Below are 92,065 nucleotides of genomic sequence, written 5' to 3'. Positions count from 1 at the left end.
AATTAGAAGAACCCCGTACCGAAAGGTGCGGGGTTTTTTGCTTTGTGCGCAGAAAAGTCCGTTGGCGCTGTGCTTGCCGGGCCTGCGGGCTCAGTAGACCGAATAAGGCAAAGCCGCCTTCCGGCAACGCAGACCGCACGATCCCACGGCAAAGAGAAGCAAGAATACAAAGAAGGGATGTATAAACGCAGAAAAGCAAAAACCCAGCCATAGGCTGGGTTCTTTAAATAGTGGTGCCCGGACTCGGAATCGAACCAAGGACACGGGGATTTTCAATCCCCTGCTCTACCGACTGAGCTATCCGGGCAACGGAGCGCATTAAACCGCAATCACGCTCGATCGTCAACATTATTTCGGGAAAAGCTGTTCAACTGCTTAAGTTTGCGGCAATCTGTCCGCTTTCGCCGTGAAAATGCACAAATCTTCCAGACATAACCAGTGTAATACGGCAATGCTGATAGCAAGAGGAGGGCAGTATGGCAAATGACTGGCTTGAACTGCGTCAGCATGCAGATACGGGTATTGAGACGATTAAAGCGCATTTCGAAGGGCATGCCTTTGATCCGCACTGGCACGATAGCTATCTGGTAGGGATAACCCTCTCTGGCACGCAGCAGTTTCACTGCCGCCGTGAGCGTCATCGTAGCCAGCCGGGCGACGCATTTCTCCTTGAGCCTGGCGAGATCCACGACGGTGATGCGCCTGTAGAGGGCGGCTTTACCTATTTGACCTTCTATCTTGATGAGCGCTGGCTTACCCGCGCGCTACAGGGGCTTTACGAAGCTACTCCAGGGAGTTATTCACTCCACTTTGCCCAAACGCTGACGCGGGAGCCACAGCTGGTGCGCGCTATCGGTGAGACATTCTCTACCCTGCATAATGACGAGATAAAAATCGTTCAGCAGAGCACAATGGACAATCTGCTCTCCCGGATCACCGCCCATTGTCACTGGCGTAAGAAACTGCCGTCGCAGTTACAAAGCGCTGCCGTGGCGCATCGTGCGCGGGACTATCTCTATGCCCATATCGGCGAGAACGTGGGGCTGTCAGACATTGCGCGCGAGACGGGCACGGATCGTTTTACCCTGACGCGCTGTTTTAAGCGCGAGTTCAACCTGGCGCCACACGCATGGCTTATTCAGCTTCGTCTGGCAAAGGCCCGACAGTTGCTGGCGCGTGGCGACCAGCCCGTTGATGTGGCTGCCGCAGTGGGATTTGCCGATCAAAGCCATCTGGGGCGTTGGTTTCAGCGTGCTTACCGCATCTCTCCTGCACACTACCGACGGTTGTGCACAAACCTTCCAGACGTTTCCAAAAAATAACGGCACATTCATGGCTCTAATAAAAAGGAGCCACCTGTGAGTTTGATACCCTTTCTGTTGTTCGCATTTGTCGCCTCCATTACGCCGGGGCCGACCAATATTCTCGTGCTGACGAACAGCCAGCACTTTGGCGTAAAAAATACCGTACCTGCTATTATGGGCGGGTGTATCGCAGCCAGTGCGATCGTGCTGGTATCCGGCGCGGGCGCGGGGGAAGTGCTGCGTCAGTACCCTCTGATACGTCAGATAATGAGCTGGGCAGGCGTGCTGTGGCTAAGCTGGATGAGCTGGCAGCTGTTTCGCGCCCCGGCTGCCCGTCTCTCCGCTGAGCACCGTATCCGATTCACCGCTCGGGCGGCGGCACTGCTGCAGGTTGTGAATCCCAAAACCTGGATGATGGCGCTGGCCGTCGTCAGTCTGTTTGCCCCTGCTGGCGACCATGCATTGCGGGATATTGCGCTAATGGCGCTATGGTTTCTGCTGATCTCGATAGCCTGTTTGATGTGCTGGGCGTGCTTGGGTAAAGCGGTCAATCGAATATTTCGCACCACCGTGGCGATGGTGCGGTTTCAGCGCCTGATGGCGCTGTGTCTGCTCATCTCCGCCTGGGCGGGAATGCTGGCTTAGGTCAGCGCTCCACCCATTCTGCATTGGGCAAAGCGTAGAATATCTTCCGCCAGGCGGTGCGCCGTGTCCACATCTGCCTGGCTACGGTTCACCAGCATGCGGCTGAGGCAACCTTCCAGCACCAGCTCCATCTGTTTAGCCACCATCGCAGGGTCATCGACTTCCAGCGTGGTCAGCAGCTCGTGGGTGAAGTCATGCGCCGCCCGTTTTTGCTGCTCCGCCAACTGGTGGATAGGATGGCCTGGGTCGGGAAAATAAGTGCAGGCGGCGATGAACAGGCAACCCGGGTAGCGGTTGTTGCTGACGCATTCGGTCAGCGCGGTATAGCGCGCCAGCAGCTTTTGCTCCGCGGTCAGTTCTTCATTCAGCATCAGTTGCCTGCGCCAGATATCAACCTGCTGGCTGAGATAGCGCAGGGCATCATAGAGTAGCGCCTCTTTATCCGGCCAGAAGCGCTTAAGTTCATCCAGAGGATAATCGATACGGTCGGCTACCATCTCAAGCGTGGTGCTGGCGATCCCTTGAATCTCAAGTAGTTGCAGGGCTTGTCCCAGTACGTCTTCACGTTGCACGGTTATCTCCTCCGCTATTCCCAACGGTTTGTCCCGTTTAAAGTGTTGTTTACGGTTGGCGATTGCGCAAATGCGCGCTAAATGCCGCAGCATCCATAAACCCGGTTACACGCTGCCCTTGCTGCTCCTGGCCCTGTTGATTGAAGAACAGAATGGTTGGCAGCCCGAGTACGTTAAGCTGCTTCAGCAGAGCCTTATCCTGCGCATTATTGGCGGTCACGTTAGCCTGGAGCAAAACGGTCTCTTTCAGAGCGCTTTGCACCTGTGGATCGCTAAAAGTATATTTTTCAAACTCTTTGCAGGCGACACACCAGTCGGCATAGAGATCGAGCATCACCGGTTTGCCTTTCGCCTCTGCCAGAGCGTTGTTAAGTTCATCCACGTTTTTTATCTGAGTAAAGTTCAGATGCGCCTGGGTCTGACTCACCGATGTGCCGAACGCCCAGTCCTGCAGAGGGCGTACGCTCACCAGCGCGGCAGCCAGCAGCAGGATTTGCACCAGGCGCATCCATGGCTTCTTCGCCCCCAGGCTGACAATAAACGCCCAGGAAAAGAACGCTACGCCGAGCATCGCCCACAGGCGCAAACCCCAGGCGTCGCCGATGATACGCTCAAGGAGGAACACCGGCAGCGCGAGGATGACAAAGCCAAATGCGGTTTTCACCGTCTCCATCCACGGGCCGCTCTTCGGCAGAAGTCGATTACCGAAAACCGTGACCAGAATCAGCGGCAGGCCCATGCCCAGGGCATACAGGTACAACGTTCCTCCGCCGAGCCACATGTTACCGCTCTGGGCGATATAGAGCAGGATGGCGCTCAGCGGCGCGGTGGTGCAGGGAGAGCATATCAGCCCGGCAATGGCACCCATCGCGAACACGCCGCCTGCGGAGCCGCCCTGCTGACGGTTGCTCATCAGCGTTAAGCGCGTTTGTAGCGAGGAGGGCAGCTGTAGCGTGAACAGGCCAAACATTGACAGCGCCAACAGGATAAACACCGCTGACAGGCCAATGAGAACATAAGGATGCTGGAGTGCGGCCTGGAACTGTAACCCGGCAGCGGCAACCACGAGGCCGAGCGCCGTGTAGGTTAGCGCCATTCCCTGCACGTATATAAAGGCCAGCAGCAGCGCGCGGGCAGTAGAAAGACGCTGTTTGCCGCCCAGCACGGTGCCTGAGATGAGCGGATACATCGGCAACACGCACGGCGTAAAGGCAATGCCTATACCAATCAGTAACGCCCACAGCGCTGAGAACGGAAGGTCAGCGCTGTCGTTGGTTTTCTCAAACGAGGGGACCGGCGTTACAGCAGCAGACGCTTTCACTTCGCTAAGCGGCACGACTTTCGTTTCCGGCGGATAGCAGAATCCGGCGTCCGCGCACCCCTGGTAGGTCACCGTCAGCGTTGCACCGTTATCGGCCTGATTCACCGTCACGGGCACGCTCAAGCGCTGGCGGTAGATTTCACTCTTGCCGTAGAACTCGTCCTCGTGCCACTCGCCAGCGGGCAACTGTAATGCGCCCACGTTTGCCTGGGCAGGAGTAATGCTCACCTGCTTGCGATAGAGGTAATAGCCCTCTTTCACCTGCCAGGTAAGACTGAGATCGTGTTGGTTTTGCTGAAAGTCGAAAACGAACGCCTGGTCGGCAGGAATAAAGTTCGAACGGCCGGGCGCGTCAAACAACCCGGCAAAAGCTGACGTGCTGCACAGCAGCAGGATCAGCGTAAGGAAGCGTTGAGCCATGAGAGATAGTCGTTATCGCCGTGGACCACTGGCAGCACCAGCAGTTCCGGAGTTTGGTAAGGATGATGAGATTTGAGGCAGTCCAGGAGAGCCTGCTGATTCGCCAGATTAGTTTTGAGCAACATCTGGACTTCGTACTCCTGCTCCAGCTTGCCTTCCCAGTAATAAAGGGAGGTAGCACCGGGGAGGAGCGTCACGCAGGCTGCCAGTTTTTCGGCCAGCACTTTGGCGGCGAGATCCTGGGCAGAGGCTTCATCAGGGGCGGTACACAGTACGACAACAGCATCAGGCGTGTTCACAAGTCGACCTCCTCATCACGAAAGGCTTCACTATATCACGCAAGGCGGTTGGTCATTAATGAAACGGGCCGCAGAGCGGCCCGATTTTAACTATTTTTACAACCACTCGCGGTTTACAGCACCACACCGCCAATGATAAAGCCGAGGATTACGCAAAGTGAAATGGCGACCACGCCCGGGATCAGGAACGCGTGGTTAAAAACATACTTACCGATACGTGTTGAGCCGGTGTCATCCATCTCCACCGCCGCCAGCAGGGTTGGGTAGGTTGGCAGAACGAACAGGGCAGAAACCGCCGCGAAAGAGGCAATCGCCGTCAGTGGCGTAACGCCCAGCATCAGTGCCGCAGGCATCAGCGCTTTGGTGGTCGCCGCCTGGGAGTAAAGCAGGGTAGCGGCAAAGAACAGCACCACCGCCAGCAGCCACGGGTAGTTGTGCAGCAGGTCGCCTGCTACGGTCTGAATGTCGCTGATGTGCGCTTTCACGAAGGTATCACCAAGCCAGGCTACGCCGAGGACGCACACGCAGGCGCTCATACCGGATTTGAAGGTGCTGGCGTTCAGCACTTCGCTGGTGTCGATTTTACAGGTGATGCTAATCAGCGTCGCGATGGTCAGCATAAACACTACAATCGCTTCGTTACGCGGCAGGACAGGGTTCTGGATCAGGCCCACGGTGTCGCTGATGGCGGTCGCGTAGAACATCACCGCGACAATACCGATCAGGAACAGCAGCACGGAGCGTTTTGCGTGCGGCTTCAGCTCGAAGACCTGGCTGCCGCGCAGTCTCACTTCACCCTTGGCAAGGCGTTCCTGGTAAACCGGATCGTCTTTCAGTTCAGCGCCGAGGAAGTTACACAGCACGGCAGTGATCATCACCGCGATCAGCGTCACCGGGATACAGATCGCCAGCAGCGTCAGATAGCTCACGCCCATCGGCTCAAGGATACCGGCGAAGAAGACCACCGCAGCGGAAATCGGCGAGGCGGTAATCGCAATCTGGGACGCGACGACGGCAATAGAGAGCGGACGAGACGGACGGATACCCTGCTCTTTCGCCACTTCGGTAATCACCGGCAGCGTAGAGAAGGCGGTGTGGCCCGTACCGGCGAGGATGGTCATAAACCAGGTCACCAGCGGGGCAAGGAAGGTAATGTATTTTGGATGGCGGCGCAGCATACGCTCCGCCAGGCTTACCAGGTAGTCCATACCGCCTGCCACCTGCATGGCGGCGATAGCGGCAATAACTGCCATGATGATTTCGATAACGTCGAACGGGATTGCGCCGGGTTTAATCTGAAAGATAAGGGTAAGAACGAGCACCCCGAGACCGCCGGCAAAACCGATGCCGATACCCCCGAGTCTTGCTCCCAAATAAATCGCCAACAAGACGATGACGAGTTCTGCTCCAAACATAAGGACCTGCCTTGCTTATTAACAAGTTGATATTGAATTGTTGTATTTAGGTAACGCCTAAAAAGAAAAAAGGCACGTCACAAGTGACGTGCCTTAAGAAGCCTAGCCAGAACGGTTACTGTTCGCTTTCATCGGTATATCGTTTCGCTTTATATGCCGGGTGCATCAGGTTCTGGGCCGAGAAGATATCGTCCAGCTCAGCTTCGGTCAACAGCCCGCGCTCCAGCACCACTTCACGTACGCTCTTACCGGTTTCGGCGCAAATCTTGCCGACGATATCACCGTTGTGGTGACCGATGAACGGGTTGAGGTAGGTGACGATCCCGATGGAGTTGTAGACATAACCCTCACAGACTTCTTTATTCGCCGTGATGCCGTTAATGCATTTTTCCAGCAGGTTGTAGCAGGCGTTGGTCAGAATGTGGATGGATTCAAACATCGCCTGGCCAATCACTGGCTCCATCACGTTCAGCTGCAGCTGACCCGCTTCAGAGGCCATGGTCACGGTCGTATCGTTACCGATGACTTTGAAGCAAACCTGGTTCACCACTTCTGGCACCACCGGGTTCACCTTGGCTGGCATGATGGATGAACCGGCCTGCAGCTCTGGCAGGTTGATTTCATTCAGGCCAGCGCGCGGACCGGAAGAGAGCAGGCGCAGGTCGTTACAGATTTTGGACAGTTTCACCGCCAGACGTTTCAGGGCGCTGTGTACCATGACGTAGGCGCCGCAGTCGGAGGTGGCTTCAATCAGGTCTTCTGCAGGCACAACCGGCAGGTTAGAGACTTCCGCCAGCTTCTGTACCGCCAGCTGCTGATAGCCATCCGGGGTGTTCAGACGCGTACCGATGGCGGTGGCGCCCAGGTTCACTTCCAGCAGCAGCTCGGAGGTGCGCAGCAGGTTTTTGGTCTCTTCGTTCAGCAGTACGTTAAACGCGTGGAATTCCTGGCCGAGCGTCATCGGCACCGCGTCCTGCAGCTGGGTACGACCCATTTTCAGGATGTCCTGGAACTCAACCGCTTTACGCTGGAAGCCATCACCCAGCTGGTTGATCGCATCCACCAGTTTCACCACAGAGGCATACACCGCGATACGGAAGCCGGTAGGGTAGGCGTCGTTGGTAGACTGGCATTTGTTTACGTGGTCGTTCGGGTTCAGGTACTGGTATTCACCTTTCTGGTGACCCATCAGCTCCAGGCCAATGTTTGCCAGTACTTCGTTGGTATTCATGTTGACGGAGGTGCCCGCGCCGCCCTGATAGACGTCAACCGGGAACTGGTCCATGCATTTGCCGTTGTTCAGCACTTCATCGCAGGCTGCGATAATCGCATTTGCCGCGCTTTTAGGAATGGTTTGCAGCTCTTTGTTGGCCAGTGCTGCGGCTTTCTTCACCATCACCATGCCACGGACAAACTCAGGGATGTCGCTGATTTTGCTGTTGCTGATGTAGAAGTTTTCAATCGCTCTCAGAGTGTGGACACCGTAGTAGGCATCCGCTGGAACTTCCCTGGTACCCAACAAGTCTTCTTCGATACGAATGTTGTTTAACATGTGAACCTTCTTTTCAAGCTGCCGATGGATTGTACTAAACACACAGTATTTATGTGGTTTTGAATATTTTCTGACCGACGATTATTCCCTCAATCAGCCAGATGCTCGAGATCATATGCTGATGATAGCGAATTGCCGTAAGCTGGATCACTTATTATCGAGCCGATTCCATGATAATTATTAATCTGTGAAATGGGTCACCGCTTTAAAATTTCCAAAAAAAATATCCGTGCAAACTGATTGAATTTTCGCTAACCGTCACCATCTCATACAAACGCGCGTCGCGAACACATTCAGACAGGGGCCCGATGGCCTCTGCCACACAGGAGATGCCAGTGCGCTGGATACCGTTTATTGCTTTCTTTCTCTATGTTTACATTGAGATTTCCATTTTCATCCAGGTTGCCCATGTGCTGGGCGTCCTGCTGACGCTGATTCTGGTGATTTTCACCTCCGTCATCGGCATGTCGCTGGTGCGTAATCAGGGTTTCAAAAATTTCCTGATAATGCAGCAGAAGATGGCCGCAGGGGAAAGCCCGGCGGAAGAGATGATCAAAAGTGTGTCGTTGATTATTGCGGGGCTGCTGCTGATCCTGCCGGGGTTCTTCACTGACTTCCTCGGCCTGCTGCTGCTTCTGCCGCCGGTGCAAAAACACCTGACCATGAAGCTGCTGCCGCATTTGCGCTTTAGCCGTATGCCGGGCGGCGGGTTCAGCACCGGGCCGGGCGATACCTTTGAAGGGGAGTATCAGCGTAAGGATGAACAGCACGACCGTTTAGATCATAAAGACGATCGGTGATTTTATTGCCCGGTGGCGCTTCGCCTACCGGGCCTCCGGGAGCGCACCGCGCTTCGGCAAAAACATCCACAGCCCTGCCAGCATGATAATCGCGTACAGACTCTTCCATCCCACCATCGCCAGCAACAGCAGGCAAAGCAAACCCCCGACGACCGCCAGAGCTTTATAGCGACCTTTCAGCAAACGACATCCCGCCAGCATGCACAGCAGGTAGATCATGATGAAAATGCCGTTGGCGTAGACGATCAGCGCGTCCAGATTAATCTTCAGTGCGTAAATACACAGCGTGCTCACCACGCAGCAGCCCAGTACGGCATTCAGGGCATTCAGCGGAAGCTGGCGTTTAGACAGGCGCGCGAGGCGATTCTCAGGTTTGTCGAGCGCCTGCGACCACACCAGCCGGGCAAAGCTCTGGATATAAATATTGAGGCTGGCAAAACAGGCGAGATAGCCGATGACACAGGCGATCCATAGCGCCTTCACGCCGAACAGTTCCACCACGATACCCGGCAGCGAGGCCGCGGCGGCGAGATCCGCTCCGAACGCGTGGAAGTGTAAGACCAGCACGGTACATGCCCAATAGACCGTACCTGCCAGCAGCAGGCCTATCATCAGCGCGCGGGGGAAATCGCGTTCAGGCTGCTTAAATTCAGAGGCCAGATGGGCAAAGGCTTCCAGGCCAACAAAACACCAGAACATGACGGAGAGCGCGGCGAAAAGCTGTGAATGGTCGACGTCTGTCACCGAAGGGAAGGGAATTTCCTTGATTGTGATATCGCCCGCCCACCAGATAGCGACAACGAGCGCGACAATCAGCACCGCAACCAGCGTCTGCAGGTTGGCGCTGGAGCTGGCGCCGAGAGAGCCCACCCACCAGACGATTGCCAGCGTACCCAGTTCGGCCAACAATAACTGCTCGTGATGCCAGCCAAACAGCGCCTGACCAAAGCCGGTCGCAATATGCAACGCGGCAGGAAGGCCAACCGGAATGACGGAGAGAAACAGCCAGCCGGTGACACGCTGCAGCCGCGGGCCAAAGGCCAGTCCGACAAAGTGCGCCACGCCGCCCGCGCTGGGGAAATGCCGGCCCAGGATGGCAAATACAATGGCTATCGGGAAAACCAATACAATCAGCGCCGGCCACGCCCACAGGCTGTTATTTCCAGCCACCAGCGCCGCCAGTGCGGGTACGGCAAACACGCCCGTACCTAACAAGGAGGTTGAGAGCAGTCCGACGCCCTGCGCCAGCCCCAGCTCCTGCTTGAGTCCACTCATTCAAATCGCCCTGCCAGTACCAAAAGAGAGGCGATGGTAACACTTTCGCAAATTTTTTTTTCGACTCCCCCTTGAAGGGGGAAAAAGCTATCCCCATCTCTCAGGGCACTAGTCGGAAAACCGCATGCGGGCCGGCGTCATCCATAACTGATAATGACTTTCTCAAAGGAGAGCTATCAATGAGTATTCGTCCGTTACATGATCGTGTGATCGTCAAACGTAAAGAAGTTGAAACCAAGTCTGCTGGCGGCATCGTTCTGACCGGTTCTGCAGCAGCCAAATCAACGCGTGGCGAAATCATCGCTGTCGGTAAGGGCCGCATCCTGGAAAACGGAACTGTGCAGCCACTGGACGTTAAAGTTGGTGACATCGTAATTTTCAACGATGGCTACGGCGTGAAATCCGAGAAGATCGACAATGAAGAAGTGTTGATCATGTCCGAGAGCGACATTCTGGCAATTGTTGAAGCGTAATTTACGCACGAGAATTTGAGGAAATAAGAACATGGCAGCTAAAGACGTAAAATTCGGTAACGACGCTCGTGTAAAAATGCTCCGCGGCGTAAACGTACTGGCAGATGCAGTTAAAGTGACTCTGGGCCCGAAAGGCCGCAACGTAGTGCTGGATAAATCCTTCGGCGCGCCAACCATCACCAAAGATGGTGTTTCTGTAGCACGTGAAATTGAGCTGGAAGACAAGTTCGAAAACATGGGCGCGCAGATGGTGAAAGAAGTTGCCTCTAAAGCGAACGACGCTGCAGGTGACGGTACCACCACCGCGACCGTGCTGGCGCAGGCAATCATCACCGAAGGTCTGAAAGCCGTTGCTGCGGGCATGAACCCAATGGATCTGAAACGTGGTATCGACAAAGCCGTCGCCTCCGCTGTTGAAGAGCTGAAAGCGCTGTCCGTACCATGCTCTGACTCTAAAGCCATTGCTCAGGTTGGTACTATCTCCGCTAACTCCGACGAAACCGTAGGTAAACTGATCGCTGAAGCGATGGACAAAGTCGGTAAAGAAGGCGTGATCACCGTTGAAGACGGTACCGGTCTGGAAGACGAACTGGACGTGGTTGAAGGTATGCAGTTCGACCGCGGTTACCTGTCCCCATACTTCATCAACAAGCCAGAAACGGGTGCTGTTGAGCTGGAAAGCCCATTCATCCTGCTGGCTGACAAGAAAATCTCCAACATCCGCGAAATGCTGCCAGTACTGGAAGCCGTTGCGAAAGCAGGCAAGCCTCTGGTTATCATCGCTGAAGACGTTGAAGGCGAAGCGCTGGCGACCCTGGTGGTTAACACCATGCGCGGCATCGTGAAAGTGGCTGCTGTTAAAGCACCAGGCTTCGGCGATCGCCGTAAAGCTATGCTGCAGGATATCGCTACCCTGACCGGCGGTACCGTGATCTCTGAAGAGATCGGTATGGAGCTGGAAAAAGCGACCCTGGAAGACCTGGGCCAGGCGAAACGCGTTGTGATCAACAAAGACACCACCACCATCATCGACGGTGTGGGTGAAGAAGCCGCTATTCAGGGCCGCGTGGGTCAGATCCGTAAGCAGATCGAAGAAGCGACTTCCGATTACGACCGTGAAAAACTGCAGGAGCGCGTAGCGAAACTGGCTGGCGGCGTTGCGGTAATCAAAGTCGGTGCAGCTACCGAAGTTGAAATGAAAGAGAAAAAAGCACGCGTTGACGATGCCCTGCACGCGACCCGTGCTGCGGTAGAAGAAGGCGTGGTTGCTGGTGGTGGTGTTGCGCTGGTGCGTGTTGCCGCTAAACTGGCAGGCCTGACCGCACAGAACGAAGATCAGAACGTGGGTATCAAAGTTGCGCTCCGCGCAATGGAAGCCCCTCTGCGTCAGATCGTTTCTAACGCCGGTGAAGAGCCATCTGTGGTTGCGAACAACGTGAAAGCGGGCGAAGGTAACTACGGTTACAACGCAGCAACTGAAGAATACGGAAACATGATCGACTTCGGTATCCTGGACCCAACTAAAGTGACCCGTTCTGCTCTGCAGTACGCGGCATCTGTCGCTGGCCTGATGATCACCACCGAGTGCATGGTCACCGATATGCCTAAAGGCGATGCACCAGACTTAGGTGCTGCTGGCATGGGCGGTATGGGCGGCATGGGCGGCATGATGTAATCGTGCGTTCTACGTCGTAGAATGTGAAAAACCCCCGGGCAGAAATGCTCGGGGGTTTTTCTTTTGGTCATCTTTTAGGTATAAGATTTACACACGGACAACTACTGTCCAGCTTATTGAAAACGAGGAATAACATGCGCGTAAAAGTCTGTGCAGGGATTGTAGGGGCAGCATTGCTGCTGGCGGGTTGTAGCTCCAGCAATGAGCTGTCGGCAGCGGGCCAGGGCGTTCGCTTTGTGGAAGATAAGCCTGGCAGTGAATGTCAGCTGTTAGGCACGGCAACCGGTGAGCAAAGTAACTGGATGTCAGGGCAGCATGGCGAAGAAGGCGGCTCGATGCGCGGTGCGGCGAATGCCCTGCGTAACCAGGCTGCGGCAATGGGCGGTAACGTGATTTACGGTGTGAGCAGCCCAACGCAGAGTATGCTGTCCAGCTTCGTGCCGACCGCCAGCCAGATGAACGGCCAGGTCTACAAGTGCCCGAACTGATTGCCTTTTCCCTCTCCCTGTGGGAGAGGGTTAGGGTGGGGAGAAACTAGCGCTGCCGCAGCTGCAAATCCAGCGGCGTCTTGCTCGGCTCTCCGCCAATCTCGCGTGCCAGCTTCGGCACCATATAGCCTGAAACCAGCGTTAACAGTTCGCGCATAATCTGCCGGGCTTCTTCATCCGTCACCATGAAATGGGCCGCGCCCTGAACGCGATCCAGCACGTGCAGGTAATAGGGCATCACGCCCGCATCAAACAGGGCATTGCTCAGGTCAGCCAGCACGCGGGCGCTGTCATTGACGCCGCGCAGCAGCACGCTCTGGTTCAGCAGCGTCACGCCCGCTTTACGCAGACGCGCCATCGCCGCGCGAAAGTCATCGTCAATTTCGTTCGCGTGGTTGATATGGTTCACCAGCAGCACCTGCAATCTTGACTGCTCCAGGCGTGACACCAGGCCGTCAGTGACACGTGCCGGAATGACAATCGGTAAACGGCTGTGAATACGCAGGCGCTTAACGTGCGGAATGGCTTCAAGCTGGGTCAGCAGCCAGTCCAGCTCATGATCTTTTGCCATCAGCGGGTCACCGCCGGAAAAAATAATCTCATCCAGCTCCGGATGGGCGGCGATATAGTCCAGCGCGACCTGCCAGTTGCGTTTATTGCCCTGGTTTTCGGCATACGGGAAGTGCCGACGGAAGCAATAACGACAATTTACCGCACAGCCGCCTTTTACCAGCAGCAGGGCGCGGTTGAGATACTTGTGTAGTAAACCCGGCACCACGCTGTTCTGCTCTTCCAGCGGATCGGTGCTGTATCCCGGCGCGGTGATAAACTCATCCTGCGAAGTAAGAGTTTGTTTTAAAAGTGGATCGTCGGGGTTGCCTTTCTCCATCCGCGCCACAAATGCACGAGGAACGCGCAGGGCGAAAAGGCGCTTTGCCTCGCGGCCTGCAAGCAACTCTGGGTGCTGATCGAGGTCTAAAAGACGCAGCAATTCATCAGGACTGGTGATTACATCGGCAAGTTGCGATAACCAATCTTCTCTGGACGGGGTGTTTAGGGTTACAATATGCGCCATTTTGTGGCTTAGCTACCAGTTAACAAATTTAGAGGGCCTTATGGCAACGTACTATAGCAACGATTTTCGTGCTGGTCTTAAAATCATGATGGACGGCGAACCGTACGCGGTTGAAGCCAGCGAATTCGTTAAACCAGGTAAAGGCCAGGCATTCGCACGCGTTAAGCTGCGCCGTCTGCTGACCGGTACCCGTGTTGAGAAAACCTTCAAGTCTACTGACTCCGCTGAAGGCGCTGATGTTGTTGATATGAACCTGACCTATCTGTACAACGACGGTGAGTTCTATCATTTCATGAACAACTCCACTTTCGAACAGCTGTCTGCTGATGAGAAAGCGGTAGGTGATAGCGCTAAATGGCTGCTGGATCAGGCTGAGTGCATCGTGACCCTGTGGAACGGCCAGCCTATCGCTGTGACCCCACCAAACTTCGTTGAACTGGAAATCGTTGAAACCGATCCAGGTCTGAAAGGTGATACCGCAGGTACCGGTGGTAAACCAGCCAAACTGTCTACCGGCGCAGTGGTTAAAGTTCCCCTGTTCGTACAGACTGGCGAAGTGATCAAAGTGGATACCCGCTCCGGCGAATACGTATCCCGCGTGAAGTAATTTACGTCATGATTGAAGGCGCAGCGCCCGCTGCGCCTGATTTTTGCAGGCAGGGATGATGAAACGTACCGTTAAAATTCTGCTTCTGTTAGCGCTTTCCAGTGCATTACTTTCCGGCTGTAACACCACCCGTGGGATGGGACAAGATATCCAGGATCTCGGTCATATCATTTCTCACGCCGCTAGCTAAGTTCGTCTAATTTTCCTAAAAATGCTTCCTTTTCCGTCAACCGGCGGGATCTTGTCTATTCTTAAGTTGCTATACACAAAACAACTTTGGCTATAAAAGGAAGATATTATGGTTAAGAAAACAATTGCAGCGATCTTTTCAGTCCTGGTACTTTCTTCAGTGTTAACTGCCTGTAATACCACGCGTGGCGTCGGTCAGGACATTTCTGAAGGTGGTAGCGCAATCTCTGGTGCGGCAACCAAAGCTCAGCAGTAATTAACATACGGTACGAGACCAGCGGGTTTCGTACCGTCAGCTTTCTGATTCCTGCAGGGATAAGAACGGAGAAAAACGCGTATCCATATGCAATTTCATGCGGATATTGCGTTTATAGGTATACACCGTTTTTCCGTTGATACTCAGGTTAGCGGCAATTTTTTGATTGCTCGCACCGTCCATCCACAATGTCAGCACTTTCTCTTCCTGTCGGGTCAGCAAGGGGGCCGCCGCCGTTGGCCTGTCAGCGCTGGCGCGTGAGATTAATGCGTTATTGATCGTCGTTGCCACTTCTTCGAGACTGGCGTTTTTCAACAGCGACGACCACACCGGGAACTGTCCGAGCCAGTCGGTCATGCCGCGGTCCTCTCCCGATTGCAGCAAAATAAACGGTAATCGTTCACTGGCGCTCAGCAACGATGAGAGCTGCTGAAAATGATGAATATCCTGCCTGAAGCCGTAAAGATCGGCGATAACCAGCGTGGGTTTCCATTGCAGAATGTGCTCCCTGGCAAGGAACAGATTATTTAACCCGGTCACAACGTAGTGTCCCGGGAACAAACCGGAATGATTGAGCCATGCTTCAAACCCTGTGCGGGTGAAGTGACAACGGTCAATCAAGAGAATTTTGAACATATTTTATTCGCAGTCGGCTAGTGGTTTGGCTTCCTGCCATCAGAAAGCACATCATCATAGAGAAGTCGGATGAGTGCTAAATGCCGGAACTACGCGCCATACTGCGGCTATTTCTTGCCTTAACATGTTCAGCAAAAAATGATTGAAAAAAAATAGCACGCTAACCACAATATGGGACGTAATCTCTGCCTTACGGGACGACCCGTAAGCGTTTCTTTCACCGGGGACGGCCCCAACTTGTATTAAGTTAAGGAGCCTGAAATGTCCTGGATAATTCTTTTTATTGCTGGCCTGCTCGAAGTGGTATGGGCAATTGGTCTCAAGTACACCCACGGATTTACCCGCCTGACGCCCAGCGTCATAACCGTCACCGCGATGATCGTGAGTATTGTCCTGTTATCCTGGGCGATGCGCTCGCTGCCTGTGGGAACGGCTTACGCCGTCTGGACGGGCATTGGTGCGGTTGGGGCCGCCATCACCGGCATTCTGCTGCTGGGAGAGTCAGCGAGTCTGGCGCGTATCGCCAGCCTCGCCTTGATTGTGGCAGGGATCGTTGGGCTGAAGCTCAGTACCCATTAATGGGGTTGTTTTACCCAGATAAGTTTTGATACATCAAACCCTTGCCGGGTCGCGACGTCCAGCATCTGCTGTTTCATTTCTGACGAAATAGTTGGCGTGCGGGAAAGTATCCACAGATAGTCGCGATCCGGCCCGCAGACCAGCGCGTGACGGTACTCTCTGTCGAGCGCGATCACGTTATAGCCGCCATAAAACGGGCCGAAGAAAGAGACTTTGAGCGCGGCCCGTCGCGGGTCGCCCGTGAAGTACGCTTTCCCAATCGACTGCTGCCACATCTCCCGATCGGGATTATAGCCCCGGTTGATCACCTGAATACCGCCATCATCCATCGGGCTGTAATTCGCAGTGACCTTCTCTAAGCCCTGCTCAAACCGATGGTCGAGGCGCGCGATTTCATACCATGTTCCAAGGAAGCGTTGTGCATCAAAAGGCGAGACGACGGTAACGCCTGGAGGTGGGGTAGGAGAACTGCAGGCAACCACTAAAAACGCGGCTGTCACCGCGGCGATAACAGGCAGAATGCGCATAGGAGTTTCCTTACTGTTTTTTGTTAAGTGTAGATGACGGCAAGGAAAATGTGGTTTTTGTGCGGTGTGTTTCGCCGGGTAAGCGTAGCGCCACCCGGCTATGTTTTACTGCAGCGCGTCGAGGATACGGTATGCCGCCTCAACGCGGGCAGGGTTCGGATAGCTTTTATTCGCCAGCATCACAATGCCGAGCTGCTTTTCAGGAATAAATGCCACGTAGCTGCCAAACCCGCCGGTAGAGCCTGTTTTATGGACCCAGGATGCGTTGACCGGGGGCGCCGGTGGATTCACTTCTCTCGCAGGCAGCGGTGCCAGTGCCGCCTTATTGTCGCTACCTTCAACCACGGTTTTGGCATCGACCGGCCAGTTAAGCATTTCCCAGCCCAACCCCTGATACATGGCCCCCACGCGCCAGTAGCGAGACTGCGCCAGGGAAATGCCTTTCCTGAGTGAATTATCCTGAAGGGAGTCCGGCTTCATGTTGACCATCACCCAGCTTGCCATATCCTGCACGTTGGTTTTTACGCCATAGGCTTCAGCGTCCAGCATTCCTGGCGAAACGTGTACCGCCTTACCGTCGCGGTATCCCCAGGCGTAATACGCCTCTTCCGCTTTGGGAACGTTAATCCAGGTATGGTCCAGCTTGAGCGGCTTAAAGAGCCGCGTCGTTATGGCCTGCTCATAGCTCATGCCGGAAGGTTTGACCGCCAGCGTGCCAAAAAGACCGATGCTGGCGTTGGCGTAAAGACGCGTGGTGCCCGGCTTCCACTGCGGCTGCCAGTTTTGATAAAAGCGCAGCAGAGAGGCGTTATCCGTGACCTCATCCGGTACCTGTAACGGCAAACCTCCTGCGGTATAGGTTGCCAGATCCAGCATGCGGATCCCCTGCCACTGCTTGCCTGTCAGCTCAGGCCAGTATTTTGTCACCGGATCGCCCAGCGATATTTCACCGCGAGCAATGGCATCGCCACCGAGTACGCCGGTGAAGGTTTTACTTATAGAACCCAGTTCGAACAAGGTTTGTGGGGTGACAGGTTTGTTCGCCGCAACATCGGCTTTACCAAAGGTAAAGTAGTGCGGCTGACCCTCATAAATCACCGCCACCGCCATACCCGGAATGGCCTGCGCTTTCATCAGCGGCGTAACGGTCCGTTCCACCACCTCAGCCAGCTGTTTTTCTGACATCGGGGTAGCCAATACCGAGCAGGAGGTGCTGAGCAGCAGGGCGCAGCAAAGGGATTTAGTCATCATCATTTATCTTCCGTAATAGCAGTTCAAGGGAGTGTCCGGGCCCGTCAGACCGCTGTAGTCTGTTGGATTTGACTATGGCTGACAAACGGTTAAATTTAGCATTAGCTGTTAATTTTTCTAACGGACGAGACCATGACGCGCAGCTATCTCCCTCTAAATTCCCTGCGGGCGTTTGAAGCAGCCGCCAGGCATCTCAGTTTTACTCATGCCGCTATCGAGCTGAATGTCACCCATTCCGCGATTAGCCAGCACGTCAAGGCGCTGGAGCAGCACCTTAATTGCCAGCTGTTTGTCCGCGTTTCGCGAGGGCTGATGTTGACCACCGAAGGTGAGAATTTGCTGCCTGTGCTGAATGACTCCTTCGATCGCATCGCCGGCATGCTGGATCGTTTTGCCAGCCAGCGCGCTCAGGAGAAGCTCAAAATAGGTGTGGTAGGGACTTTTGCCACGGGTGTTTTATTCTCGCTGCTCGCGGACTTTCGCCGCTGCTATCCGCATATTGATCTTCAGCTTTCCACACATAACAATCGCGTCGATCCGGCGGCTGAAGGGCTTGATTACACCATTCGCTACGGTGGCGGCGCGTGGCATGGAACCGATGCTGAATTCCTTTGCCCCGCGCCGCTGTCTGCGCTCTGTACACCCGACATTGCCTCAGTTCTCAAAAGCCCGGCAGATATCCTGAAGTTTACCCTGCTGCGCTCCTACCGGCGCGACGAGTGGGCTGCGTGGATGCAGGCAGCGGGCGAACACTCTCCCTCGCCGACGCACCGGGTGATGGTGTTTGATTCGTCCGTGACCATGCTGGAAGCCGCGCAGGCAGGCGTAGGGATTGCCATTGCGCCTGTCGACATGTTTACCCATTTACTCAGCAGCGAGCGCATCGTGCAGCCGTTTGCCACGCAGATTGACCTCGGCAGCTACTGGCTGACAAGACTACAGTCACGGACAGAAACGCCCGCAATGCGCGAATTTGCCCAGTGGCTGGTGGGGAAGATGCAGAAATAAAAGGCCCGCCGGATGGCGGGCCAGAAGCGTCAGATGGTGACCACGGCAATCAGCGTCACCACGGTCAGGATGGTCGCCAGACCGTAGAACACCCATTTACCGCTCGGTACATGAATTTTCAGGTCATGCATCGCATGGTGAATACGGTGCAGGCCACACCACAGCGGCAGGACGATCATCAGGAAGATGAACACGCGGCCGATAAAGCTGCTCGCGAACGCCAGTACGCGTTCGTAGCTCAGCGCATCGCCCGGGAACAGCCCCAGTGGCAGCATAATGCCGACCAGCAGGATGATGACGGGGGCGATGATGGCACTCCACATGCCGCCTGCGCCAAACAGGCCCCAGAAGACCGGCTCGTCAGAACGTTTTGGATTTGGATTGATCACAGGTGTCTCCTTACCAGAACAATGCGACAAACAGAATGACCACAGTGACCAAAATCGTCACTGCCCAGAGCCCTTTAATCACCGGCTCTGGCCCCATTTTCTCGTCTTTTACGATGATGTTCGCCGCTTTTGGCGCGAGCTCAAACCAGGTTTTGGTGTGAAGCAGCGCGGCCGCGAGCACGATCAGGTTCAGAACAACAATGATCGGGTTTTGCAGGAAACCGACAAAGCTGGCCCAGGCTTCCGGGCCATGTTTGAGGGCAAAAACGCCGTACATCAGCTCAAGGCTGAACCAGACCGCCGGTACCGCCGTGCCTTCACGCAGCATGTAGAAGCGATAAAACGGCAGGTTTTTCCACCAGGTGGACGGCACAGGCCGCACATAGGCTTTGCGTTTAGTCGTCATCATGCACTCCTTAGCGTGGTTTCAGGGTAGCGATAAGAAAGTCTTTCGAGCTTTCCACTTTACCCTGCTGAATTGCGGCGGCCGGGTCGACGTGCTTCGGACAAACTTCGGAGCAATAACCCACAAAGGTACAGCTCCAGACGCCGTTCTGGCTGTTAAGCTGCGCCATACGTTCTTTTTTACCGTGGTCGCGGCTGTCTTCGTTATAGCGGTGCGCCAGGGTAATGGCGGCCGGGCCGATGAACTCCTTGTTCAGGCCAAACTGTGGACAGGCTGCGTAGCACAGGCCGCAGTTGATGCAGCCGGAGAACTGATGGTATTTCGCCATCTGCGCCGGCGTCTGGGTATTCGGCCCCTGATCCGGCGTGCGCGGATTACCAATGATGTACGGCTTAATGGCTTCCAGGCTTTCGATAAAGTGGGTCATATCGACCACCAGATCGCGTTCAATCGGGAAGTTGCCCAGCGCTTCGACCTTAATGCCTTTGGTGTACTCGCGCAGGAAGGTCTTACAGGCCAGCTTCGGCACCTTGTTGACCATCATGCCGCAGGAGCCGCAGATTGCCATGCGGCAGGACCAGCGATAGCTCAGGTCTGGCGCCAGGTTGTCTTTGATATAGCCGAGCGCATCCAGCAGGGAGGTTTGCTCGTCATAAGGGACTTCATAGAAAGCGCTGTGCGGTGCGGCGTCCACTTCCGGATTGTAGCGCACCACTTCAACTTTCATTTTTTGCATCTCAGCCATTCGCCTTCTCCTTCTTCTCGGCGGCTTCTGCTTCTGCACCGTACACGCGTTTAGCCGGCGGCAGCGTGGTGATTTTCACGTCGCTGTAGTCCAGACGTGTGGTGCCATCTGCATCGCGCCAGGCGAGAGTGTGTTTCAGGAAATTGACGTCGTCACGTTCGGTACAGCCTTCGTCCAGACGCTGGTGGGCCCCACGCGACTCTTTACGCGCCAGCGCAGAGTGCGCCATACATTCCGCGACGTTCAGACCGTGGCCCAGCTCGATGGTGTAGAGCAGGTCGGTATTGAATACGCTTGAGGTATCGGTGATGCGCACGCGCTTGAAGCGCTCCTGCAGTTCCGCCAGCTTGTCGACGGTTTTTTGCATTAGCTCTGGCGTACGGTAAATACCGCAGCCTTCTTCCATCGACAGGCCCATCTCGTCGCGGATCTTAGACCAGTTCTCGTTACCCTCCTGGTTCACCAGATCTTTCAGGCGTTTTTCAACGTCTGCGACCTGCGCATCCAGCGCGGCACCGTTGGCTTCGCCTGCTGTAGCCGCCCGCTCCATCGCGCGCTCACCCGCCATGCGGCCAAAGACGACCAGCTCTGCCAGCGAGTTAGACCCGAGACGGTTGGCGCCGTGCAGACCCACGGAGGAACACTCGCCGACGGCGAACAGGCCTTTAATTCGGGTTTCGCACTGCTGGTCGGTTTCGATCCCGCCCATGGTGTAGTGCGCGGTTGGACGCACCGGAATCGGCTCTTTCACCGGGTCGACGCCGACGTAGGCTTTCGCCAGCTCGCAGATGAACGGCAGACGTTCCAGCAGTTTCTTCTCACCAAGGTGACGCAGGTCGAGATAGACCACATCGCCGCGCGGCGTGGAGATGGTGTTGCCTTTGCGCCACTCGTGCCAGAAAGCCTGAGAGACTTTGTCGCGCGGGCCGAGTTCCATGTATTTGTTCTTCGGCTCGCCGAGCGGGGTTTCCGGGCCCATGCCGTAATCCTGCAGATAGCGGTAGCCGTTTTTATTGACCAGAATACCGCCTTCACCGCGGCAGCCTTCCGTCATCAGAATGCCGGAGCCCGGCAGACCGGTTGGGTGATACTGCACGAACTCCATATCGCGCAGCGGTACGCCGTGGCCGAGCGCCATGCCCATGCCGTCACCGGTGACGATGCCGCCGTTGGTGTTGTAGCGATAAACGCGACCCGCCCCGCCCGTCGCCATCACTACGGCGTTGGCGCGGATCTGGACGAGCGTGCCTTCCATCATGTTCATCGCCACCAGGCCACGCGCCTGCCCGTCATCAACCAGAATGTCGAGGACGAAATGTTCATCGAAGCGCTGGATTTGTGGGAACTGAAGGGAGGTCTGGAAGAGGGTGTGCAGCATGTGGAAGCCGGTTTTATCGGCGGCGAACCAGGTGCGTTCAATCTTCATTCCGCCAAAGCGGCGAACGTTGACGCTGCCGTCCGGACGGCGGCTCCACGGACATCCCCACTGTTCAAGCTGGGTCATTTCCGTGGGACAATGATGCACAAAGTAGTCAACGACATCCTGTTCGCAAAGCCAATCGCCCCCTGCAACCGTGTCGTGGAAATGGTATTCAAAGCTGTCATGATCCTGCGCAACGGCGGCGGACCCTCCTTCTGCTGCCACTGTGTGACTACGCATTGGATAGACTTTTGAAATCAATGCGATTTTAGCGTTGGGATTAGCTTGTGCTGCAGCAATCGCAGCACGTAATCCAGCCCCGCCAGCGCCTATTACGGCAAGATCGGCTTGAAAAGTTTGCACGACATTCCTCCAGATTTTTGTTATTTCGCAACGCGACAAACTAAAGGTAGTTCACCCGTCCAAAAGGACGATTGCGAAAGCGTTTCCACTGCTCCTTTATGGGTAAAACAGTATAACCGTGTAGATGTCAGGGAAATTTGACGTGTTCGATTTTTTTGCTGTTCTGTACGGCGATTTATCATGAAGATTGATGAAATACGTCACGAAAAAGTTCACCTAAATGAAATGCGCTTTTTTACTGCGCAAAATTTGTCTCTGTCCCTGCTAACGAGTAGACTTCGTGCCCTTGTCTGAAATCGGAGAACAACTCATGAGCGAAACGGCCACCTGGCAGCCGAGCGCATCCATCCCTAATCTGTTAAAACGCGCTGCAATTATGGCGGAGATCCGCCGTTTCTTTGCCGACCGCGGAGTCCTGGAGGTGGAAACGCCGTGCATGAGTCAGGCAACGGTAACGGATATTCATCTGGTGCCGTTTGAAACCCGTTTTGTTGGCCCCGGCCACTCTCAGGGCATGAATTTGTATCTGATGACCAGCCCGGAATACCACATGAAACGCCTGCTGGCGGCGGGGTGTGGCCCGGTGTATCAGCTGTGCCGCAGCTTCCGTAATGAAGAGATGGGTCGTCACCACAACCCGGAATTCACCATGCTGGAGTGGTACCGCCCGCATTATGATATGTACCGCCTGATGAATGAGGTGGACGATCTGCTGCAGCAGGTCCTGGAATGCTCGGAAGCCGAAACGCTCTCCTATCAGCAGGCTTTCCAGCGCCATCTGGAAATCGATCCGCTGTCGGCGGACAAAACCCAGCTGCGCGAAGTGGCGGCAAAACTGGATCTCAGCAACGTGGCGGATACCGAAGAGGATCGCGACACGCTGCTGCAGCTGCTGTTCACCTTCGGCGTAGAACCACAGATTGGCAAGGATCGTCCGACCTTTGTCTATCACTTCCCGGCAAGCCAGGCGTCGCTGGCGCAGATCAGTACCGAAGATCATCGTGTCGCAGAGCGTTTTGAGGTCTATTACAAAGGCATCGAGCTGGCGAACGGCTTCCACGAACTGACGGATGCCCGCGAGCAGCAGCAGCGCTTCGAGCAGGATAACCGCAAGCGCGCCGCGCGCGGTCTGCCGCAGCAGCCTATTGATGTGAATTTGCTTGAAGCATTAAAAGCTGGTCTGCCGGATTGCTCCGGCGTGGCGCTGGGTGTTGACCGTCTGGTGATGCTGGCCCTGGGGGCAGAACAGCTTGGCGATGTGATTGCGTTTACCGTAGATCGCGCCTGACGGCAGTTTACCCTCTCCCGCGGGAGAGGGTTGCACCGCTTACCTTACAAACTTCCCGCCGGGCGCGTACGCGCCGCTGACGTCAGCGTTCTTCCCGTTTTACGCCCGTCCAGGCTTTCCAGGCGCATCTGGAACGGTGGGAACGGCATATCAATACCGTGCTCGCGGAAGCCCGCCAGAATCAGCTGGTGGATCTCATGGCGCAGCGGCATACGGTGTCCCATTTCGGCGGCATAAATACGCAGCTCGAAAATCTGGATCCCCTGCTGTAAATCCACAAGGAATACTTCCGGCGCCGGGTTGTCGATTACCAGCGAGCAGCGCTCAGCGGCAGTGTAGAGGATCTGGGTGACCTCTTCGCTGTTGGCGTCCGACGGCGCCGGTACCGTCAGCACCACGCGGGTAACGGAGTCTGACAGCGACCAGTTGATGAACTGCTCGGTGATAAACGCCTTGTTTGGCACGATGATCTCTTTCCGATCCCAGTCGCTGATCGTCGTCGCACGGGTGTTGATCTTCGTGATGCTGCCGGTCAGATCGCGAATCGTTACGGTATCGCCAATGCGGATCGGTTTTTCGAACAGAATGATCAGGCCGGAGATGAAGTTAGCGAAAATCTCCTGTAAACCAAAACCTAACCCTACACCAAGGGCCGCCACCAGCCACTGCAGCTTCGACCACTCAATACCGATCATCGAGAAGCCAACCAGCCCGCCAAACAGCATGATCAGATATTTGGTAATGGTCGTAATCGCATAGCCCGTCCCCGGCGTTAAATCCAGATGCTGCAGCAGCGCCAGCTCCAGCAGCGCCGGGAAGTTGCGCACCAGCTGAGTGGTGATGATTAGCACCAGAATGGCAATCAGCACCGCCCCTAAAGTTATCGGCTCCAGGCTTTCAACGCCCTGCACCGTAGACGTCACGTCCCAGAGAGAGATGTTCTCCAGGAAGCCAAATGCGGAGTGGATCTCTGACCACAGGAAGATGACCGAGAGGAGGGCAATCAGCATCAGTATGGAACGAACCAGGCGCAGGGACTGGGTACTGATGGCATCCAGATCCAGTTCGACCTCGTCCGCTTCCGTTGTGCCTTCCGTACTGTTGACGTGGTTTGGCTCTTCCTCACCCCGCGCGCGCTGGGCGAGGATCTCCGCCCGACGATGCTTGGCTCGGTCAAAGGCCAGACGGCGGCGCTGGATCAGCATCCAGCGGCGGATCACGTGGTACACCACCAGCAGCAGGAACCAGATGGCCACCGAGGTTTCCAGCCGCGCCAGCAGCGCCTTCGAGGTTGCCAGATAGCCCACAGCGGCTGCCAGCATCGCAAACAGCGGCGCGCTAAGCAGCAGGTTCCAGAGCAGCCGGTTGAACATGTTTTCGCCGCTGCCGGATTTATCGACATAGAGCGGAATACCCGCGCGTTTCAGGCTGAGCGTAACGATGGCCAGCGCCCCGCATATCAGCATAAAGCAGAGGCGCCCCAGCGAGCCTGAGAACTCCCGGTCGTTGAGATTATCGAACATGATCAGCGCCATAATCAGCGGCACAATCAGCCCGATGCTCATCAGGTAGTAACGCATAGCGCGCGCAACGCGATTACGCGGCCAGCCAAAGTGGGTGATAAACAGGCCATTGGGGCGCGCGAAGGTGGCGCAAATCATGACCACCCACAGCAGCGGCACCGTGGCGGTGACGCCATCGCCAATCGCGACCGCGAGCGGATAGGGCCAGGCTTCCCGCAGGCCATACCCCAGCGTCATCCACAGCACCGGCAGCGGGGAGGCGACAAGAATCGACCAGAATACGGTGCGCAACGTTAGCCAGAAGTGATCCTGGGTGACTTTCCCGACCCTGGAGCTGGAACGCTCCAGGAAGCGGGTGAAATGTCTGCGCGAGTAAATGCTGAAGCCGACCAGAATCAACGCCCCGAGCAGCGGGAAAATGGTCTCTTTGCTGGTAAACATCATCACGCTGGCCTGTCCCAGCTGGCTGACGGTGTCCAGCGAAATCAGGCGGCGCAGGTCCTGGACAATCTCAATCGGCCACGAGAATGTCATCGGACGCACGTCGGACGTCCAGAAGAGATAACGGTGCGTAGCCTCGTTCACCTCTTTCAGCGCATCTTCCAGCTGGCTGTTGGAGACTTTTAGCTTAGTCAGCTCCAGAATCAGCGTATCCCCGCCCTGGAGCAGAGAGTTCAGCAGTTCACGCTGGGTACGCAGCTGGGCTTCCAGAATACGGTTTTGCTCGCTGGTCAGGGGCTGTCCGTCAGCCTGACGGATCTGGCGGATTTGCGGCTGTTTATTGAGAAGATCTTCAAAGTGCAGGCGCTGAACGCGCAGCTGGGCCATCTCGGTATCCAGCTGCTGCGGCTTCGGCATTTCCGGCAGGCGCGCGACCTGGGCGCGTAACGCTTCGCCGAGAAGGTTTGATGACCCGAGCCACTGGGACTGCTCGCGCAGGGTGTTGAGCGCCTGGCGAACCTGAAGGGTTTGATTGGTCGCCTGACGCTGCTGGGATGCAACAAGATCCATGCGCTGCGCCTGCTGATTCAGCGCGGCAGAAAGCTCGCGGTTGACCCTGAATTGTTCGTTGATACCGGCAGGCAGGTTTTCGCTGTTTTCCGCCAGCAGCTCGGTACTTTCCAGCGCGCGCTCCGCTTCACGCTGGCGCTGGCTGTTGAGCTGATTGCGCAGGGCCTGGAGATACGCATCCAGCTGCTCGCTCTGCTTCTGAGCGAGTTCAGAGCGCATCCGCGACAGCTCCTGGCGGTTATTGGCTGAAAGCTGCGCCAGCTCCAGCTCATCGACAAGGGCCTTCAGGCGAGCAGATTCTGCCTGCAGGCCCAGATTTTGGGCCTGAGCCTGTGGCGTATTGCCGCTTTGCGTACCCACGCGACGCTCAACTTCATTAAGCTGACGGCGGGCGTCGGTTTGCTGTTGCGGAAGCTGGCTGAGGGAGTCGGCAATTTCACGCGCTCGCTCCTGCTCCTGCTGGGCAAGGCGGCTCTTTTCCAGAAGCTGGCTGCTGACCTGCAGGATCTCCTGGTTCAGAGCGTCCGAGGTCATGCCTGCGGGCACATCGCGCGGTTCGTCACGCAGATTATTGAGCTGCGCGCGCAGCGTCTGCGAGAGTTTGGGGAAGTTGTCGATAACCTGCTGATACTGCTGAGCGCGCTCAAGAGAGCCTTTCCGCTCCTCAAGCGCATTCAGGGCAGACTGGAGCGACTCGACGGTCTCTGGCTGAGCGGGTTTGGCCGCTTTTGCCTGCTCCAGTTCCTGGGTTATCTGTTTGGCGTCGGGGGCTGTCGCTGCGTACGCCCCCATGCTGAGGCACCAGGCCATCAGTAGAACGATAATCGGGCGCACGTCAGCGATCCTTCTGTTGTTAGCCTTCGTCTTTTTTGTCGTCAACCAGCGGGCTGGCGTCGTGCTCGGCGTTGATCTCTTCCTGCGGCAGCGGAGCAGGTTCTGCATCCGGCGTCACGAAGGTTTCGGTAGAGACCGCCAGCGGCTGGCCCAGCTTGGTGACCGACAGGCTTTCGAGCTGTTCAGCCAGCTTCACTTTGCCCGGCGCAAACAGGTTGATTACGGTGGAGCCCAGCTTGAAGCGACCCATCTCCTGACCTTTCAGCAGGGCCACAGAGCCTTCCGCTTCACCGGCAGGCCAGGTCCAGCGTTTGATCACGCCTTCGCGCGGTGGGGTGATGGTGCCGGCCCAGACGGTTTCGATGCTGCCTACGATGGTTGCACCCACCAGAATCTGTGCCATAGGGCCAAATTCAGTATCGAACAGACAGATGACGCGTTCGTTACGGGCAAACAGGTTCGGCACGTTCTGCGCGGTCAGGTGGTTTACGGAGAACAGGTCGCCCGGGACGTAAATCATTTCACGCAGGATACCGTTACACGGCATATGCACGCGATGGTAGTCGCGCGGTGACAGATAGGTGGTGGCAAACGTACCGTTGCGGAACAGATCCGCCATCAGGTAGTTACCCGCCAGCAACGCTTCCAGACTGTAGTTATGGCCCTTCGCTTGCAGGATTTTGTCGTCTTCGATGTTACCCAACTGGCTGATCACGCCGTCTGCCGGCATCACCAGGACGTTAGGATCGGTGTTCAGCGGGCGCACTTCGTCACGCAGCGGGCGCACGAAGAACTCGTTGAAGGTACGGTAGCTGGCGGTATCCGGCTTTTGCGCCTCTTTCATGTCGACCTTGTAATATTTTACGAAAAGGTCGATGACCAGTTTGGTCAGCCAGCCCGCGCGTTTGCTTGCGCCCCAGCCCGCCAGGCGAGTGAGCCACAGTTTTGGCAGAATGTATTGAAGCGAAAGTTTAAATGCGTTTAACAAGGTAGCCTCCAGGCCATTGTTTTGTCGTTCCTGATCCGGCGTCAAGCCGCCGGAACCTGAAAAAAGGGGACGATTTTAGCGATGCTTAGCTTAGTTGTCAGTTATCAGAATCAGAAAAGTTTTTACGCGTTTTTACGTCTTCCATGCTCTCAAGAATGCGATGGTAATTCTCGAAGCGGGTTTCCGCGATCTCGCCTTTCTCAACCGCTTCACGGATAGCGCAGCCAGGGTCGTTATCGTGTTTACAGTCGCGGTATTTACAAGCGCCTAAATAATCATGGAATTCGACAAATCCGTTAAAGATTTGTTCCGGCTCAAGGTGCCACAAACCGAACTCACGCACCCCTGGGGAGTCAATCACGTCGCCGCCGTGCGGGAAATGATACAGACGCGAGGCGGTGGTGGTGTGCTGGCCCAGACCCGAGACGTTGGACACATCGTTAGTCAGGATCTCTTGCTGGAGGCCAAGCAGGTTGTTCAGCAGGCTTGATTTACCCACGCCGGACTGGCCCGCAAAGATGCTGATACGGTCGGTCAGCGCCTCTTCTAACGGTTTCAGGCCATCTTTGGTGTGGCTGGAGACCATCAGGACGCGATAACCAATCTTGCGGTAGATATCCATCTGCTCATTCACGAAGGCCATGCCGTCGCCATCCAGCAGATCGATTTTGTTCAACACGATAATGGGTTCCACCTGCAGCGTTTCACAGGCGACAAGGTATCGGTCGATAATATTGAGTGAAAGCTCAGGTAAAATCGCCGAGACAATGACGATCTGGTTAATGTTAGCGGCAATCGGTTTTACGCCATCGTAGAAATCCGGGCGGGTGAGTACCGACGTGCGTTCATGCACGGCTTCAACGATGCCCTTAACCGTGACACCTTCAGCGGCCTCTTTACCCGGACGCCAGACCACGCGATCGCCGGTAACCAGTGAACGGATGGTGCGACGGATATTGCAACGGTGAATATCTCCGTCGGCGGATTCGACATCGGCATGCATACCGAAACGGCTGATGACTACGCCTTCTGTCGCTTCACCAAACAGGTTGTCGTCATAATCCGGCTTCTCCGAAGTGGTTTTAAGACGGCGCTGGTGGTTGGCGTTTACGCGGCGCTGCTGCCCTTTGGAGAGTTTATTTTTACTCAATCGCGCTGGCTCCTGGTCGCCCGTAAGGGGCAAAACCTCTATGATACACTCTAATTAATACTAGTTAACCTGCTACTGCCGGTTATGCGAGAAGGGTGGAAAATAACATGAGCGCGGATGAAAACAACCTGATTTGGATCGATCTCGAAATGACCGGGCTGGATCCCGAGCGCGATCGCATCATTGAAATTGCAACGCTGGTGACGGACGCCAACCTGAATATCCTGGCTGAAGGGCCAACAATTGCGGTGCATCAGTCCGACGACCAGCTGGCTTTGATGGATGAATGGAACGTGCGCACCCACACCGGCAGTGGCCTGGTGGAGCGCGTGAAGGCGAGCACGTTCGGCGATCGCGAGGCGGAGCTGGCGACGCTTGAGTTCCTGAAACAGTGGGTTCCGGCAGGCAAATCGCCTATCTGTGGGAATAGCATCGGCCAGGATCGCCGTTTCTTGTTTAAGTACATGCCGGAGCTGGAGTCATATTTCCACTACCGCTATCTGGATGTCAGCACCCTGAAAGAACTGGCGCGTCGCTGGAAGCCTGAAATCCTCGACGGCTTTAAAAAGCAGGGGACCCACCAGGCGATGGACGATATCCGAGAGTCCGTGGCGGAGCTTTCCTACTACCGTGAAAACTTTATTAAGCTGTGATTTTGCGATCCGGCACCTTGCGTGGCCGGGTTTTTGTCGTTAAATTGTTCAGCTTGCCGATTAATTAAGCATTTGAACTTAATTTCGAAAAAATCGCTTTAAGGGGGGTTGCAGCTAAAAGGATTTCTCGTATAATGCGCCTCCCGTAACGACAGAGAATTACACGTTACGACAGCTACAAAAGCAGTACAGATTTGCGGGAATAGCTCAGTTGGTAGAGCACGACCTTGCCAAGGTCGGGGTCGCGAGTTCGAGTCTCGTTTCCCGCTCCAAAATTTGAAAGTGCTTCCATGGCACAGACCACCCAAGCGGGAATAGCTCAGTTGGTAGAGCACGACCTTGCCAAGGTCGGGGTCGCGAGTTCGAGTCTCGTTTCCCGCTCCAAATTCTTATTCATCTCTAAAATATCCACAGCGAAAAGATTCGTTGGGGACGTTTTCTGTTGTCTCTGAAATACTCTTGTAAACAGAGTTATCCACAGAAACTGCGCTTAACCGGAACAGAGTTAAAACTTAGCAGGGTGAATAGTATCTTTATAATTTATTGTATTTGCTAAAGAAAATTTGATTTCAAAATGTTATTGAGATCACTTGACCTCTTCTCCAGCCCAGATGGCGCTTGAGTTTGTAATTTTATTCACAGGCTGTGAATAGTTCAGGCATCCCGCGGAAGCCCTTTTTCAATCACCCTCACCAGACGCTGTTTCTTCGGTAGCTGTACCTCGATCGTGCAGGCATTACGCTTCTCTATTTGCTGCGCAATCGCCCATTCTATGTGCTCATCAAGAAGTGGGTGCTCACCTCTACGGCTTTCAAGCGCCCGAATATTGGCTTCATCCCACGGGGCATTACCCAGCGCGACGGCAACATTACGCAGCCAGCGCAGATGACCGATACGGCGAATGGCCGAACCTTCCGTCACTTTCAGGAACCAGGCTTCGGTCCAGGCGAACAGCTCAACGAGCTGAGGCGCATGCAGGGCCTTACGCGGGCTGAAATCTTCTTCGTCCGTGAGCTGCGAATAGCGGTTCCACGGGCAGATCAGCTGGCAGTCGTCGCAGCCGTAGATACGGTTGCCGATAAGCGGTCGAAATTCCTCTGGAATGGCCCCTTCCAGTTCGATAGTGAGGTAGGAGATGCAGCGGCGCGCATCAACGGTGTAAGGCTCAACGATGGCACCCGTCGGGCAGATGGTCATGCAGGCCACGCAGCGGCCGCAGCCTTCCTCTACCGGGCCGTCTACCGGCAGCGGTAAATCAATCAGCAGTTCACCCAGGAAGAAGAACGAACCGGCGTCGCGGCTGAGGATAAGTGAGTGCTTACCTGTCCAGCCAAGCCCGGCTTTTTCGGCGATCGGGCGCTCAAGAATAGGCGCAGAATCGACAAAGGGTCTAAAATTCAGCGAAACACAGTGCTGCTGAATAGTTTCCCCGAGTTTTTTTAAACGGTTACGCAAGAGCTTATGGTAATCACGTCCCAGGGCGTACCGGCTGACGTAACCCAGAGAGGGATTTTTTAGCGTGCGCGCAAAGGCTGCGTTGGCGGGCAGATAGTTCATGCGCACGCTGATGACGCGTAATGTGCCCGGCAAAAGCTCGTGAGGGCGGGCGCGCATCATGCCATGACGCGCCATCCACTCCATTTCGCCGTGGTATTGTTTGTCCAGCCAGGCCTGCAGTTTTGGCTCGCTGGCGGAGAGGTCGGTATCGGTAATGCCCACCTTCTGGAAGCCAAGCTCAGCACCCCACTGTTTTATTTTTTGCGCTAATTCATTGAGATCGAGGGGCTGTGACATGACGGACCATACGGTGAAGAAAAACCCCGCAAGTATACCACATTCCATCTGGCATGCGGATGACCTCCGGCGCGCCGAAAAAGAGGCCGCAGACAGCCTCGGGATTACCCTTTATGAACTGATGCTGCGTGCGGGTGAGGCGGCGTTTAACGTTGCCCGCAGCGCGTACCCTCATGCCGCACACTGGCTGATTCTGTGCGGTCACGGCAATAACGGCGGCGACGGCTACGTTGTCGCCCGTTTGGCGGTTGCGGCAGGTATCCGCGTGACGTTGCTGGCCCTGGAGAGTGATAAACCGCTGCCGGAAGAGGCCAGCGCGGCGCGGGAGGCGTGGCTTAACGCAGGCGGTGTGATTCATGCGCCTGATATCGTCTGGCCGGAAGAGGTGGATCTGATTGTTGACGGTCTGTTGGGTACCGGGCTACGCAGTGCGCCTCGCGATAACATTGCCGCCCTTATTGAACATGCTAACAGACATTCCGCGCCGGTAGTTGCCCTGGATATTCCCTCTGGCCTGATTGCACAAACCGGCGCGACGCCGGGAGCGGTCATTGAGGCTGCACATACGGTGACCTTCATCGCCCTCAAGCCGGGGCTACTGACCGGTAAAGCACGAGACGTCGTTGGCGTTTTGCACCACCATGCGCTGGGGCTGGAGAGCTGGCTGTCCGGGCAGGAAACGCACCTGGCGCGTTTTGATGCATCGCAGCTTGCAGTGTGGCTCCCGCCGCGCCGACCAACGTCCCATAAGGGCGATCACGGCAGGCTGGTGATTATTGGCGGCGATCATGGTACGGCAGGTGCGATTCGCATGACCGGCGAAGCGGCTCTGCGCTGCGGTGCCGGATTAGTGCGAGTACTCACTCGCATTGAGAATATAGCGCCGATCGTTACAGCCCGACCGGAGCTGATGGTCCATGAGCTTACGCCTCAGTCGCTTGAAGAAAGCCTGGAATGGGCGGACGTGGTGGCGATCGGCCCCGGCCTTGGGCAGCAGGCATGGGGTAAACAGGCCCTGCAAAAGGTCGAGAATTTTCGTAAACCGATGCTGTGGGATGCCGACGCGCTTAACCTTCTGGCAATAAACCCCGATAAGCGTCACAATCGCATTCTGACGCCACACCCCGGCGAAGCCGCGCGCCTGCTTAACTGCAGCGTGGCAGAAATTGAAAGCGATCGCTTACTTTCTGCTCAGCGTCTGGTAAAACGTTACGGAGGTGTTGCTGTTTTGAAAGGGGCAGGAACCGTTGTCGCCAGTGACGAGACGCAGGGCATTATCGATGCCGGAAATGCGGGCATGGCAAGCGGCGGCATGGGCGATGTGCTTTCCGGCATCATTGGCGCATTGCTTGGACAGAAACTTCCCCTTTATGATGCAGCCTGCGCGGGCTGCGTGGCCCACGGTGTCGCGGCGGATAAACTGGCCGCGCGTTACGGTACTCGCGGTATGCTGGCCACCGATCTTTTTTGCACGCTGCGGCGTGTTGTTAACCCGGATGTGATTGACGTAGAAAATGACTAATCGAGCGATTCCTTTACCTGATGAACAAGCCACTTTAGAACTCGGCAAGCGCGTGGCGCAGGCCTGTCAGGGGGCAACCGTCATTTATCTGTATGGTGATTTAGGTGCGGGTAAAACCACCTTCAGCCGGGGTTTTTTGCAGGCGTTAGGGCATAACGGGAATGTGAAAAGCCCAACCTACACGCTGGTAGAACCGTACACCCTTGAAAATCTCATGGTGTATCACTTCGATTTATACCGCCTTGCGGATCCTGAGGAGCTGGAATTTATGGGGATCCGTGATTATTTTGCCAACGACGCCATTTGCCTGGTGGAGTGGCCGCAACAAGGTGCGGGTGTGCTGCCTGACCCGGATGTCGAAATTCACTTAGATTACCAGGCACAAGGGCGTGAGGCACGCATCAGTGCTGTTTCCTCATCAGGCAGTTCCTTACTGGCGCGACTGGCCGGTTAAGCGTAGGGATGACGGGATGATAAATCGCGTTAAAGGTTGGTTGTTGGCTGCCACCGTGCTGCTGTGCGCGCAGGCCGGGGCGGCAAATCTCTCAGATATTCAGGTATCAAACGGCGAAAGCCAGGCCCGGATCACGTTCAGCTTTATGGGCGATCCTGAATATGCGTTCTCACAGCCAGACAGCCACAGCGTGGCGCTGGATATCAAACAAACTGGCGTGATCCAGGGCCTACCGCTGCGGTTCAGCGGTAACAATCTGGTGAAAAGTATCCGTTCGGGAACGCCGCAGGATAGCCAGTCGTTACGCCTGGTGGTCGATCTGACCGAAAAGGGCAAAACGAAGGCGGTGAAGCAGCAAAACGGGGCGAATTATACGGTGGTGTTTACCATCAATGCCGACGCGCCGCCACCGCCTCCACCGCCGCCGGTCGTAGCGAAGCGCGTGGAAGAGGTGTCTACGCCGCGTCCTTCTGAACCTGCGCGTAATCCGTTTAAATCGCAGAACGACCGCATTACTGCGGCAACCAGCAGCAATACGGTGACGCGTCCGGCGGCCAGCGCGCGACGCGCGACGGTCAGCGGTGACAAAGTGATTATCGCCATTGATGCGGGCCACGGCGGGGAAGATCCCGGGGCGATTGGTCCTGGCGGCACGCGAGAGAAAAACGTCACTATCGCGATCGCGCGTAAACTGCGTTCGCTACTCAATGACGATCCTATGTTTAAAGGCGTGTTGACCCGCGACGGGGACTACTTTATTTCGGTAATGGGACGCTCGGACGTGGCGCGTAAGCAAAACGCGAACTTCCTGGTCTCCATTCATGCGGACGCCGCACCGAATCGTAGTGCCACCGGCGCCTCGGTTTGGGTGCTGTCGAACCGTCGCGCTAACAGCGAAATGGCCAACTGGCTGGAAGAGCATGAGAAGCAGTCTGAACTGTTAGGCGGCGCGGGCGACGTGCTGGCGAACAGCCAGTCCGATCCGTACCTCAGCCAGGCGGTGCTGGATTTACAGTTCGGTCATTCTCAGCGCGTCGGGTATGATGTCGCCACTAACGTATTGAACCAGCTGCAAAGCGTTGGCGTGCTGCATAAACGCCGTCCGGAACATGCCAGCCTCGGCGTTCTGCGCTCGCCGGATATCCCGTCCATCCTTGTGGAGACGGGCTTTATCAGTAACAACGGTGAAGAGCGTCTGTTGGGAAGCGACAGTTACCAGCAGCAAATTGCCGAAGCGATTTATAACGGTTTACGCAAATATTTTGAGGCGCATCCTCTGCAGTCTGCGCCACAGAGCGGCGCTGCCCAGACGGCCAGCGCAGCGCTGCCGGGTGAGATGACCGCGACCAACTAAGGAGAATTCATGCCGATTCAGGTTCTACCGCCGCAGCTCGCGAACCAAATCGCCGCCGGTGAGGTGGTGGAACGCCCTGCGTCGGTGGTGAAGGAGCTGGTGGAAAACAGCCTCGATGCGGGCGCAACCCGCATCGATATTGATATCGAACGCGGTGGCGCGAAGCTTATCCGCATTCGCGACAACGGCTGCGGCATTAAAAAAGAGGAGCTGGCGCTGGCGCTGGCTCGTCACGCCACCAGTAAAATCGCCTCTCTGGACGATCTGGAAGCGATTATTAGCCTCGGTTTTCGCGGCGAAGCGCTGGCCAGTATCAGCTCCGTTTCGCGCTTAACGCTGACCTCCCGTACCGCTGAACAGCAGGAAGCCTGGCAGGCTTACGCCGAAGGGCGCGATATGGATGTGACGGTCAAACCCGCAGCGCACCCTGTCGGTACGACGCTGGAAGTCCTGGATCTGTTCTACAACACCCCCGCCCGACGCAAGTTTATGCGTACCGAGAAGACCGAGTTCGGCCATATCGACGAGATTATCCGCCGTATTGCGCTGGCCCGTTTCGATGTCACCATCAACCTCAGCCATAACGGTAAGGTGATGCGCCAGTACCGTGCGGTGGCGGAAGGCGGACAGAAAGAGCGTCGCCTGGGCGCTATCTGCGGGACGCCGTTTCTGGAACAGGCTCTGGCCATTGAGTGGCAGCACGGAGATCTGGCTTTACGCGGCTGGGTTGCCGATCCAAATGCGAGCAGTGCTGCGTTCTCTGAAATTCAGTATTGCTACGTGAACGGCCGCATGATGCGCGACCGTCTCATCAATCACGCGATTCGCCAGGCCTGCGAAGACAAACTCGGGGCCGATCAGCAGCCTGCTTTCGTCCTTTATCTGGAAATCGATCCCCATCAGGTGGATGTGAACGTTCATCCTGCCAAACATGAGGTGCGGTTCCATCAGTCGCGTCTGGTTCACGACTTCATTTATCAGGGCGTGGCCACAGTGTTGCAGCAGCAGGCAGAGCCAACGCTGCCGCTGGAAAACGACACTCCTGCGCCGCGTCCGCTGCCAGAAAACCGTGTCGCGGCAGGCCGCAACCATTTTGCGGAGCCTGCCGTCGCGCGTGAACCGGAGGCCCCGCGTTTCTCCCCGGCAGGGAGCGCACCGCGTCCAACGGGCGCGAACTACCCGAATGCTCAGCCTGGCTATCAGAAGCAGCAGGGCGCGTTGTACCGCAAGCTGCTGGAAACACCTGCCGTGGAGCGTAAAGAGCACCTTCAGGCCGCTCAGCCTTCTCTGGACGGCCATAGCCAGAGTTTTGGCCGGGTGCTGACGATTATTGCGCCGGATATGGCGCTGCTTGAGCGTGACGGCAAATTGATGCTTCTGGCACTGCCGGTCGCCGAACGCTGGCTCAAGCAGGTGCAGCTCACGCCTGGCGAAAATGCAGCCTGCGCGCAGCCGTTGTTAATTCCGGTTCGCCTGAAGATATCCCCTGAAGAAGCAAGGGTATTACAGCGCACCGAGCCGCAGCTGGCGCAAATGGGTATTGAAACTGTGCTCGAACCACAACATGTGACAATTCGTGCAGTGCCTTTACCCTTACGCCAACAAAATTTACAAAACTTGATTCCTGAACTGATAGGCTACCTGGCGCAGCAAACATCGTTTGATGCCGCCAACACCGCGCAGTGGATCGCCCGCCATCTGGCAAGCGAACACGCGCCGTGGAGTATGGCGCATGCCATTAGCGTGCTGGCGGAGGTGGAACGCCTCTGTCCGCATCTGGTGAAAACGCCGCCGGGTGGGTTATTACAACCTGTTGATTTACAAACGGCGATGAATGCCCTGAAACATGATTGACGCAAGTAAGGCGAGCCTGCCTAAGGCAATTTTTTTAATGGGCCCAACGGCCTCCGGCAAAACGGCGCTAGCCATTGAGTTGCGTAAAGTTTTGCCTGTAGAGTTGATTAGCGTCGACTCCGCCCTCATCTACCGAGGGATGGACATCGGCACGGCGAAGCCTGACGCAGAAGAGTTGCGTGCGGCACCGCACCGTTTGCTGGATATTCTCGACCCGGCTCAGGCCTACTCCGCAGCGGATTTCCGCCGGGATGCCTTAGCCGAGATGGCCGAGATAACGGCGGCGGGACGTATACCGCTGTTGGTTGGCGGAACCATGCTCTATTTCAAGGCGTTGCTGGAGGGGTTGTCACCTCTGCCATCCGCGGATTCGGAAGTAAGAGCGAAAATTGAGCAGCAGGCGGTAGAGCAGGGTTGGGACGTTTTGCATCAGCAACTGGCGGAGATTGACCCGGTTGCAGCAGCACGGATCCATCCAAATGATCCGCAAAGGCTTTCCCGGGCACTGGAAGTTTTTTTCATTTCGGGTAAAACTTTAACGGAACTGACGCAAACGTCAGGAGACGCTCTGCCGTATCAGGTGCATCAGTTCGCCATCGCCCCGGCGAGCCGTGAACTGCTCCATCAGCGAATTGAGCAGCGTTTTCATCAGATGTTAGCTTCAGATTTTGAAGCAGAAGTGCGGGCGCTATTTGCCCGTGGAGATTTGCATACGGACATGCCTTCCATTCGTTGTGTGGGATACCGCCAGATGTGGTCGTATCTTGAAGGTGAGATTTCATACGATGAAATGGTTTATAGAGGTGTTTGCGCCACGAGACAGTTAGCGAAGCGCCAGATCACTTGGTTGCGCGGTTGGGACGGCGTTCACTGGTTAGACAGTGAAAAACCGCAACAGGCGTTAAACGAAGTGATTGAGGTTGTTGGTGATATCGCTCACTGAATGTGTACAATTGAGACGTATCGTGCGCAATTTTTCAGAATCGCAAGGTTCTAAGTACAAAACAAGCATATAAGGAAAAGATAGAATGGCTAAGGGGCAATCTTTACAAGATCCGTTCCTGAACGCATTGCGTCGGGAACGTGTTCCAGTTTCTATTTATTTGGTGAATGGTATTAAGCTGCAAGGTCAGATTGAGTCTTTCGATCAGTTTGTGATTCTGTTGAAAAACACGGTCAGTCAGATGGTCTACAAGCACGCTATTTCTACTGTTGTTCCGTCCCGTCCGGTATCTCATCACAGCAATAACGCTGGCGGCGGCACTGGTAGTAACTACCATCATGGCAGCAGCGCGCAGGGTTCTTCAACGCCGGCGCAGGACAGCGACGAGACCGAATAAGGTTTCGCACTGTTATCCACACGGGGAGCCAGGGATCCTGCGTTCCCCGCTGATCTTTTTAGAGAGGTTTACGCTTGTTTGACCGTTATGATGCCGGTGAGCAGGCGGTGCTGGTACACATCTATTTTTCGCAAGACAAAGATATGGAAGACCTCCAGGAGTTTGAATCTCTGGTCTCTTCCGCCGGTGTCGAAGCAATGCAGGTGATTACCGGTAGCCGTAAAGCGCCGCACCCAAAGTATTTTGTTGGTGAAGGTAAAGCAGTCGAAATTGCGGATGCCGTAAAAGCAACCGGCGCGTCAGTCGTGTTGTTTGATCATGCGCTGTCTCCAGCCCAGGAGCGCAACCTGGAAGCCCTTTGCGAATGCCGTGTTATCGATCGCACGGGTTTGATTTTAGATATTTTTGCTCAGCGTGCACGTACCCACGAAGGGAAACTGCAGGTTGAGCTGGCGCAGCTGCGCCATCTGGCAACGCGTCTGGTGCGTGGCTGGACACACCTTGAAAGACAAAAAGGCGGGATTGGTTTGCGCGGCCCGGGTGAAACCCAGCTCGAAACCGACCGTCGTTTGCTGCGTGGCCGAATTACCCAGATCCTTTCACGTCTGGAACGTGTAGAGAAACAGCGTGAACAGGGGCGTCGGGCGCGAACCAAAGCCGACATCCCGACGGTGTCGCTGGTGGGCTATACCAACGCCGGTAAATCCACCCTGTTTAACCAGATAACCGAGGCCCAGGTTTATGCCGCAGACCAGCTGTTTGCGACCCTGGACCCTACGCTGCGCCGTATTGACGTCGCAGACGTCGGTGAAACGGTGCTGGCGGATACCGTAGGGTTTATCCGCCACCTGCCGCATGACCTGGTGGCGGCGTTTAAAGCCACCCTGCAGGAGACTCGACAGGCGACTCTGCTGCTGCACGTGATTGATGCGGCAGACGTGCGCGTGCAGGAGAACATCGACGCGGTGAACGTGGTGCTCGAAGAGATCGACGCCCACGAGATCCCCACGCTGTTGGTCATGAACAAGATCGATATGCTGGACGATTTCGAACCGCGTATCGACAGAGATGAAGAAAACAAACCGATTCGGGTCTGGCTTTCTGCCCAGACCGGTATTGGTGTGCCACTGCTTTTCCAGGCTTTGACAGAACGTCTTTCCGGTGAGGTAGCTCAGCACACGCTGCGACTGCCGCCACAGGAAGGCAGGCTGCGCAGCCGGTTTTATCAGCTTCAGGCGATAGAAAAAGAGTGGATGGAGGATGACGGCAGCGTGGGGATGCAGGTGCGTATGCCGATCGTTGACTGGCGTCGCCTCTGTAAACAAGAACCTGCGCTGGTCGACTATATCGTCTGATCAGAAAGGGGATGCCTGAATAATTCGCCCTTGCATAACAAATATGGAGCATATACATGGCGTGGAATCAGCCCGGTAATAACGGACAAGACCGCGACCCGTGGGGAAGCAGCAAACCTGGCGGCAACTCTGAGGGAAATGGCAACAAAGGTGGTCGCGAGCAGGGGCCGCCGGATCTGGATGATATCTTCCGCAAACTGAGCAAGAAGCTTGGTGGCCTTGGCGGAGGAAAAGGTTCTGGCTCGGGTGGCAATTCCACTCAGAGCTCGCGCCCACCAATGGGTGGCCGCGTAGTGGGCATCGTGGCCGCTGCGGTAGTCATCATCTGGGCAGCCAGCGGGTTCTACACCATTAAAGAAGCAGAACGCGGCGTAGTCACCCGTTTCGGTAAGTTTAGCCATCTGGTTGAGCCGGGTCTGAACTGGAAGCCGACCTTCATTGACGATGTGACCGCGGTAAACGTGGAATCCGTCCGTGAACTGGCCGCCTCTGGCGTGATGCTGACCTCTGACGAAAACGTGGTGCGCGTTGAGATGAACGTGCAGTACCGCGTGACCGATCCTGAGCGTTATCTGTTTAGCGTGACCAGCGCCGATGACAGCCTGCGTCAGGCGACCGACAGCGCCCTGCGCGGTGTGATCGGTAAATACACCATGGACCGTATTCTGACCGAAGGTCGTACCGTTATTCGTAGCGATACCCAGCGCGAGCTAGAAGAGACCATTCGTCCGTACAACATGGGTATTACCCTGCTGGACGTTAACTTCCAGGCTGCACGTCCGCCGGAAGAGGTGAAAGCCGCATTTGACGATGCGATTGCTGCCCGTGAAAACGAACAGCAGTACATCCGTGAAGCAGAAGCTTACACCAACGAAGTTCAGCCACGCGCTAACGGTCAGGCGCAGCGTATTCTGGAAGAAGCGCGCGCGTATAAAACGCAGACCATCCTGGAAGCTCAGGGTGAAGTGGCCCGCTTCGCGAAGATCCTGCCGGAATATAAAGCTGCACCGGAAATTACCCGTGAGCGTCTCTATATCGAGACCATGGAAAAAGTGCTGAGCCACACCCGCAAAGTGTTGGTTAACGACAGTAAAGGCGGAAACCTGATGGTTCTGCCGCTGGATCAGATGCTGAAAGGCGGTTCTGCACCAGCAGCGAAAGGCGACACCAGCGGCGCGAACAACCTGCTGCGTCTGCCGCCAGCCTCAACAGGCAGCGCCAGCACGAACACAACGCCTTCTTCGAACGATGGTGACATTATGGACCAACGCCGTGCTAACGCGCAGCGTAACGACTACCAGCGTCAGGGGGAATAAGGATGCGTAAGTCAGTTATTGCGATCATCGTCATCGTACTGGTCGCGCTTTATACCTCGATTTTTGTGGTGAAAGAAGGCGAGCGTGGGATTAAGTTCCAGTTCAGCAGCGTCGTGCGTGATGGCGACAAACGCCCGGTGATTTACGAGCCGGGTCTGCACTTCAAGGTGCCGTTCATTCAGTCCGTGAAAACGCTGGATGCGCGTATCCAGACCATGGATAACCAGGCCGACCGTTTCGTGACCAAAGAGAAGAAAGACCTGATCGTTGATTCCTATATCAAATGGCGCATCAGCGATTTCAGCCGTTACTTCCTGGCAACGGGCGGCGGCGACGTTTCTCAGGCAGAAGTGCTGCTGAAACGTAAGTTCTCTGATCGTCTGCGTTCCGAGATTGGTCGTCTGGATGTGAAAGACATCGTGACCGACTCCCGTGGTCGTCTGACCCTGGAAGTTCGCGATGCGCTGAACTCCGGTACAGCGGGCACTGAAGATGAAGTTTCAACGCCGGCAGCAGATGATGCGATTGCCAAAGCGGCTGAACGCGTTCAGGCGGAGACCAACGGTAAAGTGCCGGTGATCAACCCGAACAGTATGGCTGCGCTGGGTATCGAAGTGGTTGACGTGCGTATCAAGCAGATCAACCTGCCAGCGGAAGTGTCCGAGGCGATTTACAACCGTATGCGCGCCGAGCGTGAAGCGGTAGCCCGTCGTCACCGTTCGCAGGGTCAGGAAGAGGCTGAGAAGCTGCGTGCAGCAGCGGACTATGAAGTCACCAAGACGCTGGCGGAATCTGAGCGTCAGGGCCGTATCCTGCGCGGTGAAGGCGATGCCGAAGCGGCGAAGCTGTTTGCTGATGCTTTCAGCCAGGATCCTGACTTCTATGCCTTTATCCGTAGCCTGCGCGCTTACGAGAATAGCTTCCAGAGCAACCAGGATGTGATGGTGCTCAGCCCGGACAGCGATTTCTTCCGTTATATGAAGACGCCGACTAACGCAACGCGATAAACTCAGGCTCGTTTGAGTATTCAAACCACCGCTCTCAACGGAGCGGTGGTTTTCTTTTATAAGGAATAAAAATGAATTCAACGATCTGGCTCGCACTGGCACTGGTCCTGGTGCTGGAAGGTCTTGGACCGATGCTTTATCCGCGCGCCTGGCGCCGAATGATCGCCACGATGAGCCAGCTGCCGGATAATATTTTGCGTCGTTTTGGCGGCGGTCTTGTGGTTGCGGGCATCGTGATCTACTACATGTTGAGGAAAACGATTGGCTGATCAAAAAGTAGGCGCAATTGGCGTATTTTGAGGTCAAAAAGTGCTGTATATCTGAAAAAGCGATGGTAGAATCCATTTTTAAGCAAACGGTGATTTTGAAAAAAATGGGTAACAACGTCGTCGTACTGGGCACCCAATGGGGTGACGAAGGTAAAGGGAAGATTGTTGATCTTCTGACTGAACGGGCTAAATATGTTGTACGCTACCAGGGCGGTCACAACGCAGGCCATACTCTCGTAATCAACGGTGAAAAAACCGTCCTCCATCTTATTCCATCAGGCATTCTTCGTGATAACGTCACCAGCATCATCGGTAACGGCGTTGTGCTTTCTCCTGCTGCGCTGATGAAAGAGATGAAAGGTCTGGAAGACCGTGGTATCCCTGTTCGTGAGCGTCTGCTGCTCTCCGAAGCCTGCCCGCTGATCCTGGATTATCACGTGGCGCTGGACGTAGCGCGTGAGAAAGCGCGCGGCGCGAAAGCGATCGGCACCACCGGTCGTGGTATCGGCCCGGCTTACGAAGATAAAGTTGCACGTCGCGGTCTGCGCGTGGGCGACCTCTTCGACAAAGCAACCTTCGCTGAAAAACTGAAAGAAGTGATGGAATATCACAACTTCCAGCTGGTGAACTTCTACAAAGCTGACGCTGTTGACTACCAGAAAGTGCTGGATGACGTCATGGCGATCGCTGACATTCTGACCGGTATGGTTGTTGATGTGTCCGATCTGCTGGACCAGGCGCGCAAGCGTGGCGATTTCGTCATGTTCGAAGGCGCGCAGGGTACGCTGCTGGACATCGACCACGGTACCTATCCGTACGTTACCTCCTCTAACACCACGGCAGGTGGCGTGGCGACCGGCTCTGGCCTGGGTCCACGTTATGTGGATTACGTGCTGGGCATCATCAAAGCGTACTCTACTCGCGTGGGTGCGGGTCCATTCCCGACCGAGCTGTTTGATGAAACCGGCGAGTTCCTGTGCAAGCAGGGTAACGAGTTTGGCGCGACCACCGGTCGTCGTCGTCGTACCGGCTGGCTGGATGCGGTTGCAGTGCGTCGTGCAGTGCAGATCAACTCCCTTTCTGGCTTCTGCCTGACCAAGCTGGACGTACTGGACGGCCTGAAAGAAGTGAAAATCTGCGTAGGCTACCGTATGCCAGATGGCCGCGAAGTGACCACCACTCCGCTGGCTGCTGATGACTGGGAAGGCATTGAGCCAATCTACGAAACCATGCCGGGCTGGTCTGAGACCACTATCGGTGTGAAAGAGCGTAGCGGCCTGCCGCAGGCGGCGCTGGATTACATCAAGCGTATTGAAGAACTGACCGAAGTGCCGATCGATATTATTTCTACCGGCCCGGATCGTACTGAAACGATGATCCTGCGCGACCCGTTCGACGCATAATCTTCGTGACTGCTGGCCTGCGGGGAGACCCGTAGGCCGGATAAGCGTAGCGCCATCCGGCGACCGCTCCTGGATCTCCGCTTTTTCGCCCCGTCTGTCAAATAAATTAGCCGCTCACTATCTGGCTGGTTTATCATCATTAATGAATATCTCTGCGGTTTGACCGCGTTTTCCCTTTTTCCTGAGGTTGATGTGCAGTTAACAAGTTTCACCGATTACGGCTTACGTGCGCTGATTTACATGGCGTCGTTACCCGAGGGGAAGATGACCAGTATCTCTGAAGTTACAGAGGTCTACGGCGTATCCCGTAATCATATGGTCAAAATAATCAATCAACTTAGTCGTGCCGGATACGTTGCTGCCGTCCGCGGGAAGAATGGTGGGATCCGTCTCGGTAAACCGGCACAGAGTATTCGTGTTGGCGATGTGGTACGTGAACTGGAGCCGCTGTCTCTGGTGAACTGCAGCAGCGAGTTCTGCCACATCACGCCCGCTTGCCGCCTGAAAAAGGCACTTTCAAAGGCCGTGCAAAGTTTTCTCATGGAACTGGATAACTACACGCTGGCCGATTTGGTTGAAGAGAATCAACCGCTTTATAAATTATTGCTGGTGGAATGAAGAAAATTTCCACCGGAGCTGACAACGGAGGAACCGACATGTCACATGATCCTTTCCAGGAACGCGAAGCCGAAAAATACGCGAATCCTATTCCCAGCCGCGAGTTCATCATTGAACACTTAACAAAACGCGGAAAACCCGCCAATCGTGAAGAACTTGCCGTTGAATTAAACATTGAAGGTGAAGAGCAAATTGAAGCCCTTCGCCGCCGTCTGCGCGCGATGGAGCGCGACGGGCAACTGGTCTTTACCCGCCGCCAGTGCTACGCGCTGCCAGAACGTCTCGATCTGCTGAAAGGGACCGTCATTGGTCACCGTGATGGCTTCGGCTTCCTGCGCGTGGAAGGCCGTAAAGACGATCTGTACCTCTCATCTGAGCAGATGAAGATGTGCATCCACGGAGATCAGATCCTGGCGCAGCCGCTGGGCGCTGACCGTAAAGGCCGCCGCGAAGCGCGCGTCGTGCGCGTTCTGGTGCCAAAAACCAGCCAGATCGTCGGCCGCTACTTTACCGACGCCGGCGTGGGCTTCGTGGTGCCGGACGACAGCCGTCTGAGCTTCGACATTCTGATCCCACCTGAAGAGGTGATGGGAGCCCGCATGGGCTTTGTGGTGGTGGTGGAACTCACCCAGCGCCCAACCCGTCGCACCAAAGCGGTAGGTAAAATCGTCGAAGTACTGGGCGATAACATGGGCACCACGATGGCCGTTGATATGGCATTGCGCACCCATGAAATTCCGTACATCTGGCCGAAAGCGGTTGAAGATCAGATCGAAAGCCTGCGCGAAGAAGTGCCGGAAGAGTCCAAAGTGGGCCGCGTGGATCTGCGCTCCCTGCCGCTGGTCACTATCGACGGTGAAGACGCCCGCGACTTTGATGACGCCGTATACTGTGAGAAAAAACGCGGCGGTGGCTGGCGCCTGTGGGTTGCTATCGCTGACGTAAGCTATTACGTCCGTCCGCACACCCCGCTGGATAACGAAGCCCGCAGCCGCGGCACCTCGGTCTATTTCCCGTCCCAGGTCGTGCCGATGCTGCCGGAAGTGCTGTCTAACGGCCTGTGCTCCCTGAACCCGCAGGTTGACCGCCTCTGTATGGTTTGCGAGATGACCATCTCCACCAAAGGGCGTTTAACCGGCTACAAGTTCTACGAAGCGGTGATGAGCTCGCACGCGCGTCTGACCTATACCAAGGTCTGGCATATGCTGCAGGGCGACCAGGATCTGCGCGAACAATACGCGCCGCTGGTCAAACATATCGAAGAGCTGCATAACCTCTACAAAACGCTGGATCAGGCGCGCGAAGAGCGCGGCGGGATCTCGTTTGAGAGCGAAGAAGCGAAATTCATTTTCAACGCCGAACGCCGCATTGAGCGTATCGAGCAGACCCAGCGTAACGACGCTCACAAGCTGATCGAAGAGTGTATGATTCTGGCGAACATCTCGGCGGCACGTTTCGTTGAGAAAGCCAAAGAGCCAGCGCTGTTCCGTATTCACGATAAGCCGACCACGGAAGCCATTACGTCGTTCCGCTCCGTGCTGGCTGAACTGGGTCTGGAACTGCCCGGAGGGAACAAGCCAGAGCCGCGCGATTACGCCGAGCTGCTTGAATCCATTAGCGACCGTCCTGACGCAGAAATGCTGCAGACGATGCTGCTGCGCTCCATGAAGCAGGCGATTTACGATCCGGAAAACCGCGGCCACTTCGGCCTGGCGCTGCAGTCTTACGCCCACTTTACGTCGCCGATCCGTCGTTATCCTGACCTCTCTCTGCACCGTGCGATCAAGTATTTGCTGGCGCAGGAGCAGGGCCATAAAGGTAACACCACCGAAACCGGTGGCTACCACTATTCGATGGAAGAGATGCTGCAGCTGGGTCAGCACTGCTCCATGGCCGAACGTCGTGCCGATGAAGCAACACGTGACGTGGCGGACTGGCTGAAGTGTGACTTTATGCTGGATCAGGTCGGTAACGTCTTCAAAGGCGTGATTGCCAGCGTGACCGGCTTTGGTTTCTTCGTTCGTCTGGACGAGCTGTTCATCGACGGTCTGGTGCACGTCTCCAGCCTGGATAACGACTACTACCGCTTCGACCAGGTCGGCCAGCGCCTGATTGGCGAATCTGGCGGCCAGACGTATCGTCTGGGCGACCGTGTGGAAGTGAAGGTCGAAGCAGTGAATATGGACGATCGTAAAATCGACTTCAGCCTGATCTCCAGCGAGCGCGCCCCGCGTAACGTCGGTAAAACCGAGCGTGAAAGGGCGAAAAAAACCGGTAACGGTAAACCGGGCGGCGGTAAACGTCGTCAGGCGGGCAAGAAGGTAAACTTCGAGCCGGACAGCGCGTTCCGCGGCGAGAAGAAACAGAAGCCGAAGGCGGCGAAGAAAGAAGCCCGTTCAGCGAAAAAACCTTCCGCGAAAACGCAGAAAATCGCTGCCGCCACCAAAGCGAAGCGCGCGGCCAAGAAAAAGCAGGCGGAGTAAATTCTCCCCTCAACCTGACCCTCTCCCCAACGGGGGAGGGGAAATACCTATTACGAGAACCATCAATGAGTGAAATGATTTACGGCATCCACGCGGTGCAGGCCCTTCTCGAGCGCGCACCGGAGCGTTTTCAGGAAGTGTTTATTCTGAAAGGGCGTGAAGATAAGCGTCTGATGCCGCTGATCCACGCGCTGGAAGCGCAGGGCGTGGTGATTCAGCTGGCGAACCGCCAGTTCCTGGATGAGAAAAGCGAAGGCGCGGTCCACCAGGGGATCATTGCCCGCGTGAAGCCGGGTCGTCAGTATCAGGAAAACGATCTGCCGGATCTGATCGCTGAGCTCGAGAATCCGTTCTTCCTGATCCTCGACGGCGTTACCGATCCGCACAACCTCGGCGCGTGTCTGCGCAGCGCCGATGCGGCGGGCGTGCACGCGGTGATCGTGCCGAAAGATCGCTCCGCGCAGCTGAACGCTACGGCGAAGAAAGTGGCCTGCGGCGCGGCGGAAAACGTTCCGCTGATCCGCGTGACTAACCTGGCGCGCACTATGCGTCTGCTGCAGGAAGAGAACGTCTGGATCGTCGGTACCGCCGGTGAAGCGGATCATACTCTGTACCAGAGCAAAATGACCGGCCGTCTGGCGCTGGTGATGGGGGCGGAAGGCGAAGGCATGCGTCGTCTCACCCGCGAGCACTGCGACGAGCTGATCAGCATACCGATGGCGGGCAGCGTGTCGTCCCTGAACGTTTCCGTTGCAACGGGCATCTGCCTGTTTGAAGCGGTGCGTCAGCGCGGAGAATAAACAGCAAGGCCGTCCACAGGACGGCCTTTTGTGTTTTATCCCTCTCCCCGTGGGAGAGGGCACCAGACGTTGACAACCTCACTCCTCTAACGACCGCAAATGGTCATCCTTCCTCAGCGTCATCAGCGCAAAAATACTCACAACCGCCGTTGCCATCACGTAGTAGGCCGGAATATCCAGGTTACCCGTCTGCTTAATCAGCCCGGTAATGATTAGCCCTGCACATCCCGAAAAAATCGCGTTCGACAACGAGTAGGCCAGCCCCAGCCCCGTATAGCGCACGCGCGTCGGGAACATCTCAGAGAGCATCGCCGGGCCCGGCCCCGCCAGCATGCCCACCAGCCCGCCCGCAATCAGTACCACACCAGCCTTCACCGCCAGCGTACTCGACTCCGCCTGCAGGATTTTCAGCAGCGGCAGGGCGAGGATCAGCAGCAGCGCGGTGGCGATAATCATCACCGTGCGGCGGCCGATCCGGTCGCTCAGGAGCCCCGACGGAATGATGGTCAGCGCAAACCCAATATTCGAAATCACCGCTATCAGCAGCGCCTGGTTAAACCCGGTGTGCAGCGCCGACTGCAGATAGGTCGGCATAATCACCAGGTAGGTATACCCCGCCGCAGACCAGACCATTACGCGCCCAATCCCCATCACGATGGCCCGGATCGTGGCGGCAGTATCCGCCTGAGCGACAGCCGGTTTATCCTGCTGCTGCACAAAGCTTGGCGTCTCTTCCATGCTGACGCGAAGCCAGAGCGCCACAACGCCCATAGGCAGCGCCAGGAAGAACGGAATGCGCCAGCCCCACTCATGCAGAGCTTCAGGCGTGAGAAGGGCGGAGAGCAGCGCCACGATGCCTGCGCCCGCTAACAGTCCCAGCGCCACCGTAAAGGACTGCCACGCGCCATAGAGCCCACGCTTGCCGCGCGGGGCGAACTCCGTCATCAGCGAGACCGCACCGCCGTACTCCCCGCCCGCGAACAGCCCCTGCAGGATGCGCAGCAGCGTAATAATCAGCGGCGCGGCAATCCCGATGCTGGCGTAGACCGGCACAATGCCGATGGCGGCGGTAGCGAGCGTCATCAGCACCAGCACGATGATTAGCGTCGGCTTACGGCCAATCCGGTCGCCGATACGGCCAAACACTACCGCACCCAGCGGGCGGAAGAAGAAGGCGATGGCAAACGAGGCGTAGGTGAGGATCAGGCTGGTCAGTCCCGCCTCTCCTTCAAGCTGGAAGAAGTTTTTCGCTATCACGGTCGCCAGAAAACCGTAGACCGCAAACTCATACCACTCGATAAAGTTACCAATGGAGCCTGCAATTAATGCTCGCTTGTGCGCGTCCGGTTGCATAACGATCCTCACTGAAAAGGGTAAGAATAAATTATTCAACAAAAGCGGAGTCATGAAATAGTTTATTCTTATGTTCTGTGAGCTATTTCACGAATGATATCAGCGGGATCGTGAACGTGTGACTCTCCTCCCATGCAGTGCGTGCGCGGTCTGTCCATACTTATCGTCATTGCCACTGAAGGAGGGAGACAGCATGCACTGGCAGACCCATACCGTTTTCAATCAACCTGCACCGCTTTCCAACAGCAACCTTTTTCTCTCGGACTGCGCCCTGCGCGATGCGGTCGCGCGTGAAGGCGCCGAGTGGGATATCGAACTCCTCGCCAGCATTGGCCAGCAGCTGGGTACGGCGGAATCACTGGAGCTGGGCAGGCTGGCAAACGTTAATCCGCCCGAGCTGTTACGCTATGACGCCACCGGAGAGCGGCTGGACGAGGTGCGTTTTCATCCCGCCTGGCATCTGCTGATGCAGGGGCTTTGCGCCAACCGCGTGCATAACCTGGCGTGGGAAGAGGAGGCGCGTAAAGGGGCGTTTGTCGCTCGGGCCGCGCGCTTTGTGCTGCATGCGCAGGTGGAGGCGGGCACGCTTTGTCCGGTCACCATGACGTTTGCCGCCACGCCGCTGCTGCAGCAGTCGCTCCCCAAAATATTTCACGACTGGCTCACGCCGCTGCTCAGCGATCGCTACGATCCGCATCTGGCCCCTGGCGCGCAAAAGCGCGGCCTGCTGATCGGCATGGGGATGACAGAAAAGCAGGGCGGTTCAGACGTGCTCAGCAACACCACCAAAGCGGAAAAATGCAGCGACGGCAGCTACCGCCTGGTGGGGCATAAATGGTTTTTCTCCGTCCCGCAAAGCGATGCGCACCTGGTGCTGGCCCAGGCAAAAGGCGGGCTATCCTGCTTTTTTGTGCCGCGCTTTTTGCCTGACGGACAGCGCAACGCCGTGCGGCTGGAGCGCCTTAAGGACAAGCTCGGAAACCGCTCCAACGCCAGCAGCGAGGTGGAGTTTCTTGACGCCTCCGGCTGGCTGCTGGGGGAAGAGGGCGAAGGGGTACGGCAGATCCTCAAAATGGGCGGTCTGACGCGTTTTGACTGCGCGCTGGGCAGCCACGGACTGATGCGTCGGGCGCTCTCGGTGGCGCTGTACCATGCCCATCAGCGTCAAACCTTTGGCAAAAATCTCATCGATCAGCCGCTAATGCGCGAAGTGCTAAGCCGCATGGCGCTGGTGCTGGAGGGGCAAACGGCGCTGCTGTTCCGCCTGGCCCGCGCGTGGGACAAGCGTGCCGATCCGCAAGAGGCCGCCTGCGCGCGGCTGTTTACCCCGGCGGCGAAATTTAGCGTCTGTAAAGCGGGCATCCCGTTTGTTGCTGAGGCGATGGAGGTGCTGGGCGGGATCGGATATTGCGAAGAGAGCGAACTTCCCCGCCTGTACCGCGAGATGCCGGTGAACAGCATCTGGGAAGGGTCAGGTAATATCATGTGTCTGGACGTGCTGCGCGTGCTGGCGAAGCAGCCGGGTATTCACGACCTGCTTGCCGACGAGTTTGCGCAGGTGAAAGGGCAGGACAGACACTTCGACCGCAGCTGGCGACAGCTTCAGCAAAAACTGCGTAAACCGCAGGAGGCGCAGGGCCGGGAGATCGCGCAGCAGCTTTTCTTGCTGGGTGCGGGAAGCCAGATGCTGCGGCACGCATCGCCTCCGGTGGCGCAGGCGTGGTGCCGCATGATGCTGGATACCCGTGGCGGCACGCTGATGAGCGAGCAGGTGCAAAGCGACCTGCTGCTGCGTGCGACGGGCAGAGTCGGTTAGCCTTTTAGCTGGAACAGGCTCACCAGCTGAGTCAGGTGTGAACCCTTCCCGCGCAGCGTTTGAGCGGTTTGCTCGCTGCGTGAGATGCGATCGGCATTGATATGCGACGCTTCGCCAATATGGGTCATGGCGAGGTTCACCTGGCCGATCCCGGCGGACTGCTCGCGTGAGGCATGGTTAATCTCGGTGACCAGCTGGCTGATGTTATCGATATGAATGATGATGTCGTCCATCGCCAGGCGTGTTTGTTCAGACAGCGCATGACCCTCACTCACTTTTCTGAGCGTATCGCCAATCAGCTGTTCAATCTCCTTCACCGCGTTAGCGCTGCGTCCCGCCAGCGCGCGAACTTCCTGCGCGACTACCGCAAACCCTTTTCCGTGCTCGCCTGCGCGGGCCGCTTCCACTGCCGCATTCAGCGCCAGAATATTGGTCTGGAAAGCGATGGACTCGATCACTCGCGTGATGTCTTCGATGCGTTTTGACGCTTCGCGAATATCGTCCATGGTCGATACCGCGTGGGTGACCGTCTCACCGCCCTGATGGACCGCGAGCGAGGTTTCACCCACCAGCTGCTGCGTTTGCTCCATGTTGGCGGCATTTTGCTGAACGGTGGCGGCCAGCTGCTCCATGCTGGCAGACGTCTCTTCCACGCTGCTGGCCTGCTTATTGATCTGCTCTGAAATTTCGCCAGTGTCGGCGGCCAGCGCGTTGGTGCCCAAATGGATCTCGCCTGCGGCCTCACGAACCTGCAGGACAATTTTTTGCAGGCCGCCGCCGATGCCGTTGATGGCATCGATCAGCTGGCCAACTTCGTCCTGACGCGTAACCGGCAGGCTGGAACGGAGATCCCCTGCGGCATATTGACGGGCAAGATGGATCACGTTGCGCAGCGGTCGGGTCAGCACGCGGCGAATAATGACCACGAACAGGCCAGCAAAAAGGATGGATAAGACCACGCCGGCCAGCAGGAAGCGATCGCGCATAGCGGTAACGCTTGAGAGCAGCACCGATTTATCCACTTCGCCCACGATAGTCCAGTTCCAGCCCGGCAGCGGGGTATAGGCCATTTTCAGCGTCCGGCCATCGTCGCTTGTACGCTCCAGCGTGCCGGGTTTGTCACTCAGAAGCTGTTGCTGCGTCGCTGCGTCCCACTTCGGCAGTTTTCCCTCTTCGCCTGCATGGAACAGGTATTGCCCGCGCGTTTTGCCGTTGCTGCGATCCAGCACGAAGAAGTGACCGCTCTCGCCCAGGCGGCGGTTTAGGATTTTCTCGCGCATGACGTTCCAGGAGTGGGTGATGTCCACCCCGACAAAGACGATCGCAATGACCTGCCCTTCGGCGTTTTTAACGGGCTGGTACTGGGTGATGTAGCGTTTGCCAAACAGCAGCGCCAGGCCGCGGTAGACTTCACCTTTGTTGACGGCGGCAAAGGCCGGGCTGGCGTTATCCAGGACGGTACCCATTGCCCGATCGCCATTCTCTTTGCGCAGGGAAGTGGCTACGCGAACAAAGTCGTTACCGCTGCGTACAAACAGCGTCGAAATGGCGCCCGTACGGTTCAGGAACTCGTCCGAAAGGGTGTTATTTTCATGCAGCCCGGTTTCTCCGCCTTTCAGAAGCGGAACGCTAAGTCCGTTAATCGTCTGGGATTGGGAATTATCAATGTTCAGGGGCTGCGGTAAAAAGGTGGTGAACAGACGGGTATAGCTCTCAACCTCTTCACTCAGGCTGGTATTAAACATCTGCACCATGTCGACCATGCCGGTGGACTGATTATGCAGATCTTCGACCGCAAGAGCTTCAAGCTGCTGGCTGGCTTTTTGGCTGAGCAGAAAAGTGAATAGCAGAAACAGCGTGGCGACACTGACGCCAGTTAGCAGCGAGAGTTTCGACCCCAGGCCCGCACGGCGGAAAAAGTTGATCATAAATTGCTCATGATTGAAAAGTTATGGTTCTTCAACGGCAGAGCGGAGATTACGTTTACTGTTTTAATGTAACAAAATGTTATTTAATTGTTCTCTATTGGTTTTATATAAGATAAAAAATTTGCAAAAGCGAAAAGCCACTAAAAGTAAGTGGCTTTTATCAGGAGGGAGTTTACACGTAGAGAATGGCCTGTACCCGCCAGTGGTCGATATGGCTATCTTCCTGCATCTGGATGATGCGATACCATGAAGCACCTTGCTCATCGGCCTTTAATGCCACGACACGTTCAACGTCTTGCGGGCTCCCCGAGATATTATTCACGGAGATCTGGCCAATTTCATTCAGGCCAGTTACACAATCAGCACTGGCGAATTCTGCTGACTGCGCGGTGGTGCTCAGCAGGCCTGCTGAGAGCAACAGTGAGGTCAAAGCAAGAGTTCGTTTCATCGTCAGCTCCATTTCACATATATCCGGTATCCGCCGGGCAATCCTTCGCTAATAAACTCCCTTCCATTGACGCGGGCGTGGAGTTTATTGTGGACAGGAAAATGTCTATGGACGCAAAGCAGTGTAAATCTCGTTCAAAGGAAAACCATTATTTACGGTACAAAATGGCCTGTGAATACCACTGTCCCGTTATGATGGTTTCGTCGATCATAATGATGACGTAATAATCTGCTTTGGCGGCGACGGCCTGTGCTTTTATTGCCGATTCTGCGTCATCCGGAGAACCGCGAACCAGCGCGGAGATGGTGCCCATTCGTTGTAATCCTTCCGTCTGATTACGACGAATCTCCTGTGGATGATCGGCGACCGGTGGAGCGGGTTGCGGCGTTCCCTGCAGCGCGCTACAGCCACTCAGCAGAAACACCAGCAATAAAGCAGCAAACCTGCGCATAACCATATCTCGTTTCCTGATAGCCATAGTGTAGTTGTCTGTGAATTTAGTTTTGGGGGAATGTTCCCGAAGTGTTATCTGGGACGTATATTTCGAATGAAAATGACGCGAAAGCGTAACCCAGTTCTCAACATTATGAATCATAGATTCGCACAGGGTCGACAATGATTGAAATTGAAATACGCCACCTCGGCGACCATGAAATTTTACACGCGATGCCAGCGGGTAAACGTGATAAACCGCTGCCTATTGTGGTTTTTTATCATGGGTTTACCTCATCGAAGCTGGTTTACAGTTATTTTGCGGTAGCGCTGGCGCAGGCGGGTTTTCGCGTGGTGATGCCAGATGCACCCGACCACGGCGCACGCTTTACGGGTAATGAACAGGCGCGGCTGGGGCAGTTCTGGCACATTCTGCACGGGAGTCTGACCGAGTTTTCCGGGCTGCGCGATGCGCTTTATGAGGCAGGTCTGGTGGCCGACAATCGTCTGGCGGTAGCCGGGGCATCGATGGGCGGTATGACGGCGCTGGGGATTATGACGCATCATCCTGAAGTGAAGTCTGTCGCCTGTCTGATGGGCTCGGGCTACTTTACTTCGCTGGCGAAGACCCTTTTTCCCCCTCAGAATTTAACGGAAATGACCGCGACGCTGGCAGAGTGGGAAGTGACCCGGGCATTGCCGCGCGTGGCCGATCGCCCGCTGCTGCTGTGGCACGGTGACGCGGATGATGTGGTCCCGCCCGAGGGAACCTTCCGCCTTCAGCAGGCGTTAATGAATGAAGGGCTGGACGGTAATCTGACCTGCCTGTGGGAACCGGGCGTCCGCCACCGCATCACGCCAACGGCGCTCGACGCTACGGTAGCGTTTTTCCGCCAGCACCTTTAAACGCGCAGGACTTTGACGCCCTGATCTTCCCGCTTGTGGAGGATCTCAGGGGGCTCTTTTACCGGGAGTATTCCGGAGCCACTCACAAAAAAAAGCCCCCGGGCAGGGGGCAACGTCATCTATGGCTATGTTCTCGTTGTTGGCTTTCCTGGTGCTAGCGTTAAAGCGTTATCGGTAAATATCTGCACTGGCGTGCATGTTGCCGTTGCTGCCGGGCTCACGGGTTAACATCACGTGGTAATAGGTTGCGCCCTGCGCATCGGTTTCTTCGTTAAGGGCCTGATCTGCTTCACTTTCCGTGGCGAAATTATGATTGATGTAAATGACGCCCAAGCTTTGCACATCATCCATGTTTCTGGCCTGTCGGCTATCTATCTTGATGGCTGCCATCGCGTTTGCACTGAGCAAAAGCGCAGCCATTATGGCTAATGCGATTTTTTTCATGATATGCGCTCCACGACTGCGTGCTGCGAGAGAGGGGGTGCTCCTTCTTTAATTCAGGTGATCTCTGATTAAAGTGTAATCGCTGATCCGGAGGGGATGCGTGACCATTTCTGATGCAGTTGTTCAAAAAAACAACGCTTCCGGGTGTGACCAATTTTAAATCACCCACTTAGACCCGCTTCGCGCTTTGTGCGAATTATTTGTGCAATCAGCTTGAGTTTCCAGGGGCGCGCAAGTATTATGACGCGTCAATTTTTCAGCCGACCTTTAACACGTTCCTTGCCTCCCCGGGCCTCGGCTGACCCAGACAGGAGGCTGAATAATCCGTAAGGAGCAATTCGATGCGTCATTACGAAATCGTTTTTATGGTCCATCCTGACCAGAGCGAACAGGTTCCGGGTATGATCGAGCGTTACTCTGCTGCCATCACTGGTGCAGAAGGTACGATCCACCGTCTGGAAGACTGGGGCCGCCGTCAGCTGGCTTACCCGATCAACAAACTGCACAAAGCACACTACGTTCTGATGAACGTTGAAGCGCCGCAGGAAGTGATCGATGAGCTGGAAACTACCTTCCGCTTCAACGATGCCGTTATCCGCAGCATGGTTATGCGTACCAAAAACGCAGTTACCGAAGCATCTCCGATGGTTAAAGCGAAAGACGAGCGCCGTGAGCGTCGCGATGATTTCGCAAACGAAACCGCAGATGATTCTGATGCTGGGGATTCTGAAGAGTAATTTCTGATGACCAACCGTCTGGCGTTGTCCGGCATCGTATGCAGGGCTCCCCTTCGAAAGGTCAGTCCATCAGGAATTCCGCATTGCCAGTTCGTGCTTGAGCATCGTTCTGTGCAAGAGGAAGCCGGGTTTCACCGGCAGGCGTGGTGCCAAATGCCCGTTATTATTAGCGGACACGAAAACCAGGCCATTACTCACAGTTTAACGGTCGGTAGCGCAGTAATCGTTCAGGGGTTCATCTCTTGCCACAAGGCAAAGAACGGCCTGAGCAAAATGGTTCTGCATGCCGAGCAGATTGATTTGATAGATTCTGGAGACTAGCCATATGGCACGTTATTTCCGTCGTCGCAAGTTCTGCCGTTTCACCGCGGAAGGCGTTCAAGAGATCGACTATAAAGATATCGCAACGCTGAAAAACTACATCACCGAAAGCGGTAAGATTGTCCCAAGCCGTATCACCGGTACTCGTGCAAAATACCAGCGTCAGCTGGCTCGCGCTATCAAACGCGCTCGCTACCTGTCCCTGCTGCCGTACACTGATCGTCATCAGTAATCGGGCACGGTCCATTAATACGACTTTAAGAGGATAAGGTAATGCAAGTTATTCTGCTTGATAAAGTAGCAAACCTGGGCAGCCTGGGTGATCAGGTTAACGTTAAAGCGGGTTACGCACGTAACTTCCTGGTTCCACAGGGTAAAGCTGTTCCAGCTACCAAGAAAAACGTAGAGTTTTTCGAAGCACGTCGCGCTGAACTGGAAGCCAAACTGGCTGACGTTCTGGCGGCTGCTAACGCTCGCGCTGAAGCAATCAACGCACTGGGCACCGTTACCATCGCGTCTAAATCAGGCGACGAAGGTAAACTGTTCGGTTCCATCGGCACCCGCGATATCGCTGATGCAGTTTCTGCAGCAGGCGTTAAAGTGGCTAAGAGCGAAGTTCGTCTGCCGAACGGCGTTCTGCGTACCACTGGTGAGCACGAAGTTGACTTCCAGGTTCACAGCGAAGTGTTCGCTAAACTGGTTGTTAACGTTGTAGCTGAGTAATTTTTTACTCTGCTCACGTTGAAACGCCGGCCTTGTGCCGGCGTTTTGCTTTTTACAGAGCCGGGTCTTAACGCGCCCTGATAAAACTGCCGTCTGGCTGGCGGGTAAACAGTACCTGTTGCCCATTTCCCGTATCAATCGTTAACCCTGTTACCACCCCGCTGGCATTCTGGCGAACCTGTACCATCTGACCATTCTGCAGGTTACTGAGCGGCTTACCCGCACCTTCCACCTTCGCCATGGCATACACGTCGGTTGGCGGCAGGTTGTGGTCGCGGAACAGCTGTGCCAGCGTTTTGCCCGGCTCTACGCGATAGGAGCGCCACTGTTGCTCAATACCGGTAGGCTGTTGCGTCTGAGGCTGAGACGGGGCGGCGGCTTGATCCTGCGGCTGTTCATCCTGAATGGGCTCTGGCTCAACCGGCGCGACCTGACCCGGATCGTTAGACGGGGTCACAAGCTGCGTTTGCATCGGCTGGGCGTCAGGCTGCGGCCGCGTCTGCGACTGAATGTCCAGTTGGGCATTGCGGGCGACGGGGGCAGTATCGACATCATCGCCCCCGGAAGGAAGCAGGAAGCCCACGATCACCATCAGCGCGCCAATGATGATCCCTCTGCGATGCAGAGGAGGCAGCGGGTCCATGATGCGAAAATTGTCCGGCGCCTGCCAGATTTTCGCCAGGGTAGGTTTCAGTTCAAATCGCCCGGGCATGGCACTCCTCCTGCTCCGCGTATTTTTTATCCTGTGCCCCGAAGTATAGTTTGCTAACTGCCTGAACGGCGTAGTAAACCCGACATCCGTGACATCAGTTCGGGATTAAACCTGGTTATCTCTATTGTTTCTGTTTCGTCGCGGTTTGTCACCTTAACTTCAGACAAAGTTTTACCCATAAGGGCATGGCTGATATGCTGCCCGCTACTTTAAATGTGATGGAAGGAAAACCCATGACCACCCCGACTTTTGACACTATCGAAGCGCAGGCAAGTTACGGTATCGGCTTGCAGGTAGGACAGCAGCTGAGCGAATCCGGCCTGGAAGGTCTGTTACCAGAAGCGCTGGTGGCGGGTATCGCTGACGCGCTGGAAGGCAAACAGCCTGCCGTTCCGGTAGACGTGGTGCACCGTGCGCTGCGTGAAATCCACGAACGTGCTGACGCCGTGCGTCGCGCGCGCTTCGAAGAGATGGCGGCCGAAGGTGTGAAATATCTGGAAGAGAACCGTGAGCGTGAAGGCGTGAACAGCACCGAATCCGGTTTGCAGTTCCGCGTGATCAATCAGGGTGACGGCGCAATCCCGGCGCGTACCGACCACGTTCGCGTGCATTACACCGGTAAACTGATCGACGGTACCGTGTTCGACAGCTCCGTAGCGCGCGGCGAACCGGCTGAGTTCCCGGTTAACGGCGTGATCGCAGGCTGGATTGAAGCGCTGACCCTGATGCCAGTGGGTTCCAAATGGGAACTGACTATCCCGCATAACCTGGCCTACGGCGAGCGCGGCGCTGGTGCGTCCATCCCGCCATTCAGCACCCTGGTCTTTGAAGTCGAGCTGCTGGAAATTCTGTAATCGAATTTTCTTATTTCCTCTCCCCGTTTGGGGAGAGGAAAATAGTGCATAAACCTATAGTTACGGTGTTATCAACATTTTATCTTGCAAACGAAACTGTTGCGTGTATTTTTGTGAGCTGTTTCGCGCTGTATGAGTGATATGACACTCACTTTCAACATATTATTAACATAATATCAAAATCATAGTATTCATCCCGCCGATTCTTACCTAATATCGATAAACCCTTACAAAGGGACCGTCATTTTTTTGACGTTTTTAAAGGCCAGAAGAGCCTTAACAACACAGACAGGCATAAACAGGAAAATTACATGGTAGATCAGGTCAAAGTCGCCGCTACAGAAGAGGCGACGTCTGAACAGTCGCTACGGCGCAATCTCACAAACCGTCATATTCAGCTCATTGCGATTGGGGGTGCCATCGGTACCGGGCTGTTTATGGGGTCAGGCAAAACCATCAGTCTCGCCGGGCCGTCGATCATCTTCGTTTATATGATCATCGGTTTTATGCTCTTCTTCGTGATGCGTGCAATGGGTGAACTGCTGCTCTCGAACCTCGAATACAAATCCTTTAGCGACTTCGCGTCTGATCTGCTCGGGCCGTGGGCGGGCTATTTCACCGGCTGGACCTACTGGTTCTGCTGGGTCGTCACCGGTATGGCGGACGTCGTGGCGATTACCGCCTACGCGCAGTTCTGGTTCCCGGGGCTGTCGGACTGGGTCGCCTCGCTGGCGGTCATTGTTCTGCTGCTGAGCCTTAACCTCGCCACCGTTAAAATGTTCGGTGAGATGGAGTTCTGGTTCGCGATGATCAAAATCGTGGCGATTGTCGGGCTTATCGTTGTGGGTCTGGTGATGGTGCTCACCCACTTCCAGTCACCAACGGGCGTTCAGGCGTCGTTTACCCATCTGTGGAATGACGGCGGCTGGTTCCCGAAAGGTATTAGCGGCTTCTTTGCTGGCTTCCAGATCGCGGTATTTGCGTTCGTGGGCATTGAGCTGGTGGGCACGACGGCAGCGGAGACCAAAGATCCCGAGAAGTCTCTCCCGCGCGCGATAAACTCTATTCCGCTGCGTATCATCATGTTCTACGTCTTCGCGCTGATCGTTATTATGTCCGTGACGCCGTGGAGCTCCGTGGTGCCAACCAAGAGCCCGTTCGTTGAGCTGTTCGTGCTGGTAGGCCTGCCTGCCGCCGCGAGCCTGATTAACTTCGTGGTGCTGACCTCTGCGGCATCTTCCGCGAACAGCGGCGTGTTCTCCACCAGCCGTATGCTGTTTGGCCTGGCGCAGGAAGGCGTGGCGCCGAGCGCGTTCGCCAAGCTGTCTAAGCGCGCGGTACCGGCAAAAGGGTTGACCTTCTCCTGCATGTGCCTGCTGGGCGGCGTGGTGATGCTCTACGTGAACCCAAGCGTGATTGGCGCGTTCACCATGATTACCACGGTCTCTGCGATCCTGTTTATGTTCGTCTGGACCATCATCCTCTGTTCATACCTGGTGTACCGCAAGCAGCGCCCGCACCTGCATGAAAAATCGATCTACAAGATGCCGCTGGGCAAGCTGATGTGCTGGGTATGCATGGCGTTCTTCGTCTTCGTGCTGGTTCTGCTGACGCTGGAAGATGATACCCGTCAGGCACTCATCGTCACGCCGCTGTGGTTTATCGCGCTGGGGCTGGGTTGGGTGTTTATCGGTAAGAAACGTATGGCAGGCGTAAGGTAAAAGCAAAACGGCAACTTCGGTTGCCGTTTTTAGTTTCTGCACCCTCTCCCCGTGAGAGAGGGCCGGGGTGAGGGCATCAGGCCGCAGCGGCCTTTTTTATTCCCCAGCTAATGCCCGCGGGAACAGAACGTTGTTCTCAAGGCTGATGTGTTCCATCAGGTCGTCAATCATTTCGTTAATGCCGTTGTACATCGCTTTCCACGTTGTGCACGCTTCTGGCGGCGGCGTGACGTTGTGGGTGGTGTGTTTGATCACTTCCAGCAGTTCGCCCGCATCATCATGCTCGCTTTCCATCACGCTGATAGGCCCCATCGCCTGGCTTCCCATTCCCTGCTTAATCATCGGGAAGAGGATCTGCTCTTCTTTCATCATGTGGCTGGAAAGCTCTTCGTGCAGCAGGGTCAGGTATTTGGCCAGACCGCGCGGTACGGACGGTTTGTCGGCATGGACGCGCTCAACTTTGGTTGCCTGCAGGATCAGTTCCGGCAGCTGTTCACGGTGACGGTCATGGTAACGTACGATGATATGGTCGATGATTTCAGCGAGCGGGGCGGCTCGCCAGTCTTTGTCGACGGGCTGCTCGGCCAGCAGCGCTAGCTCTGCTTCAATCACCTCCACGTCCAGCTCCTCGCGTGAGGCCGCACGCGCCAGGGTTTGCTTACCGCCGCAGCAGTAATCCATATCGTATTTACGGAACAGCGCAGAAGCGCGAGGAATGGAGAGCGCCAGCTCGCCAAGGGGTTGGTCGCGAAAGGCCATAGCAGTTACCTCGTCATCAATAATATAAGATGCATAATAAATGCATCTTTAAGCCAGCGCTATAACCCTTTAGAGGGAAGGGGAAAGGTGAGATGCAAATCACAAAAAAATACCCCATTTAACTCTCTGAATGGACTTAGGAAAGTGGTTTAGAAACTTTTTAAAGGTGTAGAAACAGTAAACAACCCGCCGCGCCTGCCGATATATCCACGTCAGACAAACCTGCATATAACAAAGGCAACGCATGTTTAAACGTATAAAAGTCATTACCCTTCTGATTTCGGTGCTGCTTGTGCTCGGCATCATGCAAGTGATTTCCGCGGGTATCTTTATCAACGCGCTGAATAACGATAAAGACAACTTCACCGTGTCGCAGCTCTCCAGCAAGAACGTGGCGGAGTTTACCGATGCGTGGATCAGCCTGAACCAGGCGCGCGTGACGCTGAACCGCGGGATGCTGCGTCTGCAAAGCAGCATGGCCTCTCAGATTAACGGTGGGCAGCTCAATGAGCTGGTCAACACGGCGAAAAATCTGCTCGCCGATGCGCAGGTCCATTACGATAAATACTATGCCCTGCCAAATACGCCGGGCCTGGACGAGAACCTGGCCAAGCGTCTGGAGGAGCAGTACCGCATTTACTCCTCAACGCTGACGCAAATGAACGTTCTGCTGAGCCAGGGCAATCTGGAAGACATGTTCAAGCAGAACGCGGAGCAAAAGCAGACCGCGATGCAGGCGGTTTACCGTGAATGGCGCGAAGCGCAGGCAACGCTTACCGATAAAGGCATCCAGGACAATGAGAGCGACTACAAGCGCATCCTGTGGATCCTCTCTGCGGTTATGCTGCTGGTGATTGTGGTGATTATCTCCAGCTGGGTAGCCATGCGCCGCGTGCTGCTGCTGCCTCTGGAAGAGGTGATTAACCATATTCGCGCCATTGCGGCAGGGGATTTAACCCAGCAGATTCAGGCTGAAGGTAAGAACGAAATGGCTATTCTGGCGCGCAACGTTCAGGAGATGCAGACTTCGCTGGCGAACACCGTGGGCGTGGTGCGTGAAGGCGCAGATACGATTTACACCGGTGCAGGCGAAATCTCTGCGGGCAGTAATGACCTATCTTCCCGTACCGAGCAGCAGGCCGCGTCTCTGGAAGAGACGGCAGCCAGCATGGAACAGCTGACGGCAACCGTGAAGCAGAACGCCGATAACGCGCGTCAGGCGTCCCGTCTGGCGCTGGACGCCTCCTCAACGGCGAAGAAGGGCGGGAACGTGGTGGAAGGCGTGGTGCGTACGATGGACGAAATCGCCACCAGCTCCAGTAAAATCGCGCAAATTACTAACGTGATCGACGGTATTGCCTTCCAGACTAACATCCTGGCGCTAAACGCGGCGGTGGAAGCGGCGCGCGCGGGCGAGCAGGGCCGTGGTTTTGCGGTGGTGGCTGGGGAAGTGCGTACTCTCGCCCAGCGCAGCGCCCAGGCGGCGAAAGAGATCAAAGCGCTGATCGATGATTCCGGCGAGCGCGTGAACGCGGGCTCCCAGCTGGTTAACGAAGCCGGGGAGACGATGGCGGAGATCGTCAATGCGGTCACCCGCGTCACCGACATCATGGGTGAAATTGCCTCGGCCTCTGACGAGCAGAGCCGCGGTATTGACCAGGTGGGCCAGGCGGTAGCCGAGATGGACCGCGTGACCCAGCAGAACGCCTCGCTGGTAGAGGAGTCTGCGGCCGCGGCGGCGGCGCTGGAAGATCAGGCTGCACGCCTGAACGAAGCGGTGGCGGTATTCAAAATCACCCGCAACCAGGCGGTTAAAGCGGCGCCGGTGAAAACCTATGTACCAAAAGCGCAGCCCGCAGCGGCGGTGTCTGAAGGGAACTGGGAAACGTTTTAACATCATACCGGGTAAGGCGGAGCCGCCACCCGGCAAAAATCACATCTCCGACGCCGGAACGACCCTCGGTTTTTCCGGCTTCGCTCTTACCGCCATCACCACCCCCACCACCAGCAGCGCGATCCCGCAGGCCGTGAATAACGGCGGCAAGCTCTGGCGCATCAGGAAGGTATAAAGCAGTCCGGCCAGAGTTTCGAAGACAATCAGCGGCCCTAAAATCACCGTTGGCAGCTTCTGGCTGGCAATGTTCCAGCACAGCGCGCCCACCCATGAGCAAAGCACCGCAATCGCCACCATCAGGCCGATAAACACCCAGGGTCTTGGCCCGAAGGGTTGGGCGAAGTCTGGCTGTTGATGGCCTAACCAGATGCATGCGCCGGCATAGCCCACCAGCGAGACGGGCAGCGTAACCAGCGCCTGCGCCGTCGCCCACATCATCGGGTGCTTGTCCGGGTTCTCCCGCAGCCAGCGCGCGTTGCGCAGGGCATACCATGCCCAGCACGCCACGGAAATGAACGCCAGCACAATGCCAGTACCGTAACGCCACAGGTCGACATCCGCCTGCCCATGACGCAGCTCGGCAATATTGACGCATACCAGCCCCACGGCGGTACATACCAGCGCTGGCGCCATTTTTGACCACGCCAGTTTGCCATCGCGGTGGCTGTAGAGCAGGTTAGCAAAGACGGGGATGACGACCGGCAGCGTGCCGATAATCATGGTAGATACCGGCGCACCGGTACGCTGAATGGCACTCGCGAGGCAAACGTAGTAGATAAGATTGCCCATCATGGTCAGCGCCAGCGCGGTACCCCAGTCCTGACGGCTGAGCTGACGCAATCGCGCGCGTCTCAGCCACGCCAGGGGCAGAGCAATCAGCCCGAGCGCCAGATAACGTCCGGTCGACTGCAGTATTGCCGGATACTCGGGCACGATCAGCGGGCCGACAAAAATCAGTCCCCACATCATCCCGGCCAGCAGGGCATACAAAACACCACTAATCATTTTTTCCATCCACAGGTATTTACGCTGCATGCAGTGTAGGAGGGGAAAATGCGCGCGTATTGTATGAGGTTGCGCATTAGCGCCGGGTGACCTGCTTCTGGTAGCGGACGGGGGTAATGCCGTAGCGGTGGGTAAACGCGCGGGTTAAATGCGACTGGTCGGTCAGTCCGGTCGCGGCGGCGACCTCTGCCGCGGGCATGCCGTGCGTGAGGAACGCTTTGGCGCGCCAGAGGCGAATGGCCATCAGCATCTGGTGCGGCGTCACGTGAAAATGGGCTTTGAACTGGCGCTGGAAGTGGTACGGACTGAGCGAAACGACGCTGGCCAGCTCGTCCAGCGTCAGGGCGCGCATATAGTTGTCGTGCAGATACTCGCGCACGCGTTCGAAGCGGTGCGCGCCTTCCTGAATCACAGGCGCGTGATGGGCCAGCGGCCGGAAGGTCTCAATCAGATCCAGCAGTAATCCTTTTTGCGCAAGCGGATCGTCCGTATGCCACAAGCCGTAAATGAGCCTGCCAATTTGCTGCGAGCGCAGCGGGTCATGACGCGTGACATCGCTAAACCACCAGTGCCGGAGGCCGGTCACCTCTTCCAGCAGATCGGGTTCGATATAGACCATCCGGTAGCGCCAGCCGCCTTCGGTGGCGGATTCGCCGGTATGGATCTCGTCCGGGTTCATGGTGACGACGGATTTTTCCGCCGCGAGATGCTGGGTACCGCGATAGCGAAAGCGCTCGGCACCGGTTTCAATCGTGCCGATCCCGAAGGCTTCATGGGTGTGAGGCTCAAAGGCGTAGTCAGAAATATGCGCATGATAAAGCTCCAGGCCCGGCAGCTGTGCCAGATGGCGAAAGCGTGCGCTGTCTCTTTCATCATTAAACTGTTCCGGTACGCCTTGCACGGTGAGCCTCCTCGTGGTCATCTTTTCATTATCAGAGATGATCGGGGTTTATGCACTAAACATCTTTGCCCGAACGGTTTTACGGTAATCCCCCGGTGAAACCGTTGTTTTATGCTTAAACTGGCGATTGAAGTGCGCAATATCCTGATATCCAACCGCATTCGCGATTTCCTGAATGCTTAGATTGGTGGATTGCAGCATTGTCATGGCGGATTCAATTCTGGCGGTTAATAAATACTGCAGAGGGGACATGTCGGTGGCATTTTTAAAGCGGCGATTAAAGTTGCGCAAACTCATGCCTGCCATATCTGCAAGATTCTGCATGGATATATCCGAGGCGCAGTTGGCTTTTATCCAGATTTGAATTTGAACAATATCTTCATCCGGATGGGGTTTGTTTTCTTCACTGTAACATTGACGTTCAAACTGGCTACGAATTTCATGGAAAAATGTCCGTTGAGTATGTGTGGCTACACGTTTCCCGTATATTGTTTCTATAAAATGGATCGTCAGATCTGACAGGGCCTTAACGCTCGCGGCGCAGAAAATATTATCGGCCTGAGTGAGAAAATGCTTTGTCTGTAATTTTACGCTGGGGTAGTCACGCGAGAATTGTTTGAAGTAGTGCCAGTGGGTGGTGGCGGGCTTTCCGTTGAGAAGTCCCGATTCCGCCAGAAAACAGCAGCCTGTTCCGACGGCGGCGATGCGGGTTCCGCGCGCGGCCTGCTCGGTCAGCCATTCCAGAAGTTCAGGCTGTTGTCTGACCACTGCGCGAGGATTGCGCCACAGGGCAGGAAGATAGATAACGTCATAGTGTCTGTCTTCGGCAAGGGTGGTATCGGCGGTAATGCTAAAGCCACTCTGCGTCAGGATGGGCTCGCTGTTTATGCCAATGGTATTCACCTTCAGAATATTCTCCGGGCGACAGAGCCTGAAGGGCGACTTCTCCGGTTTGTTCCTGCCTGCGTGGGATGTTGTTTTTTGCTCAGCTAAATAGCTACTGGCTGCGGCTTTCCACATTTCAATCGGAAGACTGAGACCGGAACTTAGCATGCGTTCACATAACACAAATCCTATTTGTGTATTTGTCATTTTTGATTAATACCTGTTTTGACTATTATTTTTGGTAGTTCATCGTTGCCGTGGCCCAAAAAGTCAGCGTTTTGGCTGGATTTTCATATTAGCTTTTTTCGGTGATTTGTAAACTAATATCTGAAATTATCGCGTTTGCTTAATAAAATAAATCCACGACCACGAGAGAATTAATTATGGTGAAATTACCCGTAATAACGGCTTTTGGCGGCTATGGTCCAGCTGGTCGTAGTTCTTCACATCATGCATTTCGTCGAATGATTATTGAGTCATTATCGGAAGAGGAAAGGCAGGAAACATTATTATCGTTAGCCATCCTGATGGGCGTGCTTAAATATGATGAAGGTGGTTATAGCGACATTTCCGGTAAAAGATTTACACCTGCTCAGGCCGCCGCGAGGATAAAAGACGAGGCGCTTGAGGGAACCCTTATCAGAAAAATCACGCGCGACTATTTTGATGTCGATGCTATTGCCGGCCATGCAAAAATGAATATGGTTTCAGGCGAAGAGGGATTCAGTTTTAATATATCTGCCAGGCAATTACCTCAACCCTTACCGGCGGGATGGCACGTTGAAGAATTAGCGGATCGGCGCGTCCGTATTACCGTTCAGGGAGAGATGGACTGTAAAATTGAGGCGTTGCTGCGCACGGAGGTTCAGGCTGCAGGGCTGTTGCCGCAGGGATTCCGTCCGGGCGACCATTACAATTCGCAGTTCCATCCGCGGGCGTTACAGATGGCGATTGTCGGGGCATCAGACGCCATCAACGCCCTGGGGATCCCGTGGCGAGAGATACAGGCCAAAATCACGCCGGATCAGCTCGGCGTCTATTCGGGCAATATCATGGGGCAGCTCGACGATTATGGCTTTGGCGGAATGCTGCAGTCGCGCCTGAAAGGCCATCGCGTCAGCGCCAAACAGTGCCCGCTGGGCCTGAACAGCATGTGCGCCGATTTCCTCAATGCCTATGTGCTGGGTAGCGTCGGTCATACCAGCGCCACGCTGGGGGCGTGCGCCACGTTTCTGTATAACCTGAATGCGGCAGTCGAAGATATCAAAGTGGGGCGCATTCGCGTAGCCGTCGTTGGCAGCGCCGAAGCGCCGGTTACCTCAGAAGTGATTGAAGGCTTCGATGCCATGGGTGCCCTGGCAACGGAGAGCAAGCTTAAGCACATTGATGAAACGAAAACGGCCGACTGGCGCAACAGCAGCCGCCCGTTTGGCAACAGCTGCGGTTTTGTTATCGCAGAATCCAGCCAGTATGTTGTGCTAATGGACGACGAGCTGGCGCTGCAGCTTGGCGCAGAGATCCACGGTTCGGTGGGGAATGTCTTCATCAACGCTGACGGCTTTAAACGTTCTATTGCGTCGCCGGGGCCGGGGAACTACATCACCATGGCGAAAGCCGTAGCCTCTGCGGTATCGATGGCCGGGATGGAGACGGTGCAGAAGGGATCGTTTATTCAGGCGCACGGCTCAAGCACGCCGAAGAATTGCGTCTCCGAGATCGATATTTTTGACCGCGTTGCGCAAGCCTTTTCGATTCGCGACTGGCCGGTGACGGCGGTGAAATCGTACCTCGGCCACTCTCTGGGCCCCGCCAGCGGCGACCAGCTAATCAGCTGCCTCGGCGTCTTCCGCTATGGTATTTTGCCGGGAATTAAAAGCGTGTCCCACATCGCGCCGCAGGTGAATAACGCGCGCTTAACCATTCCTCTTCACGACTGCAAATTAGAGGAAGACCAGGGACAAATCGCCTTTATTAATTCAAAAGGCTTTGGCGGTAATAATGCCACGGGGGTGGTTTACTCGCCAAAGCTTACCCATCAATGGTTGCGCAAACGCTATGGGGACGCTGTGTTTGCGGAATATCAACAGCGTAACCGTCAGGTGCGACGTCAGGCTAACGCTTACGACCAGGCGGCGTCACAGGGGGAGCTGAATGTCATTTATCTGTTCGGACAGCAGGGAATAAATGAGGAAGATATTAAGATTGATATGAATGGCATCACCATTCCTGGATTTGAAAAACCGATAACGTACGCGACGGATAAAGAATACCCGGACTTTTAATCGTTATATCTGATTTTATTATTAATAAATATGAGCGGGCCGGGTAAGGGAAATTACCCGGCCGCAGGAAAGAACGGTGACACCGTTAAAGAATGGCTTTAATGCTCTGCGGCAGCGGCGTTGTTGCGCGCCCGATCAGTTTGCTCAGCGTATGGCTATCGTCAAAGAGTCCCCCTTTGGACGCACCCACATCGGAGTCCGCCAGCATATCTGCCAGCCCGGCAGGCAGGCCGACGCTTTTCAGCGCGGCGGCAAAATCCGCTTCACTGAGATTCTGATAGGCTACCGGCTTCCCGCTCTGTTTGCTGAGTTCAGCCGCCAGTTCGCTCAGCGTCCAGCCGTGGTCGCCCGCCAGTTCATAGACCTTGCCCGCGTGGCCCTCTTCTGCGATCACTTTCGCTGCCGCCGCGGCATAGTCTGCACGGGTGGCAGAGGCAATTTTGCCTTCGCCTGCCGCACCAATAAACACGCCGTGTTCCAGCGCAGGCGGCGCGCTCGCCAGGTAGTTTTCGGTATACCAGCCATTGCGCAGCAGGGCATAAGGAATGCCGGATGCCGCCAGCGCTTTTTCAGTGGCAACGTGTTCAACGTGCAGGCCCAGCGGGGAGTTGTCCGCATGCAGCAGGCTGGTGTAGGCGATAAATTTCACACCAGCCGTTTTGGCGGCGTTAATTACGTTCTGGTGCTGGGTCGCGCGCTGGCCGACTTCGCTGGAAGAGATCAGCAGCAGCTTATCCACGCCGCTCAGCGCGGCGGTGAATGCGGCTTCATCCGTGTAGTCCGCCTGACGAACCACAATTCCCTGCTGGCTTAAGGCCTGCGCTTTCGCCGGGTTACGTACGATGGCCACAATCTGGCTGGCCGGTACGGTTTTCAGCAGCTGTTCGATAACGAGATGGCCAAGCTGGCCGGTAGCGCCGGTAATCGCGATCATGATGAATCTCCTTCGTGTTTGTCTGGTGTTGTGGCACACTAGCACCATAGCTAACTTTTAGTAAGTACGTACGAAAAGGTAAGTATGAAAACAACGATACCGACGCTCAGCGAACAAATGCGCGATGGCAATCTTTTCGCGGAACAGTGTCCTTCACGCGAGGTGCTCAAACACGTCACCAGCCGCTGGGGTGTCCTGATTCTGCTGGCCCTGCGCCAGGGAACGCATCGCTTTAGTGATCTGCGCCGTAAAATGGGCGGGGTGAGCGAAAAAATGCTGTCCCAGTCGCTCCAGGCGCTGGAGCAGGACGGGTTTGTCGATCGCGTATCCTATCGGGTGGTGCCGCCGCACGTAGAGTATAGCCTGACGCCGATGGGCGTTGAGGTGAGCGAGAAGGTCGCCGCGCTGGCGGACTGGATTGAGGTGAATACGCCGAAGGTGATGGCGAATCGGGACGATCGCGCGGCGTAAACGCCGGGTAAGTAGGGCCTGATGCCCTCACCCTGACCCTCTCCCACAGGGAGAGGGAACAAAGTTGCCGTTTTGTTTTTACTTACTCAAATCCACCTGATAAATCGCGAACCCAATATCATCCGTTGCGACCTGTTTCATCGGATACTGTGCCTTGTCCTTAATGAACGCGGCAGCTTTATCAGACGGTGACGTTTCGAAGCGGATATCCAGTTTCGTTTCGCTGTGGATCGGCGCCAGACGCCAGTTGTTGTCCACTGCCGGATGAATTTCGCCCGCCTTCTTCGACTCCGCGCTGATCCACGCCGCCAGCACCGAGCGGTTCTCGTCCGGCGAGGCAAAGGCGATGTGGCTATCTCCCGTACCGGCAAACTTACCGCCGTAGGCGCGGTAGTTGTTGGTCACCACCAGGAAGGTGGCATTCGGGTCGATCGCCTTGCCGTTGAAGGTCAGGTTTTTGATGCGCTCCGCCTGCGGGTTGATCGCCTGACACTCGCCGTCATATTTAGCCGGCTGGGTGACGTCAATCTGGTAGTCCACGCCGTCGATCACGTCGAAGTTATAGGTACGGAAGCCGTCCCAGTTAATCAGCGACTGCGGCTTACTGCTGTGCGGGTCAATCTGGTTAAACTGTCCGGCAGAGCACTCTAGCCACTCTTTCACCTCCTGGCCCGTCGCTTTTACCACCACCAGCGTGTTTGGATAGAGATAGAGATCGGCGGCGTTACGGAAGGTCAGCTGGCCCTTTTCGACTTCCACATAGCTTGCCGGGTCATTCTTACGCCCGCCCACCTTGAATGGTGCAGCGGCTGACAGGACCGGCAGTTTTGCCAGATCCGGATCGCCCTGCACAAAGTGTTTGGCATAGGCTTTCTGCGCCATGTTGACGACCTGAACGGTCGGGTCGTCCTGCACCAGCGCCAGGAAGCTGTACATGTTGTCGGCGGATTTGCCGATCGGCTTGCTGACGAATTCGCGAGTGGCGTCGTGATCGTGCTTCAGCACGTCGACCAGTTTTTTATCTTCCGCCGCCAGAGATTTTTTAGCCGCAGCGTCGTAAATCGGGCGCGCTTCGGCTTTTGACTGCGTCACCTTCCAGCTGCCGCCGTCGTTATTCAGCACCAGATCCACCACGCCAAGATGGTCACCCCACATGCCCGGCATCACCGACGGCACGCCGTTGAGCGTCCCTTTCTCAATGTCCGCCCCTTTGATGCTGGCGAAATCTTTGCCCGGGAAGACCGCGTGGGCGTGGCCGAACAGGATCGCGTCGACGCCCGGAACTTCACTCAGATAGTAAACGGAGTTTTCTGCCATGGCCTGGTAGGGATCGGCGGAGAGACCCGAGTGGGCGACAACGACCACCAGATCGGCACCTTTTTCGCGCATTTCCGGCACGTATTTGCGCGCGGTTTCGGTGATGTCGTTAACGGTCACCTTACCGTCGAGGTTGGCCTTATCCCACGTCATGATCTGCGGCGGGACAAAACCGATATAGCCGATTTTCAGCGTCTGTTTGTTACCGTCCTGGTCGACGACGTTTGTCTCTTTAATGAGGTAAGGAGTAAAGAGCGGTTTTTGCGTCTTAACGTCAATGATATTGGCGTTAACGTACGGGAATTTCGCACCGGCGAGCGCATCGTGCAGGTATGTCAGACCGTAGTTGAATTCGTGGTTACCGAGGTTGCCGACGGTGTAATCCAGGGTGTTCATCGCTTTATAAACAGGATGGATCTCGCCTTTTTTCAGTCCCCTTGTCGCCATGTAATCCCCGAGCGGACTACCCTGAATGAGATCGCCATTGTCGACCAGTACGCTATTTTTCACTTCACCGCGCGCGGCATCGATCAAGCTTGCCGTGCGTACCAGGCCAAATTTTTCCGTCGGAGTATCTTTGTAGTAATCGAAGTCCATCATGTTGCTGTGCAGATCGGTCGTTTCCAGAATACGCAGATCTACCGTCGCCGCCTGCGCGCTCGTTGCAATCAGCGTCACCAGAAGCGTTGCACTAAACTTAATCATCAGAGGAGTCCTTTTTTCGATGTAGACCACAAAAGAGTATGTATCTATAGCTTGTTGCTTACAGAAATGTGAATCCTGACAGAAAAAAGTAACCTGAAACCGGAATTGCTTCACAGATAGCGGAATTATTCACATTACGATATAACTAAAACAAAGAGTTAACCTCACTGCGTTAACAAAGAGGTGGAAAATGCTAGATAAAATTTGTCAGCTCGCACGGGATGCGGGAGATGCCATCATGCAGGTGTATGACGGCAGTAAACCTGTGGAGGTTGTCAGCAAAGCCGACGATTCTCCGGTCACGGCAGCGGATATTGCGGCGCATAAGGTGATCCTTAAAGGGTTACAGGCCTTAACGCCGGACATCCCTGTTCTGTCAGAAGAAGCGCCGCAAAGCTGGGACGAACGCCAGCACTGGCAGCGCTACTGGCTGGTCGATCCGCTGGACGGGACAAAAGAGTTCATCAAGCGCAACGGTGAATTCACCGTCAATATCGCCCTGATTGAGAAGGGCAAAGCGGTGCTGGGCGTGGTCTACGCGCCGGTGATGAAAGTGATGTACAGCGCTGCAGAAGGGAAGGCGTGGAAGGAAGAGTGCGGCGTGCGCAAGCAGATCCAGGTGCGCGATGCGCGTCCACCGTTGGTGGTAATTAGCCGCTCGCACGGCGACAGCGAACTGCGGGAGTACCTGCAGCAGCTGGGTGAACACCAGACCACCTCGATTGGCTCATCGCTGAAATTCTGCCTGGTAGCGGAAGGTCAGGCGCAGCTGTATCCTCGCTTTGGGCCAACCAACGTCTGGGATACCGCGGCTGGTCATGCCGTTGCCGCGGCCGCCGGGGCGCATGTTCATGACTGGCAGGGCAAGCCGCTGGACTATACCCCGCGCGAATCCTTCCTCAACCCCGGCTTCCGCGTCTCTATTTACTGAGCCAGCAGCTTATGCAGCAGGTCGACAACCTGCTGCACCTCTTCCTGGGTTAACGCGCCGTCTTTCGCCCACTGTACGCGGCCCTCTTTATCCAGCACGATAATCGCAGAGCTCTCTTCCTCCAGCTGCCAGGCCTTACGGGTTACGCCGTTGCTGTCGACGATAAACTGCGACCACGGATAGAGCTTTTTATTGCTCTCAAGGCTGGAGCGCACAAACATCCCGGATCCCGGAATGGCGTCATCGGTATTCACAATTGTGGTGGTCTGGTAGCGGTCATGCGGGAATTTTGCAGATTTGATCGCTTCCACCAGGCTGGCATTTTTCTCTTTTGCGGATGTACGACCGGCAATATGTTGTACAACTCTCACTTTGCCCGCGAGCTGCGCGCTATTCCAGGGTTTGTAGCTAAACTTATCATTGTCGAGAATCAGTTCTCCCCGGTCAGCAATGCCGACTGGCGGTACACGTTGTCCTTTTTCAATGCTGTGAGCGGAAGCCCACAGGGGCAGTAGCAGGCAGGCTGCTGCAAGGATATTACGTAGGGTCATGGCGTTTCCTTATTGTTTGCAGGTGATCCGACCACTTGGTCTTACGCTTTTAATCATAAGTGCGATCAATGGGGTTTTCCCGCAATCCCGATGCCAGTTTGCGGGCGAACGCACATATCCATGAAAAAACGACGGCTTATACTGCGCCCGGTCACGCTTTGCAAAGATTATTCTGAATTATTGTAATCAAACGGTAAATAAACTTATGCACACTGGGTAACACCGTAGTTCTGGTCTATAGTCATTGGGCATCAAAATTTGCGCTCAGGACAGTCGGGCCGATTGTGGCACCGCAAGAGCGTATGATTCGCAGGAGATACAAGAATGAAAATTTTCCAACGCTACAACCCGCTTCAGGTGGCGAAGTACGTGAAGATCCTGTTCCGTGGACGGTTGTATATCAAGGATGTTGGCGCTTTTGAGTTTGATAAGGGCAAGATCCTTGTCCCAAAAGTGAAGGACAAACAGCACCTTTCTGTGATGTCCGAAGTCAACCGTCAGGTTATGCGTCTGCAAACTGAGATGGCTTAACCAAAGTGCTATGCAGTAGTTAAAAAAACGGCTCCCAATGGGAGCCGTTGATGTTTGTAGGGGGGCGCTTTACGCCGACACCTTCTCTTCCGCGTCCGGCAGCTTCGGTACCAGTACGGTCGGTTTGTTGTCGATGCGCGTCACCAGCAGCTGATCGATGCGGTAGTTATCAATATCCACCACCTCAAACTTGTAGCCGGAGAACTTCACCGAGTCGGTACGTTTCGGGATCTTACGCAGCATAAACATCATAAAGCCGCCGATGGTCTCGTAGTTACCGGACTGCGGGAACTCGTCGATATCCAGCACGCGCATCACGTCTTCAATCGGTGTGCCGCCATCAATCAGCCATGAATTATCGTCACGCTGAACAATCTGCTCTTCCAGCCCCTGGCCAACCAGGTCGCCCATCAGCGTGGTCATCACGTCGTTCAGGGTGATAATCCCTACCACCAGCGCGTATTCGTTCATGATAACCGCGAAATCTTCCCCGGCGGTTTTGAAACTTTCCAGCGCTTCTGAGAGCGTCAGGGTGTCCGGTACAATCAGGGTGTTACGGATCTGCACGCCGCTGTTGAGCGCCAGGCTTTGGTTTGCCAGCACGCGGTTCAGCAGGTCTTTGGAGTCGACATAACCGATGATGTGGTCAATATCTTCATTACAGACCAGGAACTTAGAGTGCGGATGCTGCGCTACTTTGTTCTTCAGGCTCTGCTCATCTTCATGTAAATCGAACCAGATAATGTTCTCACGGCCCGTCATGGAAGACGGCACGGTACGGGATTCCAGTTCGAATACATTCTCAATCAGCTCGTGTTCCTGCTTGCGCAGCACCCCGGCCAGCGCGCCGGCTTCCACGACCGCATAAATGTCGTCAGACGTGATGTCGTCTTTACGCACCATCGGCAGCTTAAAGATGCGGAAAATCACGTTCGCCAGGCCGTTGAAGAACCACACCAGCGGGCGAAACACGTACAGACAGAAGCGCATCGGGTTGATGATACGCAAAGCCACAGCTTCTGGCGCAATCATACCGATGCGTTTCGGGGTCAGGTCTGCAAAGAGGATGAACAGGCCGGTTACCAGCGAGAAGGAGAGGATAAAGCTCAGCTGTTCGGCCAGTTCAACGGACATGTACTGCACAAACAGGCTATAAAACGCCGGGGAAAACGCCGCATCACCCACGATACCGCCGAGGATGGCGACCGCGTTGAGGCCAATCTGCACCACGGTGAAGAACATGCCGGGGTTTTCCTGCATTTTCAGAATGCGGGTGGCATTGATGTTGCCTTCATCGGCAAGCAGCTTCAGTTTGATTTTACGGGACGCGGCCAGCGAGATCTCAGATATCGAGAAAAACGCGCTGACGGCAATCAGACAAAGTATTACTAAAATACTGTTTAACATAGTTTATCCGGCTTCTCGCCAGATCCTCAGAAGGGGAGTTGATACCATTTGTGTGAAAACACATTGAAAATCAGCTCGTAGCGTTGAGCCGATTATTTCAGCGGGTAGTATAGCGTAAAGAGATGTAAATCTGCCAGAGGTCACATTTTGACGAAGGTGGCCGGAAGGGGCGGCTAATGTGTGGTTGTTATATGATGAGACAACGCTGTCGTTTGCTTAAGTGCCACGCGGCTCGCGTGGCACTGGATCGGCAATCAGGCCAGCTGTGGCGGCAGGCATACGCCGATGCCCCCGATACCGCAGTAGCCGTACGGGTTTTTATGCAGATACTGCTGGTGATCGTCCTCGGCATAGTAGAACGGTTTCGCGGTGGCGATTTCCGTCGTCACCTCGCGCGTATCGCCCGCTTCACGCATGGCCTGCTGGAAACGCTCAAGGCTGGCGCGCGCGGCGGCATCCTGCTCCGGAGTGAGCGGATAAATAGCCGAGCGATACTGTGTGCCGTGGTCGTTGCCCTGACGCATGCCCTGCGCCGGGTCGTGGTTCTCCCAGAAGACCTGCAGCAGCTGTTCGTAGCTGATTACCGCAGGGTCATAGACCACGCGCACCGCTTCCGCATGCCCGGTTTCGCCGGAGCAGACTTCGCGATAGGTAGGGTTCGGCGTGTAGCCGCCCGTGTAGCCAGCCGCCGTGCTGTAAACGCCGGGCAGCTGCCAGAAGAGGCGCTCAACGCCCCAGAAACAGCCCATGGCGAACAGGGCGATTTCCATTCCCTCCGGCACGTTGGTCATGGAATGGTTATTGACGGCGTGTAAGGTCGCCACAGGCATAGGGGTGTTGCGTCCCGGTAATGCATCGGTTTGTGAAACCAGATGCTTTTTGTCGAATAAACTCACGATGGGGCCTCCCGGGGTGCGATGTTTCAGTTAAGGTTGTCACGAAGCGTTTAATTGAACACAATAAATGCGCTGAATCAGTCTAGATTTAATCATAAGAAATATTTGGGTGTTACACCCGTTTTCAACCCGCGATTCGGGTTTTTGGCCACAGGCCGTATTTTGCCGCGGAGCGGCACTTCATTTGCTTCCAGGGTGGAAACAGGGATATTCAGGAGAAAACGTGACAAAAATCCGCCAGTTATGTTTAGTCAGTGTGTTGCTGACAAGCGGGATTGCCAGCGCGGCGAATGTCCGTTTGCAGGTTGAGGGGTTATCCGGGGCGCTACAAAAAAACGTGCGTGCGCAGCTATCGACCATCCAGAGTGATGAGGTGACGCCGGACCGGCGTTTTCGCGCGCGCGTGGATGACGCCATCCGTGAAGGGCTGAAAGCGCTGGGGTATTACGAACCCACCATTGATTTCGATCTCCGCCCGCCGCCAAAGAAGGGGCGCCAGGTCCTTATTGCCCGCGTTTCGCCGGGTGAGCCGGTACTGATTGGCGGCACGAACGTCATCCTGCGCGGCGGGGCGCGTACCGACCGGGATTATCTGGACCTGCTCAGCACGCGGCCGAAAGTCGGTACCGTGCTTAACCACGGCGACTACGACCATTTCAAAAAAGAGCTGACGAGCGTTTCCCTGCGTAAGGGCTACTTTGACAGCCAGTTCAATAAAAGCCAGCTGGGGATTGCGCTGGATCGGCGTCAGGCCTTCTGGGATATCGACTACGACAGCGGAGAACGCTACCGCTTTGGCGATGTCACGTTTGAAGGTTCGCAAATTCGTGAAGAGTATCTGCAAAACCTCGTGCCGTTCAAAAAAGGGGATTACTACCAGTCGAGGGACCTGGCGGAACTGAACCGTCGTCTTTCCGCTACCGGCTGGTTTAACTCCGTGGTTGTCGCACCGGAATTTGATAAGTCTCGCAAAACGAAGGTGTTGCCGCTGCATGGCGTTGTCTCGCCGCGCACCGAGAACACCATTGAGACCGGTGTTGGCTACTCGACGGATGTTGGACCACGCGTGAGAACCTCGTGGAAAAAACCGTGGATGAACTCGTACGGTCACAGCCTGACCACCAGCCTGAGCCTCTCTGCGCCCGAGCAGCAGCTGGATTTCAGCTACAAAATGCCGCTGCTGAAAAATCCGCTTGAGCAATATTACCTTGTGCAGGGCGGTTTTAAGCGCACCGACTTGAACGACACCAAGCAGGACTCTACGACCCTTGCGGTCTCACGCTTCTGGGATCTCTCCAGCGGCTGGCAGCGCGCCATTAACCTGCGCTGGAGCCTGGACCACTTTACCCAGGCCAACGTCACCAATACCACCATGCTGCTTTATCCAGGCGTGATGATCAGCCGTACCCGCTCGCGCGGGGGACTGATGCCGACCTGGGGCGACTCACAGCGCTACTCCATTGATTATTCCAACTCCGCCTGGGGCTCCGACGTGGATTTCTCGGTGATTCAGGCGCAAAACGTCTGGATCCGCACGCTGTATGACAAACACCGCTTTGTGATGCGCGGCAATCTCGGCTGGATTGAAACGGGAGACTTCGAGCGCGTTCCGCCGGATCTGCGCTTCTTCGCCGGGGGCGACCGCAGCATTCGTGGGTATAAGTACAAATCGATCTCACCTGAGAACGAAAAAGGCCAGCTAATCGGTGCGTCAAAACTGGCGACGGGATCGCTGGAGTATCAGTACAACGTCAGCGGAAAGTGGTGGGGCGCCATGTTTGTTGACGGCGGTGAAGCGGTGAACGATATCCGCCGCAGCGACTTTAAAACCGGCGCGGGCGTGGGCGTACGCTGGCAGTCACCCGTCGGGCCCATCAAGCTCGATTTCGCCGTGCCTGTCGGCGACAAAGAAGAGCACGGATTACAGTTTTACATCGGTCTGGGGCCTGAATTATGAGTTTATGGAAGAAAATAAGCCTCGGGGTGCTGATTTTTATCGTGCTGCTGCTCGGTACGGTGGCGTTTCTGGTGGGAACGACGACCGGGCTGCATTTGCTGTTTAACGCTGCGAACCGCTGGGTGCCGGGGCTGGAGATTGGCCAGGTAACGGGCGGCTGGCGCGATCTGCGTCTGAAGAACATCCGCTACGAGCAGCCGGGCGTGGCGGTTAACGCCGGGGAGTTCCACCTGGCGGTCAAGCTGGGCTGCCTGCGCGACAGCAAGCTCTGCGTCAACGATCTGTCGCTGAAAGACGTCAACGTGGCGATAGATTCGAAAAAAATGCCGAAGTCTGCGCCGGTCGAGGAGGAGGACAGCGGTCCGCTGAATCTCTCCACGCCGTACCCGATCGCGCTCTATCGGGTCGCGCTCGATAACGTCAATATCAAAATCGACGACACTACCGTGTCCGTGATGGATTTCACCTCCGGCCTGCGCTGGCAGGAGAAAAACCTCACCCTGACGCCGACGTCCCTGCAGGGCTTGCTGATCGCGCTGCCGAAGGTGGCCGACGTGGCGCAGGAAGAGATCGTCGAGCCGAAGATCCAGAATCCGCAGCCGGAAGAAAAACCGCTGGGCGAAACGCTTAAAGACCTCTTCTCGAAGCCTGTGCTGCCGGAAATGACCGACGTTCATCTGCCGCTGAACCTCAACATCGAGGAGTTCAAAGGCGAGCAGCTGCGCCTGACCGGCGATACCGATCTGACGGTCTACACCATGCTGCTGAAGGTCAGCAGCATTGACGGCAACATGAAGCTCGACGCGCTGGATATCGACACCAACCAGGGCTCGGTGAATGCGTCAGGCAACGCCCTGCTGCGCGACAACTGGCCGGTAGATATCACCCTCAACAGCGCGCTTAACATTGACCCGCTGAAAGGCGAAAAGGTGAAGGTCAAAGTGGGCGGGGCGCTGCGCGATAAGCTGGATATCGGGGTGAATCTCTCCGGCCCGGTGGACATGGTCCTGCGCGCGCAAACGCAGCTGGCGGAAGCCGGGCTGCCGCTCAATCTGGAGGTTGTCAGCAAGCAGCTTTACTGGCCGTTCACCGGTGAAAAACAGTTCCAGGCCGATGACCTGAAGCTGAAGCTGAGCGGCAAGATGACCGACTACACGCTCTCGTTCCGCACCGCGGTGAAGGGGCAGGGCGTGCCGCCCGCGAACATCACGCTGGATGCGAAGGGCAACGAACAGCAGGTCAACCTCGATAAGCTGACCGTCGCGGCGCTGGAAGGTAAAACCGAGCTGACCGCGCTGCTCGACTGGCAGCAGGCGATCAGCTGGCGCGGCGAGCTGAAGCTGACGGGCATTAACACCGCCAAAGAGGTGCCGGACTGGCCGTCGAAACTGGATGGCCTGATTAAAACCCGCGGCAGCCTGTACGGCGGTACGTGGCAGATGGACGTGCCGGAAATCAAGCTCACCGGGAACGTGAAGCAGAACAAGGTTAACGTTGAAGGCTCGGTGAAAGGCAACAGCTATCTGCAGTGGGTAATCCCGGGGCTGCACGTGGCGCTGGGCCGCAACACGGCGGATATCAAAGGCGAGCTGGGGGTGAAAGATCTCAATCTGGATGCCACCATCAATGCGCCGAATCTCGACAATGCCCTGCCGGGGCTGGGCGGCACGGCGAAAGGTCTCGTGAAAGTGCGCGGTACGGTGGAGGCGCCGCAGCTGCTGGCGGACATTACCGCCAATAACCTGGGCTGGCAGGAGCTGAGCGTTGCCCGCGTCCGCGTGGAAGGGGATGTGAAATCTACCGATCAGATCGGCGGTAGCCTGAACCTGCGCGTGGAGCGCATTTCTCAGCCGGACGTGAACATTAACCTGGTCACCCTGGACGCCAAAGGGAACGAGAAGCAGCACGACCTCCAGCTGCGCGTGCAGGGCGAGCCGGTCTCCGGCCAGCTTCACCTCACCGGCAGCTTCGACCGCAAGGAAGAACGCTGGAAAGGTCTGCTTGATAACACGCGTTTCAATACGCCGGTCGGGCCGCTGGCGCTCTCGCGATCCATTGCCCTCGACTACCGCAATGCCGAGCAGAAGATCAGCATTGGGCCACACTGCTGGACCAACCCGAATGCGGAGCTGTGCGTGCCGCAGACCATCGATGCGGGTGCGGAAGGGCGCGCGCAGATTAACCTCAATCGCTTCGATCTGGCGATGCTGAAGCCGTTTATGCCGGATACGACCCAGGCCAGCGGCGTCTTCAGCGGGAAAGCCGATGTGGCCTGGGACACCACCAAAGAGGGGCTGCCGCAGGGCAGCGTCACGCTGTCCGGGCGTAACGTGAGGGTGACGCAGGAGGTCAATGACGCGCCGCTGCCGGTGGCGTTCGACACCCTGAACCTGAGTGCCGATCTGCATAACAATCGCGCACAGCTGGGGTGGACGATCCGCCTGACCAACAACGGTCAGCTGGACGGGCAGGTCCAGATTACCGATCCGCAGGGACGGCGTAATCTGGGCGGCAACGTCAACATCCGTAACTTCAACCTGGCGATGGTGAACCCGATTTTCGCGCGCGGGGAAAAAGCGGAGGGTATGCTGAACGCTAACCTGCGCCTGGCAGGTAACGCGCAAAGCCCGCAGCTGTTCGGTCAGATGCGGCTCAGCGGCGTGGATATCGACGGCAACTTCATGCCGTTTGACATGCAGCCCAGCCAGATCGCAATGAACTTCAACGGCATGAGCTCGACGCTGAGCGGCTCGGTATTAACGCAGCAAGGGCAAATCAACCTGAGTGGCGACGCGGACTGGAGCCAGCTCGACAACTGGCGCGCCCGTATTGCCGCGAAGGGCAGTAAGGTGCGCATCACCGTACCGCCGATGGTGCGCCTGGACGTATCGCCTGATGTGGTCTTTGAAGCCACGCCAAGCCTCTTCACGCTTGACGGACGCGTCGACGTCCCGTGGGCGCGCATTGTGGTTCACGACGTGCCGGAAAGCGCGGTCGGCGTCTCAAGTGATGAAGTTATGCTCAATGAAAATCTGAAACCTGTCGAACAGAAGAGCGCGGGCATACCAATTAATAGTAACCTTATCGTGCACGTGGGGAATAACGTGCGGTTGGATGCGTTTGGGCTGAAGGCGAGGCTCACGGGCGACCTGAAGGTGGCGCAGGATAAACAAGGTCTTGGCCTGAACGGGCAAATTAATATTCCTGAAGGACGATTCCACGCCTATGGTCAGGATCTGATTGTCCGTAAAGGCGAGCTGCTGTTCTCCGGTCCACCGGATCAACCCCTGTTGAACATCGAAGCGATTCGTAACCCGGAAGCGACGGAAAACGACGTCATTGCTGGCGTACGCGTTACCGGTTCTGCCGACGAACCGAAGGCGGAGATCTTCTCTGACCCGGCGATGTCGCAGCAGGAAGCCCTCTCTTACCTGCTGCGTGGACAAGGTCTGGACAGCGGACAAAACGACAGTGCAGCGATGACCTCGATGTTAGTCGGTCTGGGGGTTGCACAAAGTGGGCAGGTTGTGGGTAAAATCGGCGAGACGTTCGGCGTAAGCAATCTGGCGCTGGACACCCAGGGCGTGGGTGACTCCTCGCAGGTGGTGGTCAGCGGCTATGTGCTGCCGGGTCTGCAGGTAAAATATGGTGTGGGGATCTTTGACTCACTGGCAACACTCACGCTACGCTATCGCCTGATGCCTAAGCTATATCTGGAAGCAGTGTCCGGCGTAGACCAGGCTCTTGATCTGCTCTATCAGTTTGAGTTTTAGCAATGCGAATATTTGTCTACGGCAGTTTACGAACCAAGCAAGGCAACAGTCACTGGATGACCAATGCCCTGCTGTTGGGTAATTACAATATCGAGAACTACCAGTTGTACAGCCTGGGCCACTATCCAGGCGCGGTTCCGGGCGAAGGAACAGTACAGGGTGAAGTGTATCGTATTGATAATGCGACACTTGCCGAACTTGATGCCTTGCGCACCAGGGGCGGTGAATACGCACGCCAGTTGATCCAGACGCCGTACGGAAGTGCGTGGATGTATGTCTACCAGCGTCCGGTCGAAGGGTTAACGCGGATTGTAAGCGGTAACTGGTTAGACAGAGACCAGTACTGAAAAACGACAACGCCACCGTGAGGTGGCGTTGTTTTTTTGTTCCTTCAACTCTCTTCTGTATCCCGGCGCCGGGTTAAAAAAAGAGGAACGAACAGCATGATATAGGGGGCAATAAGCCATAACAAACACAGGGCGCGTGAACGGCCATAGTAGTTTATGCACCGCGTATTGCTTGAAATGACGGGCAGGAAAAACAGTAAAAACAGCAGAATCGCATAATCGCTTCGATAAGGGATCCATAAGTAAAACAAAAACCAGGCAAGCTGGAATGTCATGATGCAGAGATACTGCCATTTGCTGTCTTTGCCGTAACAGTCAAACGCCTTTATGTAGCCCATCTTTATGCTTTGAAGAAAGAAACTTAGCATGTATAACGCTCACGATCGCGACGGTCAGGAGTGTGCTCGTCAGCAACGCCCCTAAAAAATAGCTGTGGGTGATATCAGTAGCACCCGAGCCTAAAGTATGTAATTTACTATATCCTCTATCTACTGCAACAAAAAGCGTATATAGCCCGATGTTAATACAGAACTGAAGCAGACAAGAAGTGATAATATTCCCTGGGATTCTTTTTAATAGAGTAAGTGACGCATGAATAATACTTGCTGATAGAGCGAAGTAAAGCCCGTTAAATAAACTGGATAGTAATGAGCTATTTATTTCACTGAAAATTAAATTATCGCTTCCATAGTACCATGACAGATATTCAATATACGTATTTCTTCCAAATATAAAGGAGGCAATAATAAGAACGAATAGGCTCACAATATGGCTTTTCTTACTCATAATTTTGCTCCCTTAGATAGCAGTTCCCTCATCGTTTTACTGGCTTCTAGCTGATCTTTGATTATGGCAAGGTCACGAGTATTGTGGTTATATTTTGCAATAGCGGTTGGCGTACCTTTACCACCATTGTCCATAAAGAAGACAATATCCTTACGACCATAAAGAAGAACTTGTGGGATGGGATCCCGCCCATAACTCACCGCCTGCGGCAGGGAGTGGATAGACTCTGTCGTGAGGAACCGAGGAATATTTTCATGCTCAATATTACCTAAAGGCGTTGTGGCAACAAGAGATCCAATAAAATCGGTCGTATATACTAACGCATCTGTATCTTTGGTCGTTACTTTCGAGCCCGTAATATATTTTATCTGTTGCTAAAGGGTAATATCTTTAGGGGAAACCTTAACGCCATCCATAAACATATCTTGCATGCGTTTTAGCTGAATGACAGTTCGGTGCAGCTGAGTCAAAGAGGGCTGATTTCCCCAATAGAAGGCATAAGGCCATCACGGGAATAAAGTCGTTCAATGATAAAATAAATCCCAGTTGGGCGGGCAACATTAATGTTAATGGATGACATATGAATTCTATAATGAAGGTGGATTAATGTTCATCATGACAGTATGTTGTGAACAGCCAGGCTATTCAACCACTCCCACCATAAATGATAGGACGTCTTTTCTGTTTTTAATGTCCAAATCAAAAAGAAAGGGATTTTTCTTAAATAACCCGTTTTTGCCGATTTTAACCAAATAAATAAAAAAGCCCCGACCAGCGGGGCTTTATCGATCGGCAGTAAGAATTACTTCTTAGCAGCGCGTTCGAAAGAGGCGATGATTTCAGCTTTCGCCGCTTCTGCGTTGTCCCAGCCGTCAACCTTAACCCACTTGCCTTTTTCGAGGTCTTTGTAGTGCTCGAAGAAGTGGCTGATCTGCGCTTTCAGCAGCTCTGGCAGGTCGTTCACATCTTTAATGTGATCGTATTCTTTGCTCAGCTTGGTGTGCGGTACCGCAACCAGTTTCGCATCTTCACCGGCTTCGTCGGTCATTTTCAGCACGCCAACTGGACGGCAGCGAATGACTGAGCCTGGCTGCAGTGGGTATGGCGTTGGGACCAGCACGTCAACCGGATCTCCGTCCAGAGACAGGGTGTTGTTGATGTAACCGTAGTTGCACGGGTAGAACATCGCGGTAGACATAAAGCGGTCAACGAACAGCGCACCAGTGTCTTTGTCGATTTCGTATTTGATCGGATCTGCGTTAGCCGGGATTTCGATAACTACGTAGATGTCTTCTGGCAGTTCTTTACCCGCAGGGACGTTGAGTAAGCTCATGTCGGTGTCCTTTAAAATGGATGGTAAACAAGTGGCAGGTATTATAGCCAACTCGCGCTGAATGTCTCCGCCTGTTTTCGCTTTCTCTCCCCGCTTTCACCACTTTTCAGACCGATTCCATGACAGGAAAATCCATAAACTCAGCCGCATTTTTCATGGCGAAATGAAAGCGATTACAAACTTGTGATTAACGTTTTATTCACTTTTCTGAAGTGTGATGTAACGCAATTCGTTACATATTTCATGGGCTATAGTCATTCCGCAGAACATCTTTTAACCAACAATAACTCACCCTACGAGGACGTTCATATGTGGAAGCGCTTACTCCTGGTCACAGCAGTTTCGGCAGCCATGTCGTCTATGGCGATGGCCGCTCCCTTAACCGTAGGTTTTTCGCAAGTCGGCTCTGAATCTGGCTGGCGAGCGGCAGAAACCAACGTTGCGAAAAGCGAGGCTCAGAAACGCGGCATTACCCTGAAAATCGCCGATGGTCAGCAAAAACAAGAGAATCAGATCAAAGCCGTGCGCTCCTTTATCGCCCAGGGCGTGGATGCCATCTTTATTGCACCCGTCGTGGCGACCGGCTGGGAACCCGTCCTGAAGGAAGCGAAAGACGCTGAGATCCCGGTCTTCCTGCTCGACCGTTCCATCGACGTCAAAGACAAATCCCTCTATATGACCACCGTGACGGCCAATAACGTTCTTGAAGGACAGTTAATTGGTGACTGGCTGGTGAAGCAGGTCGACGGCAAGCCGTGTAACGTCGTTGAGCTGCAGGGCACCGTCGGCGCGAGCGTGGCCATCGACCGTAAAAAAGGCTTTGCTGAGGCCATAGCTAAAGCGCCAAACATCAAGATCATCCGCTCTCAGTCCGGCGACTTTACGCGCAGTAAAGGTAAAGAGGTCATGGAGAGCTTCATTAAGGCTGAAAACAACGGCAAGAACATCTGCATGGTTTACGCCCACAACGATGACATGGTGATCGGTGCGATTCAGGCAATTAAAGAAGCGGGCCTGAAGCCGGGCAAAGATATCCTCACCGGTTCTATCGACGGCGTGCCGGACATCTACAAAGCGATGATCGATGGCGAAGCCAACGCCAGCGTGGAGCTGACGCCAAACATGGCGGGCCCGGCATTCGACGCGCTGGAGAAATTCAAGAAAGACGGCACGATGCCTGAGAAGGTGACGGTCACCAGGTCCACGCTCTACCTGCCTGACACGGCGAAAGAAGAGTTAGAGAAGAAGAAAAATATGGGCTACTGATCCAGTGAAATTGCCGGGTGGCTCTGCGCTTACCCGGCCAACGGGAACGTGCCGGGGGCGTAAATATGAAAACTGAACAACACCAGGAAATCCTCCGCACAGAGGGCCTGAGTAAATTCTTTCCCGGCGTAAAGGCGCTGGATAGCGTTGATTTCAGCCTCCGGCGCGGTGAGATTATGGCGCTGCTGGGCGAGAACGGCGCGGGAAAATCGACGCTGATTAAATCCCTCACCGGCGTTTATCACGCCGATCGCGGCACCATCTGGCTGGAAGGCAACGCCATTTCGCCGAAAAATACCGCCCATGCCCAGCAGCTGGGGATCGGGACGGTGTACCAGGAAGTGAACCTGCTGCCGAATATGTCGGTGGCGGATAATCTGTTTATTGGCCGTGAGCCGCGACGTTTTGGCCTGCTGCGCCGCAAAGAGATGGAGGCGCGGGCCACGAAGCTGATGGAATCGTACGGCTTCTCCCTCGACGTTCGCGAGCCACTGAACCGCTTTTCCGTGGCGATGCAGCAGATCGTCGCCATCTGTCGCGCGATCGATCTCTCCGCGAAGGTACTCATCCTCGATGAACCCACCGCCAGCCTCGATACCCAGGAAGTGGAGATGCTCTTTACCCTGATGCGCCAGCTGCGCGATCAGGGCGTCAGCCTGATCTTCGTCACGCACTTCCTCGATCAGGTATATGAGGTAAGCGATCGCATAACGGTGCTGCGCAACGGAAGCTTTGTCGGCTGCCGCGAAACCCGCGATCTGCCGCAGATCGAGCTGGTGAAAATGATGCTGGGCCGCGAGCTGGAAACCAACGCCCTACAGCGTGCAGGGCGCACGCTGCTGAGCGAGAAACCGGTCGCCGCGTTCTGCGATTACGGCAAGAAAGGGGTGATATCGCCGTTTAATCTGGAAGTCCGCCCGGGCGAAATTGTCGGGCTGGCGGGCCTGCTGGGTTCCGGCCGGACCGAAACCGCCGAGGTGATCTTCGGGATCAAACCTGCCGACAGCGGCACGGCGCTGATCAAGGGCAAACCGCAAACCTTACGATCGCCGCATCAGGCCTCCTGCCTGGGCGTCGGCTTCTGCCCGGAAGACCGAAAAACGGACGGTATTATTGCCGCGGCCTCGGTGCGGGAAAATATCATCCTGGCGCTGCAGGCCCAGCGCGGCTGGCTGCGCCCGATCCCCCGTAAAGAGCAAAACGCCATCGCCGAGCGCTTTATCCGTCAGTTGGGTATTCGTACCCCGAGCGCGGAACAGTCTATTGAGTTCCTCTCCGGCGGTAACCAGCAGAAGGTTCTCCTCTCCCGCTGGCTGCTGACCAAACCCCAGTTCCTGATCCTCGATGAACCAACCCGCGGCATTGACGTGGGGGCGCATGCCGAAATTATCCGGCTTATCGAAACCCTGTGCGCGGACGGTCTGGCGCTGCTGGTTATTTCGTCCGAGCTGGAGGAGCTGGTGGGCTATGCCGATCGCGTCATCATCATGCGCGATCGCAAACAGGTGGCAGAGATCCCGCTGGATAAGCTGTCCGTTCCGGCGATCATGAATGCCATCGCGGCATAAGGAGTAAATCGTGATGCCCCGTTCGCTTTCGCAAACCGGTGAGTCAAAGCGCCGATTCAGCTGGCCAACCGGCACGCCGCAAATCGCAGCGCTGCTGGTGGTTCTGCTGGTTGATAGCCTGGTCGCGCCGCATTTCTTCCAGATTATCGTGCAGGATGGTCGCCTGTTTGGCAGCCCAATAGACATTCTAAACCGTGCCGCGCCGGTGGCGCTGCTGGCCATCGGGATGACGCTGGTCATCGCCACCGGCGGGATTGACCTCTCCGTCGGCGCGGTGATGGCCATCGCCGGGGCCACGGCAGCTTCCATGACCGTGTCCGGACACAGCCTGCCGGTGGTATTGCTGGCGGCCTTAGGCACCGGCGTGCTGGCCGGATTATGGAACGGCATTCTGGTGGCGGTGCTGAAAATTCAGCCCTTTGTCGCCACCCTTATCTTAATGGTGGCCGGGCGCGGCGTGGCGCAGCTGATTACCTCCGGGCAGATTGTCACCTTTAACTCCCCGAGCCTGGCGTGGCTCGGTAGCGGCAACCTTCTGTTCTTCCCGACGCCGGTGATTATTGCCCTCGTGACGCTGGTTATCTTTTGGCTCTTTACCCGCAAAACGGCGCTCGGCATGTTTATTGAAGCGGTGGGGATCAACATCCGCGCCGCGCGCAACGCCGGGGTCAACACCCGCTTGATGGTGATGCTGACCTACGTGCTGAGCGGCGTCTGCGCCGCCATTGCCGGGGTCATCGTCGCGGCGGATATTCGCGGGGCCGATGCCAACAATGCGGGGCTCTGGCTGGAGCTGGATGCGATCCTCGCGGTGGTGATCGGCGGTGGATCGCTGATGGGCGGGCGCTTTAACCTGCTGCTCTCGGTGATTGGCGCGCTGATCATTCAGGGCATGAACACCGGGATCCTGCTCTCCGGTTTTCAGCCGGAACTCAACCAGGTGGTGAAAGCGGTGGTCGTGCTCTGCGTGCTGATCGTCCAGTCGCCGCGCTTTGTCAGCGTCATTAAGGGGATCCGTGGCCATGATAAAACGTAATTTACCGTTGATGATCACGCTGGGCGTATTTGTGCTGGGGTACCTCTACTGTCTGACGCAGTTCCCCGGTTTTGCCTCGACGCGCGTGATCTGCAATATCCTGACCGATAACGCCTTTTTAGGCATCATCGCCGTCGGGATGACCTTTGTGATCCTCTCCGGCGGGATAGATCTCTCCGTCGGGTCGGTGATCGCGTTCACGGGCGTGTTCCTCGCGAAGGCGATCGGCTTCTGGGGGATCTCTCCGCTGGTGGCGTTTCCGCTGGTGCTGGCGATGGGCTGCGCATTTGGCGCCTTTATGGGGCTGCTGATCGACGCGTTAAAAATCCCGGCGTTTATCATTACCCTCGCGGGAATGTTCTTCCTCCGTGGGGTGAGCTATCTGGTGTCGGAAGAGTCGATTCCGATCAACCATCCGGTGTACGACACGCTCTCAAGCTTGGCGTGGAAAATTCCCGGCGGCGGTCGCCTGAGCGCGATGGGGCTGCTGATGCTGGGCGTGGTGGTGATTGGCATCTTCCTCGCCCACCGTACCCGGTTTGGCAATCAGGTGTACGCCATCGGCGGTAGCGCCACGTCGGCAAACCTGATGGGGATCTCCACCCGCAGCACCACCATCCGCATCTACATGCTCTCTACCGGCCTGGCGACGCTGGCGGGTATCGTCTTCTCGGTGTATACCCAGGCGGGCTATGCCCTTGCAGGCGTGGGCGTTGAGCTGGATGCGATTGCTTCTGTGGTTATCGGCGGAACGCTGCTCAGCGGCGGGGTGGGGACGGTGCTGGGGACGCTGTTCGGCGTGGCTATCCAGGGGCTGATACAAACCTATATCAACTTTGACGGCACGCTCAGCTCCTGGTGGACGAAGATCGCCATCGGCATATTGCTGTTTATCTTTATTGCCCTGCAGCGCGGTCTTACGGTGCTCTGGGAGAACCGCCAAAGCTCACCTGTTACCCGCGTAAACACATCGGTAACAGAGCGATAACACGCTGAATTTGCTTAAAGTCTAAACATTTTCCGGTAGCGGCCGATACTCTTTTTTTATGCCCAGAAATATCTCGCTACCGGAAATAATATCATGCTTAAAACGCTATCGATTCGTACCGGCTTGCTTTCTTTACTGGCCGTTATGACCCTTCTGCTGCTGATTGTCAGCGGCATTGGCATTTATGCCCTCACACAGAGTTCTTCTTCACTGCAGCGTATTAATCACCTTCAGGGTGAGCAGATGGTGCAGCTTAACTCAGGCTATACGCTGATCCTGCGAGCGCGAAATGAGGCGGGTCAGGCCGTCCGCATGATGGAAATCGGCATGCTGGACGATGCGGCCAAAGCGGTAAAAAACATCAATCAGGAAGTTGCCCTGGCCCAGAAAACGCTGAAAGGCGTGATCGACGGCGGCGTGGCTGACGAGCAGGGGCAACAGCTGCTCGATAAAGTGGCGGCCAGCCTGGCGACGTATAGCCAGCAGGGGATCAACCCGATGCTGAAAACCCTGAATGACCAGAGCGCGGACGGGTACTACGATCTTCTGGAGAAGACGCTGATACCGGTGGCGAAGCAGTTTGATAACGATATGCAGGCGTTTCAGAAATGGAGCGAAGCGCGTGGTCAGGCGGAAGTGAGTGCCGTGCAGGCGAGTAAAACCCGCGTACTGATCCTGATTATCGTCGCAGCGCTGCTGACGGCGGGTATTATCGTGCTCGCGTGGCTGGTGCTGCGCCATATGCTGCTCAAGCCGCTCTCTGCATCGATCGCTCAGCTGGAGAACGTGGCGGCGGGGGATTTAACCCATACGCTGAATGCCCCCGCGAGCCAGGAGTTTAACCGCCTCAACGCGGTGATAGAGGAGATGCGACAGTCGCTGATGAACTCGGTTATGCGGGTACGCGATGCCAGCTCGCAAATCGACACCGGTAGCCGCGAGCTGACGCTGGGAAACCGCGATCTTGCCGAGCGTACGGAATCCACCGCCACGTCGCTGGAGCAGACGGCGGCCAGCATGGAACAGATCACCGCCACGGTGAAGCTCAACGCCGATAACGCTGAGCAGGCGCACCAGCTGGCGAAGTCGGTGTCCGACACGGCCGATCACGGCAGCGAAATGGTCTGCTACGTAATTGAAAAAATGCGCGATATCTCGGGCAGCTCGGCGCGCATCGCCGACATCCTGAGCGTGATCGACGGTATTGCCTTCCAGACCAATATCCTGGCGCTTAACGCCTCCGTGGAAGCTGCGCGCGCGGGCGAGCAGGGGCGCGGGTTTGCCGTCGTCGCGGGCGAAGTGCGAAACCTTGCCAGCCGCAGCGCCGACGCGGCGAAAGAGATCCGATCGCTTATCGGCGATTCGCAGACCCACGTTAACGAGGGCAGCGAGCTGGCCCAGCAGGCCGGCGAAACGATGGACGAGATCGCAACAGAAGTGCTGCGCATGACCAAGCTGATGCGTGAGATTGCGACCGCGTCTCAGGAGCAGAGCCGCGGTATTGAGCAGGTGAATATTGCGGTGAATCAGATGGACGAAACCGCGCAGCAGAATGCGGCGCTGGTGCAGCAATCCTCCGCCGCGACCCGCTCTCTTGAGGAGCAGTCGCGTCAGCTGATGGAAGCCATGTCATCATTCAAAGTGACGACTCAGACCGCTGCATAATATTACCCAGCCCCGGTACGTTCTGTGCCGGGGTTTTATTTTTCCCGGAATTAACCGCCGCAATATTATCGTGAATATCACCCATTAATATTTCCAGCGAACTGGTTAAGGCTAACGCTTTTTCCGTCGGTTCAAGATATAAACCTTTGCGGAAAAATAACGGTTCATCAAAGAGTTGATTAAAACGCTTTAAGGCCAGGCTCACCGCCGGACGTGACATCTCCAGACGCAAAGAGGCTTTTGCCATGCTGCCGCAGCGGACGATTTCAATAAATACAGGGATAAGATTTAAATCAATGCCGGTATTAGCACGGGAATAATTTTTCATTGCGATTCTGCTCCACGAAATATCTGTCAAACTGTTATGGAAATAATGCAGGAGCAGTGGTGAATATTAAAGCATGTTTTTTATAAACACTTATACGGTAAAATATATAAATGACCAGGGGAGCCAGAACGGCTCCCCTGTAGAGAGGTATTACGCGTCCGGGTACTCACGGATAAAACGTTCAACGTCTTCAACCATGTGGTTGTTGCCGACGAAGAATGAACGGCGCTGGTGAAGGCTTTCCGGCACGATATCCAGAATACGCTCTTTACCGTCGCTCGCCTTGCCGCCCGCCTGTTCGGCGAGGAACGCCATCGGGTTGCACTCGTACAGCAGACGCAGCTTCCCGTCCGGGTGGCTGGCGGTGCTTGGGTAGAGGTAGATACCGCCTTTCAGCAGGTTACGGTGGAAATCCGCAACCAGAGAGCCAATATAGCGGGACGTGTACGGGCGCTGGGTTGCTTTATCTTCTTCCTGGCAGAATTTAATGTACTTCTTCACGCCGTTCGGGAATCGGATGTAGTTGCCTTCGTTGATGGAGTAGGTGTTGCCCTTCTCCGGGAAGCGCATGCGTTCCTGGCTCAGGCAGAAAACGCCCAGTGACGGATCGTACGTAAAGGCGTGAACTCCGCAACCGGTGGTGTATACCAGCATGGTGGAGGAGCCATAAACGACGTAACCGGCAGCAACCTGGTTAATGCCCGGCTGCAGGAAATCTTCTTCGGTCACCGGCGTGCCAACAGGCGTGACGCGGCGGTAGATGGAGAAAATGGTACCGACAGAAACGTTAACGTCGATGTTTGAGGAACCGTCGAGCGGATCCATCAGAACAACGTATTTAGCGTGTTCACACCCTTCGAAAACAACAATTTCATCTTCTTCTTCAGAGGCGATACCCGCAACGATGTCGCGCGCGCGCAGTGCAGCTTTCAATTTTTCATTTGCGAACAGATCGAGCTTCTGTTGAACCTCGCCCTGAACGTTCTCGGCACCGCTGGCACCCAGGATATCGACCAGACCGGCCTTGTTGATATCACGGTGGATGATCTTAGCGCCCAGCTTTATTGCCGACAGCAAAGCAGTGAGTTCACCGGTAGCATGAGAGAACTCGTGCTGCTTTTCGACAATAAATTCACCTAACGTTTTCATAACACTTTCCCTGCATCTTTGTGAGTAGAGCGATTGTATGTTCACTAAAACGACTAAAGCCCAACAATCTTAACAAACATTCAAATATTAGCGCAGAGGTGAATCGCGCCAGCAACATACGGATTTACCTGAAATGCGTTTCACAGCCGCTAACATGTGAGTAAAATGTGCGCCACATTGAAGAAGGATAGTGACGTATGCGCATTCATATATTGGGGATTTGTGGCACTTTCATGGGCGGACTGGCAATGCTGGCGCGCTCGCTGGGCCATGAAGTGACAGGTTCGGACGCCAATGTGTATCCGCCAATGAGCACACTTCTGGAGAAACAGGGCATCTCGTTAATTCAGGGCTACGATGCCAGCCAGCTGGATCCCGAGCCGGACCTGGTGATCATCGGCAACGCCATGACCCGCGGCAATCCGTGCGTCGAGGCGGTTCTGGAACGCAATATTCCGTTCATGTCCGGCCCGCAGTGGCTGCATGACTTCGTCCTGCGCGACCGCTGGGTGGTTGCCGTTGCCGGTACCCATGGCAAAACCACGACCGCGGGCATGGCGACCTGGATCCTCGAAGCCTGCGGCTACAAGCCGGGCTTCGTGATTGGCGGCGTTCCGGGTAATTTCGACGTTTCTGCGCGTCTGGGTGACAGCCCGTTCTTCGTGATCGAAGCCGACGAATACGACTGCGCGTTCTTCGACAAGCGCTCCAAGTTCGTGCATTACTGCCCGCGCACGCTGATCCTCAACAACCTTGAGTTCGACCACGCGGATATTTTTGACGACCTGAAAGCGATCCAGAAACAGTTCCACCACCTGGTGCGCATTGTTCCGGGCAAGGGGCGCATCATCCTGCCGGAAAACGACATCAACCTGAAGCAGACGATGGCGATGGGCTGCTGGAGCGAGCAGGAGCTGGTGGGCGAGCAGGGCCACTGGCAGGCGAAGAAGCTCAACGCCGATGCCTCCGAGTGGGAAGTGCTGCTCGACGGTGAAAAAGTGGGTGAAGTGAAGTGGGGCCTGGTGGGCGAGCACAACATGCACAACGGCCTGATGGCCATTGCTGCGGCGCGTCACGTGGGCGTTCTGCCTGCGGATGCGGCCAATGCGCTGGGCTCGTTCATTAACGCCCGTCGCCGTCTGGAACTGCGCGGTGAAGCCCACGGCGTTACCGTGTATGACGATTTCGCGCACCACCCAACGGCCATTCTGGCAACGCTTGCCGCCCTGCGCGGCAAGGTCGGCGGGACAGCCCGCATTCTGGCGGTGCTGGAACCGCGCTCAAACACCATGAAGATGG

General features: G+C 55.7%; 88 protein-coding genes and 3 tRNA genes (1 of these 91 cut by a window edge). 51 read left to right on the top strand and 40 right to left on the bottom strand.

Annotation, left to right across the window (positions count from 1 at the left end; translation table 11 throughout):
- Together UTM25_RS08970 and UTM25_RS08965 are read right to left on the bottom strand one after the other, a co-directional pair.
- The coding region (locus UTM25_RS08970) for a hypothetical protein (protein ID WP_320714648.1) at positions 1-211 on the bottom strand (211 nt) is incomplete at its 3' end.
- 20 nt (positions 212-231) lie between these two features.
- Positions 232-307, bottom strand: a tRNA-Phe gene (locus UTM25_RS08965).
- Between the two features lie 169 nt (positions 308-476).
- On the opposite strand from UTM25_RS08965, the gene UTM25_RS08960 reads away from it, so the two are divergent.
- Together UTM25_RS08960 and UTM25_RS08955 are read left to right on the top strand one after the other, a co-directional pair.
- Positions 477-1,322, top strand: coding sequence for an AraC family transcriptional regulator (locus UTM25_RS08960; RefSeq protein WP_194401595.1), 846 nt, complete (start codon positions 477-479; stop codon positions 1,320-1,322).
- Between the two features lie 36 nt (positions 1,323-1,358).
- Complete coding sequence (locus UTM25_RS08955) at positions 1,359-1,949, top strand: LysE family transporter (RefSeq protein WP_194401594.1); 591 nt, start codon at positions 1,359-1,361, stop codon at positions 1,947-1,949.
- Here UTM25_RS08955 and UTM25_RS08950 read toward each other — a convergent pair.
- From UTM25_RS08950 to aspA, 5 genes are all read right to left on the bottom strand, one after another.
- Positions 1,946-2,521, bottom strand: a complete 576-nt coding sequence (locus tag UTM25_RS08950; protein WP_023310110.1) for a transcriptional regulator — start codon at positions 2,519-2,521, stop codon at positions 1,946-1,948. The genes UTM25_RS08955 and UTM25_RS08950 overlap by 4 nt on opposite strands.
- Positions 2,522-2,570: 49 nt before the next feature.
- On the bottom strand, positions 2,571-4,262 hold the full coding sequence (locus UTM25_RS08945; protein WP_194401593.1) for a protein-disulfide reductase DsbD: 1,692 nt from the start codon (positions 4,260-4,262) through the stop codon (positions 2,571-2,573).
- Entirely contained in the window at positions 4,238-4,561 is a 324-nt protein-coding gene (gene cutA, locus UTM25_RS08940; protein ID WP_014168278.1) for a divalent cation tolerance protein CutA, read from the bottom strand. Before cutA ends, UTM25_RS08945 begins: the two co-directional genes overlap by 25 nt.
- Positions 4,562-4,674: 113 nt before the next feature.
- Entirely contained in the window at positions 4,675-5,976 is a 1,302-nt protein-coding gene (locus UTM25_RS08935; RefSeq protein WP_023334226.1) for an anaerobic C4-dicarboxylate transporter, read from the bottom strand.
- A 115-nt stretch (positions 5,977-6,091) separates the two neighbouring features.
- Positions 6,092-7,528: an aspartate ammonia-lyase gene (gene aspA, locus UTM25_RS08930; RefSeq protein ID WP_003855923.1), complete on the bottom strand. Its 1,437-nt coding sequence runs from the start codon at positions 7,526-7,528 to the stop codon at positions 6,092-6,094.
- A gap of 335 nt (positions 7,529-7,863) precedes the next feature.
- On the opposite strand from aspA, the gene UTM25_RS08925 reads away from it, so the two are divergent.
- The gene (locus UTM25_RS08925; RefSeq protein WP_023616652.1) at positions 7,864-8,328 is read left to right on the top strand and encodes an FxsA family protein; all 465 of its coding nucleotides are present in this window, start codon (positions 7,864-7,866) and stop codon (positions 8,326-8,328) included.
- 24 nt (positions 8,329-8,352) lie between these two features.
- Here UTM25_RS08925 and yjeH read toward each other — a convergent pair whose 3' ends face one another.
- Positions 8,353-9,603 carry an L-methionine/branched-chain amino acid transporter gene (yjeH, locus tag UTM25_RS08920; RefSeq protein WP_194401592.1) on the bottom strand — a complete coding sequence of 417 codons (1,251 nt, stop codon included), beginning with the start codon at positions 9,601-9,603 and terminating at the stop codon, positions 8,353-8,355.
- A gap of 179 nt (positions 9,604-9,782) precedes the next feature.
- Between yjeH and UTM25_RS08915 the strand changes: the two genes are divergently transcribed.
- The 3 genes from UTM25_RS08915 (at position 9,783) to UTM25_RS08905 (ending at position 12,239) form a co-directional block, all read left to right on the top strand.
- Positions 9,783-10,076, top strand: a complete 294-nt coding sequence (locus tag UTM25_RS08915; RefSeq protein WP_003855929.1) for a co-chaperone GroES — start codon at positions 9,783-9,785, stop codon at positions 10,074-10,076.
- A 31-nt stretch (positions 10,077-10,107) separates the two neighbouring features.
- A complete protein-coding gene (gene groL / locus UTM25_RS08910) occupies positions 10,108-11,751 on the top strand; it encodes a chaperonin GroEL (RefSeq protein ID WP_014882201.1) in 1,644 nt (547 codons plus the stop codon).
- A gap of 134 nt (positions 11,752-11,885) precedes the next feature.
- Positions 11,886-12,239 carry a DUF4156 domain-containing protein gene (locus UTM25_RS08905; RefSeq protein WP_023310115.1) on the top strand — a complete coding sequence of 118 codons (354 nt, stop codon included), beginning with the start codon at positions 11,886-11,888 and terminating at the stop codon, positions 12,237-12,239.
- A 46-nt stretch (positions 12,240-12,285) separates the two neighbouring features.
- On the opposite strand, the gene epmB is transcribed toward UTM25_RS08905, so the two are convergent.
- Positions 12,286-13,314 (bottom strand): EF-P beta-lysylation protein EpmB, encoded by a 1,029-nt coding sequence (gene epmB / locus UTM25_RS08900; protein WP_194401591.1) that lies wholly within the window; start codon positions 13,312-13,314, stop codon positions 12,286-12,288.
- 40 nt (positions 13,315-13,354) lie between these two features.
- Between epmB and efp the strand changes: the two genes are divergently transcribed.
- The 3 genes from efp (at position 13,355) to ecnB (ending at position 14,366) form a co-directional block, all read left to right on the top strand.
- Positions 13,355-13,921, top strand: coding sequence for an elongation factor P (gene efp / locus UTM25_RS08895; protein WP_010427766.1), 567 nt, complete (start codon positions 13,355-13,357; stop codon positions 13,919-13,921).
- Positions 13,922-13,979: 58 nt separating this feature from the next.
- Positions 13,980-14,111 carry an entericidin A/B family lipoprotein gene (locus UTM25_RS08890; protein WP_024907352.1) on the top strand — a complete coding sequence of 44 codons (132 nt, stop codon included), beginning with the start codon at positions 13,980-13,982 and terminating at the stop codon, positions 14,109-14,111.
- A 108-nt stretch (positions 14,112-14,219) separates the two neighbouring features.
- Positions 14,220-14,366, top strand: a complete 147-nt coding sequence (ecnB, locus tag UTM25_RS08885) for a lipoprotein toxin entericidin B (protein ID WP_003025482.1) — start codon at positions 14,220-14,222, stop codon at positions 14,364-14,366.
- A 36-nt stretch (positions 14,367-14,402) separates the two neighbouring features.
- Here the strand turns inward: ecnB and UTM25_RS08880 are convergent, their stop codons facing one another.
- Positions 14,403-15,002, bottom strand: a complete 600-nt coding sequence (locus UTM25_RS08880) for a helix-turn-helix transcriptional regulator (protein ID WP_194401590.1) — start codon at positions 15,000-15,002, stop codon at positions 14,403-14,405.
- Between the two features lie 261 nt (positions 15,003-15,263).
- Between UTM25_RS08880 and sugE the strand changes: the two genes are divergently transcribed.
- A complete protein-coding gene (sugE, locus tag UTM25_RS08875) occupies positions 15,264-15,581 on the top strand; it encodes a quaternary ammonium compound efflux SMR transporter SugE (protein WP_008502938.1) in 318 nt (105 codons plus the stop codon).
- On the opposite strand, the gene UTM25_RS08870 is transcribed toward sugE, so the two are convergent.
- The gene (locus UTM25_RS08870) at positions 15,578-16,108 is read right to left on the bottom strand and encodes a lipocalin family protein (protein ID WP_023310119.1); all 531 of its coding nucleotides are present in this window, start codon (positions 16,106-16,108) and stop codon (positions 15,578-15,580) included. The two genes, sugE and UTM25_RS08870, sit on opposite strands and share 4 nt — an antisense overlap.
- A gap of 105 nt (positions 16,109-16,213) precedes the next feature.
- A complete protein-coding gene (blaACT, locus tag UTM25_RS08865; RefSeq protein ID WP_194401598.1) occupies positions 16,214-17,359 on the bottom strand; it encodes an ACT family cephalosporin-hydrolyzing class C beta-lactamase in 1,146 nt (381 codons plus the stop codon).
- Positions 17,360-17,491: 132 nt separating this feature from the next.
- On the opposite strand from blaACT, the gene ampR reads away from it, so the two are divergent.
- Positions 17,492-18,367 (top strand): LysR family transcriptional regulator AmpR, encoded by an 876-nt coding sequence (gene ampR, locus UTM25_RS08860; protein ID WP_109845697.1) that lies wholly within the window; start codon positions 17,492-17,494, stop codon positions 18,365-18,367.
- A 29-nt stretch (positions 18,368-18,396) separates the two neighbouring features.
- Here the strand turns inward: ampR and frdD are convergent, their stop codons facing one another.
- From frdD to frdA, 4 genes are read right to left on the bottom strand one after another with little or no spacing between them, the layout of a single operon-like run.
- Entirely contained in the window at positions 18,397-18,756 is a 360-nt protein-coding gene (gene frdD / locus UTM25_RS08855; protein ID WP_000609653.1) for a fumarate reductase subunit FrdD, read from the bottom strand.
- A gap of 10 nt (positions 18,757-18,766) precedes the next feature.
- Positions 18,767-19,162, bottom strand: a complete 396-nt coding sequence (frdC, locus tag UTM25_RS08850) for a fumarate reductase subunit FrdC (protein WP_111965403.1) — start codon at positions 19,160-19,162, stop codon at positions 18,767-18,769.
- A gap of 10 nt (positions 19,163-19,172) precedes the next feature.
- Positions 19,173-19,907 carry a succinate dehydrogenase/fumarate reductase iron-sulfur subunit gene (locus UTM25_RS08845; protein ID WP_023310124.1) on the bottom strand — a complete coding sequence of 245 codons (735 nt, stop codon included), beginning with the start codon at positions 19,905-19,907 and terminating at the stop codon, positions 19,173-19,175.
- Positions 19,900-21,690: a fumarate reductase (quinol) flavoprotein subunit gene (gene frdA / locus UTM25_RS08840; protein WP_023310125.1), complete on the bottom strand. Its 1,791-nt coding sequence runs from the start codon at positions 21,688-21,690 to the stop codon at positions 19,900-19,902. Before frdA ends, UTM25_RS08845 begins: the two co-directional genes overlap by 8 nt.
- A 310-nt stretch (positions 21,691-22,000) precedes the next feature.
- Between frdA and epmA the strand changes: the two genes are divergently transcribed.
- Positions 22,001-22,978 (top strand): elongation factor P--(R)-beta-lysine ligase, encoded by a 978-nt coding sequence (gene epmA, locus UTM25_RS08835; protein WP_045404820.1) that lies wholly within the window; start codon positions 22,001-22,003, stop codon positions 22,976-22,978.
- Positions 22,979-23,022: 44 nt separating this feature from the next.
- Here the strand turns inward: epmA and mscM are convergent, their stop codons facing one another.
- From mscM to rsgA, 3 genes are all read right to left on the bottom strand, one after another.
- Positions 23,023-26,346 carry a miniconductance mechanosensitive channel MscM gene (gene mscM, locus UTM25_RS08830; RefSeq protein WP_194401589.1) on the bottom strand — a complete coding sequence of 1,108 codons (3,324 nt, stop codon included), beginning with the start codon at positions 26,344-26,346 and terminating at the stop codon, positions 23,023-23,025.
- A 19-nt stretch (positions 26,347-26,365) separates the two neighbouring features.
- Entirely contained in the window at positions 26,366-27,334 is a 969-nt protein-coding gene (gene asd / locus UTM25_RS08825; RefSeq protein WP_033144458.1) for an archaetidylserine decarboxylase, read from the bottom strand.
- Positions 27,335-27,431: 97 nt separating this feature from the next.
- Positions 27,432-28,484 carry a small ribosomal subunit biogenesis GTPase RsgA gene (gene rsgA / locus UTM25_RS08820; protein ID WP_194401588.1) on the bottom strand — a complete coding sequence of 351 codons (1,053 nt, stop codon included), beginning with the start codon at positions 28,482-28,484 and terminating at the stop codon, positions 27,432-27,434.
- Positions 28,485-28,591: 107 nt separating this feature from the next.
- Between rsgA and orn the strand changes: the two genes are divergently transcribed.
- From orn to UTM25_RS08805, 3 genes are all read left to right on the top strand, one after another.
- Positions 28,592-29,137: an oligoribonuclease gene (gene orn / locus UTM25_RS08815; RefSeq protein ID WP_023310130.1), complete on the top strand. Its 546-nt coding sequence runs from the start codon at positions 28,592-28,594 to the stop codon at positions 29,135-29,137.
- 196 nt (positions 29,138-29,333) lie between these two features.
- A tRNA-Gly gene (locus UTM25_RS08810) sits at positions 29,334-29,409 on the top strand.
- Positions 29,410-29,445: 36 nt separating this feature from the next.
- Positions 29,446-29,521 (top strand) — tRNA-Gly (locus UTM25_RS08805).
- A gap of 270 nt (positions 29,522-29,791) precedes the next feature.
- Here the strand turns inward: UTM25_RS08805 and queG are convergent.
- Positions 29,792-30,931: a tRNA epoxyqueuosine(34) reductase QueG gene (queG, locus tag UTM25_RS08800; RefSeq protein WP_047646475.1), complete on the bottom strand. Its 1,140-nt coding sequence runs from the start codon at positions 30,929-30,931 to the stop codon at positions 29,792-29,794.
- Between queG and nnr the strand changes: the two genes are divergently transcribed.
- The 14 genes from nnr to rlmB all read left to right on the top strand — a co-directional run bounded on the left by nnr (position 30,930) and on the right by rlmB (position 46,706).
- A complete protein-coding gene (gene nnr / locus UTM25_RS08795) occupies positions 30,930-32,453 on the top strand; it encodes a bifunctional ADP-dependent NAD(P)H-hydrate dehydratase/NAD(P)H-hydrate epimerase (protein ID WP_194401587.1) in 1,524 nt (507 codons plus the stop codon). The genes queG and nnr overlap by 2 nt on opposite strands.
- Positions 32,446-32,907, top strand: a complete 462-nt coding sequence (gene tsaE, locus UTM25_RS08790; protein WP_013095283.1) for a tRNA (adenosine(37)-N6)-threonylcarbamoyltransferase complex ATPase subunit type 1 TsaE — start codon at positions 32,446-32,448, stop codon at positions 32,905-32,907. The genes nnr and tsaE overlap by 8 nt, the downstream gene beginning before the upstream one ends.
- 16 nt (positions 32,908-32,923) lie before the next feature.
- Positions 32,924-34,261 (top strand): N-acetylmuramoyl-L-alanine amidase AmiB, encoded by a 1,338-nt coding sequence (gene amiB, locus UTM25_RS08785; protein WP_194401586.1) that lies wholly within the window; start codon positions 32,924-32,926, stop codon positions 34,259-34,261.
- Between the two features lie 9 nt (positions 34,262-34,270).
- Entirely contained in the window at positions 34,271-36,115 is a 1,845-nt protein-coding gene (mutL, locus tag UTM25_RS08780) for a DNA mismatch repair endonuclease MutL (RefSeq protein WP_194401585.1), read from the top strand.
- A complete protein-coding gene (miaA, locus tag UTM25_RS08775; protein ID WP_194401584.1) occupies positions 36,108-37,058 on the top strand; it encodes a tRNA (adenosine(37)-N6)-dimethylallyltransferase MiaA in 951 nt (316 codons plus the stop codon). The genes mutL and miaA overlap by 8 nt, the downstream gene beginning before the upstream one ends.
- 85 nt (positions 37,059-37,143) lie before the next feature.
- Positions 37,144-37,455: an RNA chaperone Hfq gene (hfq, locus tag UTM25_RS08770; RefSeq protein ID WP_023334248.1), complete on the top strand. Its 312-nt coding sequence runs from the start codon at positions 37,144-37,146 to the stop codon at positions 37,453-37,455.
- 74 nt (positions 37,456-37,529) lie between these two features.
- A complete protein-coding gene (hflX, locus tag UTM25_RS08765; RefSeq protein ID WP_023310136.1) occupies positions 37,530-38,810 on the top strand; it encodes a ribosome rescue GTPase HflX in 1,281 nt (426 codons plus the stop codon).
- A 56-nt stretch (positions 38,811-38,866) separates the two neighbouring features.
- Entirely contained in the window at positions 38,867-40,126 is a 1,260-nt protein-coding gene (gene hflK / locus UTM25_RS08760; protein ID WP_023310137.1) for an FtsH protease activity modulator HflK, read from the top strand.
- Positions 40,127-40,128: 2 nt separating this feature from the next.
- Entirely contained in the window at positions 40,129-41,133 is a 1,005-nt protein-coding gene (gene hflC, locus UTM25_RS08755) for a protease modulator HflC (protein WP_029740370.1), read from the top strand.
- Between the two features lie 71 nt (positions 41,134-41,204).
- Positions 41,205-41,402, top strand: a complete 198-nt coding sequence (locus tag UTM25_RS08750) for a DUF2065 domain-containing protein (protein ID WP_003855996.1) — start codon at positions 41,205-41,207, stop codon at positions 41,400-41,402.
- Positions 41,403-41,506: 104 nt separating this feature from the next.
- Complete coding sequence (locus UTM25_RS08745; RefSeq protein WP_194401597.1) at positions 41,507-42,805, top strand: adenylosuccinate synthase; 1,299 nt, start codon at positions 41,507-41,509, stop codon at positions 42,803-42,805.
- Between the two features lie 192 nt (positions 42,806-42,997).
- Positions 42,998-43,423 carry a nitric oxide-sensing transcriptional repressor NsrR gene (gene nsrR / locus UTM25_RS08740; protein ID WP_023334253.1) on the top strand — a complete coding sequence of 142 codons (426 nt, stop codon included), beginning with the start codon at positions 42,998-43,000 and terminating at the stop codon, positions 43,421-43,423.
- A 38-nt stretch (positions 43,424-43,461) separates the two neighbouring features.
- The gene (rnr, locus tag UTM25_RS08735; RefSeq protein WP_194401583.1) at positions 43,462-45,906 is read left to right on the top strand and encodes a ribonuclease R; all 2,445 of its coding nucleotides are present in this window, start codon (positions 43,462-43,464) and stop codon (positions 45,904-45,906) included.
- Between the two features lie 65 nt (positions 45,907-45,971).
- Positions 45,972-46,706 (top strand): 23S rRNA (guanosine(2251)-2'-O)-methyltransferase RlmB, encoded by a 735-nt coding sequence (gene rlmB, locus UTM25_RS08730; RefSeq protein ID WP_194401582.1) that lies wholly within the window; start codon positions 45,972-45,974, stop codon positions 46,704-46,706.
- 78 nt (positions 46,707-46,784) lie between these two features.
- Here rlmB and UTM25_RS08725 read toward each other — a convergent pair whose 3' ends face one another.
- Positions 46,785-48,059 carry an MFS transporter gene (locus UTM25_RS08725; RefSeq protein ID WP_194401581.1) on the bottom strand — a complete coding sequence of 425 codons (1,275 nt, stop codon included), beginning with the start codon at positions 48,057-48,059 and terminating at the stop codon, positions 46,785-46,787.
- A 193-nt stretch (positions 48,060-48,252) separates the two neighbouring features.
- Between UTM25_RS08725 and UTM25_RS08720 the strand changes: the two genes are divergently transcribed.
- Positions 48,253-49,875 (top strand): isovaleryl-CoA dehydrogenase, encoded by a 1,623-nt coding sequence (locus tag UTM25_RS08720; RefSeq protein WP_194401580.1) that lies wholly within the window; start codon positions 48,253-48,255, stop codon positions 49,873-49,875.
- Here UTM25_RS08720 and UTM25_RS08715 read toward each other — a convergent pair.
- The 3 genes from UTM25_RS08715 to bsmA all read right to left on the bottom strand — a co-directional run bounded on the left by UTM25_RS08715 (position 49,872) and on the right by bsmA (position 52,729).
- The gene (locus UTM25_RS08715; protein ID WP_194401579.1) at positions 49,872-51,803 is read right to left on the bottom strand and encodes a methyl-accepting chemotaxis protein; all 1,932 of its coding nucleotides are present in this window, start codon (positions 51,801-51,803) and stop codon (positions 49,872-49,874) included. The two genes, UTM25_RS08720 and UTM25_RS08715, sit on opposite strands and share 4 nt — an antisense overlap.
- A 172-nt stretch (positions 51,804-51,975) precedes the next feature.
- Positions 51,976-52,263: a DUF1471 family protease activator YjfN gene (gene yjfN, locus UTM25_RS08710; RefSeq protein ID WP_414146748.1), complete on the bottom strand. Its 288-nt coding sequence runs from the start codon at positions 52,261-52,263 to the stop codon at positions 51,976-51,978.
- A 136-nt stretch (positions 52,264-52,399) separates the two neighbouring features.
- Positions 52,400-52,729 (bottom strand): biofilm peroxide resistance protein BsmA, encoded by a 330-nt coding sequence (gene bsmA / locus UTM25_RS08705; RefSeq protein ID WP_029740376.1) that lies wholly within the window; start codon positions 52,727-52,729, stop codon positions 52,400-52,402.
- A gap of 137 nt (positions 52,730-52,866) precedes the next feature.
- Between bsmA and yjfP the strand changes: the two genes are divergently transcribed.
- Positions 52,867-53,589, top strand: coding sequence for an esterase (gene yjfP, locus UTM25_RS08700; RefSeq protein WP_194401577.1), 723 nt, complete (start codon positions 52,867-52,869; stop codon positions 53,587-53,589).
- A 168-nt stretch (positions 53,590-53,757) separates the two neighbouring features.
- Here yjfP and yjfY read toward each other — a convergent pair whose 3' ends face one another.
- Positions 53,758-54,033 (bottom strand): DUF1471 family protein YjfY, encoded by a 276-nt coding sequence (yjfY, locus tag UTM25_RS08695; protein ID WP_010427445.1) that lies wholly within the window; start codon positions 54,031-54,033, stop codon positions 53,758-53,760.
- A 341-nt stretch (positions 54,034-54,374) separates the two neighbouring features.
- Between yjfY and rpsF the strand changes: the two genes are divergently transcribed.
- From rpsF to rplI, 4 genes are read left to right on the top strand one after another with little or no spacing between them, the layout of a single operon-like run.
- Positions 54,375-54,770, top strand: a complete 396-nt coding sequence (gene rpsF, locus UTM25_RS08690; protein ID WP_014068637.1) for a 30S ribosomal protein S6 — start codon at positions 54,375-54,377, stop codon at positions 54,768-54,770.
- 6 nt (positions 54,771-54,776) lie between these two features.
- Entirely contained in the window at positions 54,777-55,091 is a 315-nt protein-coding gene (gene priB, locus UTM25_RS08685; protein ID WP_008502895.1) for a primosomal replication protein N, read from the top strand.
- A 4-nt stretch (positions 55,092-55,095) separates the two neighbouring features.
- Positions 55,096-55,323, top strand: coding sequence for a 30S ribosomal protein S18 (rpsR, locus tag UTM25_RS08680; RefSeq protein ID WP_000135199.1), 228 nt, complete (start codon positions 55,096-55,098; stop codon positions 55,321-55,323).
- Positions 55,324-55,364: 41 nt separating this feature from the next.
- Entirely contained in the window at positions 55,365-55,814 is a 450-nt protein-coding gene (gene rplI, locus UTM25_RS08675) for a 50S ribosomal protein L9 (protein WP_023310148.1), read from the top strand.
- A 67-nt stretch (positions 55,815-55,881) separates the two neighbouring features.
- Here rplI and UTM25_RS08670 read toward each other — a convergent pair whose 3' ends face one another.
- The gene (locus UTM25_RS08670) at positions 55,882-56,526 is read right to left on the bottom strand and encodes an OapA family protein (protein WP_182072221.1); all 645 of its coding nucleotides are present in this window, start codon (positions 56,524-56,526) and stop codon (positions 55,882-55,884) included.
- Between the two features lie 233 nt (positions 56,527-56,759).
- On the opposite strand from UTM25_RS08670, the gene fklB reads away from it, so the two are divergent.
- Both fklB and cycA read left to right on the top strand, forming a co-directional pair.
- Positions 56,760-57,380, top strand: coding sequence for an FKBP-type peptidyl-prolyl cis-trans isomerase (gene fklB / locus UTM25_RS08665; RefSeq protein WP_008502892.1), 621 nt, complete (start codon positions 56,760-56,762; stop codon positions 57,378-57,380).
- 311 nt (positions 57,381-57,691) lie between these two features.
- Positions 57,692-59,101, top strand: coding sequence for a D-serine/D-alanine/glycine transporter (cycA, locus tag UTM25_RS08660; protein WP_039261038.1), 1,410 nt, complete (start codon positions 57,692-57,694; stop codon positions 59,099-59,101).
- A 96-nt stretch (positions 59,102-59,197) separates the two neighbouring features.
- On the opposite strand, the gene ytfE is transcribed toward cycA, so the two are convergent.
- On the bottom strand, positions 59,198-59,860 hold the full coding sequence (gene ytfE, locus UTM25_RS08655) for an iron-sulfur cluster repair protein YtfE (RefSeq protein WP_194401576.1): 663 nt from the start codon (positions 59,858-59,860) through the stop codon (positions 59,198-59,200).
- Between the two features lie 244 nt (positions 59,861-60,104).
- Between ytfE and UTM25_RS08650 the strand changes: the two genes are divergently transcribed.
- A complete protein-coding gene (locus tag UTM25_RS08650) occupies positions 60,105-61,754 on the top strand; it encodes a methyl-accepting chemotaxis protein (protein WP_194401575.1) in 1,650 nt (549 codons plus the stop codon).
- Between the two features lie 39 nt (positions 61,755-61,793).
- Here the strand turns inward: UTM25_RS08650 and UTM25_RS08645 are convergent, their stop codons facing one another.
- From UTM25_RS08645 to UTM25_RS08635, 3 genes are all read right to left on the bottom strand, one after another.
- The gene (locus UTM25_RS08645; RefSeq protein ID WP_194401574.1) at positions 61,794-62,759 is read right to left on the bottom strand and encodes a DMT family transporter; all 966 of its coding nucleotides are present in this window, start codon (positions 62,757-62,759) and stop codon (positions 61,794-61,796) included.
- Between the two features lie 76 nt (positions 62,760-62,835).
- Positions 62,836-63,660 carry an AraC family transcriptional regulator gene (locus UTM25_RS08640; protein ID WP_023310154.1) on the bottom strand — a complete coding sequence of 275 codons (825 nt, stop codon included), beginning with the start codon at positions 63,658-63,660 and terminating at the stop codon, positions 62,836-62,838.
- 48 nt (positions 63,661-63,708) lie between these two features.
- Positions 63,709-64,752, bottom strand: coding sequence for a GlxA family transcriptional regulator (locus tag UTM25_RS08635; RefSeq protein ID WP_233469429.1), 1,044 nt, complete (start codon positions 64,750-64,752; stop codon positions 63,709-63,711).
- Positions 64,753-65,372: 620 nt separating this feature from the next.
- Here UTM25_RS08635 and UTM25_RS08630 point away from each other — a divergent pair.
- Positions 65,373-66,827, top strand: coding sequence for a beta-ketoacyl synthase (locus UTM25_RS08630; RefSeq protein WP_275944763.1), 1,455 nt, complete (start codon positions 65,373-65,375; stop codon positions 66,825-66,827).
- Positions 66,828-66,912: 85 nt separating this feature from the next.
- On the opposite strand, the gene UTM25_RS08625 is transcribed toward UTM25_RS08630, so the two are convergent.
- On the bottom strand, positions 66,913-67,761 hold the full coding sequence (locus UTM25_RS08625; RefSeq protein ID WP_320714634.1) for an SDR family oxidoreductase: 849 nt from the start codon (positions 67,759-67,761) through the stop codon (positions 66,913-66,915).
- 84 nt (positions 67,762-67,845) lie between these two features.
- On the opposite strand from UTM25_RS08625, the gene UTM25_RS08620 reads away from it, so the two are divergent.
- Positions 67,846-68,232: a winged helix-turn-helix transcriptional regulator gene (locus UTM25_RS08620; RefSeq protein ID WP_194401571.1), complete on the top strand. Its 387-nt coding sequence runs from the start codon at positions 67,846-67,848 to the stop codon at positions 68,230-68,232.
- Positions 68,233-68,310: 78 nt separating this feature from the next.
- Here UTM25_RS08620 and UTM25_RS08615 read toward each other — a convergent pair whose 3' ends face one another.
- Entirely contained in the window at positions 68,311-70,254 is a 1,944-nt protein-coding gene (locus UTM25_RS08615) for a bifunctional 2',3'-cyclic-nucleotide 2'-phosphodiesterase/3'-nucleotidase (RefSeq protein WP_194401570.1), read from the bottom strand.
- 190 nt (positions 70,255-70,444) lie between these two features.
- On the opposite strand from UTM25_RS08615, the gene cysQ reads away from it, so the two are divergent.
- Complete coding sequence (cysQ, locus tag UTM25_RS08610; RefSeq protein WP_194401569.1) at positions 70,445-71,185, top strand: 3'(2'),5'-bisphosphate nucleotidase CysQ; 741 nt, start codon at positions 70,445-70,447, stop codon at positions 71,183-71,185.
- Here the strand turns inward: cysQ and UTM25_RS08605 are convergent.
- Positions 71,179-71,736, bottom strand: coding sequence for a YtfJ family protein (locus tag UTM25_RS08605; protein WP_194401568.1), 558 nt, complete (start codon positions 71,734-71,736; stop codon positions 71,179-71,181). The two genes, cysQ and UTM25_RS08605, sit on opposite strands and share 7 nt — an antisense overlap.
- A gap of 324 nt (positions 71,737-72,060) precedes the next feature.
- Here UTM25_RS08605 and UTM25_RS08600 point away from each other — a divergent pair, with 324 nt between their 5' ends.
- The gene (locus UTM25_RS08600) at positions 72,061-72,267 is read left to right on the top strand and encodes a DUF1107 domain-containing protein (protein WP_008501430.1); all 207 of its coding nucleotides are present in this window, start codon (positions 72,061-72,063) and stop codon (positions 72,265-72,267) included.
- Positions 72,268-72,336: 69 nt separating this feature from the next.
- Here the strand turns inward: UTM25_RS08600 and UTM25_RS08595 are convergent, their stop codons facing one another.
- Positions 72,337-73,674, bottom strand: a complete 1,338-nt coding sequence (locus UTM25_RS08595; RefSeq protein WP_194401567.1) for a hemolysin family protein — start codon at positions 73,672-73,674, stop codon at positions 72,337-72,339.
- A gap of 254 nt (positions 73,675-73,928) precedes the next feature.
- Complete coding sequence (gene msrA / locus UTM25_RS08590; protein ID WP_023334288.1) at positions 73,929-74,570, bottom strand: peptide-methionine (S)-S-oxide reductase MsrA; 642 nt, start codon at positions 74,568-74,570, stop codon at positions 73,929-73,931.
- A 223-nt stretch (positions 74,571-74,793) separates the two neighbouring features.
- Between msrA and tamA the strand changes: the two genes are divergently transcribed.
- From tamA to UTM25_RS08575, 3 genes are read left to right on the top strand one after another with little or no spacing between them, the layout of a single operon-like run.
- Positions 74,794-76,527, top strand: a complete 1,734-nt coding sequence (gene tamA, locus UTM25_RS08585; protein WP_194401565.1) for an autotransporter assembly complex protein TamA — start codon at positions 74,794-74,796, stop codon at positions 76,525-76,527.
- The gene (tamB, locus tag UTM25_RS08580; RefSeq protein ID WP_194401564.1) at positions 76,524-80,300 is read left to right on the top strand and encodes an autotransporter assembly complex protein TamB; all 3,777 of its coding nucleotides are present in this window, start codon (positions 76,524-76,526) and stop codon (positions 80,298-80,300) included. The genes tamA and tamB overlap by 4 nt, the downstream gene beginning before the upstream one ends.
- Positions 80,301-80,302: 2 nt before the next feature.
- The gene (locus UTM25_RS08575; RefSeq protein WP_014830431.1) at positions 80,303-80,647 is read left to right on the top strand and encodes a gamma-glutamylcyclotransferase; all 345 of its coding nucleotides are present in this window, start codon (positions 80,303-80,305) and stop codon (positions 80,645-80,647) included.
- Positions 80,648-80,962: 315 nt separating this feature from the next.
- Here UTM25_RS08575 and UTM25_RS08570 read toward each other — a convergent pair whose 3' ends face one another.
- The 3 genes from UTM25_RS08570 to ppa form a co-directional block, all read right to left on the bottom strand.
- A complete protein-coding gene (locus UTM25_RS08570) occupies positions 80,963-81,433 on the bottom strand; it encodes a hypothetical protein (RefSeq protein ID WP_194401563.1) in 471 nt (156 codons plus the stop codon).
- Positions 81,430-81,567, bottom strand: a complete 138-nt coding sequence (locus tag UTM25_RS08565; protein ID WP_233469428.1) for a hypothetical protein — start codon at positions 81,565-81,567, stop codon at positions 81,430-81,432. Before UTM25_RS08565 ends, UTM25_RS08570 begins: the two co-directional genes overlap by 4 nt.
- 668 nt (positions 81,568-82,235) lie before the next feature.
- Entirely contained in the window at positions 82,236-82,766 is a 531-nt protein-coding gene (gene ppa / locus UTM25_RS08560; RefSeq protein ID WP_020684412.1) for an inorganic diphosphatase, read from the bottom strand.
- Positions 82,767-83,075: 309 nt separating this feature from the next.
- Between ppa and ytfQ the strand changes: the two genes are divergently transcribed.
- The 5 genes from ytfQ (at position 83,076) to UTM25_RS08535 (ending at position 89,289) form a co-directional block, all read left to right on the top strand.
- The gene (gene ytfQ / locus UTM25_RS08555) at positions 83,076-84,032 is read left to right on the top strand and encodes a galactofuranose ABC transporter substrate-binding protein YtfQ (protein ID WP_148244380.1); all 957 of its coding nucleotides are present in this window, start codon (positions 83,076-83,078) and stop codon (positions 84,030-84,032) included.
- A gap of 65 nt (positions 84,033-84,097) precedes the next feature.
- On the top strand, positions 84,098-85,600 hold the full coding sequence (gene ytfR, locus UTM25_RS08550) for a galactofuranose ABC transporter, ATP-binding protein YtfR (RefSeq protein ID WP_194401562.1): 1,503 nt from the start codon (positions 84,098-84,100) through the stop codon (positions 85,598-85,600).
- A 10-nt stretch (positions 85,601-85,610) separates the two neighbouring features.
- Positions 85,611-86,636: a galactofuranose ABC transporter, ATP-binding protein YtfT gene (gene ytfT / locus UTM25_RS08545; RefSeq protein ID WP_194401561.1), complete on the top strand. Its 1,026-nt coding sequence runs from the start codon at positions 85,611-85,613 to the stop codon at positions 86,634-86,636.
- On the top strand, positions 86,623-87,624 hold the full coding sequence (gene yjfF / locus UTM25_RS08540) for a galactofuranose ABC transporter, permease protein YjfF (protein WP_023310175.1): 1,002 nt from the start codon (positions 86,623-86,625) through the stop codon (positions 87,622-87,624). The genes ytfT and yjfF overlap by 14 nt, the downstream gene beginning before the upstream one ends.
- A 93-nt stretch (positions 87,625-87,717) precedes the next feature.
- Positions 87,718-89,289: a methyl-accepting chemotaxis protein gene (locus tag UTM25_RS08535; RefSeq protein ID WP_194401560.1), complete on the top strand. Its 1,572-nt coding sequence runs from the start codon at positions 87,718-87,720 to the stop codon at positions 89,287-89,289.
- On the opposite strand, the gene UTM25_RS08530 is transcribed toward UTM25_RS08535, so the two are convergent.
- Together UTM25_RS08530 and fbp are read right to left on the bottom strand one after the other, a co-directional pair.
- Positions 89,261-89,617, bottom strand: coding sequence for a helix-turn-helix domain-containing protein (locus UTM25_RS08530; RefSeq protein WP_194401559.1), 357 nt, complete (start codon positions 89,615-89,617; stop codon positions 89,261-89,263). The two genes, UTM25_RS08535 and UTM25_RS08530, sit on opposite strands and share 29 nt — an antisense overlap.
- 150 nt (positions 89,618-89,767) lie before the next feature.
- Complete coding sequence (gene fbp, locus UTM25_RS08525; protein WP_023310178.1) at positions 89,768-90,766, bottom strand: class 1 fructose-bisphosphatase; 999 nt, start codon at positions 90,764-90,766, stop codon at positions 89,768-89,770.
- A gap of 197 nt (positions 90,767-90,963) precedes the next feature.
- Here fbp and mpl point away from each other — a divergent pair, with 197 nt between their 5' ends.
- Positions 90,964-92,065, top strand: partial view of a UDP-N-acetylmuramate:L-alanyl-gamma-D-glutamyl-meso-diaminopimelate ligase gene (gene mpl / locus UTM25_RS08520; protein WP_194401558.1) — the 5' portion only. 278 nt of this gene lie beyond the right edge of the window; the window shows 1,102 of its 1,380 coding nt (coding positions 1-1,102); it begins with the start codon at positions 90,964-90,966; its stop codon lies off the right edge, out of view.

This window comes from Enterobacter sp. 61D5, from assembly GCF_034107965.1.
GTDB classification, from domain to species: Bacteria; Pseudomonadota; Gammaproteobacteria; order Enterobacterales; family Enterobacteriaceae; genus Enterobacter; species Enterobacter cloacae_M.
The sequence above is the reverse complement of the archived record's forward strand: the minus strand, read 5'-3'. Positions and strand labels throughout refer to the sequence as shown.

Bases quoted from the DNA above. Each gene is read 5' to 3' on its own strand.
- UTM25_RS08595 (WP_194401567.1), bottom strand. From the start codon at position 73,674: ATGTTAAACAGTATTTTAGTAATACTTTGTCTGATTGCCGTCAGCGCG.
- rlmB (WP_194401582.1), top strand. From the start codon at position 45,972: ATGAGTGAAATGATTTACGGCATCCACGCGGTGCAGGCCCTTCTCGAG.
- UTM25_RS08750 (WP_003855996.1), top strand. From the start codon at position 41,205: ATGAATTCAACGATCTGGCTCGCACTGGCACTGGTCCTGGTGCTGGAA.
- UTM25_RS08905 (WP_023310115.1), top strand. From the start codon at position 11,886: ATGCGCGTAAAAGTCTGTGCAGGGATTGTAGGGGCAGCATTGCTGCTG.
- UTM25_RS08935 (WP_023334226.1), bottom strand. From the start codon at position 5,976: ATGTTTGGAGCAGAACTCGTCATCGTCTTGTTGGCGATTTATTTGGGA.
- UTM25_RS08650 (WP_194401575.1), top strand. From the start codon at position 60,105: ATGTTTAAACGTATAAAAGTCATTACCCTTCTGATTTCGGTGCTGCTT.
- UTM25_RS08625 (WP_320714634.1), bottom strand. From the start codon at position 67,761: ATGATCGCGATTACCGGCGCTACCGGCCAGCTTGGCCATCTCGTTATC.
- fbp (WP_023310178.1), bottom strand. From the start codon at position 90,766: ATGAAAACGTTAGGTGAATTTATTGTCGAAAAGCAGCACGAGTTCTCT.
- sugE (WP_008502938.1), top strand. From the start codon at position 15,264: ATGTCCTGGATAATTCTTTTTATTGCTGGCCTGCTCGAAGTGGTATGG.
- UTM25_RS08880 (WP_194401590.1), bottom strand. From the start codon at position 15,002: ATGTTCAAAATTCTCTTGATTGACCGTTGTCACTTCACCCGCACAGGG.
- yjfF (WP_023310175.1), top strand. From the start codon at position 86,623: ATGATAAAACGTAATTTACCGTTGATGATCACGCTGGGCGTATTTGTG.
- rplI (WP_023310148.1), top strand. From the start codon at position 55,365: ATGCAAGTTATTCTGCTTGATAAAGTAGCAAACCTGGGCAGCCTGGGT.
- ecnB (WP_003025482.1), top strand. From the start codon at position 14,220: ATGGTTAAGAAAACAATTGCAGCGATCTTTTCAGTCCTGGTACTTTCT.
- ytfQ (WP_148244380.1), top strand. From the start codon at position 83,076: ATGTGGAAGCGCTTACTCCTGGTCACAGCAGTTTCGGCAGCCATGTCG.
- UTM25_RS08530 (WP_194401559.1), bottom strand. From the start codon at position 89,617: ATGAAAAATTATTCCCGTGCTAATACCGGCATTGATTTAAATCTTATC.
- UTM25_RS08845 (WP_023310124.1), bottom strand. From the start codon at position 19,907: ATGGCTGAGATGCAAAAAATGAAAGTTGAAGTGGTGCGCTACAATCCG.
- UTM25_RS08645 (WP_194401574.1), bottom strand. From the start codon at position 62,759: ATGATTAGTGGTGTTTTGTATGCCCTGCTGGCCGGGATGATGTGGGGA.
- tamB (WP_194401564.1), top strand. From the start codon at position 76,524: ATGAGTTTATGGAAGAAAATAAGCCTCGGGGTGCTGATTTTTATCGTG.
- ytfR (WP_194401562.1), top strand. From the start codon at position 84,098: ATGAAAACTGAACAACACCAGGAAATCCTCCGCACAGAGGGCCTGAGT.
- UTM25_RS08870 (WP_023310119.1), bottom strand. From the start codon at position 16,108: ATGCGCATTCTGCCTGTTATCGCCGCGGTGACAGCCGCGTTTTTAGTG.
- UTM25_RS08615 (WP_194401570.1), bottom strand. From the start codon at position 70,254: ATGATTAAGTTTAGTGCAACGCTTCTGGTGACGCTGATTGCAACGAGC.
- UTM25_RS08630 (WP_275944763.1), top strand. From the start codon at position 65,373: ATGGACTGTAAAATTGAGGCGTTGCTGCGCACGGAGGTTCAGGCTGCA.
- priB (WP_008502895.1), top strand. From the start codon at position 54,777: ATGACCAACCGTCTGGCGTTGTCCGGCATCGTATGCAGGGCTCCCCTT.
- UTM25_RS08535 (WP_194401560.1), top strand. From the start codon at position 87,718: ATGCTTAAAACGCTATCGATTCGTACCGGCTTGCTTTCTTTACTGGCC.
- yjeH (WP_194401592.1), bottom strand. From the start codon at position 9,603: ATGAGTGGACTCAAGCAGGAGCTGGGGCTGGCGCAGGGCGTCGGACTG.
- ppa (WP_020684412.1), bottom strand. From the start codon at position 82,766: ATGAGCTTACTCAACGTCCCTGCGGGTAAAGAACTGCCAGAAGACATC.
- tsaE (WP_013095283.1), top strand. From the start codon at position 32,446: ATGACTAATCGAGCGATTCCTTTACCTGATGAACAAGCCACTTTAGAA.
- UTM25_RS08890 (WP_024907352.1), top strand. From the start codon at position 13,980: ATGAAACGTACCGTTAAAATTCTGCTTCTGTTAGCGCTTTCCAGTGCA.
- hflC (WP_029740370.1), top strand. From the start codon at position 40,129: ATGCGTAAGTCAGTTATTGCGATCATCGTCATCGTACTGGTCGCGCTT.
- aspA (WP_003855923.1), bottom strand. From the start codon at position 7,528: ATGTTAAACAACATTCGTATCGAAGAAGACTTGTTGGGTACCAGGGAA.
- orn (WP_023310130.1), top strand. From the start codon at position 28,592: ATGAGCGCGGATGAAAACAACCTGATTTGGATCGATCTCGAAATGACC.
- fklB (WP_008502892.1), top strand. From the start codon at position 56,760: ATGACCACCCCGACTTTTGACACTATCGAAGCGCAGGCAAGTTACGGT.
- UTM25_RS08565 (WP_233469428.1), bottom strand. From the start codon at position 81,567: ATGGACAATGGTGGTAAAGGTACGCCAACCGCTATTGCAAAATATAAC.
- epmB (WP_194401591.1), bottom strand. From the start codon at position 13,314: ATGGCGCATATTGTAACCCTAAACACCCCGTCCAGAGAAGATTGGTTA.
- UTM25_RS08620 (WP_194401571.1), top strand. From the start codon at position 67,846: ATGAAAACAACGATACCGACGCTCAGCGAACAAATGCGCGATGGCAAT.
- UTM25_RS08670 (WP_182072221.1), bottom strand. From the start codon at position 56,526: ATGCCCGGGCGATTTGAACTGAAACCTACCCTGGCGAAAATCTGGCAG.
- UTM25_RS08745 (WP_194401597.1), top strand. From the start codon at position 41,507: ATGGGTAACAACGTCGTCGTACTGGGCACCCAATGGGGTGACGAAGGT.
- rnr (WP_194401583.1), top strand. From the start codon at position 43,462: ATGTCACATGATCCTTTCCAGGAACGCGAAGCCGAAAAATACGCGAAT.
- UTM25_RS08725 (WP_194401581.1), bottom strand. From the start codon at position 48,059: ATGCAACCGGACGCGCACAAGCGAGCATTAATTGCAGGCTCCATTGGT.
- groL (WP_014882201.1), top strand. From the start codon at position 10,108: ATGGCAGCTAAAGACGTAAAATTCGGTAACGACGCTCGTGTAAAAATG.
- hfq (WP_023334248.1), top strand. From the start codon at position 37,144: ATGGCTAAGGGGCAATCTTTACAAGATCCGTTCCTGAACGCATTGCGT.
- mutL (WP_194401585.1), top strand. From the start codon at position 34,271: ATGCCGATTCAGGTTCTACCGCCGCAGCTCGCGAACCAAATCGCCGCC.
- queG (WP_047646475.1), bottom strand. From the start codon at position 30,931: ATGTCACAGCCCCTCGATCTCAATGAATTAGCGCAAAAAATAAAACAG.
- yjfY (WP_010427445.1), bottom strand. From the start codon at position 54,033: ATGAAAAAAATCGCATTAGCCATAATGGCTGCGCTTTTGCTCAGTGCA.
- bsmA (WP_029740376.1), bottom strand. From the start codon at position 52,729: ATGGCTATCAGGAAACGAGATATGGTTATGCGCAGGTTTGCTGCTTTA.
- ytfE (WP_194401576.1), bottom strand. From the start codon at position 59,860: ATGGCCTTTCGCGACCAACCCCTTGGCGAGCTGGCGCTCTCCATTCCT.
- UTM25_RS08605 (WP_194401568.1), bottom strand. From the start codon at position 71,736: ATGACCCTACGTAATATCCTTGCAGCAGCCTGCCTGCTACTGCCCCTG.
- UTM25_RS08715 (WP_194401579.1), bottom strand. From the start codon at position 51,803: ATGATCAACTTTTTCCGCCGTGCGGGCCTGGGGTCGAAACTCTCGCTG.
- yjfP (WP_194401577.1), top strand. From the start codon at position 52,867: ATGATTGAAATTGAAATACGCCACCTCGGCGACCATGAAATTTTACAC.
- blaACT (WP_194401598.1), bottom strand. From the start codon at position 17,359: ATGATGACTAAATCCCTTTGCTGCGCCCTGCTGCTCAGCACCTCCTGC.
- epmA (WP_045404820.1), top strand. From the start codon at position 22,001: ATGAGCGAAACGGCCACCTGGCAGCCGAGCGCATCCATCCCTAATCTG.
- cysQ (WP_194401569.1), top strand. From the start codon at position 70,445: ATGCTAGATAAAATTTGTCAGCTCGCACGGGATGCGGGAGATGCCATC.
- UTM25_RS08720 (WP_194401580.1), top strand. From the start codon at position 48,253: ATGCACTGGCAGACCCATACCGTTTTCAATCAACCTGCACCGCTTTCC.
- nnr (WP_194401587.1), top strand. From the start codon at position 30,930: ATGACGGACCATACGGTGAAGAAAAACCCCGCAAGTATACCACATTCC.
- UTM25_RS08945 (WP_194401593.1), bottom strand. From the start codon at position 4,262: ATGGCTCAACGCTTCCTTACGCTGATCCTGCTGCTGTGCAGCACGTCA.
- UTM25_RS08575 (WP_014830431.1), top strand. From the start codon at position 80,303: ATGCGAATATTTGTCTACGGCAGTTTACGAACCAAGCAAGGCAACAGT.
- rpsF (WP_014068637.1), top strand. From the start codon at position 54,375: ATGCGTCATTACGAAATCGTTTTTATGGTCCATCCTGACCAGAGCGAA.
- frdC (WP_111965403.1), bottom strand. From the start codon at position 19,162: ATGACGACTAAACGCAAAGCCTATGTGCGGCCTGTGCCGTCCACCTGG.
- UTM25_RS08570 (WP_194401563.1), bottom strand. From the start codon at position 81,433: ATGAGTAAGAAAAGCCATATTGTGAGCCTATTCGTTCTTATTATTGCC.
- efp (WP_010427766.1), top strand. From the start codon at position 13,355: ATGGCAACGTACTATAGCAACGATTTTCGTGCTGGTCTTAAAATCATG.
- rpsR (WP_000135199.1), top strand. From the start codon at position 55,096: ATGGCACGTTATTTCCGTCGTCGCAAGTTCTGCCGTTTCACCGCGGAA.
- miaA (WP_194401584.1), top strand. From the start codon at position 36,108: ATGATTGACGCAAGTAAGGCGAGCCTGCCTAAGGCAATTTTTTTAATG.
- amiB (WP_194401586.1), top strand. From the start codon at position 32,924: ATGATAAATCGCGTTAAAGGTTGGTTGTTGGCTGCCACCGTGCTGCTG.
- UTM25_RS08635 (WP_233469429.1), bottom strand. From the start codon at position 64,752: ATGACAAATACACAAATAGGATTTGTGTTATGTGAACGCATGCTAAGT.
- UTM25_RS08600 (WP_008501430.1), top strand. From the start codon at position 72,061: ATGAAAATTTTCCAACGCTACAACCCGCTTCAGGTGGCGAAGTACGTG.
- ampR (WP_109845697.1), top strand. From the start codon at position 17,492: ATGACGCGCAGCTATCTCCCTCTAAATTCCCTGCGGGCGTTTGAAGCA.
- UTM25_RS08915 (WP_003855929.1), top strand. From the start codon at position 9,783: ATGAGTATTCGTCCGTTACATGATCGTGTGATCGTCAAACGTAAAGAA.
- UTM25_RS08960 (WP_194401595.1), top strand. From the start codon at position 477: ATGGCAAATGACTGGCTTGAACTGCGTCAGCATGCAGATACGGGTATT.
- yjfN (WP_414146748.1), bottom strand. From the start codon at position 52,263: ATGGAGCTGACGATGAAACGAACTCTTGCTTTGACCTCACTGTTGCTC.
- hflK (WP_023310137.1), top strand. From the start codon at position 38,867: ATGGCGTGGAATCAGCCCGGTAATAACGGACAAGACCGCGACCCGTGG.
- cycA (WP_039261038.1), top strand. From the start codon at position 57,692: ATGGTAGATCAGGTCAAAGTCGCCGCTACAGAAGAGGCGACGTCTGAA.